This window comes from Teichococcus coralli (assembly GCF_009829925.1).
GTDB lineage: Bacteria > Pseudomonadota > Alphaproteobacteria > Acetobacterales > Acetobacteraceae > Pseudoroseomonas > Pseudoroseomonas coralli.
Window position 1 is genome coordinate 223,511 of record NZ_SNVJ01000005.1, and the last position, 99,989, is coordinate 323,499.

The 99,989-nt window shown below is 71.5% G+C and carries 97 protein-coding genes, 2 tRNA genes and 1 pseudogene (1 of these 100 cut by a window edge); 37 read left to right on the top strand and 63 right to left on the bottom strand.

From position 1 onward, the window contains the following. Positions 1–82: the start of a glycerate kinase type-2 family protein gene (locus tag E0493_RS08125; RefSeq protein ID WP_160936425.1), read on the bottom strand. 1,202 nt of this gene lie to the left of the window's left edge; 82 of the gene's 1,284 nt are visible here — the first part of the coding sequence; the start codon lies at positions 80–82; the stop codon falls past the left edge of the window. 228 nt (positions 83–310) lie between these two features. Here E0493_RS08125 and E0493_RS08130 point away from each other — a divergent pair, with 228 nt between their 5' ends. Further along, a complete protein-coding gene (locus E0493_RS08130) occupies positions 311–637 on the top strand; it encodes a hypothetical protein (RefSeq protein ID WP_160936426.1) in 327 nt (108 codons plus the stop codon). Between the two features lie 19 nt (positions 638–656). On the opposite strand, the gene E0493_RS08135 is transcribed toward E0493_RS08130, so the two are convergent. Then, a complete protein-coding gene (locus E0493_RS08135; protein ID WP_160936427.1) occupies positions 657–1,556 on the bottom strand; it encodes a branched-chain amino acid aminotransferase in 900 nt (299 codons plus the stop codon). A gap of 115 nt (positions 1,557–1,671) precedes the next feature. Here E0493_RS08135 and E0493_RS08140 point away from each other — a divergent pair, with 115 nt between their 5' ends. Genes E0493_RS08140 through E0493_RS08150 form a run of 3 tightly spaced genes read left to right on the top strand, consistent with a single transcriptional unit; the run spans position 1,672 to position 4,321 of the window. Next, entirely contained in the window at positions 1,672–2,244 is a 573-nt protein-coding gene (locus E0493_RS08140; RefSeq protein WP_202396984.1) for a MarR family winged helix-turn-helix transcriptional regulator, read from the top strand. Next, positions 2,241–2,942: a response regulator gene (locus E0493_RS08145; protein ID WP_160936428.1), complete on the top strand. Its 702-nt coding sequence runs from the start codon at positions 2,241–2,243 to the stop codon at positions 2,940–2,942. The genes E0493_RS08140 and E0493_RS08145 overlap by 4 nt, the downstream gene beginning before the upstream one ends. Then, complete coding sequence (locus E0493_RS08150) at positions 2,939–4,321, top strand: ATP-binding protein (RefSeq protein WP_160936429.1); 1,383 nt, start codon at positions 2,939–2,941, stop codon at positions 4,319–4,321. Before E0493_RS08145 ends, E0493_RS08150 begins: the two co-directional genes overlap by 4 nt. Before the next feature lie 44 nt (positions 4,322–4,365). Here E0493_RS08150 and E0493_RS08155 read toward each other — a convergent pair whose 3' ends face one another. The 4 genes from E0493_RS08155 to E0493_RS08170 all read right to left on the bottom strand — a co-directional run bounded on the left by E0493_RS08155 (position 4,366) and on the right by E0493_RS08170 (position 6,932). Then, on the bottom strand, positions 4,366–4,800 hold the full coding sequence (locus tag E0493_RS08155; protein ID WP_160936430.1) for a phasin family protein: 435 nt from the start codon (positions 4,798–4,800) through the stop codon (positions 4,366–4,368). A 75-nt stretch (positions 4,801–4,875) separates the two neighbouring features. Continuing rightward, complete coding sequence (locus tag E0493_RS08160) at positions 4,876–5,505, bottom strand: TetR family transcriptional regulator (RefSeq protein WP_160936431.1); 630 nt, start codon at positions 5,503–5,505, stop codon at positions 4,876–4,878. Positions 5,506–5,598: 93 nt separating this feature from the next. Next, the gene (gene proC, locus E0493_RS08165) at positions 5,599–6,432 is read right to left on the bottom strand and encodes a pyrroline-5-carboxylate reductase (protein WP_367614469.1); all 834 of its coding nucleotides are present in this window, start codon (positions 6,430–6,432) and stop codon (positions 5,599–5,601) included. After that, positions 6,429–6,932 (bottom strand): type III secretion system chaperone family protein, encoded by a 504-nt coding sequence (locus E0493_RS08170; RefSeq protein WP_160936432.1) that lies wholly within the window; start codon positions 6,930–6,932, stop codon positions 6,429–6,431. Before E0493_RS08170 ends, proC begins: the two co-directional genes overlap by 4 nt. A 193-nt stretch (positions 6,933–7,125) precedes the next feature. Between E0493_RS08170 and E0493_RS08175 the strand changes: the two genes are divergently transcribed. From E0493_RS08175 to E0493_RS08195, 5 genes are read left to right on the top strand one after another with little or no spacing between them, the layout of a single operon-like run. Further along, a complete protein-coding gene (locus tag E0493_RS08175) occupies positions 7,126–8,043 on the top strand; it encodes a DMT family transporter (protein WP_160936433.1) in 918 nt (305 codons plus the stop codon). 1 nt (position 8,044) lies between these two features. After that, positions 8,045–9,397 carry an NAD(+) synthetase gene (locus E0493_RS08180; protein ID WP_160936434.1) on the top strand — a complete coding sequence of 451 codons (1,353 nt, stop codon included), beginning with the start codon at positions 8,045–8,047 and terminating at the stop codon, positions 9,395–9,397. Next, positions 9,394–9,810 carry a hypothetical protein gene (locus tag E0493_RS08185; RefSeq protein WP_160936435.1) on the top strand — a complete coding sequence of 139 codons (417 nt, stop codon included), beginning with the start codon at positions 9,394–9,396 and terminating at the stop codon, positions 9,808–9,810. Before E0493_RS08180 ends, E0493_RS08185 begins: the two co-directional genes overlap by 4 nt. Continuing rightward, positions 9,807–11,138 carry a glutamate--tRNA ligase gene (gene gltX / locus E0493_RS08190; protein WP_160936436.1) on the top strand — a complete coding sequence of 444 codons (1,332 nt, stop codon included), beginning with the start codon at positions 9,807–9,809 and terminating at the stop codon, positions 11,136–11,138. Before E0493_RS08185 ends, gltX begins: the two co-directional genes overlap by 4 nt. Continuing rightward, the gene (locus tag E0493_RS08195; protein ID WP_160936437.1) at positions 11,135–11,977 is read left to right on the top strand and encodes an SDR family oxidoreductase; all 843 of its coding nucleotides are present in this window, start codon (positions 11,135–11,137) and stop codon (positions 11,975–11,977) included. The genes gltX and E0493_RS08195 overlap by 4 nt, the downstream gene beginning before the upstream one ends. Before the next feature lie 18 nt (positions 11,978–11,995). On the opposite strand, the gene E0493_RS08200 is transcribed toward E0493_RS08195, so the two are convergent. The 9 genes from E0493_RS08200 to E0493_RS08240 form a co-directional block, all read right to left on the bottom strand. Beyond that, entirely contained in the window at positions 11,996–13,213 is a 1,218-nt protein-coding gene (locus E0493_RS08200) for an OprO/OprP family phosphate-selective porin (RefSeq protein WP_160936438.1), read from the bottom strand. A gap of 55 nt (positions 13,214–13,268) precedes the next feature. Next, positions 13,269–14,642 carry a hypothetical protein gene (locus E0493_RS08205; RefSeq protein ID WP_235913647.1) on the bottom strand — a complete coding sequence of 458 codons (1,374 nt, stop codon included), beginning with the start codon at positions 14,640–14,642 and terminating at the stop codon, positions 13,269–13,271. Continuing rightward, the gene (locus tag E0493_RS08210; RefSeq protein WP_160936439.1) at positions 14,639–15,091 is read right to left on the bottom strand and encodes a molybdenum cofactor biosynthesis protein MoaE; all 453 of its coding nucleotides are present in this window, start codon (positions 15,089–15,091) and stop codon (positions 14,639–14,641) included. The genes E0493_RS08205 and E0493_RS08210 overlap by 4 nt, the downstream gene beginning before the upstream one ends. Positions 15,092–15,094: 3 nt before the next feature. Then, positions 15,095–15,346: a molybdopterin converting factor subunit 1 gene (gene moaD / locus E0493_RS08215; RefSeq protein ID WP_160936440.1), complete on the bottom strand. Its 252-nt coding sequence runs from the start codon at positions 15,344–15,346 to the stop codon at positions 15,095–15,097. Between the two features lie 5 nt (positions 15,347–15,351). Further along, on the bottom strand, positions 15,352–15,963 hold the full coding sequence (locus E0493_RS08220; RefSeq protein WP_160936441.1) for a hypothetical protein: 612 nt from the start codon (positions 15,961–15,963) through the stop codon (positions 15,352–15,354). A 52-nt stretch (positions 15,964–16,015) separates the two neighbouring features. After that, entirely contained in the window at positions 16,016–16,633 is a 618-nt protein-coding gene (pgsA, locus tag E0493_RS08225; protein WP_160936442.1) for a CDP-diacylglycerol--glycerol-3-phosphate 3-phosphatidyltransferase, read from the bottom strand. A gap of 24 nt (positions 16,634–16,657) precedes the next feature. After that, positions 16,658–18,664: an excinuclease ABC subunit UvrC gene (uvrC, locus tag E0493_RS08230; RefSeq protein ID WP_160936443.1), complete on the bottom strand. Its 2,007-nt coding sequence runs from the start codon at positions 18,662–18,664 to the stop codon at positions 16,658–16,660. A gap of 708 nt (positions 18,665–19,372) precedes the next feature. After that, a complete protein-coding gene (locus E0493_RS08235) occupies positions 19,373–19,768 on the bottom strand; it encodes a dihydroneopterin aldolase (RefSeq protein ID WP_160936444.1) in 396 nt (131 codons plus the stop codon). Continuing rightward, on the bottom strand, positions 19,765–20,535 hold the full coding sequence (locus E0493_RS08240) for an SDR family oxidoreductase (RefSeq protein ID WP_160936536.1): 771 nt from the start codon (positions 20,533–20,535) through the stop codon (positions 19,765–19,767). Before E0493_RS08240 ends, E0493_RS08235 begins: the two co-directional genes overlap by 4 nt. A gap of 79 nt (positions 20,536–20,614) precedes the next feature. Here E0493_RS08240 and E0493_RS08245 point away from each other — a divergent pair, with 79 nt between their 5' ends. Then, positions 20,615–20,830, top strand: coding sequence for a DUF1289 domain-containing protein (locus E0493_RS08245; RefSeq protein WP_160936445.1), 216 nt, complete (start codon positions 20,615–20,617; stop codon positions 20,828–20,830). Between the two features lie 8 nt (positions 20,831–20,838). On the opposite strand, the gene E0493_RS08250 is transcribed toward E0493_RS08245, so the two are convergent. Together E0493_RS08250 and E0493_RS08255 are read right to left on the bottom strand one after the other, a co-directional pair. Further along, positions 20,839–21,633 (bottom strand): ABC transporter ATP-binding protein, encoded by a 795-nt coding sequence (locus E0493_RS08250; protein WP_160936446.1) that lies wholly within the window; start codon positions 21,631–21,633, stop codon positions 20,839–20,841. A 14-nt stretch (positions 21,634–21,647) separates the two neighbouring features. Beyond that, complete coding sequence (locus tag E0493_RS08255) at positions 21,648–22,421, bottom strand: ABC transporter permease (RefSeq protein WP_235913648.1); 774 nt, start codon at positions 22,419–22,421, stop codon at positions 21,648–21,650. Positions 22,422–22,633: 212 nt separating this feature from the next. On the opposite strand from E0493_RS08255, the gene E0493_RS08260 reads away from it, so the two are divergent. Continuing rightward, entirely contained in the window at positions 22,634–23,872 is a 1,239-nt protein-coding gene (locus E0493_RS08260) for a hypothetical protein (protein WP_160936448.1), read from the top strand. A gap of 51 nt (positions 23,873–23,923) precedes the next feature. On the opposite strand, the gene E0493_RS08265 is transcribed toward E0493_RS08260, so the two are convergent. Both E0493_RS08265 and E0493_RS08270 read right to left on the bottom strand, forming a co-directional pair. Further along, positions 23,924–24,874 (bottom strand): ABC transporter substrate-binding protein, encoded by a 951-nt coding sequence (locus E0493_RS08265; protein ID WP_160936449.1) that lies wholly within the window; start codon positions 24,872–24,874, stop codon positions 23,924–23,926. Positions 24,875–24,973: 99 nt separating this feature from the next. Then, on the bottom strand, positions 24,974–25,663 hold the full coding sequence (locus tag E0493_RS08270; RefSeq protein ID WP_160936450.1) for an ABC transporter permease: 690 nt from the start codon (positions 25,661–25,663) through the stop codon (positions 24,974–24,976). Positions 25,664–25,834: 171 nt separating this feature from the next. Between E0493_RS08270 and E0493_RS08275 the strand changes: the two genes are divergently transcribed. Continuing rightward, positions 25,835–26,329, top strand: coding sequence for a DUF4347 domain-containing protein (locus E0493_RS08275; protein WP_160936451.1), 495 nt, complete (start codon positions 25,835–25,837; stop codon positions 26,327–26,329). A 295-nt stretch (positions 26,330–26,624) separates the two neighbouring features. On the opposite strand, the gene E0493_RS08280 is transcribed toward E0493_RS08275, so the two are convergent. The 11 genes from E0493_RS08280 to E0493_RS08330 form a co-directional block, all read right to left on the bottom strand. Then, positions 26,625–27,698: an ABC transporter ATP-binding protein gene (locus E0493_RS08280; protein WP_160936452.1), complete on the bottom strand. Its 1,074-nt coding sequence runs from the start codon at positions 27,696–27,698 to the stop codon at positions 26,625–26,627. After that, positions 27,695–29,293 (bottom strand): ABC transporter permease, encoded by a 1,599-nt coding sequence (locus E0493_RS08285; protein ID WP_160936453.1) that lies wholly within the window; start codon positions 29,291–29,293, stop codon positions 27,695–27,697. Before E0493_RS08285 ends, E0493_RS08280 begins: the two co-directional genes overlap by 4 nt. Positions 29,294–29,296: 3 nt before the next feature. After that, a complete protein-coding gene (locus tag E0493_RS08290) occupies positions 29,297–30,307 on the bottom strand; it encodes an iron ABC transporter substrate-binding protein (RefSeq protein ID WP_160936454.1) in 1,011 nt (336 codons plus the stop codon). 500 nt (positions 30,308–30,807) lie between these two features. Then, entirely contained in the window at positions 30,808–31,251 is a 444-nt protein-coding gene (locus tag E0493_RS08295; RefSeq protein ID WP_160936455.1) for a sensor histidine kinase, read from the bottom strand. A 160-nt stretch (positions 31,252–31,411) separates the two neighbouring features. After that, entirely contained in the window at positions 31,412–33,931 is a 2,520-nt protein-coding gene (locus E0493_RS08300; RefSeq protein WP_160936456.1) for a heavy metal translocating P-type ATPase, read from the bottom strand. Positions 33,932–34,048: 117 nt separating this feature from the next. After that, on the bottom strand, positions 34,049–36,034 hold the full coding sequence (gene parE, locus E0493_RS08305) for a DNA topoisomerase IV subunit B (protein ID WP_160936457.1): 1,986 nt from the start codon (positions 36,032–36,034) through the stop codon (positions 34,049–34,051). A gap of 95 nt (positions 36,035–36,129) precedes the next feature. After that, entirely contained in the window at positions 36,130–36,618 is a 489-nt protein-coding gene (gene dps, locus E0493_RS08310; RefSeq protein WP_160936458.1) for a DNA starvation/stationary phase protection protein Dps, read from the bottom strand. A 77-nt stretch (positions 36,619–36,695) separates the two neighbouring features. Further along, positions 36,696–38,294: an MFS transporter gene (locus tag E0493_RS08315; protein WP_160936459.1), complete on the bottom strand. Its 1,599-nt coding sequence runs from the start codon at positions 38,292–38,294 to the stop codon at positions 36,696–36,698. Between the two features lie 68 nt (positions 38,295–38,362). Further along, positions 38,363–38,938: a nucleoside 2-deoxyribosyltransferase gene (locus tag E0493_RS08320; RefSeq protein WP_160936460.1), complete on the bottom strand. Its 576-nt coding sequence runs from the start codon at positions 38,936–38,938 to the stop codon at positions 38,363–38,365. A gap of 132 nt (positions 38,939–39,070) precedes the next feature. Beyond that, positions 39,071–40,486, bottom strand: coding sequence for an alpha,alpha-trehalose-phosphate synthase (UDP-forming) (locus tag E0493_RS08325; protein WP_160936461.1), 1,416 nt, complete (start codon positions 40,484–40,486; stop codon positions 39,071–39,073). A 15-nt stretch (positions 40,487–40,501) separates the two neighbouring features. Then, positions 40,502–42,277 (bottom strand): ABC transporter ATP-binding protein, encoded by a 1,776-nt coding sequence (locus E0493_RS08330; RefSeq protein ID WP_160936462.1) that lies wholly within the window; start codon positions 42,275–42,277, stop codon positions 40,502–40,504. A 131-nt stretch (positions 42,278–42,408) separates the two neighbouring features. Here E0493_RS08330 and E0493_RS08335 point away from each other — a divergent pair, with 131 nt between their 5' ends. Next, positions 42,409–43,467 (top strand): glycosyltransferase family 4 protein, encoded by a 1,059-nt coding sequence (locus tag E0493_RS08335; RefSeq protein WP_160936463.1) that lies wholly within the window; start codon positions 42,409–42,411, stop codon positions 43,465–43,467. 80 nt (positions 43,468–43,547) lie between these two features. Here the strand turns inward: E0493_RS08335 and E0493_RS08340 are convergent, their stop codons facing one another. Together E0493_RS08340 and E0493_RS08345 are read right to left on the bottom strand one after the other, a co-directional pair. Next, complete coding sequence (locus tag E0493_RS08340; RefSeq protein WP_160936464.1) at positions 43,548–44,195, bottom strand: flavin reductase family protein; 648 nt, start codon at positions 44,193–44,195, stop codon at positions 43,548–43,550. 72 nt (positions 44,196–44,267) lie between these two features. After that, complete coding sequence (locus E0493_RS08345) at positions 44,268–45,533, bottom strand: MFS transporter (protein WP_160936465.1); 1,266 nt, start codon at positions 45,531–45,533, stop codon at positions 44,268–44,270. Between the two features lie 73 nt (positions 45,534–45,606). On the opposite strand from E0493_RS08345, the gene E0493_RS08350 reads away from it, so the two are divergent. After that, on the top strand, positions 45,607–46,188 hold the full coding sequence (locus E0493_RS08350; protein ID WP_160936466.1) for a TetR/AcrR family transcriptional regulator: 582 nt from the start codon (positions 45,607–45,609) through the stop codon (positions 46,186–46,188). A gap of 32 nt (positions 46,189–46,220) precedes the next feature. On the opposite strand, the gene E0493_RS08355 is transcribed toward E0493_RS08350, so the two are convergent. Further along, complete coding sequence (locus tag E0493_RS08355) at positions 46,221–47,192, bottom strand: 2-hydroxyacid dehydrogenase (RefSeq protein ID WP_160936467.1); 972 nt, start codon at positions 47,190–47,192, stop codon at positions 46,221–46,223. 174 nt (positions 47,193–47,366) lie between these two features. Here E0493_RS08355 and E0493_RS08360 point away from each other — a divergent pair, with 174 nt between their 5' ends. Together E0493_RS08360 and E0493_RS08365 are read left to right on the top strand one after the other, a co-directional pair. Further along, complete coding sequence (locus E0493_RS08360; RefSeq protein ID WP_160936468.1) at positions 47,367–48,155, top strand: SDR family oxidoreductase; 789 nt, start codon at positions 47,367–47,369, stop codon at positions 48,153–48,155. Then, complete coding sequence (locus tag E0493_RS08365) at positions 48,145–49,425, top strand: hydantoinase/carbamoylase family amidase (protein ID WP_367614470.1); 1,281 nt, start codon at positions 48,145–48,147, stop codon at positions 49,423–49,425. Before E0493_RS08360 ends, E0493_RS08365 begins: the two co-directional genes overlap by 11 nt. A gap of 45 nt (positions 49,426–49,470) precedes the next feature. Here E0493_RS08365 and E0493_RS08370 read toward each other — a convergent pair whose 3' ends face one another. Beyond that, positions 49,471–50,517, bottom strand: coding sequence for an amino acid ABC transporter substrate-binding protein (locus E0493_RS08370; protein ID WP_160936470.1), 1,047 nt, complete (start codon positions 50,515–50,517; stop codon positions 49,471–49,473). A gap of 139 nt (positions 50,518–50,656) precedes the next feature. Between E0493_RS08370 and E0493_RS08375 the strand changes: the two genes are divergently transcribed. Continuing rightward, complete coding sequence (locus E0493_RS08375) at positions 50,657–51,184, top strand: YaiI/YqxD family protein (protein ID WP_160936471.1); 528 nt, start codon at positions 50,657–50,659, stop codon at positions 51,182–51,184. Here E0493_RS08375 and E0493_RS08380 read toward each other — a convergent pair whose 3' ends face one another. The 3 genes from E0493_RS08380 to E0493_RS08390 form a co-directional block, all read right to left on the bottom strand. After that, on the bottom strand, positions 51,185–52,168 hold the full coding sequence (locus tag E0493_RS08380; protein ID WP_160936472.1) for an aldo/keto reductase: 984 nt from the start codon (positions 52,166–52,168) through the stop codon (positions 51,185–51,187). A gap of 67 nt (positions 52,169–52,235) precedes the next feature. After that, a complete protein-coding gene (locus E0493_RS08385) occupies positions 52,236–53,969 on the bottom strand; it encodes an ABC transporter ATP-binding protein (RefSeq protein WP_160936473.1) in 1,734 nt (577 codons plus the stop codon). Between the two features lie 84 nt (positions 53,970–54,053). After that, positions 54,054–54,722 (bottom strand): EI24 domain-containing protein, encoded by a 669-nt coding sequence (locus tag E0493_RS08390; RefSeq protein WP_160936474.1) that lies wholly within the window; start codon positions 54,720–54,722, stop codon positions 54,054–54,056. A 142-nt stretch (positions 54,723–54,864) separates the two neighbouring features. Between E0493_RS08390 and E0493_RS08395 the strand changes: the two genes are divergently transcribed. From E0493_RS08395 to E0493_RS08430, 9 genes and pseudogenes are all read left to right on the top strand, one after another. Continuing rightward, positions 54,865–56,814 (top strand): bifunctional 2',3'-cyclic-nucleotide 2'-phosphodiesterase/3'-nucleotidase, encoded by a 1,950-nt coding sequence (locus tag E0493_RS08395; RefSeq protein ID WP_160936475.1) that lies wholly within the window; start codon positions 54,865–54,867, stop codon positions 56,812–56,814. A 28-nt stretch (positions 56,815–56,842) separates the two neighbouring features. After that, a complete protein-coding gene (locus E0493_RS08400) occupies positions 56,843–57,835 on the top strand; it encodes a BMP family lipoprotein (protein WP_160936476.1) in 993 nt (330 codons plus the stop codon). Then, positions 57,835–57,963 (top strand): annotated as a pseudogene (locus E0493_RS23865) (sugar ABC transporter ATP-binding protein); the annotation flags it as partial. The gene E0493_RS08400 and the pseudogene E0493_RS23865, both read left to right, overlap by 1 nt. 128 nt (positions 57,964–58,091) lie before the next feature. Continuing rightward, positions 58,092–59,420, top strand: coding sequence for an ABC transporter ATP-binding protein (locus E0493_RS08405; protein WP_367614471.1), 1,329 nt, complete (start codon positions 58,092–58,094; stop codon positions 59,418–59,420). Further along, positions 59,417–60,487 carry an ABC transporter permease gene (locus tag E0493_RS08410; RefSeq protein WP_160936477.1) on the top strand — a complete coding sequence of 357 codons (1,071 nt, stop codon included), beginning with the start codon at positions 59,417–59,419 and terminating at the stop codon, positions 60,485–60,487. The genes E0493_RS08405 and E0493_RS08410 overlap by 4 nt, the downstream gene beginning before the upstream one ends. Positions 60,488–60,491: 4 nt before the next feature. Then, positions 60,492–61,463, top strand: coding sequence for an ABC transporter permease (locus tag E0493_RS08415; protein ID WP_367614472.1), 972 nt, complete (start codon positions 60,492–60,494; stop codon positions 61,461–61,463). A 3-nt stretch (positions 61,464–61,466) separates the two neighbouring features. Then, the gene (locus E0493_RS08420) at positions 61,467–61,874 is read left to right on the top strand and encodes a cytidine deaminase (RefSeq protein ID WP_160936478.1); all 408 of its coding nucleotides are present in this window, start codon (positions 61,467–61,469) and stop codon (positions 61,872–61,874) included. Beyond that, positions 61,871–62,428 carry a nucleoside 2-deoxyribosyltransferase gene (locus E0493_RS08425; RefSeq protein ID WP_160936479.1) on the top strand — a complete coding sequence of 186 codons (558 nt, stop codon included), beginning with the start codon at positions 61,871–61,873 and terminating at the stop codon, positions 62,426–62,428. Before E0493_RS08420 ends, E0493_RS08425 begins: the two co-directional genes overlap by 4 nt. Before the next feature lie 28 nt (positions 62,429–62,456). Then, positions 62,457–63,401 carry a nucleoside hydrolase gene (locus tag E0493_RS08430; RefSeq protein ID WP_160936480.1) on the top strand — a complete coding sequence of 315 codons (945 nt, stop codon included), beginning with the start codon at positions 62,457–62,459 and terminating at the stop codon, positions 63,399–63,401. 9 nt (positions 63,402–63,410) lie between these two features. Here E0493_RS08430 and E0493_RS08435 read toward each other — a convergent pair whose 3' ends face one another. The 3 genes from E0493_RS08435 to E0493_RS08445 are packed head-to-tail and all read right to left on the bottom strand — an operon-like array spanning position 63,411 to position 66,292. After that, entirely contained in the window at positions 63,411–63,950 is a 540-nt protein-coding gene (locus E0493_RS08435; RefSeq protein WP_160936481.1) for a DUF2937 family protein, read from the bottom strand. Between the two features lie 54 nt (positions 63,951–64,004). Further along, positions 64,005–64,946: an oxygenase MpaB family protein gene (locus tag E0493_RS08440; RefSeq protein ID WP_160936482.1), complete on the bottom strand. Its 942-nt coding sequence runs from the start codon at positions 64,944–64,946 to the stop codon at positions 64,005–64,007. A gap of 38 nt (positions 64,947–64,984) precedes the next feature. Beyond that, on the bottom strand, positions 64,985–66,292 hold the full coding sequence (locus E0493_RS08445) for a multidrug effflux MFS transporter (RefSeq protein ID WP_235913649.1): 1,308 nt from the start codon (positions 66,290–66,292) through the stop codon (positions 64,985–64,987). Between the two features lie 94 nt (positions 66,293–66,386). Here E0493_RS08445 and E0493_RS08450 point away from each other — a divergent pair, with 94 nt between their 5' ends. From E0493_RS08450 to E0493_RS08460, 3 genes are all read left to right on the top strand, one after another. Next, positions 66,387–66,932: a 3'-5' exonuclease gene (locus E0493_RS08450; RefSeq protein WP_160936483.1), complete on the top strand. Its 546-nt coding sequence runs from the start codon at positions 66,387–66,389 to the stop codon at positions 66,930–66,932. Between the two features lie 120 nt (positions 66,933–67,052). Continuing rightward, positions 67,053–67,526, top strand: coding sequence for a hypothetical protein (locus tag E0493_RS08455; RefSeq protein WP_160936484.1), 474 nt, complete (start codon positions 67,053–67,055; stop codon positions 67,524–67,526). A gap of 1 nt (position 67,527) precedes the next feature. Further along, complete coding sequence (locus tag E0493_RS08460; RefSeq protein ID WP_160936485.1) at positions 67,528–67,689, top strand: hypothetical protein; 162 nt, start codon at positions 67,528–67,530, stop codon at positions 67,687–67,689. A gap of 195 nt (positions 67,690–67,884) precedes the next feature. Here the strand turns inward: E0493_RS08460 and E0493_RS08465 are convergent, their stop codons facing one another. The 3 genes from E0493_RS08465 to E0493_RS08475 form a co-directional block, all read right to left on the bottom strand. Beyond that, entirely contained in the window at positions 67,885–68,817 is a 933-nt protein-coding gene (locus E0493_RS08465) for a sugar kinase (protein ID WP_160936486.1), read from the bottom strand. Continuing rightward, positions 68,814–69,446: a bifunctional 4-hydroxy-2-oxoglutarate aldolase/2-dehydro-3-deoxy-phosphogluconate aldolase gene (locus E0493_RS08470; protein WP_160936487.1), complete on the bottom strand. Its 633-nt coding sequence runs from the start codon at positions 69,444–69,446 to the stop codon at positions 68,814–68,816. Before E0493_RS08470 ends, E0493_RS08465 begins: the two co-directional genes overlap by 4 nt. Positions 69,447–69,518: 72 nt before the next feature. Next, positions 69,519–69,797: a hypothetical protein gene (locus E0493_RS08475; protein WP_160936488.1), complete on the bottom strand. Its 279-nt coding sequence runs from the start codon at positions 69,795–69,797 to the stop codon at positions 69,519–69,521. 176 nt (positions 69,798–69,973) lie between these two features. Here E0493_RS08475 and E0493_RS08480 point away from each other — a divergent pair, with 176 nt between their 5' ends. Then, a complete protein-coding gene (locus E0493_RS08480) occupies positions 69,974–71,257 on the top strand; it encodes an Hsp70 family protein (protein ID WP_160936489.1) in 1,284 nt (427 codons plus the stop codon). Here E0493_RS08480 and E0493_RS08485 read toward each other — a convergent pair. Further along, positions 71,254–72,483 (bottom strand): glycosyltransferase, encoded by a 1,230-nt coding sequence (locus E0493_RS08485; RefSeq protein ID WP_160936490.1) that lies wholly within the window; start codon positions 72,481–72,483, stop codon positions 71,254–71,256. The genes E0493_RS08480 and E0493_RS08485 overlap by 4 nt on opposite strands. Positions 72,484–72,802: 319 nt before the next feature. Between E0493_RS08485 and E0493_RS08490 the strand changes: the two genes are divergently transcribed. Beyond that, positions 72,803–74,104 (top strand): hemolysin family protein, encoded by a 1,302-nt coding sequence (locus E0493_RS08490; RefSeq protein ID WP_160936491.1) that lies wholly within the window; start codon positions 72,803–72,805, stop codon positions 74,102–74,104. 71 nt (positions 74,105–74,175) lie between these two features. Here E0493_RS08490 and E0493_RS08495 read toward each other — a convergent pair whose 3' ends face one another. The 4 genes from E0493_RS08495 to tkt all read right to left on the bottom strand — a co-directional run bounded on the left by E0493_RS08495 (position 74,176) and on the right by tkt (position 79,996). Further along, positions 74,176–75,609 (bottom strand): NAD-dependent succinate-semialdehyde dehydrogenase, encoded by a 1,434-nt coding sequence (locus tag E0493_RS08495; protein WP_160936492.1) that lies wholly within the window; start codon positions 75,607–75,609, stop codon positions 74,176–74,178. A 168-nt stretch (positions 75,610–75,777) separates the two neighbouring features. Next, entirely contained in the window at positions 75,778–76,974 is a 1,197-nt protein-coding gene (locus E0493_RS08500) for a phosphoglycerate kinase (protein WP_160936493.1), read from the bottom strand. Positions 76,975–76,990: 16 nt separating this feature from the next. Next, the gene (gene gap / locus E0493_RS08505) at positions 76,991–78,007 is read right to left on the bottom strand and encodes a type I glyceraldehyde-3-phosphate dehydrogenase (protein WP_160936494.1); all 1,017 of its coding nucleotides are present in this window, start codon (positions 78,005–78,007) and stop codon (positions 76,991–76,993) included. A 42-nt stretch (positions 78,008–78,049) separates the two neighbouring features. Beyond that, positions 78,050–79,996, bottom strand: coding sequence for a transketolase (tkt, locus tag E0493_RS08510; protein WP_235913661.1), 1,947 nt, complete (start codon positions 79,994–79,996; stop codon positions 78,050–78,052). Positions 79,997–80,305: 309 nt separating this feature from the next. Here tkt and E0493_RS08515 point away from each other — a divergent pair, with 309 nt between their 5' ends. After that, positions 80,306–82,987, top strand: a complete 2,682-nt coding sequence (locus E0493_RS08515; protein ID WP_160936495.1) for a bifunctional acetate--CoA ligase family protein/GNAT family N-acetyltransferase — start codon at positions 80,306–80,308, stop codon at positions 82,985–82,987. Positions 82,988–82,990: 3 nt separating this feature from the next. On the opposite strand, the gene E0493_RS08520 is transcribed toward E0493_RS08515, so the two are convergent. From E0493_RS08520 to otnI, 3 genes are all read right to left on the bottom strand, one after another. Then, positions 82,991–83,866, bottom strand: coding sequence for a helix-turn-helix domain-containing protein (locus E0493_RS08520; RefSeq protein WP_160936496.1), 876 nt, complete (start codon positions 83,864–83,866; stop codon positions 82,991–82,993). Positions 83,867–84,056: 190 nt separating this feature from the next. Next, complete coding sequence (locus E0493_RS08525; RefSeq protein ID WP_202396986.1) at positions 84,057–84,938, bottom strand: 2-hydroxy-3-oxopropionate reductase; 882 nt, start codon at positions 84,936–84,938, stop codon at positions 84,057–84,059. Positions 84,939–84,974: 36 nt separating this feature from the next. Then, positions 84,975–85,757: a 2-oxo-tetronate isomerase gene (gene otnI, locus E0493_RS08530; protein ID WP_160936497.1), complete on the bottom strand. Its 783-nt coding sequence runs from the start codon at positions 85,755–85,757 to the stop codon at positions 84,975–84,977. Positions 85,758–85,900: 143 nt separating this feature from the next. Between otnI and E0493_RS08535 the strand changes: the two genes are divergently transcribed. Further along, positions 85,901–86,977 carry an AI-2E family transporter gene (locus E0493_RS08535; protein WP_160936498.1) on the top strand — a complete coding sequence of 359 codons (1,077 nt, stop codon included), beginning with the start codon at positions 85,901–85,903 and terminating at the stop codon, positions 86,975–86,977. Between the two features lie 197 nt (positions 86,978–87,174). Here E0493_RS08535 and E0493_RS08540 read toward each other — a convergent pair whose 3' ends face one another. Next, the gene (locus E0493_RS08540) at positions 87,175–88,959 is read right to left on the bottom strand and encodes a gamma-glutamyltransferase family protein (protein ID WP_160936499.1); all 1,785 of its coding nucleotides are present in this window, start codon (positions 88,957–88,959) and stop codon (positions 87,175–87,177) included. 83 nt (positions 88,960–89,042) lie between these two features. Between E0493_RS08540 and phnN the strand changes: the two genes are divergently transcribed. Beyond that, complete coding sequence (gene phnN / locus E0493_RS08545; protein ID WP_160936500.1) at positions 89,043–89,600, top strand: phosphonate metabolism protein/1,5-bisphosphokinase (PRPP-forming) PhnN; 558 nt, start codon at positions 89,043–89,045, stop codon at positions 89,598–89,600. 22 nt (positions 89,601–89,622) lie between these two features. Here phnN and E0493_RS08550 read toward each other — a convergent pair whose 3' ends face one another. The 9 genes from E0493_RS08550 to phnG form a co-directional block, all read right to left on the bottom strand. Further along, on the bottom strand, positions 89,623–90,336 hold the full coding sequence (locus E0493_RS08550) for a calcium-binding protein (protein ID WP_160936501.1): 714 nt from the start codon (positions 90,334–90,336) through the stop codon (positions 89,623–89,625). Between the two features lie 137 nt (positions 90,337–90,473). Continuing rightward, a complete protein-coding gene (locus tag E0493_RS08555; protein ID WP_160936502.1) occupies positions 90,474–91,202 on the bottom strand; it encodes a DUF1045 domain-containing protein in 729 nt (242 codons plus the stop codon). Next, positions 91,199–92,338: an alpha-D-ribose 1-methylphosphonate 5-triphosphate diphosphatase gene (locus E0493_RS08560; protein WP_160936503.1), complete on the bottom strand. Its 1,140-nt coding sequence runs from the start codon at positions 92,336–92,338 to the stop codon at positions 91,199–91,201. The genes E0493_RS08555 and E0493_RS08560 overlap by 4 nt, the downstream gene beginning before the upstream one ends. After that, the gene (phnL, locus tag E0493_RS08565; RefSeq protein ID WP_160936504.1) at positions 92,335–93,033 is read right to left on the bottom strand and encodes a phosphonate C-P lyase system protein PhnL; all 699 of its coding nucleotides are present in this window, start codon (positions 93,031–93,033) and stop codon (positions 92,335–92,337) included. The genes E0493_RS08560 and phnL overlap by 4 nt, the downstream gene beginning before the upstream one ends. Then, positions 93,030–93,803, bottom strand: coding sequence for a phosphonate C-P lyase system protein PhnK (phnK, locus tag E0493_RS08570; protein WP_160936505.1), 774 nt, complete (start codon positions 93,801–93,803; stop codon positions 93,030–93,032). The genes phnL and phnK overlap by 4 nt, the downstream gene beginning before the upstream one ends. Further along, positions 93,800–94,654, bottom strand: a complete 855-nt coding sequence (locus E0493_RS08575) for an alpha-D-ribose 1-methylphosphonate 5-phosphate C-P-lyase PhnJ (RefSeq protein ID WP_160936506.1) — start codon at positions 94,652–94,654, stop codon at positions 93,800–93,802. The genes phnK and E0493_RS08575 overlap by 4 nt, the downstream gene beginning before the upstream one ends. Continuing rightward, a complete protein-coding gene (locus E0493_RS08580; RefSeq protein WP_160936507.1) occupies positions 94,651–95,736 on the bottom strand; it encodes a carbon-phosphorus lyase complex subunit PhnI in 1,086 nt (361 codons plus the stop codon). Before E0493_RS08580 ends, E0493_RS08575 begins: the two co-directional genes overlap by 4 nt. Positions 95,737–95,739: 3 nt before the next feature. Beyond that, the gene (phnH, locus tag E0493_RS08585) at positions 95,740–96,309 is read right to left on the bottom strand and encodes a phosphonate C-P lyase system protein PhnH (protein ID WP_160936508.1); all 570 of its coding nucleotides are present in this window, start codon (positions 96,307–96,309) and stop codon (positions 95,740–95,742) included. Then, positions 96,306–96,761, bottom strand: a complete 456-nt coding sequence (gene phnG, locus E0493_RS08590; protein WP_367614473.1) for a phosphonate C-P lyase system protein PhnG — start codon at positions 96,759–96,761, stop codon at positions 96,306–96,308. The genes phnH and phnG overlap by 4 nt, the downstream gene beginning before the upstream one ends. A gap of 104 nt (positions 96,762–96,865) precedes the next feature. Between phnG and phnF the strand changes: the two genes are divergently transcribed. Then, a complete protein-coding gene (gene phnF, locus E0493_RS08595) occupies positions 96,866–97,639 on the top strand; it encodes a phosphonate metabolism transcriptional regulator PhnF (RefSeq protein ID WP_160936510.1) in 774 nt (257 codons plus the stop codon). Continuing rightward, positions 97,636–98,781 carry an alpha-D-ribose 1-methylphosphonate 5-triphosphate diphosphatase gene (locus E0493_RS08600; protein WP_160936511.1) on the top strand — a complete coding sequence of 382 codons (1,146 nt, stop codon included), beginning with the start codon at positions 97,636–97,638 and terminating at the stop codon, positions 98,779–98,781. The genes phnF and E0493_RS08600 overlap by 4 nt, the downstream gene beginning before the upstream one ends. Positions 98,782–98,822: 41 nt before the next feature. Here the strand turns inward: E0493_RS08600 and E0493_RS08605 are convergent. Then, a tRNA-Asn gene (locus E0493_RS08605) sits at positions 98,823–98,898 on the bottom strand. Between the two features lie 82 nt (positions 98,899–98,980). Further along, a tRNA-Cys gene (locus E0493_RS08610) sits at positions 98,981–99,054 on the bottom strand. Positions 99,055–99,186: 132 nt separating this feature from the next. On the opposite strand from E0493_RS08610, the gene E0493_RS08615 reads away from it, so the two are divergent. Continuing rightward, positions 99,187–99,846, top strand: coding sequence for a protein-L-isoaspartate O-methyltransferase family protein (locus E0493_RS08615; RefSeq protein WP_160936512.1), 660 nt, complete (start codon positions 99,187–99,189; stop codon positions 99,844–99,846). The last annotated feature ends 143 nt before the right edge of the window (positions 99,847–99,989 follow it).

A 99,989-nucleotide genomic window follows, 5' to 3' on the forward strand; every position in this document is an offset into this window, starting at 1 on the left:
TCGCCCGCGGGTCGGCCGCGCGAATCGCCGTGTCGAACAGGCGCCGCAAGGCGTTGCGGGCGGAGGCATCGGTCCAGCTCATGCGGGCGGCGTTCCCCTGGGGTGTGCTTGCCGCGCATTCTGGACCGGGGGACAGGGAAGGTGAAGGCGGGGTGGCCGGATCGCCTTTTTCCGGCACTCGGAAACCCCGCGCCGCCTCGGCCGGTTCTCCATAAGCCTGCGGTGGACACGGGCCGCGCGGCGTTGGCGGCCGGGCACCACCCTCACGAACAAGGCGGAAGGCCAGCGGCCTATCGCCGGGAGACGGAACATGGCTGGGACGGACCACCGCGCAGACAAGCTGCGCCACGACATCGACAGTGGCCGCAGCGGCGACAAGGTCGCCTTCAGCGATCCGGCCGCTGCGCCTCTTGGCGCGGACGACGAGGCCGCCGGCGTTCCGCCCAGCCCGGAGATGATCGCCCGGGCCCGCGCGCTGGAGACCGGCTCGGCCCCGGCCGCGGCGCAGGGCCTGGCGCGCGGCGCCAGCGAGGCCGAGGCGCGGGGATCGGCCGACCGGTCTCGCACCGGGTGGATGATCCTGGCCGTGCTGGCGGGCGTCGTCGTGCTGGTCGCGATCGCGCTCGCCATCGGGTAGCGCCTGGCCTTTCCGCGCTTCACGCGCTGCGGCGCGCCACCTCTGCCGGGCGCAGCCGCACCAGCGCCTCGTAGTCCCCCAGCAGCGTTTCCGTGATGGCGCCGGGCGTGAAGCTGTGCTCGCCGATGGCGCGCACCGGCGTCACCTCGGCCGCCGTTCCGGCCAGGAAGACTTCCGTGGCGCCACCGATCTCCCCGGCGCCGATGGTGCGCTCCACCACCTTGATCTGCCGGTGTCTCGCCAGGTCCATCACGCTGCGCCGGGTGATGCCGTCCAGGAAACAGATCGGCGTTGGCGTGTGCAGCTCCCCATTCATGACAAAGAAGACGTTGGCACCGGTCGCCTCGGCCACGTCGCCCTTGAAGTCGAGCATCAGGGCGTCGTCGTAGCCCTCGGCCTCGGCCGCGTGCTTGGACAGCGTGCCGATCATGTAAAGGCCCGAGGCCTTGGAGGCGGTGGGCGCCGTGTCCGGCGCCGGGCGGCGCCACGGCGCCATGGCGAGCCGCACGCCCTTCATGCGGTTGGCGCCGAAGAGGTTGGGCCATGCCCAGGCAGCGATCGCCAGATGGATCCTGGTCTGCCGCGCCGAGACCGCCAGCATTTCCGAGCCGCGCCAGGCGAGGGGGCGCAGATAGGCATCCTCCAGGCCGTTCTTCTCCAGCACCGCCATGCAGGCGGCATCGATCTCCTCGGCGCTCCACGGAATTTCGAAGCCGAGGATGCGGCCCGAAGCGATCAGCCGGTCCGTATGCGCCCGCAGTTTGAAAATATTTCTTCCATAGGCCCGCTCGCCCTCGAACACGCCGCTGGCATAATGCAGCCCGTGGGTCAGGACGTGGAGCCGGGCGTCGCGCCAGGGCACCATATGCCCGTCCATCCAGATCCAGCCGTCGCGGTCGTCGAAGGGAGCCAGCGTCATGAGCGTTATCCTCCGTACCTTTTCTGCGTAACTTAATTGCGCCTGACACCTCAAACGTAAAACTTGCTTCGTTGATATGTCAATGAAGCTGACCAAAAGCGGACGCATGCCAGGGATGCCAGACACACCGGACGCGAAGGCCGCGGGCGAAGGCAAGCCCGTCGGCGCAGGACGCCAACTGCTGTTCCTCCGCGAAGAGGAACTCCGCCTGGCGCAGGACCTGCTGTTCTTCGGCTACCGCGACTTCACCGCCGGCCCCGACGCCATCCTGGCCGAACTCGGCATGGGGCGGGCGCATCACCGCGTGCTGCACTTCGTCGGCCGGCGGCCCGGCATCACCGTGGGCGAGCTGCTGGGTATCCTCGGCATCACCAAGCAGTCGCTCGGCCGGGTGCTGACGCCGCTGGTCGAGGAAGGCTACGTGACGCAAACGCCAGGCCGCAACGACCGCCGTCAGCGCCTGCTCACCCTGACCGAGAAGGGCGAGGCGCTGGAGCGGCGGCTTTTCGAGCGGCAGCGTGAATGGGTGATGCGGGCCTACCGCGAGGCCGGCCCGGTGGCGGTGGAGGGGTTCCGCCGTGTCATGCGCGGCCTGATGGGAACCGAGGCGCGCGCCCAGCTCGACCGCGCCGCGCCGCCCGATCCGCGTAGCGGCCCCACCCATCCCAAGCCGCGGAGCGCCGCATGAGCGGGAACGAGCCGCACCTGCTGGTGGTGGACGACGACGCGCGGCTGCGCAACCTGCTGCAGCGCTTCCTTTCCGAACAGGGGTTCCGCGTCACCGCCGCCGCCGATGCCGCATTGGCCCGGCAGGCCATGCAGGGCATGGCCTTCGACCTGCTGGTCGTGGACGTGATGATGCCCGGCGAATCCGGCCTGGAGCTGACCGAGACGCTGCGGCGGGAAGGGCATGACGTGCCGATCCTGATGCTGACCGCCGCCGGCGCGCCGGACGACCGGATCGCCGGCTTCGAGCACGGCGCCGACGACTACCTCGCCAAGCCCTTCGACCCGCGCGAGCTGGCGCTGCGCATCCGCACCATCCTGCGGCGCGCGGCGCCCGCGCTGCCGGCCAGCCTGCCGCTGGCGCCCGTGCAGCTCGGCTCGCGCTGGTTCGACCCTGAGCGGGGCGAGCTCCGTGGCCAGGACGGCACGCACCGCCTCACCGGCGGGGAGGCGGCGCTGCTTTCCGCGCTGGCCCGCCGGGCGGGGGAGGTGCTGACGCGCGAGGAGATCGCCGCCGCGCTTGGCACACCGGAAGCGGGCGAACGCGCCGTGGACGTGCAGGTGACGCGCCTGCGCCGCAAGATCGAGCCGGACCCGCGCGAGCCGCGCTTCCTGCAGACGGTGCGGCACCGCGGCTATGTCCTGAAGCCCGGCACATGAAGAGCCGCCCCTCCTGGTTGCGGCGGCTGCTCCGCCGCATGGGCGCGCCCTTCCGCTACCTGACGCCGCGCGGGCTGCTCGGCCGCGCCCTGCTGATCATCCTGCTGCCGCTGCTGATCCTGCAGGCGGTCGCGCTGCAGCTCTTCTATGGCGGACATCTCGACATCATCTCGCGCCGGCTGGCGGGCGGCGTCGCCGGCGATGTGGGAATGGTGGTGGAGATCCTCGGGCGGCAGGCGCCGGGGGAGGACCATGGCTGGGTGTTCCGCCAGGCGGCCTGGCGGCTTGACCTTTCGCTCGCTTTCGAGCCGGAGGCGAGCATCGGGATGCCGAGCCAGCGGCAGAGCTGGCTGCCCATCCTGCCGCTGGAGGAGGACCTTTCCCAGGCGTTGCGCGAGCGCGTCGGCCTGCCCTTCGACACGGACTGGCAGAGCGATCCCCGCAGCGTGATCATCCGCGTGCAAATGCCGGGCGGCGTGCTGCATGTCGAGGCGCCGCGCAAGCGCCTGTTCTTCGGCACGCTCTACCTCTTCGTCATCTGGCTGGTCGGTACCTCGCTGCTGCTTTTCGTCGTGGCCGCGCTGTTCATGAAGAACCAGGTGCGGGCCATCCGCCGCCTCGCCAGCGCCGCCGAGGCCTTCGGCATGGGGCGCGAGATCGGGCCGATCAAGCCTGAGGGAGCCAGCGAGGTCCGGCAGGCCGCCGCCGCCTTCAACCAGATGCAGGCGCGCATCCGCCGCTTCATCAACCAGCGCACCGAAATGCTCGCCGGCATCAGCCACGACCTCCGCACGCCGCTGACCCGGCTGCGCCTGAGCCTCGCCATGTTGCCCGCGGGCACCGAGGAGGATGCGGCCGCCATGTCGGAGGACGTGGCCGAGATGGAGCGGATGATCGCCACCTATCTGGCCTTCGCACGCGGCGAGGGGCTGGAGCATGCCCAGCCGGCCGACCTCGCCGAACTGGTGGAGGACCTCGCCGCCCGCGCCCGCCGGGACGGCGCCATGGTCACGGTGGAGGTGCCGGGTTCGGTGATGCTGCCGGTGCGGGTGGACGCGCTGCGCCGCTGCCTCGGCAACCTGCTGGACAACGCCCGGCGCCATGCGCGCCGCATCGCCCTTGCCATCACCGAGGTGCCGCGCGAGGAAGCCGGTCGGCCGCCTGGCCGCTGGGTGCTGATCACGGTGGACGACGATGGGCCGGGGATCCCGGAAGCGGCGCGGGAGGAGGCCTTCAAGCCCTTCACCAGCTTCTCCGCCGGCGGCACTGGCCTGGGGCTGGCCATCGCGCGCGACATTGCGCGGGCGCATGGAGGGGACATCGCCTTGGAAGGCAGCCCGCTGGGCGGGCTGCGGGCACGGGTCCGGCTGCCGGCGTGAACCGGGGAAAAGGGCGGCAAGAAACGCCGCCGCCCTGCTCGCCGTCAGCCGGAGGCTTTGTTCATCAATGTCTTGACCTCATCCATGGCCTCGGCGAAGCGGCGGTTCAGCACCGCCAGGGCCTCGGCATTCGACTTCTGGATGAGCTCGGCGATCTCCTGCATGTTGGAGACCGCCCGGCCATAGCTGGCCTTCAGCACCTCGGCCTGCTTGGCCGCCTTGTCCTGCGGCGTTGCCTCGCCGGAAATGCCTTGCATGGCCTGGGTCATCTCGGAGACGGACTGCTGGAGGATTTCCATGTGCCGGCGGGCCACGGCCTGGGCCCCCTCCAGCGCCACCTTGTTGGCGGCGGAGAGCGCTTCCAGGTTGCGCCGCTGCGCCGCGGCGAGCGCATCCGCATCGGGCATCGCCGGCAGGCGGAACTCGGAGAGCAGGCGCATCATGTCCGTCTCCAGGGGGAACTTTGGGCGGTCCGACATGAACGTCTCCTTGGCTCTTGTTTCACGGCCAGTCTAGGCCGCGGCCGCAGCGGCGCAAAACCGCTTCCCGGCGGCTCAGGTCACGACCTCGGGGGCAGGGTCGGGCGGGGGTGGCTCCTCGCCGGTGTCGAGCCGCAGGGTGCGCGCAACCCTTTCGGCCTTGTCGAGCGCGCGGTCCAGCGCCGCCATGGTGGAGCCGAGATCCACGCTCTCGTCCTGCTCCCAGGCCCGCAGCGTGGCGATCCACACCGCCGAGAGCCCCTTCACCCGGAGCATGCCGGTGAGGCCGCAGGCGTTGATCCGCGCCGCTTCCAGCATCCAGGCCATGGAGGCGGCCAACACGGGCGCCAGCGCCAGGCTGAGCAGCGGGTCATGCCGCATCTCCCGCCCGAACCGGATCAGCCCCTCCCGGTGCGGCTGCAGCGCGTCGATGCGGCGCATCAGCGTGTCGAAGATGCGGTCGCGCGGGGCACCGCCGGCGTTCGGAGCGGCATCGGCAAGCACCGCCTTGTCCACCAGCCGGGAGTGCAGGCGGAGGAGGTGGAACTTCGTGGGCGCGCGCTCCCGCAGGTCGGGCAGGCCGATGCCGGCCCGCTCCGCCAGCTCGGGGAAGGTGAAACCGTTCCAGCCGCGCTCGGCCACCAGCGGCCAGAGGGCGTCCATCAGGGCATTGTCGTCGGGGGCGGGGCTGGTGCTTTCGCTCATGCCGAAATTCTGGGGTGCAGGGGCAATTTCGCCAAGGCCGGAGACGGTGAAATGATCCGTTGCCTGCGGCCGCCGAGGCCTGGCCGCGGCGTCTCAGCCGGCCAGTTCGCGCGAGCGGGTGGTGGCGGCGGCGATCGCCTGCGACATCAGCCGCGGCCAGGCCTCGGCGGCCATCAGCACGTTGAGCGCGCGCTCGGTGGTGCCCTTGGGGCTGGTGACGTTGCGGCGGAGCTGCGCCGCGTCCTCCTGGCTTGCCGACAGCAAGGCGCCGGAGCCGGCGACGGTGCGCCGCGCCATCTGCCGCGCCAGCGCCGGCGGCAGGCCCTGCTCGATGGCGGCGGCCTCCAGCAGTTCGGCCAGCAGGAAAACATAGGCCGGTCCGCCGCCGGAAACGGCGGTGACGGCGTCGAGCTGCCCTTCCTCCTCCAGCCAGGCAGTCTCGCCGATGGCGGAAAGCAGCTCGTCGGCCAGCGCGCGCTGCGCCGGGTTGACGCCGGGGCCGGCGAAGGCGCAGGTGAAACCCTGGCGCACGGCGGCGGGCGTGTTGGGCATGGCGCGCACCACCTGCGCCTTGCCCCCCAGCGCGCCGGTCATGCCCGCGATGGTCTTGCCGGCCATGATGGAGACCGCCAGCGCCCCTTCGCGTGCGAAGCGGGAAAGGGTGGGCAGGGCGGCGTCCGCCTGTTGCGGCTTGATCGCCAGCACCATGGCGGCGGGTGTGAAGCCGGCGGGGATCTGCTCCACCGCCGCGCAGTGGGTGACGCGCCCGGCGAAGCCGGCGGTGGCTTCGGAGGAGGGCTCCACCACCACCACCTGCTCGGCGCCGCGCTCCAGCCAGCCCTCCAGCATGGCGCCGCCCATTTTGCCGCAACCGACCAGCAGGAGGGGCGGCAGGGTGGCGCCGCCCGCCGTGGCGACGGAGCTCACGCCTCGCCCACGCAGTCCAGCATGGCCGCCGCCAGCGCCTCGGTGGGCGGCTTGCCGCCCCAGAGCACGAACTGGAAGGCAGGGAAGAAGCGCTCGCACTCGGTGATCGCGATATCCACCATGTCTTCCAGGCTCTCGGCACTGGCGCCCTGGGCGCCGCGCAGCAGCACGGCATGGCGGTAGACCGGCGCGCCTTCGTCGCTCTCGATGCCGAAATGGCCGATCCAGAGCTTCTCGTTGGCCAGCGCCAGCAGTTCGTAGAGCGGCGCGCGGCGGCCGGCCGGCACCTTCAGGTCAAAGGCGCAGGTGAAGTGCATCGCGCTGATTTCCTGCGACCAGGAGAAGAACAGGCCATAGTCGCACCACTTGCCGGGCGCCTCGACCGCCATCTCCCCGTCCGAGCGACGCTCGAAGGCCCATTCATTGGCGGCGACGATCTGCTCCAGCACGTCCAGCGGATTGGCGGAACGGTCGCGATCAACGGTTTGCAAGCCGGACATCGCGGCACCTCCTTCCCTCGGGGGACAGGGCCACCCAGATCTTGGGTGAAGCCAGATGCCCACACCACGATCTGGCATATCGCGGCGGTAAATACCGCCGCAAGAGGCAAGCGCCGAGTCTGGGAATCTGCCTGTCGGATTTTCGACGCAGCGCAGCATGGGCGAAGGCAGCGAGCGGCGGTAGGGTCTCGCGATGACGTCCGAGTCCCGTGCCGCAGCCCTGCCGATTTCTCCTCCTCGTCCGGGGCGGGAGCGCCTGGTCGGACTCGCATGCGCCCTCGGCGTGCTGGCGGTCTGGACGGGCTTTCTGCTCTCATCCCGTTTCGGCACCCGCCAGTTCCTCACGCCCTGGGACATGGCGGCGCTGCGCTATGCCGGCTCGCTGGTCGTGGGGCTGGTGATCGCGGCGGCCTTCGGCTGGCCCCGCCTGGCGCCGGGGCGCTGCCTGGCGCTGATGGCGACGGCCGCCTTCGGCTATCCCCTGCTGGCCTACTGGGGCTTCCGCTATGCTCCCACCGCCCATGCGGCGGTGCTGATGACGGGGATGCTGCCTTTCGCGGCAGCCCTGCTTGGTGCCGTCTTCCTGGGCGAGCTCTTTCCGCGCGGCCGGCTGCTTTCGCTGGGCGTGGTGGGCGGCGGCATCCTGCTGCTGGCGGCCGACACCTTCGGAGCGCATCCCGGCGCCTGGCGTGGCGACCTGCTTTTCCTCTCCGCCTGCCTCTCCTGGGCCAGCTTCACGGTGCTGATCCGCCGCTGGCAGGTGCCGGCGCTCACCGCCACCACCATGCTCGCCCTTTACCCGCCGCTGATCTATCTGCCGCTGTGGTGGCTGGGGCTGCCCTCCGAGATGGCCTCCGCCTCGCCCGGCGCCATCGCCTACCAGCTTGTGTATCAAGGCTTCTTCGCCGTGGTCGTGGCCGGCTTCCTGTTCACCCGCGCGGTGAACGCGCTTGGAAGCGCCCGCACGACCACCATCACGGCGCTGACGCCCGCACTGGCGGCGCTCGCCGCCGGGCCGCTGCTGGGCGAGTGGCTGGGTTGGGCGGGGCTTGCCGGGGTGGCGCTGGTTTCGGTCGGCATGGTGCTCGGCGTGCTGGGCAGGCAGCGCTGAGATGGTGCGCTTCCTGCTCGCGGCGCTGAACCCGCAGCTCGGCGCCATCGCGGCCAATGCGGAAGCCCTGCGCGCCGCACGTGCCCTGGCGGCCGGGCGCGGAGCGGCGCTGCTGGTCACGCCCGAGGCCTCGCTCAGCGGCGCGCCCGCGGCCGATATCGCCGCCCGGCCCGAGCTTCTGGACGCCTGCGAAGCAGCCCTGCAGTCCCTGGCCGCCGAAACCGCCGATGGCGGCCCGGGCCTCCTTGTCGGCGCCCCCTGGCGGGAGGCGGGGCGCCTCCGCAGCGGCATCCTGCTGCTGGAGGGCGGCAAGGTCATGGCCCGGCGCGCCGGCCATGCCCTTCCGCATGGCGCCGATCCGCGCCTCACCCCCGGCCCCGCGCCTGGCCCCATGGCCTTTCGCGGCCTGCGCCTCGGCGTGATGAGCGGCGCCGACGCCGACGACCCCGCCATTGCCGAGACGCTGGAGGAAACCGGCGCCGACATGCTGCTCTCCCTGGCCGCCGCACCCTTTGCCGGCGAGCCGGAGGACCGCGCCAGCGACGCCGCCGTGGCCCGCGTGGTGGAAACGGGGCTGCCCTTCCTCGGCCTCGGCCTCCTGGGCGGGCAGGGGCCATGGGTCCACCCCGGCGGCGGGTTCGTGCTGAACGCCGACCGGCGGCTCGCGGCGCGCCTGCCCGCCTTCCAATCCGGGCCGCTGCTGGTGCAATGGCAGGAAGGCGAGGCGGGCTGGCGCTGCGTGCCGCAGGCGCTGCCGGAGGCCATGCCGCCGCAGGAGCGCCTGTGGCGGGTCCTGCTGCTGGCGGTGGCCGATGCCGTGGCGAAGGGCGGCTACGCCGGCGTGATGCTGGACATGTCCGGGGGGGCCGCCGCCGCCCTGCTGATGGAGGTGGCGCGGGCGGCGGGGCTGCGGGTCTTTCCGGTGGGAGGCGAGGAGGCAGCCGTTCCTTCGCCCAAAGACGATGCCGCCCTGGAGGCGCTTGCGGCCGCGCGTGATGCGCTGCTGCTCAACGCCGCCACGGCGGACCGGCGGGCGCTCGGCCTGGGAAGCCGGGCCGGGCACCTAGCGCCGCTCGCCGAGATCTGGCCCGGCGAGCTCGCCGCCCTCGCCGCCGCGCGCGGCCTGCCGCCGCCTTCCCTGGACGGCGGGACCGAGGCCATGCTGCGCGGCCTGCTGGCGGAGAAGCCGGTGGACGCGCTGGCCGCGCAGGGCTACGACCGCGCCGAGGTGTCCCGGCTCTGGCGCGCCCTGGCGGCGGCTGCCCACAAGCGGCGTCAGGCGCCCGCCGCCCTGCGGCTCGGCCGGGGCCATTGCGACCCCTTCAGCAACGGAATGACGGGCCTCCTGCCATGAGCGGCCAATTCGACGACACTCTCTTTGCGCCGCAGGGCGGCTTCAGCGTGCAGATCCGCGATCTCTCCGGCGGCAACGGCGCGGAGCCGGTGGAAACCATCCGTGGCTTCCAGACCCTGGCGCATGCCAACGGCTTCGCCCGCCGCTACGTGCGCGACAGCATCGAGCGCTGCCGCGCCCCCGGCCTGACCCCGGACGAGGTGCTGGCGGCCTGGTTCGCCTTCGGCGAGGATGCCGAGGTGATCGGCAGCGCCGGGCAGGGCTGGAGCAGCGGCAACGAAATCCGTGACTTCGCGGCCGATCCTGTGCGCGATCCCGAGGAGCGGAACTGGCGCATGCTCGACCCGCGCCGCATGGAGGAGGACGACGAGGCCCAAGGAGGCGGCGAAGGCGGCGAGGAGGACGAGGCATGAAGCTCCGCTTCGCCCCCAGCCCGACCGGATATCTCCATGTTGGCAACGCGCGCATCGCCGTGGCCAACTGGCTGCTGGCGCGGCGCCATGGCAGCCGCTTCGTGCTGCGCTTCGACGACACCGACACCGCCCGCAGCAAGCCGGAATTCGCCGCCGGCATCGAGGAGGACCTGCGCTGGCTCGGCCTCGACTGGGATGAGAGCTTCCGCCAGTCCGATCGTCTTGAGCGCTACGAGGCGGCGGCTGAGAAATTAAAAAAAAGCAGCCATTTGTATCCCTGCTTTGAGAGCGAAGAGGAGCTTCGCTTCAAGCGCGAGCAGCGCCAGAAGCAGGGCCGGCCGCCGGTCTATGACCGCGCCGCGCTGAAGATGACAGAGGAGCAGTACGAGCGCGCGCTGGCCAATGGCAAGCAGCCCTACTGGCGCTTCAAGCTTTCGACGCGCGCCGTGGAATGGCAGGACGGCGTGCTCGGCCGCCGTTCCGTGAAGCTGCCGCCGATCTCCGATCCCGTGCTGATCCGCGCCGATGGCTCCTTCCTCTACACCTTCACCTCGGTGGTGGACGACCTGGAGACCGGCATCACCGACATCGTCCGCGGCGAGGACCACGTCACCAACACCGGCGTGCAGATCGACATCCTGGAGGCGCTGAGCGGCAGGCCGAACAGCATCCGCTTCGCGCATCTGCCGCTGCTGACGGATGCGGAGGGCGGACAGCTTTCCAAGCGCCTTGGCTCCATGGGCCTGCGGCAGCTTCGGCGGGACGGCATCGAGCCGCCGGCGCTGGTCGGCTACCTGGCGGCGCTCGGCTCCTCGCAGGACCCGGTGGCGGCGCCCCCGGCGGAACTGGCGCCAGGCTTCGCGCTCGACAGGCTTTCCCGCTCCTCCGCCCGCTTCGATCCCACCCAGCTCCTGGCGCTGAACCGCCGCTACCTGCATGGGCTGGACTTCGCCACCGTGCGCGGCCGCCTGCCCGAGGGCGCCGACGAGGCCTTCTGGCTCGCCGTGCGCGGCAACCTGGACCTGCTGGGCGAGGCGCGCGACTGGTGGGAAGTGGCGCACGGCCCGGCCGCCATCGCGCCGCAGCCGGAGGAGGCGGATTTCCTCCGCCAGGCGCTGGAGCTGCTGCCGCCGGAGCCTTGGTCCGAGCAGACCTGGGGCGACTGGACCAAGGCGCTTGGCGCTGCGTCGGGGCGCAAGGGCAAGGCGCTCTTCCTGCCACTGCGCCGCGCGCTGACCGGCGAGGAGCATGGCCCCGAGCTTCGCCTGTTCCTGCCCGTCATCGGTTGGGCGCGAGCGGCGGAGCGGCTGACGCGCGCAGCCGCATGAGCATCGCCGTCATTGGCGCTGCCGGGCGCTCGGGTGCGGCGCTCTGCCGCGCCCTGGCCGCGCGGCGCGAGGCCTATGTACCGGTTGTCCGGCGGCCGGCCGCCTGGCAAGCCCTCGGCCTGCCGGGCGAGGCCCGCCTCGCCGACCTCCGAGACCCGGCCGCGCTACGGGCGGCGCTTGCCGGGGCGGACAGGATCGTTTCCTGCGCCCATGCGCGCTGGGCGCCCGCCCTCCTGGCGGCGGCGCCGGAGGGAGCGACGATGGTGCTGATGGGCTCCACCCGCCGCTTCTCACGCTGGCCGGACGAGCATGGCGACGGCGTGCGCGCCGGGGAGGCCGCCTTCCTGGCGGGGGCGCATCCTGGCGTGATGCTGCACCCGACGATGATCTACGGCGCGCAGGGGGAGAACAACGTGCGACGGCTGGCCGCGCTGATGCGCCGGCTGCCCGTCGCGCCACTTCCGGACGGTGGCCGGGCGCTGGTGCAGCCGGTCCACCAGGAGGATGTCACCGCCTCGCTCCTGGCGGCGCTGGGGCGGAACTGGGCGGCGCCCTCCACGCTGGTGGTGGCCGGACCGGAGCCGATGCCCTACCGCGACTTCCTGGCCGCCGTGGCGCGTGCCGCCGGGCTGCGCGCGCCTCCTGTGCTGCCGGTGCCGGCGGCGCCCCTGCGGCTGCTCGCACGGATGACGCCCCTGCTGCCTTTCCTGCCCACCATCGGGCCGGACGAGATCCGCCGCCTGACGGAGGACAAGGCCTTCGACATCACGCCGATGCGGGAGCGCCTCGGCGTCACGCCGCGTCCGCTGGCGGAGGGGCTGGCCGCGACGTTTGGCTGAGGCCACCCGGACGGAATGCTAAAGCGAGTAGGAAAGACGTAATCCGATCGCCTTGAAATTGCGGCTTTCATCAGTCAATAAGAGGTGGCCGTCCTGGTAGTTCAGCATGACCTTCACCATGGGATGGGGATACCAATTCAGCCCGGCGGTCCAGATCCGCTGCACGCCGCCCTGCAGCGGCCCGTCCCTGAGGTCAGCGACGCTGTAGCGGCCCGCCACCTCCAGCGCGCCCCAATGCCCGGCCGCCGCATCGAAGGGTTCCGGCGAGCTGGGGCGCTTCCAGGTGGCGGTTTCCGGATCATGGGAACGGGCGGCGCCGATCAGGGTGAAGGACGCCGCGACGTACCAGCCTTCGCCGTGGCGAGTGCCGCCCCGCGGCGTGTCGATGCCGATGACCTGATACTCCGCCTGCCCGAAGAAGCGCCCTGCCACGCCGGAAAGTTCCGGGCCGGCCGCCCAGAGGCTGTCTGCTTCGACGTCTCCGGTGTCCAGAAACCGCCGTGAATCCACCCGCAGTTCGGGGTAGCCGCTGAGGCTGGCTTCGTTGTATGCGCCGTCCTGGCCGGGGCGCCACTGATAGGCGGCGTTGGCGCCGAGCTGCACCAGCATCCCTTCCTGCCGCAGAGGGATTGCCGTGACGCGTCCGGCCACGCCCCGCTGGCCCCAGCTCTGCGGCTTCGACATCTCGCCGCCGGTGATGTAGGCGGCCATGCTCCACCGGTCCCGGCGCACCTCCAGCCCGGCGGCCTGTCGCCCGGTGCCGGTCGCGACGTCCGCGGCCAGATCGGAGATCACGGCGCGCTCGATGAAAAGCAGATCGAAGGAGCTGCCGGCCTGCTCCAGCATGTGCTGCGGCTTGTAGGCGCCGACCCGGACGGTGCCCCAGCCCAGGCCGTCCCAGGCCAATGAGGCCTCGTACAGGTCGCTGGCGTCACGCACGGAGGCGGCGCCGAAATCCCAGATGAAGGTTGCCTCCAGGTCATGCGGCAGGCTGGCTTCCACGCCGAGGCGGGCGCGCCGGAGATTGGTGCCCGAACGAAAGCCTCCAGGCCGGTCCTGGTCTCCATAGGCGCCGGCATCGAGGTCCAGCCGCAGCACGGGAGCCAGCTGCACGGCGCCATCCCCCAGGCGCAGCTCGGGCACACCTTCTTCCGGCCACTCCAGCCCGCTCTGAGCCAAAGTGGCCGAGGGCAGGGCAAGCGTCAGAAGAAGCAGGGGCGTGGCGAATGGGCGCATGGCATTTCCCGGAGCTTGCGGATCGTTGCTGAAGCTCCCGGAGACGGATCAGGTTTCAGTTTTGTAATGTGGCTCGCGTGTCGAGCCGAGGCAGCAGCAGCGCCATCGCGCCAAGGGGCATCAGCCAGGCGACCCGTGCCTGATAGCGGTGGTGCGGCTTGGAAAGGGCGCCGGTGGCCATGGCGTTCGCCGCGACGCCGACCAGCAGCATCAGGACGAAGCCCAGGCGAAGCCGGCGCTCCGCCTCCGGCAGCGTTCCCTTTCCGCTGGCCAGCCTGCGCCAGGCGAGCAGCAGCGCCCCGGCACCGAGCACCAGCGCCGGGCCTTGCGGCCAGAGAAGGGGCGCGGCCAGGGCAGGCAAGCGGCCCTCGACCTGCGCCGAGCCGTCATGCGCCGCCACTTCCGCCGGGGGGAAGCCCTGCACCAGCCGGGGCCGGACGGAACTGCCCAGCGCCTGCCGGCTCAGCGTATCGCCGACTTCCGCCTTGAACAGCTGCACCGCCGCGTTGCGCAGCGCGGCGGCGGCCACGCCGAAAGGTTCGCGTCGCAGCGTCTCGGCAACGATCTGCTGAGCCTCCGGCGCCAGGAGCACCCCGCCCAGGAAGCGGGGGCGGCCCTGCGCGTCCCGGTTCACCGGGCTGTCCGGCTCCCAGAGAAAGACATCGCTGTCGTCCGGCAGGCGGCCTGCCCAGGCGCAGAGATACCAGCCGCGCTGCGGGCAGGCGGCGGCGATGGTGCGTGCCGCCGGCCCGTCGGCGATCAACCGCGCCAGCAGGAAGGTGGCGCCATAAGGGGAGAGCGAGGCCTTCCCATGCCCGGCCGCGTTGGTGCCGACCAGCAGCAGCAGCGCAAGGCCCAGGGGAAGCGCGGCCCACAGCACCGGCGCGAGGCGGCGGGCAACAAGCAGCGTCAGCACCACCAGAGCGAGGGCGAGCGGGATGTGCGACAGGTGCGCGGCGATGCCCAGGGTCGCCAAGGCCAGCAGGTAGCCCAGCTCGCCACGCGAAAGGGCGGCATGCGGCGCGAAGCCGATCAGGAACAGCGCCAGCACCACCACCGGCGCGAAGACATCCGGCATCAGCAGGGCCGCCACCCAGGGCAGGGCGGTCAGCGCGGCGAGGCTGGCGCAGAGCAGAAGATGGGCGGCCGGCGTGGCGCCGCCGCGCAGCACGCGCTGGACGAGCCAGAGCAGGTGGGAGACCACCAGCCCCTGCGCCAGCAGCGGCAGCCACAGCGTCTGCCGCCAGTGGAACAGGTGCAGCAGAGGGCCGTAGATCCAGGGCTTGTCCCAGATCATCAGCGGCTCGACCGTCTGCGCCAGAAAGGCACCGGTGTCGCTGAACAGGATCGGATAGCGGTTGAGGAAGGCCGGCCAGACCAGCAGCAGCGCCGCCGCCAGGACGGCGGCGGGCGCGGCCAGCCGCCTCACGCCTGCTGCCAGCGGGCGGCCGCGGCGTCGTCGCTGGTCCTGGCCTCCACCCAGCGCTCCCGCCCGTCGGGAAACTCTTCGCGCTTCCAGAAGGGCGCGCCGGTCTTCAGCCAGTCGATCAGGAAGGCACAGGCTTCCAGCGCGGCGGTGCGGTGGGCGCTGGCGGTCAGCACCAGCACGATCGGCTCGCCCGGATGGATGCGGCCGACGCGGTGGACCACGGTGCAGCCGGTGAGCGGCCAGCGGGTCTCCGCCTCGGAGGCGATGCCGGCCAGCGCGCGCTCGGTCATGCCGGGGTAGTGCTCCAGCACGAGTGCGGCCAGCCCGTCATCCCCGCGGCAGAGGCCGACAAAACTGGCGATTCCGCCCACGTCGGTGCGGCCGGCGGCCAGCGCCGCCTGCTCCGCCGCCATGTCGAAAGCGCCTTCCTGCACCCGCACCGTGGCCATGGCCTAGCCCCCGGTCACGGGCGGAAAGAAGGCGACCTCGTCGCCCGGCCGCACCGGGTGGTCGGGCGGACAGAACTCCTGGTTCACCGCCGCGCGCACCTGCCGGGCATTGGCGAAGGCGGCGGCATGGCCGGGAGAGCGCCCGGAGAGCCACCGCATCAGCCCGGCGACATCGGCCACTTCCGGGGGCGGCGAGACCTCCTCCTGGCCAACGCCCACCTTTTGCCGCACCCAGGCGAAATAAAGGACCTGCATGGCGTTCAGCGCGGCGTCGGCACCTGCTGCACCGTGCCGTCCGGCTCGATCAGCAAGGTGGTGGCGCCCTGGGGCACGGCGATGCCGGAACCGCCGCCGGGCCGGTTGTAGGTGCTGTAGCCCCGGCCACCGCCGCTGGTGACGACGGGTCCGCTCGGCGTCGGGATGATCTGGCCGTCGGCGCGGCGCGGCGGCGGCGCCAGGTCGCGCGGCATCGCCGGCGGTTCGACGCGGACGATGTCCGGCTGGCGCACCACCGTGCCGGGCTGCAGCAGGTCCGCGCCGGTGGAACTGCCGCGCGGGATGGGCCGGTGCGCCGGGGGGGGCGTTGCCGGCGTGCTCTCCAGCAGGTTCGGATCGCCGAGCGTCGGCCGCCGCTCCTCCTGCTCAGGGGTCGGCCAGACGTCGCCCGGAACGGGTTGCAGGGGTGCCACCTCCGGCGGCTCGCCGAGCACCCGGCGAACCGTGAGGCTGGCTGGAATGGCTTCGGTGCGCTCGCCGGTGAAAGACGAGGCGCAGGCGCCCAGGCCGAGCAGCAGTGCCATGGCCGAAACCCCCCCGGCGATGCCCCGCCGCAAGCCCCCGTTGATCCGCCCGCCGCTCGAAACCTCGCTCATCGACCGCTCCTGGAACTGCTTGCCCGGAAGATGCGACGCGCCCGGGGCCCACTCAAGGGCGGGACAATCCCTTTTGCGCGGGATGGTTGCGCGCCGTGTCCTGCGCCTCCGCATGGCGCAGCCCGGCCATCACGTAGTCCCAGCCTGTCAGCAGCGTGAGGGCGGCGGCAAGCCACAGCATCACCTCGCCGATGGCATTGAGCGGCAGAAACGAAAGATGCAGCACCGAAGCGCCGGAGTCGCCGGCCAGCAGGATGCCAAGCGCGGTCATCTGCACGCCGGTCTTCCATTTGGCCAGCCGCGTCACTGGCAGGCCAACGGCGAGCCCTGCCAGGTACTCGCGCAGGCCGGAGACCAGGATCTCGCGCAGCAGGATCACAATGGCGGCCAGCAGGCCGAGCAGGGAAAGGTGCGAGAGGCCGGCCAGCAGCATCAGCGCCGCGCCGACCAGCAGCTTGTCGGCGATCGGGTCCAGCATGCGGCCGAAGGCGGAGATGAGCTGTCGCTCGCGGGCGATCTTGCCGTCGAAGTAGTCCGTGATGGCGGCAGCCGAGAAGACGGCGCAAGCGCCGAGATCCGCCCAGGGATGGCGCAGCACGGCCAGCAGCACCAGCAGCGGCACCGCGGCGATGCGGGAGAGCGTCAGGAGGTTCGGCAGATCGGTTGGCAAGACGTTCCCTTCCCGGTCGGGCGGTCAACCCTTTCCCAAATTCGCCGCGCCGGCGCCAGGGTGGAAATGCTCGTGGATGCGCGCTGCCATCGAAGGCCCGATGCCCGGACAGTTGCGCAGATCCTCCAGCCCCGCCTGCCGCACGCCGCGCGCCGAGCCGAAATGGTTCAGCAGGCGGCGCTTGATCGCCGAACCCACGCCCGGGATCTCGTCCAGCTCCGAGCGGCTGATCGCCTTGGAGCGGCCGGCGCGATGGGTGGTGATGGCGAAGCGGTGCGCCTCGTCGCGCAGGCGCTGCAGGTAGTAGAGCGTGGGGTCGCGCGGCGGCAGCTGAAAGGGGGGCTTGCCCGCCATGTGAAACCATTCGCGCCCGGCGTCGCGGTCCGGCCCCTTGGCGATGGCGACCAGCGGCAGGTCGCCGAGGCCCAGCTCCGCCATCACCTCGCGCGCGGCGGAAAGCTGCCCGGCGCCGCCGTCGATCAGCACCAGATCGGGCCAGCCCTCGGCCTGGCGCCCCGGGTCCTCCTTCAGCGCGCGGCCGAAGCGGCGCTCGAACACCTCGCGCATCATCGCGAAGTCGTCGCCGCCGCCGCTGGCCTGCCTGGTGCCGCCACCACCCGCGGCACGGCGGGTCTCGGCCACGCCGCCCGGCACCTCGGCCGCCACACGCGGCGGCACGCGCGGCGCGCCCGCGCCCTGGATGGCGTATTTCCGGTAGGCATTCTTCATGAAGCCTTCCGGGCCGGCCACCACCATCACGCCATAGGCGTGGCTGCCCTGGATGTGGCTGTTGTCGTAGACCTCGATGCGCGAAGGCGTCTCGGGCAGGTCGAACAGCGTGCCGACGCCCTCCAGCAGGGCGGCCTGCGCGGTGCCCTCGGCGAGCCGTCGCTCAAGCGCCTCGCGCGCGTTGGTCGCGGCGTGGTCCACGGCGGCGCGCTTCTCGCCGCGCTGGGGGCGGTGCAGCTCGACCTTGCGGCCGGCCTTCAGCGTCAGCGCCTCGGCGATCAGCGGCGCGTCCGGCACCTCGTGCGAGAGCAGCACCAGCGGTGGCGGCGGCAGGTCGTCGTAGAGCTGCGTGAGAAAGGCGGAGAGCACCTCCTCCGGCGCCGCGTCGTCCTTGGCGTGGGCCGGGAAGAAGGCGCGGTTGCCGTTGTTGCGTCCGCCGCGGAAAAAGAAGACCTGCACGCAGGACTGGCCGGCGATCTGGTGCAGCGCCACCACGTCGGCGTCGCCCACGCCCTCCAGGTTGATGGCGTTCTGCCCCTGGATATGCGTCAGGCCGCGGATGCGGTCGCGGATGGCGGCGGCGCGCTCGAATTCCAGCGCCTCGGCGGCCTGCTCCATTTCGGCGGCGAGCTTCTTCTGGACGCTCGGCGTCTCGCCGGAGAGGAACTTCTTCGCGTCCCGCACCAGGCCGGCATAGTCCTCGGCGCTGATGCGCTCGACGCAGGGCGCCGAGCACCGCTTGATCTGGTGCAGCAGGCAGGGCCGGTCGCGGCTCTCGAAAACCGTGTCGCGGCAGGAGCGCAGAAGGAAAACCTTTTCCAGCGCGGTGATGGTCTGGTTCACCGCCCAGGCGCTGGCGAAGGGTCCCCAGTAGCTGGCGCCCTTGCGCTTGTCGCCGCGGTGCTTGCTGATCTGCGGGTAGGCGTGGTCCTCGGTCAGCACCAGCCAGGGATAGGATTTGTCGTCGCGCAGGACGATGTTGAAGCGCGGCCGCAGCCGCTTGATCAGGTTCGCCTCCAGCAGCAGCGCCTCGGCCTCGCTGCCGGTGGTGATGATCTCCATCCGGCGGGTGGCGTGCACCATGCGCCGCAGCCGTTCGGGCAAGCGGGCGATCTGGGTATAGGCGACCACGCGCTTCTTCAGGCTGCGCGCCTTGCCGACATAGAGCGCCTCGCCCTTCGCATCGAGCATCCGGTAAACCCCGGGCGCGAGCGGCATGGTGGCAAGCGCGGCCTCGATGACCACAACGCCTTCCATGAGCGGGGCTTCGGGAGGCGACACGTCGGAACCTGCTGTCTGCATGGGCGGGATCAATCGCGTGGGGGGCAAGTGGGCACAAGAGGCGAGGAAGTTGTCCACCGAACCTGTGGATAATTCTGTGGATGAGAGGGGGGTGAATCCCGCTAAATCACTGTCATTCGTGCGTCACATCACCTTGCCCAAGCTTTAAGCAAAATCCTAAAGCCTTGAAATCCTTATCTAGGACGGAAAAATATCCGAACAAGCGTCGTCAAGAGCAACTTTGTGATTGACGCGTCCAGGGCGCGTCGGACGTGGGAAAGGCGGTGGATGATTCCGCGAACGAGCCGATCCGGTCTTCACGAAGCGGCGAAAGTCGCTGGCGGAGCGACATGCCGGGGGCGAGTTGCTGGTACCCTGTTCGCTTCCCGGGTTCGGCTTCCTGGTGCCGGCTGCATGCCCGTCGCTTGCGGGAACATTTCTGTTTCGGACCTTTCGCCCGTCTTGCTGAGAGGATGCGGGAGCGACCCGCAGGGCAGTGACAAGGCACTACCCTTAAATTGCATGGCTGCTATGTTAAAAAAGCATGATTGAGTTTGGCGGCGGAAATGTCCGCAGCGCGGATCATGGCGGCGGTGGAGCAGCAACCCTCGCACCCTCCAGACGCGCTGTCCCATCCGTGGCATCCACGCCTCCCCGCGGCGGCCGGCTCGGCGACGGGGGCCATGGCAGCGGCTGCCCTGGCCTTGAGCAGCCCTGATACGGAGGGGGTCATCGCCGCAGGCGCTCCACTGTCACCCCCACTCCCGCGACATCGGCGATGATGTCGGGTTTCTCCACCGTCACCCGCGCCGAGACCACCCGGGCATCCGCGGCCAGGAGCGCGCATGCGATGCGCTCCGCCAGCGTCTCCGCGAGACGGACATGACCTCCGAGGGCGATCCGCCGCGCGACATCGGCCATCGCCGCGTAGTCCACCACACGCGCCAGGTCGTCGGCGCCGACGCCGTGTGGCGCCGAATCGTCCTGCGCCAGGAGGTCGAGGTCGATCAGGACGCGTTGCGGCGCCACCTCCTCCTCGGGATAGGCGCCCAGCCGGGCGTTCACGGCCAGGCGGCGGACGAAGACGCGGCGCAGCCCTCGAGCGGCATCCGGCAGGTGGCTCATCGGTCCTGGCTCCGCCGCTCGGGCCGCCATTGCAGGTGCTGCCCGCCATCCAGCGCGATCATCTGCCCGGTCATGGCGGGAAAGGAAAGGATGGCGAGCACGGCGCGGCCGACCTCCTCAGGGCTGGTGCCATGGCCGAGCGGGGTGCTGGCGGCCATCGCGGCGAAATGCTCCGCCGTCTGGTGCGGCGCCGGGACGGCCGGGCCTGGGCCGATGCCGTTCACCCGGATGCGCGGCGCCAAGGCCAGGGCCAGGCTCTGCGTCAGCGCCCAGAGCGCCGCCTTGGAGACGCTGTAGCTGACGAAATGCGGCGTCAGCGACCAGACGCGCTGGTCCAGCATGTTGATCACCACGCCTTCCGCTCCCGCGGGCAGCGCCCTGGCGAAGGCCTGGGTCAGCACGAAGGGCGCGCGCAGGTTTGGCTCCAGGTGGCGGTCCCAGCTCGCGCGCGTCGCATCATGCCACTCGTCGCGCGCGAAGGTGGAGGCGTTGTTCACCAGCACGCCCACGGGGCCCAGTGCCGCGACGGCGGCGGGAAGCAGCGCCTCGACGTCTTCCTCGTGGTCCAGCGCCGCCGCCAGCGTCACCGCGCGGCGTCCGAGCGCCTCGACGTCCTGCCGGGTCGCTTCGGCGTCCTCGGCGCTGCTGCGGTAGTGCAGGGCGACGTCGAAGCCGGCGCCGGCCAGCGCAAGGGCGATGGCGCGCCCGATGCGCCTGGCGCCGCCGGTGACCAGCGCGGCGCGAGGGAGAGTGGGGGAAATCGTCATGCCCACAAACTCGGATGCGGCGCCCGCCGCGTCCAGGGGGCGGCTCGTCAGGCCCTCGCCGCCACCCCATCTGTTGGCCATGGAACGACCCTGCATCAAGATCTGCGCCTATGACGAAGACACCGGCTGGTGCCATGCCTGCGGCATGACGAAGCCGGAGCGCAAGGCGTGGAAACGCCTTCCCGGCTACCGCGAGGCCATCCTCCAGCCGCTGCCCGCACGGCTGGCCGCCCTGGCGGCGGAGGGGCATGTCACCGGCCCCGCCGCCGGCAAGAAGGCCAGGCACAAGGACTGAGCGCGGCCTCAGGCCAGGGCGGCCTTTCGGACCTCCTCCCGGATCTCCGCCATCAGTCGCGCCTTGAGGGCGCCGAACTCCGGGGCCGTCTTCACCTTCCAGTCGCGCGGATAGGGCAGGGGAACCGGAACCTCCGCCTTCACCCGGCCCGGCCGCGCGGACATCACCAGCACGCGGCTGGCCAGGAACACCGCCTCGTCGATGTCGTGCGTGACAAACAGAACCGTCTTGCGCGCGGCGGGCGTGTCCGCGCCCCAGACTTCCAGCAGCAACTCCTGCATCAGCTCGCGCGTCTGGTGGTCCAGCGCGCCGAAGGGTTCGTCGAGCAGCAGGATCTCGGGGCTGTTGGCCAGCGCGCGGGCCAGGGCCGTGCGCTGCTGCATGCCGCCGGAAAGCTGGCGGGGCCAGTGGTGCTCGAAGCCGCGCAGGCCGGTGCGGGCGATGTAGGCGGCGGCGATCTCGCGCGCCTGCGCTTGCGGCACCTGGCGCTCGCGCAGGCCGAACAGGATGTTTTGCTCCACCGTCAGCCAGGGAAACAGCGTGTAGGACTGGAACACCATGCCCCGGTCCGGCCCCGGCCGCGTCACCTGCCGCCCGTTGAGCGTCACGCTGCCAGCCGTCGGCCGGTCCAGCCCGGCGACGATGCGAAGCAGGGTGGACTTGCCGCAGCCGGAGGGGCCGAGGATCGAGACGAACTCGCCGGGCGTGACGTCGAGGTCGGTGGGCTGCAGCGCCAGCGTCGGGCCGGCGCTGCCCTGGCCCGGGAAGGTGCGGGTCAGCCCACGAATGGAGAGCCCCCGCATGGCGGCGCCGTCCCTCACAGGACCGCCCAGCGGAACAGGCGGCGGTTGAGCTGCCGGAACAGCAGGTCCGTCACCAGGCCGATCAGGCCGATAACCACGATGCCAAAGATCATCTGGCCGGTGTCGAGCAGGCGCTGGCTGTCCATGATCATGTGGCCGATGCCGCTTTGCGCGCCGATCAGCTCGGCGACGATGACGTAGGTCCAGGCCCAGCCGAGCACCAGCCGCAGGGCCTCCATCACCTGCGGCGCGGCGGCGGGGATGATGACGCGGCGCAGGATGCCGCCGCGCCCGGCGCCCAGCGTGTAGGCGGCCTCGACCAGGTCCATGCGCGTGGCACCGGCGATCACCGTCACCATGATCACGATCTGAAAGACGCTGCCGAGAAAGATGACCGCCAGCTTCTGCGCTTCGCCCACGCCGGCCCACAGAATCAGCAGGGGGATGAAGGCGGAGGCCGGCAGGTAGCGGGCGAAGGAGATGAAGGGCTCGAAGAAGGCCTCGACACCCTTGTAGGCCCCCATCATCAGCCCCAGCGGCACGGCGATCGCCGCCGCCAGCAGGAAGCCGCCCAGCACACGCCAGACGGTCATGCCGATGTCGTGCAGGAAGCCGTACTCGGTCAGCAGCGACCAGCCGGCTGCCAGGGCGCGTGCGGGCGAGGCGAGGAACAGCGGTTGCACATACCCCCCTTCCGTGGCCAGCGCCCAAAGGCCGACAAACAGAACGAAGAACCCGGTGCCGAGGAGGAGGCGGGCAGTCGCGGTGACGGGCTTGAGGGGTTCCAAGGAGCCTCGCTGTGAAAGAAGGGCGGTGGAAGAAGGACTTGCCATGAAACTTCGGCTGCAAGCGGCGCGCCACTCCCCGCGCCGGGCGGCCGGCGCGAAAGTTCGGTGACCATGGTCAAGCTGTGGCAATCCTGCAACGAGGTGCGACATTCCACGATGCAGGAAGAACAGTCCTCACGCCGTCGTGTGTCCAATATGGTAATCCTTTCTGCATGAACACACGCATTACGTGCGGCACCTTCGCCGCAGCCACGCTCCTTGTGGGTGCAATGCTGGCGGCGCCGCGCGCGGCCGCCGCCGCGGACCCGTACGTCCTGGACCTGACGGTTGACGGCCAGACCTACACCCGCAGCTACAACAATCTCGATGACCTGCTGAACCTGCTCAACCCAGGCGGCATCCGGTCGATCGCGCCCAACTACACCTCCAACTCGGCGGTGAACGCGGTCGTCAACTTCCGCGGTGTTCCGGCCACGGTGACGTCGGAGCCGGGTTCCAGCGCCCTGCGCCTTTCCGTTCCGGGCGCCGGCGTGGACCAGGTCTTCGATGCCGGCAGTCTCACCGAATCGCGCCGGCAGCTCGAGAACTTCGCCAAGGGCGAAGGCGACGCCGAAGCGCTGAAAAAGATCTACGACGCGGTTGTCTCCACCAGCACCGCCGATCCGGTCGCCGGCAACCCTGCCTCGCTGCAGGGCCAGTCCGTGATGGCCGACTATGCCGCCGGCACGCTACTGCCGGGCGACCTCGGCCGCATGGAGCCGCGCGCGGCGGGGTGGCACTTCAGCGTCGGCGGCGACTACACGCGCCAGGAGACGCGCGACTTCGACACGAACATCTGGAGCCTGCCGCTGGCCGTCTCCTACACCTTCGGCCAGGACGGGCCGGAGCTGTTCCTCAACCTGCCGCTGACTCTCACCGACACCAGCGGCGCCTACTCCTACCTGGGCTCCGCCGGCATCGGCCTGCGCGTGCCGGTGGTGACGAGCCCCTCCGTCCGCTGGGCGCTGACGCCGCAGTTCCGCTTCGGTGCGGCAGGCTCGTCCGAGGTGGGCTCGGTCGGCCAGGCTTACGGCGGTTCGGTGACCAGCGACCTGCGCCTCGCACTGCCCAACCAGTTCGTGCTCGGGATCGGCAACACCATCGGCTACTACGAGACCAAGCCCCTGAAGGTCAGTGACTATGACCTGGCCTATGACCTGCAGAACGCCTACTACCGCAACGGCGCCTCGATCTCCCGGCCGGTCGGCCTGATGGCCAACCTGCCGGTGCTGCTCGGCGCCTCCTTCGTGGACACCCGCATGGCCGGTGACGACCTGGCGGTGAAGAGCTGGCAGGAATACGGCCTCTTCGCCGTGCTCGGCACCACCACGCCGGTGCGCGCCAACATCAGCTACCTGAACGGCGAGCGCGGCTACGACGCCTTCCATGTCGGCCTGAGCGTCGCCTTCTGACGAAAAGCCGCCCGGCCGGCCTTCGCAACCGGCCGGGCGCATCCGCCTGCCTCAGCCCAGGAAGTTGGTATCCAGCAGCTTCGCGAGGTCGGGCGACTGGCGCACCACGCCCGCCTGCTTCTGCACCTCCAGCGCCTTCTGCATGAACTGCGGCAGGCCATCGGCCGCGTAGGCGCGGTTCTTCGCCTGGTCCATCCATTCGATGAACCCGGCGCTCGCCTTGAAGGCCTCGCCGCTCTGGTTCACGCGCTTGCCCATGATCGCATAAGCCTTGTCCGGCTCCTTGCCGATCATCGCCAGGGCGTCGTACCAGCCCTGCACCACCGCCTTCACCGCGGTGCCGTTCCTGGCGAGGAAATCCGGCTGGAAGGCGAGGGTATCGACCACGCAGGGGTAGTCCAGCGTCGTGGCGAGGATCTTGCCCTTGTCCGCGCCCATGCCCCGCACCTGCGAGAGATAGGGCTCATAGGTGGAGCAGCCGTCGAACTGGCCGGCCACAAAGGCTTGCGCCGCCGGCTGCGGCGCCAGGCTGGCGGTCTGGACGTCCTTGATGGAAAGGCCGTTCTCCCGGAGCATGTAGGCCAGCACGAAGTACGGCGTGGTGCCCGGCCCATCCACCGCGAGGGTCTTGCCCTTCAGATCCGCCCAGCCGCCGACCGAGGGCCGCACCGCGATGCCGTCCCCGCCGCGCGAGCGGTCGAGCACCAGCACCTGCACGAGCGGCATGGTGCTGCCCCAGAGGATCATGGTGTCCACCGTGGTGACGACGCAGTTCAGCGCGCCTGAGGCAAGCGCCAGGTTGCGCTCGCGCTGCGGGACGAAGCGCGTCTCCACCTCGACGCCGTTCGCCTTGAACAGGCCGGCCTCCTCCGCCAGGGTCAGCGGCGCGAAGCCGGTCCAGCCGGACATGCCGATGGTGATCTTTGGCGCGGCCTGCGCACGGGCGAGATGGGGCAGGGCAAGCGCGCCGGCGGCGGCGCCCAGGAACAGGCGGCGGTGCATTGGATTCGGTCTCCTTCGGGCCTGGCGGCCTCTCCCTGGCGGCGAGCCTAGTCCGGGCTGGCGGCGGCGGGAAGACTCGCGCCCGCTCGGGGCGCCGCCTCAGGCGCGCCGTTCGAGCCGCAGCGTGACGGCGCTGACACCAAGGCAGATCAGCAGCAGGATGCCGCCGAGCGCGAGGGCGAGCGGCAGGTCGCCTTTCTGCGTCTCCAGCGCGATGGCCGTGGTCATCGTGCGCGTTTCGCCGCGGATGTTGCCGCCGACGATCAGAATGGCGCCGACCTCGGCGATGGCGCGCCCGAAGGCCGCCAGCAGCACCGTGCCAAGCGCCGGCCGGCCCAACCGCAGCAACTGGAGGCCGCACTGCATCGGACCCGCGCCGTCGATGCGGAGGGGATCGCCGATCTCGGTCCAGAGCGGCGCCAGGACCCGGTGGGCCAGGGCCACCACGATCGGCAGGGCGAGAATCGTCTGCGCCGCCACCATGCCGGCGGGCTGGAACAGCCAGCCCAGCGCGCCGAAAGGACCGCTGCGCGAGAGCAGAAGGTAGCAGAGCAGCCCGACCACCACCGGCGGCAGGCCCAGCGCGGCATTCACCGCGACCAGCAGCAAGCGCCTGCCCGGAAAGCGGCTGGCCGCCATCACCAGCGCCAGCGGCAGGCCCAGGGCGAAGGCGAGCAGGGCTGCGCTGCCGGACGTGCGGAGCGAAAGCAGCACAATCTGCCCGAGCTCAGGATCGGCGCCGCCGATCAGCCCGAGCGCCAGCCGCGCGGCCTCGGCAAGGTCATGCATGGGAGGGGAGGGGCATGGAACCGCGGAGATGCCGATTCCGCCGCTTCCAGGCAAGGCTGCCAGGGGCCACCATTTGCCGGCTGCTGCCAACTCCTGCGTGCCGCCGGTGCATCAACGGTTTCTTCAGCAAAGCCGGCGAGAATGGGGCCATTCCAGAAGGAACAGCCGCCCATGACCGAGTTCGCCGAAGTCTCCGCCCGCCCCGTGCAGCTGCTGGTGCTGGACCCGCGCCAGCCGGGCTGGCCGGCAGCGCTGGCAGCCGCGGGCGCGGACACCGCCGTCCTGCTCCTGGACGCCGGGCATGATGGCCTGCAGCAGATCGCCGAGGTGGCGAAGGAATACGCGCCGCTGAAGACCATTCATCTGCCTGAGCATGGCACGCCGGGCCAGGCCCTTCTCGGCCGGACGGTGCTGGACGCCGCGCATCTGGCGGAAACATCATGGCTCCTGGCGAGGATCGGCGAGGCACTGGCGCCGGAGGGCGTGCTGCGCCTCGGCGGCGAACCTGGGCGCGGCGTGCTGGGCCGGAGGCTCGCCGACCTGGTTGCGGAGGCGGCGGGCCGCGCGGTGCTGACGGTGCGCCAGGCGCCACTGCGCGCACTGACCGCGGTGACGCCCTGGAGCCATTCCGGCACCCCCGGTTTCCCGGCCATGGCATCCGTTTGAGCGATCAGGATCACCACGCCCCTTTCGGGCTTCCGCCCGCCGCAATCATCAATCCGCAGCCACCCGTCGCACGGGCGGCGAGGGCAGGCAGACGGATCCAAAGGGGCGCGCGCTAGCCAGTCCCGCGATGCGGTGCCGCGGCCGGTAGAGGGTCTTGTGCGGCCCGATCCGCCAACCGGACGCGCTTGGCAGCCAGAACGGGCCAGCCTTGCCCGCGCCCGCGGCCGCCATGGAATCACGGCAGGATCGAAGCACAGGAGGCGCGGCGATCGGTCCTGCGCCTGAGGCTTTCGGCCTAGGGCCTTCCTTCACCCGCCGGAAGCAGGGGATGCGCCTGTCCGCTCACCGCGAGCCGGACAAGGCTGCCGACCGGCGGCGCCGTGAGATAGGAGCAGCGCAATTCGAGCCGGGGCGCGCGGCCGCCATCCTCCGCTCGTTGCAGCCGCACGGCGACGCCGCAGGAGGCGCCGCCGAACTCCACCGCCTCGACGCGCGCCCGCACCTCCGCCGCCTCCGTCCCGGTGGGCAGCAGGGCGATCTGCTCCGGGCGCAGCATGATCTCCGCCCGCGCGCGGGGGTCGGGACGGGTCAGCGGCACCCGGCCCAGCGCGCACTCGGCCCAGCCTCCCGACAGCCGCGCCGGCAGGATGACCGCCTCGCCGAAGAAGGTGGCGACGGTGGTGTCCCGGGGCTGCAGGTAAAGGTCACGCGGCTTGCCCGCCTGGAGCAGCCTGCCCTCGCGCAACAGCACCACCTGATCGGCGAAGGAAAGCGCCTCCGCCTGGTCGTGGGTCACCAGGATGGTGGTGATTCCTTCCGCCGCGAGCAGGTCGGCCACCGCCTTGCGGGTGCTGGCGCGTAGTCCGGTGTCCAGGGCGGAGAAGGGTTCGTCCAGCAGCATCAGGCGCGGCTTCCGCGCCAGGGCCCGGGCCAGCGCGACGCGCTGCTGCTGGCCTCCGGAAAGCTGGTCCGGCCGGCGCCGCAGCATGGACGGGTCCAGTTCCACCATCGCCAGCAGCACGGCGATCCGCGCCTCGCGGCCGGGGGTGGCTCGCGGCAGGCCGAAGCCGATGTTGTCGGCCACGCTGAGATGAGGGAACAGGGCGCCTTCCTGCGCCACCAGCCCGATGCCGCGCAGATGGGCCGGAACCGTGCGTGGCCCCTCGGCCAGCAGGTCGCCTCCCAAAGTGATGCGGCCGCTGTCGGGCGTCTCGAAGCCGCCGACGATCCGCAGCAGCGTCGACTTGCCGCTGCCGGAGGGGCCCAGGATGGCCGTGCGGCTGCCCTCGGGCACGGCGAGGTCAACCGCGTCGAGAGCGGCCACCTGGCCGAAGCGGCGGCTGACCGCCTGGAGGCGCAGGAAGCTCATCGCCCCCGGCCGCCCTGCGACTGCCGGTGCAGGAACCAGGCCATGGGCAGCGACAGCAGGATCATCCCGAGGGCATAGGGCGCGGCCGCCGCGTAGTCGATCTCCCCGCTGTAGGACCAGAAGCTGGTGGCCAGCGTGTGGGTGCCGTTCGGCGCCAGCATCTGCGTCGCCGTCAGTTCGTTGGCGATGCCGAGCGCCACCAGCGCCATGGCGGCCGCCGCGCCGGGCGCGGCCAGACGCAGCGTCACGGCCGCCAGCGCGCGCAGCGGCGAACGGCCGAGCATGCCCGCCGCCTCCTCCAGCTCCTCCGGCGCCTGGGCGATGCTGGCGCGGAGCGCGACAATGGCGCGCGGCAGGAACAACAGCGCGTAGGCCAGCAGGATGGTGGCGACGGACTGGTAAAGGGGTCTTGCCACCCGCACGGTGACGCTCACCAGGGCCAGCGCCACCACGACGCCGGGCAGCGCGCCGGCGATGAAGTTGCTGCCCTCCAAGGTTCGTTGCAGCCGCCCCGGCGCGCGCACCGACAGCCAGGCCGTGGGGATGGCGGCCAGGGTCGCCAGCGCCGCTCCGAGGGCCGACAGCAGCAAGGTCTGCCCCAGCGCCTCCCCGATCTCGCCCCACCGCCACACGGCGCCGCCGCCCGCGGCGAGCCAGCGGGCCAGCGTCGCCGCCGGAACACCGAGGGCGAGCGTGGCGGCCAGGGCGGGCAGCAGCAGGCAAGGCAGGGTGAACCACCCCAGGCGCACCGGCCGGGGCGGCCGCGCCGCCCCCGGCCCGAGCCGGGCATAGCGCGCCGCTCCGCGCAGCCAGGTTTCCAGCGCGAGCAATCCCAGGCAGCAGGCGACCAGCACAACCGCCAGCATGCTCGCCGCCGGTCCGTTGAAGCTGGACTGGAACTGGTCAACGATGGCGGTGGTGAAGGTGTCGAAGCGGATCATCGCGTAGAGGCCGAATTCGGCGAGCAGGTGCAGCCCGACCAGCAGCCCGCCGCCGCAAAGCGCCAGCCGCAGCTGGGGCACCACCACCCGGAGGAAAACGCCAGCGGGCGGCACGCCCAGCGAGGCCGCGCTCTCCTGCAGGGCCGGGTCCATGCGGCGGAGCGCGGCCACCACCGGCAGGTACAGAAACGGGGTATAGGCCAGGACGGAGACCAGGACGGCCCCGGCCAGCCCGTGCAGCCCCGGCAGCAGGCTGACCCAAGCGTAGCTGTGCACGAAGGCCGGGATCGCCAGCGGCGCCACCGCCATCCAGGACCACAGGCGACGGCCGGGCAGGTCGCTGCACTCGGTCAGCCAGGCCAGGGCGACCGCCAGCAGGATACAGAGCGGCAAGGTGCAGGCGACGAGCAGCGCGGTGTTGACGAGCAGCTCGCCGACGCGTGGCCGGAAGATCAGGGCCGAGGCCGTGGCCCAGCCGGTCTGCACCGTCACCCACAGCACGAACGCGAGCGGCAGCAGAGCCAGCAAGGAGACCAGCAGCGCCGCACCGCCGAGGGCCGCGCCCGGCCGCCGGTGCGCGCCCCGGTGGAGCGGCAGCCCGGCCATGCGCCGCAGGGGCAAGGCGCCGGCCCGGTGCGCGGCCTGCGGCTTCATGGATCAGAGCAGCCCGGCCTGGGTCATCAGCGCCACCACCGCCCTGCTGTTGAGGGTGGAGGGATCGACGGCCGGGGCCTGCAACTTCTCCATCGGCTCCAGGGCGGGGTTGGCCGGGGTGCCAGCCGCGACCGGATATTCGAAGGAGTTGTCACGCAGCACCGCCTGCCCGGCGGGACCGGCGATCCACCGCACGAAGGCTTCGGCCTGCGGCCGCCGCTTGCTCGATGCCAGAACGCCGCCGCCCGAGATGCTGAGGAAAGCGCCCGGATCCTGGTGGCGGAAATAATGCAGCGCGAGGTTGTTGCTGTTCTCGCCGGTGCGCGCGCGGTCGCCCGCGAAATAGTAGTGATAGATGACGGCGCTATCGACCTGGCCGGCATTGACCGCCTTCATGGCGACGCTGTTGCCCCGGAAGGTCACGACATTCTGTTTCATGCCCCGCAGCCAGGCCAGGGTCGCCGCCTCGCCCTTCAGCTGGAGCATGGCGCTGACGATCGCCTGGAAGTCCGCTCCGGCGGGCGACGCGCCCCAACGGCCCTTCCAGGCGGGGTCGGCGAGATCCATCAGGGACGAGGGAAGCTGCGCCGGGGTCAGGCGCCGCGTGTCATAGGCCAGAACGGTGCTGCGGGCGGCGATGCCGGTCCAGCGGCCGGTGGAAGGGCGGAAATGCTGCGGCACCAGCGCGAGCGTGGCGGGGTCGAGCGGGGCGAAGAGGCCCGCCCCTTCCACCAGCGCCATCGCCGGGGAGTTCTCGGTCAGGAAGACGTCGGCGGGAGAGGCGCTGCCTTCCTGCACGATCTGGTTGGCTAGCTCGACGTCGCCGCCGTCGCGCTGCGTCACCGCGATGCCTGTCTCACGCGAGAAGGCCGCGGCCCAGGCCTTGGTCAGGCTGGCGTGCTGCGCGTTGTAGACCACGATCCTGTCGCCCTCTTGCGCGCGCGGCGCCCGCAAGGGAAGCGAGGACACGCCAAGTCCGACAAGGGCGGCAAACCCGCGGCGGGAAATCGTCATCGGAAACCCCTCAGGCGTTCGATTGGCAGGGCTGGGCGATCAAGGGCCGCAGCGAAGTAGAGGATCGCGGGGAGGGGGTCAAGCTACTGATTATTATAATCATTCGCAAGTAACCTGGCGCAACGCCTGGAGTGACGCGCCTGAGGCCCATGATCAGCGCGAGCCGCCCGGCGCCTGACCAGGACCGCGGGAGGGGCGCCCGGCTCGCCCGGGTGAGGAGCAGCATGCGGTCGAGGGCGCGCGTGTCGCCCTCGCTCATTTCGCCCGCCCGGGCGAGAAAGAGCCAGGCCGCACCCGCTGCGCCGCGGAGCAGCCCGATCGGCCGGTACTCCCGGCTGATAACCCGCTTCACGGCCGCGGCACTTGGCGCATCCTCATCCCCGGCTTCTCGGTCGCCTAGAGCGGATCCCATTCCGATGGCATCATCGGGACGGGTGAAGATGTGCGTCAAAACAGACGGCTAGAGCATTTCCCGTGAGCCAGAGCGAAGGGATAATGCTCTAGGCGCGGCCTGGGCCGATCCCTTCGCGCGAGAGGAGGGGAAGCCACGGCGTGACGCGGAGGCCACGTTCCTCCCGCCCGGACGCGCCCAGTTCCAACGCGGCGTCGTGCAGCTTCGCCACCGCCGCGACCAGCGCGAGGCCCAGGCCGCTGCCGCCGTCCGAGCGGCTCGGATCCAGGCGGTGGAAGGGCCGCAGTACCTGCCCACGCGCGTCGGGGGGAATGCCCGGCCTATCGTCCTCGACGCTCTGCTCCGGGCCGGACTGTCTCCTGGAGTCTGAGACCCGAACCACGATGAGCGTCCCCGGCGGCGTGTCGCGCAGCGCGTTTTCCAGCAGGTTTGCCGGCGATTGCATCAGCAACTCGCGGTCGCCGCGCGCCGTCACGCCCGGTGCGACGGAGGTGGCCAGGGTGATGCCCGCCGTCCTCGGCCAAAAGGCCATAGGCCTCCGCCAGATCGGTGGCGATGGCGGAGAGGCCGACCGGCGCGAAGGCGGCGCGGCGCGCCCCGGCCACGACCTGATGCTTGGGGGCATGGCGCCCTGGCTCAACCAGGCAGCCCCGAAGCCACGGCCGTGCGCCAGCCGCCGCCGGAGCGCCCGATCATGCCGCGGGCTTCCACGCCAGCAGCCGCAGCGCGTTCAGGGTCACCAGCACCGTGGCTCCGGTATCCGCCATGATGGCGGGCCAGAGGCCGGTGATGCCGCCCAGGGTGGTGACGAGGAACAGGCCCTTGAGCCCGACCGCGAGGGCGACGTTGGTCTTCACGTTTGCCATGGTGGCGCGCGACAGGCTCACCAGCTCGGCGATGCCCGTCGTGCGGTCCTTGAGGACGGCGGCTTGGGCGGTTTCCAGCGCCACGTCCGTGCCGCCGCCCATCGCCACGCCGACCGAGGCGGCGGCGAGCGCCGGAGCGTCGTTGATGCCGTCGCCCACCATGACCACCGCTCCGGAGGAGCGAAGGGCGGCGATCTCCCGCAGCTTGTCCTGCGGCAGCAGCCCGGCCTTCACCTCGAGCCCGATATGCCTGCCGATGGCCGCGCCGGTGCGGGCATTGTCGCCGGTGAGCATCACCGAGCGGACACCCAGCCTCGACAGCGCAGCCACGCCGGAGGCGGCATCCGCCCGCGGCTCGTCCCGCAGGGCCAGAACGCCCGCGGCCGCGCCATCGGCGACCACCACCACGGCCGTCTTGCCCTCCGCCTCAAGCTGGGGGATGGCCTCGGACAGCGCGCCGAGCGCCGCACCCGCTTCCGCCGCGTGACGCGGACTGCCCACGCTGACCTCGCGGCCGTCCACCGTCGCGGTGACCGCCCGGCCGGGAATGGCGCCGTGGCTGGCCGCCGCGGGCGCCGCGATGCCGCGCGCCTCGGCTTCGGCCATGACGGCCTTGGCGAGCGGATGGGACGAGCCCTGCTCGGCGCCCGCCGCGAGAGCCAGCACCTCGTCCCCAGAGAAGCCTGGCGCGGGCAGGATATCGGTCACCCTGGGCTGGCCTTCGGTCAGCGTGCCAGTCTTGTCGAAGGCGACGGTCCGGGCGGCGCCGATCTCCTCCAGCGCGGCGCCGCCCTTGATGAGCAGCCCGCGGCGGGCGCCCGCCGACAGGCCGGAGGCCATGGCGGCGGGAACCGAGATCACCAGCGCGCAGGGGCAGGCGATGAGCAGCACCGCCAGCCCGCGATAGACGCTGGTCCACCAGTCCCAGCCCAGCAGGAGGGGCGGCACGAGGATGACCAGCAGGGAAACCCCCATCGCGCCCGGCGTCCACCAGGTCGAGAAGCGCTCGATGAAGCGCTGGGTCGGCGCGCGGGAGGCGGTCGCCTCCTCCACCATGCGGATGATGCGGGCGATGGTGTTGTCGGCGGCGGCGCGGGAGACCCGCACCCGCAGCGCCCCGTCGGCGTTGATGGAGCCCGCCACCACGGCCTCGCCGGGGCCGCGCGAGACCGGCACGCTCTCGCCGGTGACCGGGCTTTCGTCGAGGGCGGACCGGCCATCCGCGATGGTGCCGTCGCAGGGCACGCGGTCGCCAGGGCGGACGAGGACAAGGTCGCCCACGGACAGGGAGGCGGATGGCACCGGCTCGGCCGCGCCGTCGGCCCGAAGGCGAAGCGCGGTGCGCGGCATCAGCCCACCCAGCGCCTTGATGCCTGCCCGGGCACGCCCCGCCGCCACGTTCTCCAGCAACTCGCCGATGGCGAAGAGGAGCACCACCACCGCCGCCTCCTCGGCCGCGCCGATGACGGCGGCGCCGATGGCGGCCGTGACCATCAGGGTCTCGATGGAAAAGGGCGAGCCCACGCGCGCCAGGGCGAAGGCCCGGCGGCCAAAGGGCAGCACCGCCAAGGCGGTGGCGGCCAGGAACAGCGGATAGGTCCAGCGGTCCGGCAGGACCAGGGACAGGGCACAGGCGCCGAGGACCAGGGCGCCGAGCAGCCAGACCAGGCGGGCCTTGCCGGTGGCGTACCAGTGCCTGGTGGCGTCGGCCGGGTCCTCATGGTCGGCATGGGAGTGGCCGAAGGCGCCGCCGTGGCTATGCGCTTGGTGATCGTGGCCCGGATGGTCGCGCGCATGGCCCGCGTGGTCATGCCCGCAGCAGCCATCGTGGTCATGATGGTGCGATGGGTGCGGTGCGGCACCCGCTGGCCGCTCCTTCACCGGCAGGGGTTGCGCCGTGTAGCCCAGCGCGGCGAGCGAGCGCTGGATGGCGGCCGTGTCCGTCCGGCCCGGCTCCAGCCGGAGGGTCAGCCGCTCCGCCATCAGGTTCACCGAGACGTCCGAGACGCCGGGCAGGCGCTTCATCGCGGTCTCCACCTTCGCCACGCAGGAGGCACAGTCCATGCCCTCCACATGCCAGGCGAGGGGCGGGGGCGCTTGCGCGGCCTCCAGCCGGGTGGCCTTGAAGCTCAGCGCCGCGACCTGCTGCTCGAGCACCTCGGGAGTGGTGACGCCAGGCGCCAGGGTCGCCCTCAGCCGTTCCGCCATCAGGTTCACACTGACCTCACGGACGCCGGGCAGACGCGAGACCGCCTTCTCGACCTTGGCGACGCAGGAGGCGCAGTCCATGCCGTCCACGCGCCAGGTGACCTGCCTCTCGCTACTCTCGCTCCCGGTGCCGTCCATCGCCTGGCCTCCTGCTGACGGCTCCCCAGATACGACCTCCAGCCACTGGAGGTTCAAGGGGTCAATCGTCCGAAGGCGGGATCTTCAGGCAATTCGCGTCCTGACCCGGCGTGACCGTCAGGCGTCCACCGCCTCCAGATCCAGCCGCGCGGCATTCTCCTGGATGAAGCGGAAGCGCAGCTCCGGCTTGCGTCCCATCAGCGCCTCGATCAGTTCCGAGGTCGAGGCGCGCTCCTCCGCCGGCAGCACCACCTTGAGCAAGGTCCGCTTGCGCGGGTCCATGGTGGTCTCCTTCAACGAGGCGGGAGGCATCTCGCCCAACCCCTTGAAGCGGCTGACTTCAACCCGCTGATTCGGCTTGAAGGCCTTCTTCAGCAGCTTCTCGCGCTCCGCATCGTCCATCGCGTAGACGGTCTTGCCCGCCGTCGCCAGCCGGTAGAGCGGCGGCTGCGCGAGGTAGACCCGCTCCTGCCGCACCAGCTCCGGCAGCTCCTTGTAGAAGAAGGTCATCAGCAGCGCCGCGATGTGGGCGCCGTCCACGTCGGCGTCGGTCATGATGACGACCCGGCCATAGCGCAGGCGCTTGGGATCGAAGCGCTCCCCGGCGCCGCAGCCCAGCGCCTCGATGAGGTCCTTCAGCTCCTGGTTCTGCCGCAGCTTGTCGGCGCTGGCGGAAGCGACGTTCAGGATCTTGCCGCGCAACGGCAGCACCGCCTGGGTCTCGCGGTCGCGCGCCTGCTTGGCCGAGCCGCCCGCGGAGTCGCCTTCCACCAGGAACAGCTCGGTGCCCTCGGCTGCCTCGCGCGAGCAATCCGCGAGCTTGCCGGGCAGGCGCAGGCGGCGGGTCGCGGTCTTGCGCGGCGTGTCCTTCTGCTCGCGGCGGCGGATGCGATCCTCCGCGCGGTCGATGGCATAGGCCAGCAGGTTGTCCGCCCGGCCGGGGTCGCCCGCCAGCCAGTGGTCGAAGTGGTCGCGCAGTCCGGCCTCGACGAGGCGGGAGGCCTCCGGGCTGGTCAGCTTGTCCTTGGTCTGGCCCTGGAACTGCGGTTCGCGGACGAAGATGGAAAGCATGCCTGCCAGCCCGCCGAAAAGATCCTCGGCGGTGACGTTGCCGGCGCGCTTCTCCTTCTTCAGCTCGCCATAGGCGCGCAGGCCCTTCACCAGCGCGCCGCGCAGCCCAGCCTCATGCGTGCCGCCGAGCGGGGTCGGGATGGTGTTGGCGTAGGTGTTCAGGAAGCCTTCGCCCTGCTCCAGCCAGGTCACCGCCCACTCGGCGCGGCCAGCACCCTGCGGAAAGGTGACCTCGCCGGCCCAGGGAGCGGGAATGACGGGGCTGCGGCCCTCCACGGCGGCGGCCAGGAAGTCCGAGAGGCCGCCGGGAAAGTGCAGCGTGGCCTGGGCTGGCGTCTCCGTTTCCTGGCCTTTCGGAACCAGGGCCGGGTCACAGGACCAGCGGATCTCGACGCCGCGGAACAGATAGGCCTTGGAGCGGCAGAGGCGGAACAGCCGGGGGGCGGAGAACTGCAGGGGTCCGAAGATCTCGGGGTCCGGCTTGAAGCGGATCGTGGTTCCGCGCCGGTTGTGCACCGCCCCCGCGTTCTTCAGCTTGGCGAGCGGCTTGCCGCGCGAATAGGCCTGGGTGAACAGGGTGCGGTCGCGCGCGACCTCGACCTCCAGCCGCTCGGCGAGGGCGTTCACCACCGAGCTGCCGACGCCGTGCAGGCCGCCGGAGGTGTCATAGGCCTTGCCGGAGAACTTGCCGCCCGAGTGCAGGGTGGTGAGGATTACCTCCAGTGCCGAGAGCTTGGGGAATTTCGGGTGCGGATCGGTCGGGATGCCGCGGCCGTTGTCGCGGACGGTCAGGTAGTTCCCGGCCTCCAGCGTCACCTCGATGCGGTCGGCATGGCCGGCCACCGCCTCGTCCATGGCGTTGTCCAGCACCTCGGCGGCCAGATGGTGCAGCGCGTTCTCGTCCGTGCCGCCGATATACATGCCGGGACGGCGCCGGACGGGCTCAAGCCCCTCCAGCACCTCGATGTCCTTGGCCGAGTAGGTCGCCGCGGCCTGCGCCTTGGCCGCGCGGCCGCCGAAGAGATCGTTCATGTCTTGTTCACACCCCTGGCGGGCAACCTAGCCAATGGGGGTGGGGGGCTGCAACCCCAAGCGGAGAGGGAGGGGCATGCCCTCCCTCGCGGCGCTCACTTCTCCTGAAGATGCGCTTCCAGCATCCACAGCTTCTTGTCGAGGTCGCGCGAGAGGCCGGTCAGCAGATCGGCGGTGTCGGCATCGCCGGCATCGTCGGTGCTGTCGATGCCCTCGCGGACGGACTTGCCGAGATTGGCGAAGCGGTCCGCCAGCTCCTTCACATGGTCCAGCGTGTAGGTCGTCTGCTGCGAGTAGGGGGCGAGGCGGCTTTTCTCGGCGACGATCTGGCTGGTGCCGTCCGGCGTGCCGCCGAGCTGCACCAGGCGCTCCGCCACCTCGTCCGCCGTGGCGAAGAGCTCGTTGTAGAATTGCTCCAGCATCTCGTGCAGGCCGATGAAGTTCGGGCCCTTCATGGTCCAGTGCGCCATGCGGACGGCGTTGGTCAGGTCGATCATGTCGGTCAGCGTGCCGTTCAGCACGTTGACCGAAGCCTTCCTGATGTTCTCGCCAAGGTCGTTGCGGGTGCGGTGCAGGGAAGCCATCGTCAATCCTCCTGTCTGGTTCCGGAAACGCCATGCCCAGGCTCGGGTTGCCGAGCGCCAGGTGAGGCTGGCGCGGGTCAGGGGAGCCGGTGAATGTAGCGCACCGCCTTCGGTCCGGTTTCGCCTTGATGCAGCGCAGCCGCCCGGCCGATCGCCGCATGGTCGTCCGGACCCAGCCGGCTCTGCTCGCGCAGGTGCTCGTTCCAGTTCTCCACCGCCCACAGCTCCACCCACCGCTCGGGATAGGCGATGTCCTCGCAAAGCTGCCAGTTGAGGGCACCGCTGCGCAGCCGCGCCCGGCGCACCTCCGCCATGGCCGCGAGAAAGGCGCCGCGGTCCTGCGGGCGGATATGGTAGCGCACCACCTCCAGCAGCCGGCCGCGGCCCTGCGCCAAAAGGGGGGCAAGCTCCGGTGCCGGCTCCTCGGGGCGCAGCGGCGCGGCGGGCGCTGCTTCGGCGGCGGCCTCGGCGCCCAGTGTCCAGCGCCGCATCACCAGGGCGGCCACGCCGCCCGCGCCGCCGAAGCCCAGCAAGGCCCAGTGCACGCCGATGATGGTGCCGAGCCAGCCCGCCAGGGCCGACCCGAAGGCGAGGGCCCCGAAGAAGGAAAGCTGATAAATGCCGATCGCCCGCGCCCGCACCCAGGCCGGCGCCACCATCTGCGCCGCGGCCTGGAGCGTGCTGGAGGCGCTGATCCAGGCGCTGCCATAGAGCAGCATTCCGAGGCCAACCGGCGCCCAGTGGCGGCCGAACCCCAGCAACACCAACGCGGCGGCGGCGGCGAGCGAGGCGAGAACAACCAGATCCCCCCGGTTCACCCGCGCCCGCAGGCGCGGCAGCAGCAACCCGCCGGCCACGGCGCCGATGCCCATCGCCGCCAGCAGCATCCCGAAGGCTTCGGGGCCGAGGCCCAGCCGTTCCCGCACCACCAGCGGCAGCAGGCCCCACATGGCCGAGCCGAAGAAGAAGAACACCACCGCCCGCAGGATGATCCGCCGCAGCGCGGGAGAGGCGGCCACGAAGCGCATCCCTGCCCGCATGGCGGAAAGGAAATGCTCCTTCGGCAGGGTGCGCGGCGCCTCCTCCCGCCGCCAGGCCACCAGCGCCAGGATCAGCACCAGGAAGCAGGCGGCGTTGAAGGCGAAGGCGGCCTGCGTGCCCGCCAACCCGATGACGAAGCCGCCCAGCGCCGGCCCCACCGCCCGCGCCAGGTTGAAGCCGATGCCGTTGAGCACGATGGCCTGGGTGAGATCCTCGCGCGGCACCAGTTCGGGCGTGGTGGCGGCCCAGGCCGGGAAGTTCATGGCGCTGCCGGCGCCGATACCGAAGGTGAGCGCCAGCAGCCCCCAGGGACCGAGCAGGCCGGTGGCGGTGAGGATGCAGAGCACAAGGCCCATCAGGCACATCCAGCTCTGCGCGAAGATCAGGTAGCGGCGCCGGTCCACGATGTCCGCCAGGGCGCCGGTCGGGAGCGCGAGCAGGAACACCGGCAGCATCGAGGCGGCCTGCACCAGGCTGACCATCAGCGGCGAGGGATCCAGGCTGGTCATGAGCCAGCCGGCACCGGTGTTCTGGACCCACATGCCGGTGTTGCTGGCCAGGCTGGCGGTCCAGAGGTTGCGGAAGGTGGCGTGCCGGAGCGGCGCGAAGGCCGAGGTAGGGGCGGGATCTTGCATGGGCGGCTGCAAGGTGCCGCAATCGGCCGGGCTTGCGAAGGATGCTTCGCTTCCCGGTTGCGCCGCGCTCAGGCGGCGCCGCGCATCTCCTGCATCAGCGCCACGACGCAGGCTTCAAAGGCGGTGAGGTCCGTCCAGCGGAGATGATCGGGCACCGCATGGGTGATCAGCCGGCCGCCGGCGGCGACGATGCCGCCGTCGATCATCAGGTTGTCGTGCCGCCCGAAATCCTCCAGGCACAGTCCCTCGGCATCCACCCAGACACCGTCGGGGCGCCGCCGGGCCGCCGCGCCCAGGAAGTCGCGCGTGCGGTCGGCGAAGTGCCGGGCCGTGTTGGCGTAGCCGGTGATCGGGCGCCCGAGCGCCCGCATGAAGCCCAGCTCGTACACGGTGCCCGCATCGGCCGAGGGGCCGCGGAAGGGCGTCAGGTTGGCGATCAGGGCATCGCTCTGGCGGATATGCGCCTCGTTGCGGAGGTAGATCTCCAGGAAGCGCTCCTCAGCGGCGTCCGCCGCGCTGTCCGCGACCGGATCGGTCGGGAAGACCCCGATGGTCCCGTGGCGGGCGCAGATCTCCTTCTTGGCCACGGCGATCTCGCTGGCGTTGGGAAGGAAGACGTCGGGTCCGGCGAGGTAGATGCGCATGGTGCCTATTTGCCTTTCTGCCCCTGTGGATGCCAGAGCGCGATGGGTCTCCTCGGCCGATCTATGGTGATTTTTCCCACATGGCGCCAGGGCCTTCCGTGGCGCTTGCGGAAAGCCTCCGCCCCACAGGGCTTACGCGGCTCCGGCGGCGCTCTCAAGATCGCGCAGATCCGCCTCGAAGCGGTCACGCCAGCGCTCCAGGCTGTTGCGCCGCATGACGCGCAGCATGGCGGTGTGCCGCTCCTGCCGCTCCTCCAGCGGCATGGCCAGCGCGCGGTCGAGCGCGGCAGCCACCGCCGCCTCGTCATGCGGATTGACAAGCAGCGCCGCATCCAGCTCGCGCGCCGCGCCGGCGAAGCGGGAGAGCACCAGCACGCCCGGGTCCTGCGGATCCTGCGCCGCCACATATTCCTTGGCGACCAGGTTCATGCCGTCGCGGAGCGGCGTCACCAGCCCGACCCGCGCCGCGGCGTAGAGCGGCATGAGCCGGCGCCGGGGGAAGCCGCGGTTGAGGTAGCGCAGCGGCATCCAGTCCAGCTCGGCGAAGCGGCCGTTGATGCGGCCGGCCTCGCCTTCCAGCTCCCGGCGAATGGCCTGGTAGGCCTCGACGTCGGAGCGCGAGGGCGGCGCGATCTGCACGTATTCCACGCGGCGGTGCCAGGCGGCGTGGCTGGCCAGGAAGCGCTCATAGGCGGCGAAGCGCTGACGCAGGCCCTTGGAATAGTCGAGCCGCTCCACGCTGATGATCAGCGCACGGTCGCCGAGGCCGGCGCGCAGTGCCGCCAGGGATTCCGGCTCGCCGGCCTGGGCCTCGGCGCGCAGCGCCTCCACCTGCACGCCGATCGGGTAGACGCCGGTCCGGATCCGCCGCCCATGCGCCAGCAGCACCCCGCCAGGCAGCTCCTCGCCGCCGAGTTCGTGGCGGATGTAATCGGCGAAGGCGCGCCGGTCGCCCTCCGTCTGGAAGCCGACGAGGTCGTACTGGCAGAGGGCGCGCACCAGCTCGGCATGCACGGGCACGGTGGTCAGCACGGCGGGGGCCGGGAACGGCGTGTGCAGGAACAGGCCCATGCGGTTGCGCAGCCCCGCCGCGCGCAGCGATTCGGCCAGGCACAGCAGGTGGTAGTCGTGTGCCCAGATGACGTCGTCCGGCGCCACGAGCGCGGCGAGGTGGCGGGCGAAATGCGCGTTGACGCGGCGGTAGCCCTCGAACTCGCCATGCTCGAAGCGGGCCAGGCCGGTCTGGTAGTGCAGCACCGGCCAGAGCGTGCCGTTGGCGAAGCCGCGGTAGTAGTCGTCATAGTCGCGTTGCGTCAGGTCGGTGGTGTAGAGCGTCACCGGCCCGCTGCGGGCGACGGCGGGCGGCAGGCCGGGGGCCAGCGTGTCGGGCGGCACCAGCGTGTCCGGCACCGTCTGGCCTGACCAGCCGAACCACAGGCCGCCGCTGTGGCGCAGCGCGTCCATCACCCCCGCCGCCAGCCCGCCGGCGGTCGGCTCGCCCTCCGTGATGGGGGCGACGCGGTTGGAGACCACGACCAGTCGCGACATGCGCGCCGTTCCTCTTCAGGCCGCCTCTGGCAGCTCCGGCAGGGCGCCGGCCTGCTGCTGGCGCAGCAATTCCCGATAGGGGCCGAGGCGGCTGGCCAGTTCGGCAGGCGCACCGTCCTCGACGATCCGGCCCTGATTCATGACGATGATTCTGTCGAAATTTTGCAGCGTCGAGAGGCGGTGCGCAATCGCGAGGACGGTGCGGCCGCGCATCAGCCGGTCGAGCGCCGCCTGGATGGCGCGCTCGCTTTCGCTGTCCAGCGCCGAGGTGGCCTCGTCCAGCAGCAGGATGGGCGCATCCTTCAGCAGCGCGCGGGCGATGGCCAGCCGCTGCCGCTGCCCGCCCGAAAGCTTCACGCCGCGGTTGCCGACCAGCGTATCGAAGCCCTCCGGCAACGCCTCGATGAAGGCGCGGCACTGCGCCATCTCGGCGGCCCGCATCACCTCCTCGTCCGTGGCCTCGGGCCGGCCGTACCGGATGTTCTCCAGCACGGAGCGATGAAAGAGCGCCGTGTCCTGCGGCACCACGGCGAGGGCCTCGTGCAGGCTGTCGGGCGTGACGTCGCGAAGGTCCTGCCCATCCACCAGCACGCGGCCGGAATCGGGGTCGTGGAAGCGTTGCAGCAGCGCCAGCACGGTGGACTTGCCGGCGCCGGAGTAGCCCACCAGCCCGACGCGCTGTCCCGGCTCCACCGCGAGGTCGAAGCCGTCCAGCAGCGAGGCACGGCCGGGGTAGGCGAAGCGCACCGCCTCGAAGCACACCGCGCCCCGGCCGGGACGCAGTGGCAGTGCGCCGGGCCGCGCCTCCAGCGCATGCGGCACCAGCAGCGCGCCGAGCGCCTCCTCCAGCCGCGCCATCTGCTGCGTCAGCTCCACCAGCGCCACGGCGATGTCCCGCGTGCCGTGCAGGATGGTCAGCGAGAGGGTGGCGAGCAGCGCGACATCCCCGACGGAGGCATGGCCGCGCTGCCACAGGAGCAGCCCGGCGGCAAGGGTGGCGCTGGTCAGCAGCACGGTCAGCACGGCATGGATGAGGCGCAGCTTCTCCATGTACCAGAGGCTGCGGCGATGGGCGCCGATCTCGGCCTGGACGATGCCGGCGATCCGCTGCCGCTCGCGCAGCGTGGCGCCGAAGGCGCGCACAACCGGGATGTTGCTGACCACGTCCACCAGCTCGCCATCCACGGCGGCGGCACGGCTCGCATGGGTGCGGTGCAGCGCCGCGCCGCGCCGCGCCAGGCGATGCATCACCAGCCCGATGCCGAGCGCCAGCACCGCCAGGGCCGCGGCGAGGCCTGGATGGATCGCGCCGGTGAAGAGAATGGCGCTGAATACCGCCGCCGATGGCGGGACGACGCTCCAGGCCAGCGTGTTCTGGGCGGAGAAGGCGGCCTGCGCCGTGGAGGAGATGCGGGCCGCGAGCGCACCGGGCAGGCGGTCGGCGAAGTAGCTTGGGCTATGGCCGGCGAGGTGGGCGAAGAGGTCGCGCCGGATGTCGCCGCCGACGGCGGTGAAGGAACGGGTCGCCGCCCAGCCGCCGGCGCGCCAGAGCAGGTTGTCCGCCGCGATCAGGGCGCAAAGGAGGAAGAAGGCGCCCCAGATGCCGCGCGCCGCCTGCGGCCCCTGGGCCAGGATGTCGATCAGGTGCTTCAGCCCGTACTGCGCGGAAACCGCGCAGCCCACTGCCGCGAGGACGGTGCCGAACACCAGCGAATGCCCGGCCTTGTGGTGCTGGGCATAGTCCAGCAGGTAGCGGAGCGGGGAGGTTGCTGGCGTGTGGGTTGCAGTCACGGCAGCCTACATTTCGCCATATTCAATTTGTATGTTCATCACTGATACAGGAGGGTGCGGATACGATCAAGTCTCCGCCGGCCTGCCTCAAGTAAAACTTCCGGCCTGCCGGGAAAAAGGGGTCGCACTTCATGCGCATTGCGCAAATCTCGCCGCTCTTCGAGGCCGTTCCGCCGAAGCTTTATGGCGGCACCGAACGGGTGGTCTCGTCGCTGACCGAGGAACTCGTGGCGATGGGCCATGAGGTGACGCTCTTCGCCAGCGGCGACTCCGTGACCGCGGCGAAGCTGGCCGCGATGCGCGAGCAGGCCCTGCGCCTCGATCCCAGCGTGAAGGACTGGGTCGCGCATTACATGAAGATGGTCGAGCAGGTCGCGCAGCGCGCGGACGAGTTCGACGTGATCCACTCCCATATCGACTATTTCCCGCTCGGCCTGCTGGACCGGCAGCGCACGCCGTTCCTCACCACCCTGCATGGTCGGCTCGACCTGCCGGAATTCAAGATGATCTACGAGACTTACGGCCGCACGCCCTACGTCTCGATCTCCGACCACCAGCGCCTGCCGATCCCGCGCCTGAACTGGGTGCGCACCGTGCTGCACGGCATGCCGAAGGACCGGCTGACGCCGCAGCCGGTGGAGCAGAAGTACTTCGCCTTCCTCGGCCGCGTCTCGCCGGAGAAGGGGCTGGACAAGGCCATCCGCATCGCCGCCCGCGCCGGGGTGAAGCTGAAGGTCGCCGCCAAGATCGACGTCGCCGACCGCGCCTACTACGAGCGCGAGATCGCCCCGCTGATGGCGCAGGGCCATGTCGAGTACATCGGCGAGATCAACGACGACCAGAAGCCGGAATTCCTCTCCGGCGCCCACGCGCTGCTCTTCCCGATCGACTGGCCGGAGCCCTTCGGCCTGGTGATGATCGAGGCGATGGCCTGCGGCACGCCGGTGATCGCCTTCCGCCGCGGCTCGGTGCCGGAGGTGATGGAGGACGGGCTGACCGGCTTTGTCGTCGAGAACGAGGACGAGGCGGTGGCGGCCGTCGCCCGTGTCCCCGAGCTCGACCGGCGCAAGGTGCGCGGCCGCTTCGAGCAGCGCTTCACCGCCCGCCGCATGGCCGAAGACTACGTGGCGGTCTATGAGGAGCTGATCGCCGCCAACCGCAAGCCGCACCTGCGCGCCATCGGCGACTGAGGTCCGGAGCGGCCGGGGGGGGGGACGGTTCCCTCCCTCCCGGCCGCCTTTCGTGGGGGCTGCAGCGCTTGCCGGGCTGTTCAGTCCGGCTTTCCCGCCTTTCGCGCCTGCCACGTGTCCCAGGTGATGCGGGGGATCTCCACCCGGTCCGTGGTGCGGGCATACCAGCCGCGGCCATGCAGGCGGCCAAGCAGTTCCATGCGCGGCGTGTCGATGTAGAGCTTGGCGGGGTCGGCGACGCAGTCGTCCCGCATTTCCATGGACAGGACACGGCCGAGCACCAGCGTGTTGCCGCCGAGCGGCACGAGCTGGAAGGTCTCGCACTCCATGGCGACGGGGCTCTCGGCGATGCGGGGCGGCTTGACCCTCCGGCTCGGCACCGGCGTCAGGCCGGCCTCGGCCAGCTCGTCCACCCCGGGCGGCATGTCGATGGCGGTGATGTTCATGGCCTGCGCCGTCGCTTCGGAAACCAGGCAGACCACGAACTGCCCGGTCGCCTTGATGTTCGCCAGCGTGTCCTTGTCGCCCGGCCCGCGCGGAGAGCCGCCGACGCTGACGCCGACGATCGCCGGATCGCTGGAGAAGGCGTTGAAGAAGGAGAAGGGGGCGGCATTGACCACCCCTGCGGCATCCTGCGTCACCACCCAGGCGATCGGCCGCGGCACGACGGTGGAGGTCAGAAGCTTGTAGCGCTCGGCGACGCTCAGCTTGTCGAAGTCGAATTGCATGGGCCTGTGCTTCTCTCCCTCAGGGCGGCGCATGGTGGGTGGGGCGCGCCGCCCTGTCCAGCGGGCGCCGCCTCAGGCCATGGCAGGCGCGGCACCACGGCGGATGGCCAATGAGAGGCCCGCCGCGAGGAGACCTGTGGTGCCGGCGAGGATGAACATGCCGAGATAGTCGCCCTGGGTGTCGCGCAGCACGCCGCCCAGGAATGCCGCGCTGGCCGCGCCGACCTGGTGGCCTGCCGCCACCCAGCCGAAGATCACCGGCGCGTCCCGCTCGCCGAAAGCCTCCGTGGCCAGGCGAAGCGTGGGCGGCACGGTGGCGATCCAGTCCAGCCCGTAGAACACGGCGAAGAGGCTGAGGCTGTAGAGCGAGAAGTCGGAGTAGGGCAGGTAGATCAGGGAAAGCCCGCGCAGGCCGTAATAGACGAACAGCAGCTTGCGCGGGTCGAACCGGTCGGTCAGCCAGCCGGAGAGGGTGGTGCCGATGAGGTCGAAAATCCCCATCAGCGCCAGCAGCCCGGCGGCGCGCACCTCGGGGATGCCCATGTCGCCGCAGAGTGCGATGAGGTGGGTGCCGACCAGCCCGTTGGTGGTGAAGCCGCAGATCCAGAACGTGGCGAAGAGATACCAGAAGGTGCGGGTGCGCGAGGCCCGCTTCAGGCTGCCGAAGGCGGCGGCGAGCAGGCCGGCGGCCGGCTGCTGCGGCACGGTGCTTCCCGGCGCGGCCCCGTAGGGCACCAGGCCGATGGAGGCCGGGCGCTCTGGCACCAGCCACCAGACCAGCGGGATCACCGCCGCCGTGGCGGCCGAGACGGTCAGCACGACGGGGCGCCAGCCGCCGGCCTCCGCCAGCGAAGCCAGCAGCGGCAGAAAGATCAGCGTGCCGGTGGCGGTGCTGGCGGTCAGCAGGCCCATCATCAGGCCCCGGTTCCTCACGAACCACCGGTTCACCACCGTGGCGCCGAGCACCAGCGCCACCGCGCCGGACCCCATGCCGGAAAGCACCCCCCAGCTCAGGACGAGCTGCCAGGGCTCGCTCATGAAGGCGCTGGACGCGGTTGAGGCGGACATCAGCGCGAGGGCGCCGAGCACTGTGCGGCGCAGCCCGAGGCTGGCCATCAGCGCCGCCGCGAAGGGGCCGACCAGGCCATAGAGAAAGATGCCGAGCCCGGCCGAGAAGGCGATGGTGCTCCGGCTCCAGCCGAAGGCCTCTTCCAGCGGCAGGATCAGCACGCCGGGCGTGGAGCGCAGCCCGGCCGAGGCCAGCAGCGTCACGAAGATCACCGCGACGACGACGAAAGCGTAGTTCTGGCCAAGCGGCCGGGGGATGCTTATGCTCATGTGACTGACCGGTACGTTTCCGATATAGCGTACGTACCGGTCAGTAACATCGTCAAGGACCTTTCTTCCGCATATGCCTGCCACGCACGCCAAGCCGCCCTCCGCCGCCGCCCGCATCCGTGAGGCCGCCGCGGAGCTCTTCTACAGGCTGGGCATCCGCGCGGTCGGGGTGGACGAGATCGTCTCCCGGGCGGGCGTCACCAAACCCAGCCTGTATCGCAGCTTCTCGTCCAAGGACGAGCTGGCCGCGTGCTACCTCCGCGACTACGAGACCCTGTTCTGGCAGCGCTTCGATGCGGCCGTGGCCGCGCATCCCGGCGACCCCCGCGCGCAGCTCGGCGCGTTTCTGCGCCCATTGGCCATGCGGGCGGCGGCGGACGGCTATCGCGGCTGCGGGCTGACCAATGCCGCGGTGGAGTACCCGTCGCCCGGCCATCCCGCGCGGCTGGTCAGCGAGGCCAACAAGCGCGCGCTGCGCCAGCGCCTGCGCGCCATGGCCGCCGAGATGGGCGCCCGGGACCCGGAGGCGCTGGGCGATGGCCTGCTGCTGCTGATCGAGGGGGCCTATGTCTCCGGCCAGTTGTTCGGCGCCGGCGGACCGGCCGCGCGCGTGGCGGAGAACGCCGACCGGCTGATCGGCGCCTGGCTGGCCTGAGCCCCGCGCTCCCCGCCGCGGCAGGCCCTGCCTCAGCCTACAGGGTGCGGCGGCGCCGCGTTCCGCTGCAGCACGGCGTCGAGGTTGTCGAGGCAGCGGAAGCCCATGGCGTCCCGCGTCTCCACGGTGGCGCTGCCGAGATGGGGCAGCAGCACCAGGTTGGGCGTGGTATGATAGCCCTCGTAAATGTTCGGCTCGCCGGCGAAGACGTCGAGCCCCGCCGCGCGCAGGTGCCCGGAAGCAAGGGCCGCGCAGAGGGCGGCGTCGTCCACCGTGGTGCCGCGCCCGGTGTTCACCACGATCGCGCCCCTGGGCAGCATGGCGATGCGCTCGGCGTTGAGCCAGTTCCGGGTCGCCGCGCCGCCGGGGATGTGCATGGAGAGCACGTCGATCCCGCCGAGGAAGGCCGCGTCCTCGGCATGGTGGATGGCGGCCTGTTCCTCGGCGGGGCCGAGCCGGTTGCGGTTGCGGTAATGGATCTCCATGCCGAAGCCGCGCGCCATGCGCGCCAGCGCCTGGCCGATCCGCCCCATGCCGAGGATGCCGAGCCGCTTGTTCTCCAGCGTGACGCCCATGAGCTGGGTCGGCGCCCAGCCCGTCCACTCGCGCGCGCGCACCATCCGCTCCGCCTCGCCGCCGCGCCGCGCGGCGGTCAGGATCAGCAGCATGGCGATCTCGGCGGTGGCGACGCTCAGCACGTCGGGGGTGTTGGTCACCAGGATGCCGCGCGCGGCGGCGGCGGGCAGGTCGATGTGGTCGGTGCCGACGCTGAAGGTGGCGATGATCCGCACGCTTTCCGGCAGGCGGCCGATGGTCTGGGCGTCCAGCGCGTCCCCGGCGGCGCAAAGGATGCCGGCGGCACCGCCCCGCTCCGCGGCGGCGACGATCTCGCCGCCGCTCATCGGCGTGTCCGCCGGGTTGGGGATGGTGACGTAGTCGCGCTGGGCGCGGGCCTCCACCGCGTCGGGGAAGCGGCGGGTGAGCAGGATGACGGGCTTGCTCATGCGGCGGGTCTCCGTGCGGGGCTGCGGGCGTAGCCGAAGGCCATCGCGTCCATGGTGGTCGTCCCTCCCTTTCGTGCCTCGGGCCCAGCTTAATCGCCGGGCGCCGTCTTGCCAGGGGGAGGGGAAGGGTTCACGGTCCGCCCCCTCAGCCAGCAAGTGAGGAGGAGCGGAACCATGGATCTGGGTCTGCAGGGGCGCCGTGCCCTGGTGATGGGGGCTTCCAAGGGACTTGGCCGGTCGGTCGCCGATGCGCTGGCGGCGGAGGGCGTGGCGATCGCCATCTCCGGCCGCAACCAGGCGAGCCTGGACCGGGTGGCGGACGAGCTGAAGGCGGCCGGCGCGCCGAAGGCGGTGGGCATCACCGCCGACGTGGCCGAGGCCGCGCAGATGGACCGGCTGGCCGACGCGGCGGTGGCCGCGCTGGGCGGGGTGGACATCCTGGTGCTGAACCATGGCGGCCCGCCGACCTGCACGGCGCTGGAGATGAAGGAGGAGGACCTCGTCACCTGGTTCCAGCGCATCGTGCTCTCGCCGATCCGCATCGCCAACCGGCTGCTGCCGGCGATGCGCCAGCAGAAATGGGGCCGGCTGATCACCATCGCCTCCACCGGCGTGGTGCAGCCGCTGCCGGGGCTGGCGCTGTCCAACACGCTGCGCTCGGCGATCGTCGGCTGGAACAAGACGCTGGCCAGCGAGATCGCGGGCGATGGCGTGACCTGCAACATCATCGGCCCCGGCGCCTTCGCCACCGATCGCACGCAGGAAACCCTGGCCTCCGCCTCGCAGAAGACCGGCAAGAGCATTGACGCGCTGGTCACCGAGCGCTCCGCGACCATCCCGGTGGGCCGCTTCGGCGAGCCCAAGGAGTTCGGCCCGATGGGGGCCTTCCTGGCCTCGGCGCATGCCTCCTACATCACCGGCCGCGTGCATCTGGTGGATGGCGGGGTGGTCCGTGGCGTCTGAGGCGTTGCGGCGGAACCTGTCGCCGGATGTCGAACTGGCCGCGCGCCTGTTCGACGAGCTGCGGCAGCGGAGCTTCGACGGCGTCGGCATCACCCGCGAGGCCTACGGCCCCGGCGAGCGCATGGCGCATGCGCTGGCCCGCCGCGAGGCCGAGGCGCTCGGCCTGGAGGTGAGCGCCGACCCGGTCGGCAACCTGCACATGACCCTGCCGGGCCAGGACCGCGTGGCGAAGCGGGTGCTGCTCGGCAGCCACCTCGATTCGGTGCCGCAGGGCGGCAATTTCGACGGTGCCGCCGGCGTGCTGGCGGGGCTCGCCGCCGTGGCCGGGCTGAAGCGCGCGGGCTTCACCCCGGCGCGCGACATCACCGTGATCGCGACCCGCGCCGAGGAGGCGGGGGCCTGGTTCCCGACCTCCTATCCCGGCAGCCGGGGCGCGCTGGGCCGGCTGAAGCCGGAGGAGCTCCAGGTGAAGCGCCAGGACTCCGGCCGCAGCCTCGCCGACCACATGCGCGAGGAGGGCTTCGACCCGGACTTCGCCGCGCGTGGCGAGACGCTGATCACCCCGGAGAATGCCGCCGCCTTCCTGGAGGTGCATATCGAGCAGGGGCCGGTGCTGGACTCCGAGGGCATCCCCGTCGGCATCGTCACCGGCATCCCGGGCAGCCGCCGGCTGCGGCAGGGCCGCGTGCTTGGCGAGTACAACCATTCCGGCGGCACGCCGCGGCGCTACCGGCGCGATGCCGCCATCGCCCTGGCCGAGCTGGCGGTGGCGCTCGACGAGGAATGGGCCCGGCTGGAGGCGCATGGCCACCGGCTCGTCTGCACCTTCTGCACCCTGGCCACCACGGCCGAGGCGGGCTTCACCAAGATCGCCGGCGAGGCGACCTTCATGCTGGACGTGCGCAGCGTGAACCCGGCCAGCGTGGACGCCATCTTCGCCGAGCTGGCCCGGCAGGTGCCGGCCATCGAGGCGCGGCGCGGCGTGCGCTTCGATCTCGGCGCCGAGACCGGCTCGGTGGCCGCGCCGATGGATGCCGGGCTGCGCGCCGGCCTGGCGCGGGCCGCCGAGGCGACCGGCGTGCGCACCCTGGAGATGGCCTCCGGCGGCGGGCATGACGCAGCGGCCTTCGCGGCGGCGGGCATCCCGTCCGCGATGCTGTTCGTGCGCAACCAGAACGGCAGCCACAATCCGCACGAGGCGATGCGGATGGAGGATTTCGCCGAGGCCTGCACTGTGGTCACGCGCTGGCTGGCCGAGGCGGCCGGCTGAGGAAAGGCGGCGGGGAGGGCGCGCAGCCTTCCCCGCCCGCTCCCGTCAGCGGATCGGCGGCGCGTACATCAGCCCGCCATGGTTCCACAGCGCGTTCAGCCCGCGCGGCAGGCCCAGCGGGGAGTCCTCCCCAAGATGGCGCTGGAAGATCTCCCCGTAGTTCCCGACGGCCTTGATGGCGTTGTAGGCCCAGCGCCGATCCAGCCCCATGGCCGGACCGTGGTCGCCGCTGACGCCCAGCAGGCGGCGCACATCCGGGTTTGGGCTGTCCAGCATGCTGTCCAGATTGGCCTGGGTGACGCCCAGTTCCTCGGCCAGCACCAGCGCGAAGAAGGTCCAGCGCACGATGTCGTACCATTGCGGGTCGCCCTTGCGGACGGCCGGGGTCAGCGGCTCCTTGCTGATGATGTCCGGCAGAATCACGTGCTCGCCCTTGGGCAGGCTGCTGACGAAGCCGGCAAGCTGGCTGGCATCCAGCGTGTAGGAATCGCAGCGGCCGGAGAGATAGGCCTTCCGCGTGTCCTCGTTCGACTCGAACACGACGGGGTGGACCGCGAACCTGTTGGTACGGGCCCAGTCCGCCAGGTTCAGCTCGTTCGTGGAGCCGGCGGTGACGCAGATGCTGGCCCCGTCGAGCTGCGAGGCCTTGGTGACGCCGAGCGACTTCTTCACCACGAAGCCCTGGCCGTCATAGAAGGCCACGGGACCGAACTGCAGGCCGGCATTGACCTCGCGGGAGTGGGTCCAGGTGAAGGTGCGGGCCACCATGTCCACCTGGCCGGATTGCAGCGCCGGGATGCGCGCCTGGCTGGTCAGCACTGTCCAGCGGATCCTGGCGTTGGGGCCCAGCACGGCCGCGGCCACGGCGCGGCAGATGTCGGGATCGAGCCCCTGCTGCTCGCCGCGGCTGTCCGGCACGCCGAAGCCGGGGCTGCCCTGGTTGGCGCTGCAATCGAGCAGGCCCTTGGCGCGGACCCCGGCCAGGGTCGGGCCGGGCTCGGCCATCTGCGCGGCGGCGCGGCCGGCCGGCGGCAGCATGGCCGCCAGGGCAAGTCCGGTCGTGAGGAGAAGTCGGATGGACAAGGTGGGCATCTTTGTCTCCGGCTGGTTGCGCCGGGCCATGGCAGCCACGGGCCCGGCGGACACCGTTCCAGAAAAGCAATATCGATTCCACTGGAACCACGGCGGCGCCGCGCTGGGCGCCGTGGGGCGGATGGCGTATTGCGGGGCCATGAGTGACGCCAAGGGGCCGCAGCGGCCCGAAATCTGGATCGACGCCGATGCCTGCCCGGTGCGGGAGGAGGTGTTCCGCGTCGCGGCACGCCACTCCCTCGTGGTGCATGTCGTCTCCAACGGCGCGCGCGGCATCCGCCTGCCGGAGGCGGAGTGGATCCGCCGCGTCATCGTGCCCGAGGGGCCGGACGCGGCGGATGACTGGATCGCCACGCATATCCGGCCTCAGGACCTCTGCGTCACCGCCGACATCCCGCTCGCCGCGCGCTGCCTGGAGCAGGGCGCGCGGGCGCTGGCGCCGAACGGCCGGCTCTGGACCACCGACAACATCGGCAGCGCCCTGGCGGGGCGCGAGGTGGCGCGGCACCTGCGGGAGATCGGCGCCACCACCCGCGGGCCGGCGGCCATGGGGAGCGCCGACCGCTCCCGCTTCCTTTCCGCGCTGGAGAACGAGGCGCAGGCGGCGATCCGGGGTGCCAGCGCCGCGCCGCTGAGGCTCTGGCGCCCATTGCCCGACGGGAACTGATCAGCCCGCGGGCGTCGGAGCCTCTTCCGGGAGCAGGGACTGCGCCTTCAGCGTGGCCCAGAACGCGGCGGGGATCTCCTGCCGCATCAGCTCGGCGTTCTGCCGCACCCGGTCCGGGTGCTTGGCGCCGGGGATGACCGAGGCCACCACGGGATGCGCGGCGCAGAACTGCAGCGCGGCCGCGCGCAGGTCCACGCCATGCTCCTTGGCCACGGCGGCCAGGCGGTCGCGCGCCGCCACCTGCTCGGCCGGCGCCTCCTGGTAGTCGAAGGTGCGGCCCCCGGCGAGCAGGCCGGAGTTGAAGGGGCCGCCCACCACCACATGCGCGCCGCGCTCGGCGCAGAGCGGGAACAGCTCCCTCAGCCCGGTGAGGTCGAGCAGGCTGTAGCGGCCGGCGAGCAGGAACACGTCCGGGTCGGATTCCCTCACCGCGCGGATGCAGGGCTCCGGCAGGTTCACGCCCAGGCCCCAGGCGCGGATCAGTCCTTCCTCACGCATCTTGATCAGCTCGCGGAAGGCGCCCTCGCGGGCCTTCTCGAACTGCTCCGTCCAGGCCTCGCCCAGATGGTCAGCGGCGAGGTCGTGGACATAGACGATGTCGATCCGGCCGACCGCCATGCGTTGCAGGCTGTCCTCCACGGAGCGGCGGGCACCGGCGGCGGAATAGTCCAGCACGCGGCGGAAGGGCAGGGCGCTGAGGAAAGGCGGCTCGGGCTCGGCCTCCAGGTCCGGCACCAGCAGGCGCCCGACCTTGGTGGAGAGCACGTAGTCGTCGCGCCCGTGCCGCCGCAGCACGTCGCCGAAGCGGTGCTCGGAGAGGCCGGCGCCGTAGTGCGGGGCGGTGTCGAAGTAGCGGATGCCGCTCTCCCAGGCGGCTTCCAGCGTCGCCTCCGCGGTGTTCTCGTCCACCTTGGCGAACATGTCGCCGAGCGGGGCGCCGCCGAAGCCGAGCGGTCCGGGGGGCGCGAAGCGTTGACTGGCCATGGGCCTGCCTCCTTTGCGGGTTCCGCCGGAAGGACGCGCGGCGCGCCCTCCGGGTTGCCCCGGCATCTCAGCCCGCGATGCGGCCCAGATGCGTCTCCTGCACGGCGCTCAGGCGCTGGTAGAGACCAGGCCGCGCCACCAGCTCCTCATGGCGGCCCTGCGCGACGATGCCGCTCTCGTCCACCACAACGATGCGGTCCGCGTTGCGGATGGTGGCCAGGCGGTGGGCGATGACCAGCGTGGTGCGCCCCCTGGCCAGCTCGGCGAGGGATTGCTGGATCGCGCGCTCCGTCTCGGTGTCGAGCGCCGAGGTGGCCTCGTCCAGGATCAGGATGGGCGGGTTCTTCAGGAAGATGCGGGCGATCGCCAGGCGCTGCTTCTGCCCGCCCGAGAGCTTCACGCCGCGCTCGCCGACCACGGTGTCCAGCCCCTCCGGCAGCCGCTCGATCAGCCCGTCCAGCTTCGCCCGGCGCGCCGCCTCGCGGATCTCCGCCTCCGAGGCGCCGAGCCGGCCATAGGCGATGTTCTCCCGCAGCGTGCCGGCGAAAAGGAAGACGTCCTGCTGCACGATGCCGATCTGCGCCCGCAGCGAGGCCAGGGTCATGCCACGGATGTCCAGCCCATCGATGGTGATGCGCCCCGCCTCGACGTCGTAGAAGCGCGGCAGCAGCGAGCAGAGCGTGGTCTTGCCCGCGCCGGAGGGGCCGACAAAGGCCACCGTGCCGCCGGCCGGCAGGTGCAGGTCGATGTCCCGCAGCACCGGCTTGCCCGGCAGGTAGCCGAAGCGGACATGCTCGTAGCGGATCTCGCCGCGCAGCGCGGGGGCGGGGATGGCATCTGGCGCGTCGGTGATGTCGGGCGCGGTGTCCAGCAGCTCGCAATAGCGGCGGAAGCCGGCGATGCCCTTCGGATAGGTCTCGATGACGGCGCTGATCTTCTCCACGGGGCGGAAGAACACGCCGACCAGCAGCAGGAAGCCGACGAACTCGCCGTTGGAGAGCTGGCCGTTCAGCACGAAGTAGCTGCCCGCCAGCATCACCACCATCTGCGTCAGCCGCATGCCGAGATAGTTGAGCGAGGTGCTGGCGGCCATGATGCGGTAGGCCTCCAGCTTGGTGGTGCGGTACTGCGCGTTGTCCTGCGCGAAGAGGGCGCGCTCATGGTCCTCGTTGCCGAAGGCCTGCACCACGCGCATGCCGCCCACCGTCTCCTCGATGCGCGCGTTGAAGGCGCCGACGCGGCCGAACAGCCGGCGCCAGGTGTTGGTCATGTGCGAGCCGTAATGCGTCGAGGCCCAGCCGATCAGCGGCACGATCACCGCCGTCAGCAGGGCGAGCGGCACATGCACGCTGAACATCAGGGCGAAGGCGCCGAGGAAGGTCATCACGGCGATGAACAGGTCCTCCGGCCCGTGATGCGCCACCTCGCCCACCTCCTCCAGGTCGCGCGTCACGCGGGCGACGAGGTGGCCGGTCTTCTGGTTGTCGTAGAAGCGGAAGGAGAGCTTCTGCAGGTGGTCGAAAGCCTTCCGCCGCATCTCCGTCTCGATGTTGATGCCGAGCATGTGGCCCCAATAGGTGACCACGGCCATCAAGCCGGTGTTTAGAAGGTAGATGAGAAGCAGGCCGGTGGCGGCGAGCAGGATCAGCGTCCAGTCCTGCCGGGGCAGCAGGTTGTCCACGAAGGCCTTCACCGCGACGGGAAAGCCGAGCTCCAGCAGCCCCGCCAGCACGGCGCAGGAGAAGTCCAGCAGGAACAGGCGGAAATGCGGGCGGTAGTAGCCGAAGAAGCGCCGGAGCATGTCGGGAAGGCCTTGCCCATGAAGGAGGAGCCGGCGGCCGCCGGCCCGGGAGCGGCATTCCTATCCGGCGCGCGGGCGAACAGGTCAACCGGATTTGCCGCGGTGCAGCAGGTGCGTCATGGCCGCGGTGCCGAGCACGGGCACCAGGAGGTTGGCCACCGGCACCACCGCCGCCGCCGCCAGGACCGCCCCTACGGCCAGGATCTCGTTGCGGCGGCGGCGGCGCAGCAGGCGCGATTCGGGCACCGACATGCGGCGCTGGGCCACCCCCTCGAACAGCCCATAGCCCAGGGATACCGTTGAGACGGCCCAGAACAGCACCACGCCCACTGGCGGCAGCATCAGCGTCAGCGGCAGGATGACCAGCGTCAGCACCAGCAGCCGCAGCGAAAGCGAGAGGTTGGCGCCGATCTGGGCGGAGAGCGAGGCGCCTTTGGCCGGCGGCAAGGCGGGATAGAAGCGGCGCTCGACGGCCTCCGCCACCTCGTCGAGAAAGAGGCTGGTGATGGCCAGCAGCAGCGGCACGAAGAGCCAGAGGGCCGTCAGCAGCACCAGCGCTCCGCCAAGCAGCCCCGCCATGGTGGCCAGCCAGCCGTCGCCGCCGACCAGCGCGCCGACGCCCCAGTCGGCCAGCACCGCCAGCCCGCCAAAGGCCAGGATGGCGGCCAGCAGCCCCTTCAGCAGGGGGCCACGAAAGCCAGGATCGGCGATCTGGCGCAGGGGCAGCAGCAGGCTGGCGGTGACGGTCTTCATCGGGGCTCCGGACGGTAAGGGGGGCAGATATGGGGCTTCGGGGCCCGGCTGCGAATGGCGCAGCGGGGCCGGTCGCTCGTCAGGGTTGATCGGCGCCGCGCCGCTGCCGAGAATGGCCGTCCCACCTGCCCGGTCCGCGCCGATGCCCGCACCCGCCCTTTCCCGCCGCGCCCTGCTGCTCTCGGGCGCCGCATTCTCCCTGGGCCTGCCGCCGGCGGCGCACGCCCAGGCGCCCGCGAAGCTGCGGCTGCGCCTGCTGGAGACGACCGACCTCCACGTCAACGTCTTCCCCTACGACTACTACCGGGACCGGACGGACGACACGGTGGGCCTGGCCAAGACCGCGACGCTGATCGCCGCCGCCCGCGCCGAGGTCCCGAACAGCCTGCTCTTCGACAACGGCGACGTCATCCAGGGCAGCCCGCTCGGCGACTACATGGCCTATTCGCATGGGCTGAAGCCAGGGCAGGTGCATCCGATCATCGCTGCCATGAACCGGCTGGATTATGTCTGCGGAACGCTGGGCAACCATGAGTTCAACTACGGCCTCGACTATCTCGGCACCGCGCTGACCGGGCAGAACTTCCCCAGCGTCTGCGCCAACCTGCTCAAGGCGGATGGCACGCCGCTGGTGCCGCCCACCCGCCTTTTCGAGCGCGAGATGGTGGACGAGGGCGGCCGGAAGCACCGGTTGCGGATCGGCGTCATCGGCTTCGTGCCACCACAGATCATGCAGTGGGACCAGGCCAACCTTGCCGGCAAGGTGACCACCCTCGATATCGTCGAGGCCGCCCGGCAGCACCTGCCCAGGCTGCGCGCCGAGTCGGACGTGGTGGTGGCGCTGTGCCATTCCGGCATCGCCGGCGGGGCGCCGAAGCCGGGGGCGGAGAACGCCGCCCTCTACCTCGCCGAGGTGCCGGGGATCGACGCCATCATGACCGGGCACCAGCATCTCGTCTTTCCCGGCAAGGACTTCGCCAACATCGCCGGGGTGGATGCGCAGCGCGGCTCGCTGCATGGCGTGCCCGCGGTGATGGCGGGCTTCTGGGGCAGCCATCTCGGCGTCATTGATCTCGTGCTGGAGCGCCGGGACGGCGCCTGGAAGGTCGCGGACTTCGCCAGCGAGGCCCGGCCGATCTACACCCGCACGCCGGAGCGCCGCATCGAGCCGACCGTCGCCGCCACCGAGGCGGTGCTGGCCGCCGCCCGCCCCGAGCACGAGGCGACGCTCGCCTATGTCCGCCAGCCCGTCGGCGAGACGCAGGCCGCGATCAACAGCTACTGGGCGCTGGTGGCGGATGACCCATCGGTGCAGATCGTCAGCAACGCCCAGCGCTGGTATGTCGAGGGGCTGGCCAGGGCGGCGGGCCTGGGCGAGCTGCCGCTGCTCTCTGCGGCGGCGCCCTTCAAGGCGGGCGGCCGCGGCGGGCCGGACTACTACACCGATGTGAAGCCGGGTCCGCTCGCCATCAAGGACGTGGCCGACATCTATCTCTACCCCAACACGCTGCGCGTGGTGAAGGTGACGGGGGCGCAACTGCGCGGCTGGCTGGAGCGCTCGGCCGGCCTGTTCAACCGCATCGATCCCGCTTCCGCCGAGGAGCAGGCGCTGATCAACCCGCGCTTCCCCTCCTACAATTTCGACGTGATCGACGGCGTCACCTACCGCATCGACGTGACGCAGCCCTCCCGCTTCGACGCCGACGGCAAGCTGGCTGCGCCCGAGGCGCGGCGCATCCACGACCTCGCCTGGCAGGGCAAGCCGGTCGGGGACGGGCAGGTGTTCCTGGTCGCCACCAACAACTACCGCGCCGGCGGCGGCGGCAACTTTCCCGGCGCCGATGGCAGCACCATCGTGCTGGAGGCGCCCGACCTGAACCGCGACGTGGTGGTGCGCTACATCGTGGAGCAGAAGCGCATCGATCCGGAAGCGGACGGCAACTGGTCGCTGGCGCCCTGGCCCTCCACGGCACGGGTCAGCTTCGTCACCGGTCCGGGCGCGGCGGCCTTCCGCCCCGCCGGCCTGCGTGCCGAGCCGCTCGGCAACACGCCGGACGGATTCACCAAGTACCGCCTCAGCCATGCGGGCTGAGGCGCCGCACCATCCTGGGGGCTTCACCATGAACAGACTGCTTGCGACGGCGCTCGCCGCATTCCTGGCGGCCGGCACCGCCCGCGCCGCCGAGATCGCCCCGGCCGTCGTCTTCGACATGGGCGGGAAGTTCGACAAGTCCTTCAACGAGGGCGTCCACAACGGCGCCGAGGCCTTCAGCAAGGCGAGCAGCATTCCCGTCCGCGAGTTCGAGCCGCAGAACGACACCCAGCGCGAACAGGCGCTTCGCAACTTCGCCCGGCGCGGCCAGAACCCGATCATCGCGGTCGGCTTCAACCAGGCGAGCGCGGTGAAGGCGGTGGCCGCCGAGTTCCCCAAGGTGAGCTTCGTCATCATCGACGCCGTGGTGGAGGCGCCGAACGTCGAGTCCGTGCTGTTCCGCGAGGAGCAGGGCAGCTACCTCGCCGGAATGATGGCGGCGATGAAGAGCGCGACGGGCAAGGTGGGCTTCGTCGGCGGCATGGACGTGCCGCTGATCCGCAAGTTCGCCTGCGGCTACGTGCAGGGCGCCCGCGCGGTGAACCCGAAGGTCGAGGTGCTGCAGAACATGACGGGCTCCACGCCCTCCGCCTGGAACGACCCGGTGCGCGGCGCGGAGCTGACCCGCTCGCAGATCGAGCGCGGCGCGGATGTGGTGTTCCACGCCGCCGGCGCCACCGGAATCGGCGTGCTGCAGGCGGCGGCGGATGCCGGCAAGTACGGCATCGGCGTGGATTCCAACCAGAACCACCTGCACCCCGGCCATGTGCTGACCAGCATGGTGAAGCAGCTCGACGTCGCCACCCGCACCACGCTGGAGGCGGCGCGCGCCGGCACCTGGAAGCCGGGCACGCAGGTGCTCGGACTGGCGGAGGATGGCGTCGGCCTCGCCTTCGACGAGAACAACGCGCCGATCGTCACGGCTGAGATGCGCGAGCGTGTCGCCAAAGCCAAGGCCGACATCGTCGCCGGCCGCGTCGCCGTGCATGACTCCATGAGCGACAATTCCTGCCCCCAGTGATGGCTGGAGCGGAGGGAGCGGCGGCTCCCGCCATCGAGTTGCGCGGCATCGAGAAGCGCTTCGGCGCCGTGCAGGCCAACCGCGCGGTGGACCTCACGGTCCGCCGCGGCACCATCCACGGCATCATCGGCGAGAACGGCGCCGGCAAGTCCACGCTGATGGCCATCCTGCACGGCTTCTACCAGGCCGATGCCGNGCCATCCTGCACGGCTTCTACCAGGCCGATGCCGGCAGCATCCGGGTGGACGGGCGGGAGGTGGCGATCCGCGACAGCCGCGACGCCATCCGCCTCGGGATCGAGATGGTGCACCAGCACTTCATGCTGGTGGAGCGCTTCACCGTGCTGGAGAACGTCATGCTCGGCGCCGAGGGCGGCCCGCTGCTGGCACGCGGGGCCGCCCTGGCCCGCGCCGGGCTGGCCCGGCTCGGCGAGGCGTTCGGCCTGCGGGTGGACCCGGATGCGCGGGTCGGGAATCTGCCGGTCGGCGCGCAGCAGCGCGTTGAGATCCTGAAGGCGCTCCATCGCGGCGCCGAGGTGCTGATCCTCGACGAGCCGACCGGCGTGCTGACGCCGCAGGAGGCGGACGACCTGTTCCGCGTGCTGCGCGCCTTGCGGGCGCAGGGCCGCACCGTGCTGCTGATCACCCACAAGCTGCGCGAGATCATGGCCGTCACCGACGCCGTCTCGGTGATGCGCGCGGGGCGGATGGTGGCGCATCGGGAGACCGCCGCCACCTCGGTGGCCGAGCTGGGCGAGCTGATGATCGGCCGCCGCCTCGCCGCGCCCGCGCCCCGCCCGGCGCCGAAGCTGGGGCCGGTGCTGCTGGAGGCGCGGAACCTGTCGGTGCGCGATGCCGGCGGGGTCGAGCGCGTGAAGGGCGTGGACCTCACGCTGCGGGGCGGCGAGATCCTCGGCATCGCCGGCGTTGCCGGGAACGGGCAGGGAGAGCTGCTGGAGACGCTCGCGGCCATGCGGCGGCCTGCCACGGGGGAGATCCGCCTCGGCGGCCGCACCGTTTTTCCGGGGTGGGGCTTCAATCCCGCCGCGCTGCGCCGCCAGCGGCTGGGCCACGTGCCGGAGGACCGGCTGAGGAGCGGCCTGCTGCGCAACGCCAGCGCGGCGGAAACCGCCATCCTCGGCTATCAGGACGATCCCTCCTGGCGCCGCTTCGGCCTGCTCGCACCGCCCGCCATCGCGGCCCATGCCGCGCGACTGATGCGGGACTACGACGTGCGCCCCCCGGACCCGGCGCTGCGCTCGGCGCTGTTCTCCGGCGGCAACCAGCAGAAGCTGATCCTGGCGCGCGAGATCGACCGCGATCCGCAGGTGCTTCTGGTCGGGCAGCCCACGCGCGGCGTGGACATCGGCGGCATCGACGCCATCCACCAGCGCCTGCTGGCCTGCCGTGCGGCGGGCAAGGCGGTGCTCCTTGTTTCCGTGGAGCTCGACGAGATCATGGCGTTGGCCGACCGCATCCTGGTGATGTTCGACGGGCGGATCATGGGCGAGCTGGCGACCGCCGAGGCCGACGAGCGGCGGCTCGGCCTGCTGATGGCGGGCGTGTCACCGGAGCGGGCGGCGTGAGCGGCCTGCCGCGCTGGGCGGAACTGGCGCTGCTCCCCGCGCTGAACCTGCTGCTGGCGCTCGCCCTGACGGCGCTGCTGGTGCTGGCCACCGGCGGCGATCCGGTCGCGGCGCTGACGGCGCTGGCGATGGGCAGCCTCGGCTCGGCTGACGCCATCGGCTACACGCTCTACTACGCCACCAACATGGCCTTCACCGGGCTGGCGGTGGCGGTGGCCTTCCAGGGCGGCCTGTTCAACATCGGCGCGGAAGGCCAGGCCTACCTCGCCGGGCTGGGCGTCACGCTGGCGGCGCTGCATCTCGGCTTCCTGCCCGGCCTGCTGCTGGTGCCTCTGGCGATCGCCGGCGGCGCCGCGTTCGGGGCGCTCTGGGCCGCCATTCCGGGCTGGCTCCAGGCGCGGCGGGGCAGCCACATCGTCATCACCACCATCATGTTCAACTTCCTGGCCGCGGCGCTGATGGTCTACCTGATCGTCAACCTGCTGACCCCGCCGGGCTCGATGGCGCCGGAAAGCCGGCCCTTCCCGGCGGCGTCCGCCTTGCCTGGCCTGGCGGGGTTCGGTTTTCCCAGCTCGGCGCCGGTGAACCTGGCGCTGCTCCTGGCGGTGCTGGCGGCGCTCGCGGTCTGGCTGCTGGTCTGGCGTACCCCCTGGGGCTATGCGCTGCGCGTCATGGGGCAGAGCCCGGCCGTCGCCACCTATGCCGGCATCGACCAGGGGCGGATGATCATTCTCGTCATGGCGCTTTCCGGAGCGCTGGCCGGCGGCGTGGCGGTGAACGAGCTGCTGGGCGCGCAACACAAGCTGCTGCTCGGCTTCACCGGCGGCTACGGCTTCACCGGCATCGCCGTCGCCCTGATGGGGCGCAACCATCCGGCCGGCGTGCTGCTGGCGGCGCTGCTTTTCGGCGCGCTGACGCAGGGCGGCGCCGAGCTGGCCTTCGAGGTGCCGGACGTGCCCTCCGAGATCGTGGTGCTGATCCAGGGTCTGGTGATCCTCTTCACCGGCGCGCTGGGCAACATGCTGCGCCCGGCGCTGGCGCGGATGCTGGGCCGGGCAGGGGGCTGAGGCGGTGGTAGCGCTGGAGCTGATCCTGCCCATCCTCGCCGCTACGCTGCGTACCGCGACGCCCCTGCTGCTGGGTGCATTGGCCGGGCTGTTCTCCGAGCGCGCGGGCATCATCGATGTCGGGCTGGAGGGCAAGATGCTGGTGGGCGCCTTCGCCGCCGCCGCGGCGGCGGCGGTTACCGGAAACGTGCTCCTGGGGCTGGTGGCGGGCATCGGCGGCGCCTGCCTGCTCGGGCTGGTGCACGCCTATGCCTGCGTCACGCTGCGCGGCAGCCAGGTAGTCTCAGGCATGGCGATCAACATCATCGCCTCCGGCCTGACCGCGACGCTGGCCCTCGCCTGGTTCAGCCAGGGCGGGCAGACGCCGCCCCTGCCGCCCGGCGCCCGATTCCTGCCAGTGACGCTGCCGGGCGCGGCGGCGCTGGCGGGCGTGCCGGTGCTGGGCCCCGCCTATGCCGCGCTGGTCAGCGGGCAGACGGTGCTGGTCTACCTGGCGCTCATCCTGGTGCCGTTCAGCGCCTGGGTGCTGTACCGAACCCGCTTCGGGCTGCGCCTGCGGGCCAGCGGCGAGCATCCCGCCGCGGTGGATACCGCCGGGATCTCGGTCGCGCGGCTGCGCTACAGCGCCGTGATGGTCGCCTCGGTCCTCTGCGGCATCGCGGGCGCCTATATCGCCACGGCGCAAGGGGCGGGCTTCGTGCGCGACATGGTCGCCGGGCGGGGCTATATCGCGCTCGCCGCGATGATCCTGGGCGGCTGGCGCCCTTGGCCGATCCTGTTCACCTGCCTGCTCTTCGGGCTGCTGGACGCGGTGGCGATCCGGCTGCAGGGGGTGGCGGTGCCGGGGATCGGCGCCTTTCCCGTGCAGGCGCTGCAGGCGCTGCCCTATCTGCTCACCGTGGTGCTGCTCGCCGGCTTCGTGGGACGCGCCATCCCGCCGCGGGCGAGCGGCCAACCCTATGTGAAGGAGCGCTGAGCCATGTCCGATCCGCTGGTCGAAGCCGCCCTGGCCGCGCGCGCCCGCGCCTACGCGCCCTATTCGCGTTTCGCCGTCGGCGCCGCGCTGCGCACCGCCGAGGGCGCCATCCATGCAGGCTGCAACGTGGAGAACGCCGCCTATCCCCAGGGCACCTGCGCCGAGGCGGGTGCCATCGCCGCCATGGCGCTGGCCGGCGGCGGCCGCATCGCCGAGGTGGTGGTGGCGGGCGGCGGCGCCGCGCCCTGCACCCCCTGCGGCGGCTGCCGGCAGAAGATCCGCGAGTTCGCCGCGCCGGACACCCTGGTCCGCATGGTGGATGCCGAGGGCCGCCTGCTGCTGCGCGCCACGCTGGCCGAGCTGCTGCCGCATTCCTTCGGGCCGGACAACCTCGCCGGGGCCGCCGCATGACGGTGAAGGCCTATCTGGCCGGGCCGGACGTCTTCCTGCCCGGCGCTCCCGCCCATGCCCGGCGCAAGGTCGAGATCTGCGCCCGCTACGGCATCGAGGGCCGCCCGCCGCTGAACGAGGACGTGGCCAGCCTTGGGGCCATGCGGGAGGAGGAGGCCTGGCGCACCATCTATCGCAAGGACGTCGCGATGATGGAGGGCTGCGACATCGCCATCGCCAACCTGACGCCCTTCCGCGGCGTCTCGGCCGATAGCGGCACGCTGGTGGAGCTGGGATGGTTCCTCGGACGCGGCCGGCCGGCCTTCGGCTATTCCAACAGCGCACGGCTTTTCGCGGAGCGCTGCCGTCAGCAGGCGGCGGCCTTGCCCGAGGAGATCCCTGGGCTGAGCGCCGAAGGCTTCGGTCTGCCGGACAACCTGATGATCCAGGGCGCGCTGATCCAGGCTGGCGGCCATCCGATGCTGGTGCCCGGCGGGGGGCGCGACCTGCCCTTCGACTCTCTTGACCTCTTCGAGGCCTGCGTGGCGCTCGCCGCGCGGCATCTCGGCCTCTGACCGCATGAACAACCGCCCGGGGTGAGGCATGGCCCGCAAGATCATCATCGACACCGACCCGGGAAAGGATGACGCGGTCGCCATCCTGCTCGCCCTCGGCTCGCCCGGGGAACTGGACGTGCTCTCCCTCGTGGCGGTGGCGGGGAACGTCCCGCTGGCGCGCACCGAGGGCAATGCGCGCCGCCTGCTGGAGCTGGGCGGGCGGCCGGACATTCCGGTCTATTCCGGCTGCGCCCGGCCGCTGGTGCGCCCGGTTGTCACCGCCGAGCATGTGCATGGCGAGACCGGCCTGGTCGGCCTCGTGCTGCCCGAGCCGCGCGCCGCGGCCCAGGCCCTGCACGGCGTGGACCACCTGATCGAGGCACTGCGCGACGCCGCGCCTGGCGAGGTCACGCTTTGCCTGCTCGGCCCGGCCACAAACCTGGCCATGGCGCTGGTCAAGGCGCCGGAGATCGTCCGCGGCATCGCCGAGGTGGTCTGGATGGCCGGTGCCCGCAGCGAAGGGGGCAACGTGACGCCGGCCTCCGAGTACAACGTCCATGCCGACCCCGAGGCCGCGGCGGTGCTGCTGGAAAGCGGCCTGAAGCTGACCCTGCTGCCGCTCGACCTGACGCATCAGCTCCGGATGACCGCCGGCCGCCTGGAGCGCCTGCGCCGGATCGGCACCGCCGCCGCCCGCGCGGTGGCGACGCTGTTCTCCGCCGCCGACGGCATGCCGGCCTTCGAGCGCGAGGAGGAGGGCGCACCACTGCACGACCCCTGCGTGATCGCCTTCCTGCTGCGGCCCACGCTCTTCGCCGGGCGCTTCGTCAACGTCGTGGTGGAGACGGCCAGCCCGCTCACCGCCGGCATGACGGTGGTGGACTGGTTCGGCACGACCGACCGCCCGGCGAACGCCAACTGGCTGAACGAGGTGGCGGACCGGGAAGGCTTCTTCGATCTGCTCTTCGAACGCTTGGCGCGGCTGCCATGAGAGGCTTGCTCAGGCGGCGTGGCGGCTCCGGCGCCGGAAGGGCGTGAGCAGCAGCTCCCCCAGCAGCAGGCCGAGCATCAGCCCTGCCAGACCGTAGGTGGCCGGCGCGGCGCTGAGCATCACGGCGGGCACATGGCTCTCCAGCGTGGTCATGAGGATCGCATGCTTGTCGGCGCGAGCGTCGCGCAACCCGTCCCACAGGGCCAGGACGGGCTGGATCAGCGGCGAGGCGGCGGCGATCCGGTCGTGAGTGGCACGCAGGATCGCCATGCGCTCGCGGGAAGCAACAAGGCCCGCCGCGTTGGCGGGCTCCGCCTCGCGCAGCCGCGCCATGACCTCTGCTTCCTGTGCGGCCAGGGGAAGGCGATAGAACTGCCGCGCGATCTCCTGGCGTTCCGCGATGTCCCGCTCCGTGGCAAGCGCGACCTGCTGCAGCGCCGAAACATAGCCATGCGCCAGGGCCGGAAGCTGCATGGCGGCCAGCGCCAGGAGCAGCGCCAGGCCCAGGCGGATGGAATCCGCCAGCCACCGCCCGATGAAACGTGCCATGCTCGGTCCCTCCGCTGCGTTGGAGGGAAGGCGGCCAGGGCGCGAGGGTTGCGCTCAGGGTGCCGTTTCAGCCCGGCCCGTAAGGAGCATGCGCGGCGGCAGGCCGAGGCGGCGGCAGGCCTGCACCGCCGGGCTGCTTTCCAGCAGCAGCCGGTCGGCCATTGCGCCCGCCCTGAGCAGGAGCCGAGCCTCCCAGGGCCGCAGGCGGCTCTCCAGCCCGAGTTGCGCCTGCGCCCAAGGGGGCGTGACGGCCACGGCGGCGCGCACCATCAGTTGTTGCAGCGGTCTCAGCCCGGCCGGCAGGATCGGCGCGTGCCGCACGATCCCGAGGAACTCGGACAGCACGGGTGAGGCCCCGAGCCGAGGCCGCATCGCGGCGAAGCAGGCTTCCATTCCGGCACCGCTGTCAGGTGCGCCGGACGCGCCGTAGAGCCGCGCCGCAGGCAGGGCTTCGGCATAGAAGCGATCCTGCTCGGCCAGCGGCAGGGGGCGGACGAAGCGGTGATAGGCCGAGAGGAAGCCGAAGCAGGCGGTGGCCTGCACCCAGTCCAGCAGCACGGGATCGTCGGCGCTGTAGGCGAGGCCGGACTCCGTATGCCCCCGCACGGCCGCGTGCGCCTGCCGCACCCGCGCGATCATCGCTTCCGCGACGCTGCGGGCGCCATAGACGGTCACCATCGCGGCGAGCCCGGTCCGCTGCAGCCGGCGCACCGGCTCGGTGCGGAAGCTGGTGTGATTCCAGACGCCGGCGCGCAGGCGGGGCTCGGCCAGTTCCAGCACGACCGCCGCGACGCCGCCGACGAACAACGCGACCGGGTTGCGGAACACCTGCCAGGCCACGGAGTCCGGCGCCGCGAGCGCTGCTTCGCCGGCGGGCCGCGTGAAATCGACCTGCGGCCCGGCGGCGGGCTGGATGAGGGCATGGAAGGTGGCTTCCGCCCAGTTCCGCAGCGGGCGCGGCAGGGCCAATGCCGTGGTCTGACCTTCGCTGCCCATGCGTTGCCTCCTTTTTTGGAACCGATCCGGGGGCGGCTTCAGGCTTCCCGGCGAGCTTCCCAGCGCAGCCCCACCCAGAAAGCCACCTGACCGATCACCGCCGCGCTTGCCAGCACCACCGCCGCAGCCAGGGCCGGATCGCCTCCCACCCCCGCCAGCGAGGCGCAAAGCGCTCCAACCGCCATCTGGCTGCAACCGTACAGCCCCGCGGCCGAGCCGATGATCTGCGGGTTCACGCCGACCGCCCTGGTCAGCGCCAGCGGGCTCGCAATGCCGACGCCAAGGGTGAACAGCAGCGGCCCGCCCACCGCCAGCAGCAGGTTCAGGTGCCCGCTGAGCACGCCGCCCAGGAACACGAATGCGCCAAGGATGCCGAGCGCGCTGGCGGAGAGCAGCAGGCGGGCGATGCCCAGCCGCGCCACCAGGCGGTTCGTCAGCAGGTTCCCGGCCGAGGTGCCGGCGACCAGGAGGAGATAGCAGAACCCGACTTCCTGCAACGGCCGCCCGAGCTGCTGCACGAAGATGAACGGCATGGCAGCGAGATAGGCGTACCAGCTTGTCGTCGCGCAGCCGCCGCCGATCGCGAAGCCCAGGAAGGCCGGCGAGCGCAGCAGCGACCGGTAGTCGCGCGCGAGGGCCGCGGCGCTGCGGCCGCTGGTGCCCGCCCGCGTTTCCGGCAGGCGCCGCAGGCACAACAGCACGGTCGTGGCGCCCATGGCGCAAAGCAGGACAAAGATCGCGCGCCAGCCCAGCCATTCGGAGAGGCTGGTGCCGATCAGCGGCGCGACTCCCGGTCCCACCGAAACCACCAGGCTCAGCGCCGCCAGCCGCGAGGCGGCCTCGCGCGGCTCGGAGGTATCGCGGACGATGGCGCGGCCCAGCGCCAGCCCGGCGCAGCCGCCCAGCGCCTGCAGAAGCCGCGTGCCGATCAGCCACTCCACGCCGGGCGCCAGCAACGCCGCGAGGCTGGCGAAGGTGTAGAGCGTCAGCCCGCCGAGCAGCACCGGGCGACGCCCGAAATTGTCGGAAAGCGGGCCATAGACAAGCTGCCCCACGGCAAGACCGAGAATATAGAGGCTGATGGTGAGCTGCATGGCTCCGTTGCCGGCGCCAAGCTCCGCGCCGGCCTGCGGGAGGGCCGGCACGAAGATGTGGATGCCCAGGGTGCCGGACGTCGTGATCAGCACCAGCAGCCAGAGCGGCGGTTGCCGGCGGAGAGGCGGCTCGCCGCCGCCCGGCAGGAAAGCCTCGCCCGCCGCGGAGAGAGCGGCGGAGGGGGAACTCTTCCGGGTGTCGTCGTAGGGCATGCGGCTAGTGTCATCCAGCTCGGGCGAGACGTCACCCATGCTGCGGTGCATTTCGCGGCGAGAGGCGGCGTCTGGTGACCTTTCCGCCGGTCCGGGCGTTCGCTGCAGGTCGGGCGAGGGAGAAAGGCCAGCCATGATCGTCTTCGTGGATTTCGAGGCCAGCAGCCTGGGCAAGCGCGGCTTTCCGGTCGAGGTCGGCTGGGCGGCCGAGGACGGCACGGAGGAAGGCCATCTGATCCGCCCCGCGCCGGATTGGGAGGAGTGGAACCTCGAGGCGGAGGCGGTGCACGGTCTGTCATTGGAGCGCCTGCGGCGGGACGGCACGGCGCATGAGGTGGTGGCCCGCCGCATGGTGGAGGTGCTCTCCGGCCATGACCTCTACGCCTCCGCGCCCTCCTGGGACGGGCAGTGGCTGAGCCGCCTGCTGCGCGCCGCCGGGCTGCCGCGCCACGCGCTTCGTCTGCGCGACACCGAGGAGGCGCAGCGACAGGCTGTGACCGCGGCGCTTGGAGGCGCCGGCGAGGCGCAGGCGGAGGAGGTGCTCGCCGCCGCGCGCCGCGCCGTGGAGGCGAGCGGCGCGCCGGTGCATCGCGCCCTGGATGACGCCCGCCGCGAGCTGAAGCTTTGGCGGGAAGTCCGGCGCCAGGCTGCCGAGGCGGCGGCATCACCCCGACCCTGAGGCCGTTGTGCGTTGATTCCGTGGGAGGTTCTTCATCTCGTCCAGGTGAAATAACGAACAAAACAAGAACATTGCCCTGCCTGCGGCGGCATGGCACACCATTGGCGGAGGGAGGAGGTGATGGAGAACCTCGCGCGCTGGACCCTTGCGCAGGCTTTCGGCCTCCTGGGGACCCTGGCGGTCATTTTCCGCGACAACTACCGGACGCCTGTGCCGGGAGCGGACATGGGAGAGCTGCTGGTCCGCTTCGGGCCGCAGGCCTCGGCGCTGGGCCTGACGCTAGCGCTGTGGCCGGTTTCGGACCTGCTGTTCCGCGCCTGCGCGCCTGACCGGGCCTGGCAATGCAGCGGCGGCTTCAACCGCTGGCTGGTGGCGCTGCTGCTGTTCTTCCAGTGCGCCCATGCGGCGGTGTTCGGGCTGGTGGTGATGTCGGACCCTCCGGCGCTTGCGGCCGCCCTGCAGCCCAGCGTCTTCCACGCCTACGGCGCAGCCCTGCTGGCCACGGCGCTGATGTCGGCCGCCTATGTGCTCAGGCTGGAATTCGTGATCTGGAAGGGCCATACTCCGGCCATGAGGCACGAAAGCCAGCCCTGACATGGGACCGCAGGACATCCTTGTCGCCCTGCTTTGGGGAGCCAGCCTCCTCGGCATCGGCCTGGGTGGCTATGGTGTGGTTCGCTATGGCTATGCCCTGGCCAGGCACCGGCATTCCGGAGAACGCTACGCGCGCACGGTTCTGCGGCAGCCCCGGCACTGAGGCGCCGCCTCGCGCCGCCAGAGGCGGCCCTCATCGCGATACCGCGCCGGCGGGGAAGGCGGCGTTTGGCCGGAAACATCCTTGCCGGGGCGGCGTGATGGCCAGGGTTCCGGCTTGCGCCGTCGCCGCCCCGGTGGCGGGCGCCGCGCCAGGCCGAAGAAAATCCCCGGGACCGCCGCGCCGCCCTGCCGAGCCTCAGGCGGATGCTGCGAGAAGCTCGCGCACGGCGTCGGGGCGCGGCATCGGTGCCACGGCGCCATATCCGGTGGTGGAAAGCGCGGCCGCCGCATTGGCGTAGCGCGCCGCCTCCACCGGGGAGTCGCCAAGCACGGCGCGGGCCAGGAAGTTGCCCGCGAAGGTGTCGCCGGCGCCGGTCGCGTCCACCGCCTTCACCATGCAGCCGGGCAGGGTGCTGCGGCCCTCGCGCGTGGCCACCATCACTCCCTGGCGGCCGAGCTTCAGCACCACGAGCGGCGTCAGCTCCAGGTAGAAGTCGGCGATGGCGTCCGGCGCTTCCAGCCCGGTGAGCGCGGCCGCGTCCTCGTAGCTGGGAAAGGCGATGTCGGCCAGCCGCAGGGCGGCGTGGATGGTGGCGGCGGCGCGCGGCAGCGGCCAGAGGGCGCGGCGCAGGTTGGTGTCGTACGAAACCTTCACCCCGGCGGCACGGGCGATCTCGATGGCGCGGAAGCAGGCGTCGCAGGCCGAGGTGGAGATCGCCTGGCTGATGCCGGTGAGATGCAGGATGCGCGCGCTCCGGATCGCCGCCTCCGGCATCTCGTCCGGGGTCATGCGGCTGGCCGCGCTGCCGCCGCGGTAGAAGGTGAATTGGTGCCCCTCGGGCCCGTGGGTGACGAAATAGATGCCGGTCGGCGCGTCCTTCCGGCGGATCACCGTGGAGGCGTCCACCCCCTCCGTGGCCCAGAGCTGCAGGAAGCTCTCCCCCGGCGCGTCCTGGCCGATGGCGCTGATGTAGCCGGACTTCGCGCCCGCCCGTGCGGCGGCGATGGCGGCGTTGGAGCTGTCCCCGCCATGGCCTTCCAGGAACAGGCGGCGACCCTCGGCGTCGGTGGCGTTCTGGTTGAACTCCAGCATCGGCTCGCCGATGCAGAGGATGTCCGCTCCGCTCATGCCTGCAGGATTCCAAGCGCCTCGCGCGCGGCCGCCTCGACGGCGCCGCGGTCGCCGGCGCGGATCGCGCCCTCGTCCACCAGCTTGCCGCCGATGCCCACGAAGGCGGCGCCGGCCGCGATGTAGTCATTGGCGTTGCGCGCATCCACGCCGCCGGTCGGGCAGAACACGGCATCGGGGAAGACGGAGCGCAGCGCCTTCACATGCGCCGGGCCCCCCACCGAGCTGGCCGGGAAGATCTTGACCACGTCGGCGCCGGCCGCGCGGGCGGCGCGCACCTCGGTCGGCGTCAGGGCGCCCATCATCAGGCAGGCGCCGGCGCTGCGGGCGGGCGCCGCCAGGGCCGGTTCCACCCAGGGCGAGACCAGGAAGCGGGCGCCCGCCGCGATGCAGGCCTCGGCCGAGACCGCATCCGGCACCGTGCCGGCACCCACCAGCAGCTCGGGATCGGAGGCGATCTCGCGGATCACGGAAACCGCATCCGGGATGGTCATGGTGATCTCGAAGATGCGGATGCCGGCATCCCGCAGCCAGGCGACGGCGGTGGCGGCATGGGCGGCGGTGCTGGTGCGCACCACGGGCACGATGCGGGCGGCGCGGAACGTCTCGATCAAGGGGTGCGGGGCCACGGCGAAATCCTGCTCGGTGCGGGAGGGCGCGGCCCTCCCTGAAGAGGCGGCAGGCTACCCCTTCCGGCCGGGTCAGGCCAGGGTTGCCATCCTGTCGGCCGTGCGCCCGAGTTCCAGGGCGGCCTCATGCGTGTGCCGCACCTTGGCCGCGGTCTCGTCCAGCGTCGCGCGGTAGTTCTGCACCTGCCCGGCGAGGCCGCCGACCGCCGTGCGCAGGTCGGAAAGCGAGCCGCGGAACCGGGCGACGGCGTCGGCCTGCTCGGAAAGGGCGGCATCCAGCCGCCGCAGGGCGAGGCGCAGGCGATCCTCCGGGTTCTGCGGGAAGGCGAAGAGCGCTGCGGCCTGGTCCATGGGAATGCCTCCGGGTCAATGCGGTGGTGACCGCCAATTCCTAGCGACAGCTTAACGCGTCTCACAAGCCGAGAGTTTGTAAAAAAATAGACAGCGTCGTGTGTCCACGGGTCATTCCCCTGCCGCGCGTGATCTGCTCTAACGCCCGGCCCGCCACGGCCCAGAGTGTTTGCCCCATGCCCGACGTCCTCGGCATCGACTTCGGCACGACCAACAGCGTCATTGCCCTCCGCCAGCCCGATGGCGTGGTTTCCACCTTCCGCTACGCTACAGGGGCGGGCGCCACCGACACCTTCCGGTCATTGCTCTGCTTCTGGGCCCAGGAGACCGGCGCCACCCGCGGCCGGCTGGAACATGCCGCCGGCCCACGGGCCATCGAGGCCTATCTGGACGACCCGCTCGGCAGCCGCCTCATCATGTCCATGAAGAGCTATCTGGCCAGCCGCAGCTTCACCGAGACGCGGATCTTCGGCCGGGCCTTTGCGCTGGAGGATCTTGTCTCGCTCTTTCTCCGCGCCCTGGTGGCGAGCGCGGCGGGTGGCGGCCCGCTGGGCGCCGCGCGGGTGACGGCAGGGCGGCCGGTGCGCTTTGTCGGGGAGGCGGCGGACGACGCACTGGCCGAGCGCCGGCTACGGGCGGCCTTCGCCGGCGCCGGCTGGCATGGGCTGGATCTGGCGCTTGAGCCGGAAGCGGCCGGCTACCGCTTCGCCGCCGGGCTGGACGGCGCCGCGACCGTCCTGGTGGGCGATTTCGGTGGCGGCACCAGCGACTTCTCCCTGCTGCGCTTCGAGCCCGGCGCCCGCCGCAGGGTGACGCCGCTCGGCCATTCCGGCGTCGGCATCGCCGGGGATGCCTTCGACTACCGGATCATCGACAACGTGGTCTCGCCCTGCCTGGGCAAGGGCGACAACTATCGCGTGATGGGCACGCCGCTGCCGGTCCCGCCGAGCTTCTTCACCAGCTTCGCCCACTGGCACCGCCTTTCGCTGATGCGCGCGCCGCGGACGCTGCGCGAGATCGCCGAGGTGGCGCGCGCCAGCGATCACCCCGAGCGGCTGAACAACCTGATCCGGTTGGTGGAGGACGAGGCGGGCTACGCCCTCTACCAGGCCGTCTCCGGGGTGAAGGCGGCGCTCTCGCAGGCGGCGAGCGCCACGCTGCGCTTCCGGCATGGCGATTTCGTGCTGGAGGAGGAGGTGCGGCGCGCCGATTTCGAGCGCTGGATCGCCCCCGACCTGGCGCGGCTCGCCGCCGCCGTGGATCAGGCGCTGGCCGATGCGGGACTGCGGCCCACCGCCGTGGACCGGGTGTTCCTGACCGGTGGAACCTCGCTGGTTCCCGCAGTGCGGCAGTTGTTCGAGGCGCGCTTCGGTGCCGGGCGCGTGGTCAGCGGCGGCGAGTTCGTCTCGGTCGCCGAGGGGCTGGCCCTGATCGGCGCCGACCGCGCCCTGGCGGCCTAGAAGGCCGAGCCGGAGATCCGGCGTGCGGAAGCCAAACCGTAACGGCCCTGCGGGGCCGTCAGAGGCCCGCGCGGCAGTCGCCCCACCAGCAACGCGGCGAGGCCGGGCAGGCCCAACAGCGCCAGGGCAAGCGCCCAGGGCAGCGCCGCTCCGCCGGCCAGCAGCACGCTGAGCAGAAGGGCGACCCCCAGCAACGCTGGCAGGCGGGCTGGCCAGGCTGCCCTCCAGGTTCCGCGCCCGAGCAGCGCCTGGCCTAGCGTCACGCCGCGGAGGGGCATGGCGGCCAGGCTCGCCAGCACGGCGAGCAGGCGCGCGCCTGGCCGGGCCTGCCCGAGCGCCACCAGCGCACGGCCACCCATCAGGGCAAGCGACGCCAGCAGAAGCGGGGAGGCGGGCAGCACGCTGGCGTCCCGCAGCGGCAAAAGCAGCAGGGTGGCGATCAATGCGAAGCCGCTTGACGCCAGCCAGAGCAGGTCGGTGAAGGCGGGCAGCATCTGCCCGAGCAGGTGCCACCGCTGTGCCGGGGAAAGGCCGGGATGCAGCGGGTTCAGCAGCACGTCCGCATGGCGGCGGAGCAGGTCCAGGTCGCTCCGCACCGCCGCCGCCTGCGCCTTCTCCCAGGCCGGCAGGTCGGCCGGAGGCAGCGGACAGCCGAGCGGCTCGACCATCTGCACCGCCTCCCAGCCTTGCCGCTGAAGGCGCAGCCCAAGCTCGGCATGCTGGTCGGCGGCCGACTCGGTCCAGCCGCCGGCGAGGCGCAACGCCTCGGCCCGGATCAGCGCCAGGGAGGGACGCATGGTCACGGCCGCGGCCGGCAGCGTGACGGGGCGGCTGGCCGCAGCGAAGCGCTCGAAGCCAGGAGCGTCCGGGCCAGGCGTCGTCCAGGCGCCCTGCACGAAGCCGAGACCGGGGCGCGAGAGCAGGGGGGCGGTGCGCCGCAGCCAGGCGGCATGCACGGCGCAGCCCGCCTCAAGCGTGCCGATCACCTCGGCGCCGGCGGATGTTTCCTCCAGCGCGAAGTTCAGCGCCGCCCGGCGCGCGGCGGCATGGCAGCCAAGATGGAAGAAGCGGAAGCGTGGGCCAAGCCGGGCGCAGTGCTCCGCCACCGGCTCCCACGCGGCCGGGGAGGAGCTGGTGTCCACCACCAGCACGTCCAGGGCCGGGTAGTCCAGCGCGTCCAGCGCGTCCAGCGTGGCGCAGGCTTCCACTGGCGAGACGTCCTGCAAGGGCAGATGCAGGGAAACCCGTGGCCAGGGCGTGCCGCCGGCGGGATGTGGCCGGCCGGCCCTGTGGCCGCGTTGCGTCAACGGGGCACCCGCGCCGGCGGGGCTGACCCGGGCTTGGGCGGAAATCAGACGGGAAGCGCGTGCATTCATGGCTGAGTGACATCCGTTGGCCGTTGCGGCGTCGCGCGATGACTCCCTTTTCAACCAGCGATGCGGCACCGGATCGTCCGCTTGATGGCAGGAATGGGGCCATGTGGCGTGACCGCACCCGGTGGAGCGGATAGAACCCTGCGGCGTCATCGAGGGGTTTGAAGCAGCAATGGGCGTCGTGCTTGAGCTTGCCGTGATTCTTCTGCTGGTGCTGCTCAACGGCGTCTTTGCCATGAGCGAGCTGGCCATCGTCTCGGCGCGCCGGGTGCGGCTGCTTGGCCTCCAGCGGGCAGGACGAACCGGCGCCTCGGCGGCGCTGGCGCTGGCCGAGGACCCGCAGCGCTTCCTGCCCACCGTGCAGGTCGGCATCACGCTGGTCGGCGTGCTGGCCGGCGCCTTCGCCGGGCAGGGCCTCGCACGGCGGCTCGGCAATGTTCTGGCCATCGTGCCGGGGCTGGAGCCCTATGCCGGCGAGATCTCGCTGGGGATCGTGGTGCTTGGCATCACCTATGCCTCGCTGATCCTGGGCGAACTCGTGCCGAAGCAGCTCGCCCTGCGCAACCCGGAAGCGGTAGCGCTGCTGGTGGCGCCGCCGATGTCGCTGCTTGCGCGCATCGCTGCGCCGATGGTGTGGCTGCTTTCACGCTCCTCCGCGCTGGTGCTGGACCTGCTCGGCGCGTCCCGTCCGGTTTCCGCGACGATCACCGAGGACGAGGTCAAGGCCGCCGTGGCCGAGGGGGCGGAGGCAGGTGCGCTGGAGACGGAGGAGCGACACATGATCGAGCGCGTTCTGCGCCTCGCCGACAAGCCGGTGCGTGCCCTGATGACGCCGCGCACCGAGGTGGACTGGATCGAGCGCGGCGCCCCTGCGGAGGAGGTTGCCGCGCGCCTGCGCGCCAGCTCCGTGACGCGCTTCGTGGTGGCGGACGACCGCATCGACAACGTGGTCGGCGTTGTCGCCGCGAAGGACCTGCTGAACCAGCTGCTGGCCGGCGAGTCGCTCGACATGGCCAAGGCCATGCGCAACCCGATGGTGCTGCCTGACAACCTCTCCGCACTCGACGCGCTGGACCGGCTGCGCGCCGACCGGCTCGGCCTGGCGCTGGTGATGGACGAGTATGGCAGCTTCGAGGGCGTGGTCACCGCCTCCGACCTGCTGGAGGCGATCGTCGGCGAGCTGGGCGTGGCACCCACACCGGCCACTGCCGGCGTGGTGGAGCGGCATGACGGCAGCCTGCTGCTGGACGGCATGATGCCGAGCGACGAGCTGAAATCCCGCTTGGAACTGCCGGAGCTGCCGGGCGAGGGCACCTACCACACGGTCGCCGGGCTGATGCTGGCCCTGCTGCAGCGCGTGCCGCGCGAGGGCGACCGCATCGTCTGGTCGGGCTGGCGCTTCGAGATCGTGGACATGGATGGCCGCCGCGTGGACAAGATCCTGGCGGACCGCGAGAAGGCCACCGGCGCCTGAGCCATCCGGAAGGGCGCGAAAAAAGGCCGGGGGAGCGATCCCCCGGCCTTCTTCTTTGCCTGAAGGCGGCCTTACAGGCCGGCCTGCGAGACGAACTTGGTGATGAGGTAGGCCTCGATTGCCTCCGAGCCGCCCTCGGAGCCGTAGCCGCTGTCCTTGATGCCGCCGAACGGCACTTCCGGCAGGGCGAGGCCCAGGTGGTTGATGGTCATCATGCCGCTCTCGACCTTGCTGGCGACGGCATTCGCCGTCTTGGCCGACCTGGTGAAGGCGTAGGCGGCCAGGCCGTAGGGAAGGCGGTTCGCCTCCTCGACGACCTCGTCGAACTCCCGGAACGGCACCATCAGCGCCATCGGGCCGAAGGGCTCCTCGTTCATGGCGCGCATCTCGCGCGTCAGCCCGGTGATGACCGTCGGCTCGTAGAAGTAGCCCTTGTTGCCGATGCGGTTGCCGCCGGTGCGGACCTCGGCGCCCTTCTGGCGGGCGTCGGCGACCAGCGCCTCCATGGCGGGGATGCGGCGGTCATTCGCCAGCGGCCCCATCTGCACGCCTTCCTCCAGGCCGTTGCCGACCTTGAGCGACTTCGCGTAGCCGACGAACTTGTCCACGAACTGGTCGAACACCTTCTCCTGCACCAGGAAGCGCGTCGGCGAGACGCAGACCTGGCCGGCGTTGCGGAACTTGCTGCCGGCGAGGGTCTTGCTGGCGAGGTCCACGTCGGCGTCGTCGAACACGATCGCCGGGGCGTGGCCGCCCAGCTCCATGGTCGCGCGCTTCATGTGCTTGCCGGCCATCTCGGCCAGGTGCTTGCCCACCGGGGTGGAGCCGGTGAAGGTCACCTTCTGGATGAGCGGGTGCGGGATCAGGTAGGAGGAGATCTCCGCCGGCACGCCGTAGACCAGGCCGACCACGCCCTTCGGCAGGCCCGCATCCAGGAAGCAGCGGATCAGCTCGGCCGGGGAGGCCGGCGTCTCCTCGGGCGCCTTGACGATGATGGAGCAGCCGGTGGCCAGCGCCGCGGAAAGCTTGCGCACCACCTGGTTGATCGGGAAGTTCCAGGGCGTGAAGGCCGCCACCGGCCCGACCGGCTCCTTGATGACGAGCTGATAGACGCCCTCGGCGCGCGCCGGGATCACGCGGCCATAGGCGCGGCGGGCTTCCTCGGCGAACCAGTCGATGACGTCGGCGCCGGCCATCACCTCCATCTTCGCCTCCGGCAGGGGCTTGCCCTGCTCCAGCGTCATCAGGCGGGCGATGGAGTCGGCGCGCGAGCGCAGCAGGTCGGCGGCCTTGCGCATCAGCTTGGAGCGCTCGAAGGCGGAAACCTTCTTCCAGGTGGCGAAGCCGCGCTTCGCGGCCTCCAGCGCCTCGTCGAGATCCGCCTCGGAGGCGTGCGGCACGGTGCCGATCTGCTCTTCGGTCGCGGGGTTCAGGACGGGAATGGTGCGGCCGCCGGTCGCGGCGCGCCACTGGCCGTCGATGTGGAGCAGGACGTCATTGTACATCGCAACGTCTCCTCATGCTTCAGAGTCCGGCGGAATGTGGCGCCAATACCGCCACCACGCCACCCCTGGCCGGGCATGTTTTCGGGCTGCCATGCGCGCAGGCCATGGCTCCGGCGCGGCAAGAAGAAACCCCCGGCCTGTCACCAGGCCGGGGGTTGGTGAAGCGCCTCAGGCGGCTTCGAGCACCGCGACGCCGGGCAGCGTCTTGCCTTCCAGCCATTCCAGGAAGGCACCGCCGGCGGAGGAGACATAGGTCATGCGGTCCGCCACGCCGGCGTGGCGCAGGGCGGAAACCGTGTCGCCGCCGCCGCCGATGGTCTTGAGCCCGGCCGAGGTGGTCAGCCCCGCCGCCATCTGCGCCACCTGCACCGTGGCGGTGTCGAAAGGCGGGATCTCGAAGGCGCCAAAGGGGCCGTTCCAGACCAGCGTGGAGGCGCGCTTCAGGCGGGATTCCACGCTGGCCACCGTCTTCGGCCCGACGTCGAGCGCCATCATGTCCGGCGGCACGTTGTCCACCGCGACCGTGCGGCTCGGCGCGTTGGCGGCAAAGGCCTCGGCCACCACGAGGTCCTCGGGCAGCAGCACCTCGCAGCCGGCGGCCTTGGCCTCGTCGAGGATGCGCAGCGCCGTGTCGTGCATCTCCGCCTCCTGCAGCGACTTGCCCATCGGCTTGCCCTGCGCGGCGAGAAAGGTGTTGGCCATGGCGCCGCCGATCACCAGCACGTCCACCTTGCGCGACAGGTTGCCGAGCAGGTCGAGCTTGGTGGAGACCTTGGCGCCGCCGACGATGGCGACCACCGGGCGCGATGGAGTGCCGAGCGCGGCGTCCAGCGCCTCCAGCTCCGCCTGCATCAGCCGGCCGGCATAGGAGGGGAGCTTGCGCGCCACCCCCTCCGTGCTGGCATGGGCGCGGTGCGCGGCGGAGAAGGCATCGTTGACGAAGACGTCGGCGAGCTTCGCCAGCGCCTCCGCCATGGCGGGGTCGTTCTTCTCCTCGCCGGCGTGGAAGCGGGTGTTCTCCAGCACCAGCACCTCGCCGTCCTTCAGCGCGGCGACGGCGGCCTCGGCCTCGGGGCCGATGCAGTCATCGGCGAAGGCGACAGGCTTGCCGAGCGCGTTGCCGAGCGCCGCGGCGATCGGCTTCAGCGACATCTCCGGCACCCGCTTGCCCTTCGGCCGCTCGAAATGGCTGCAGACGATGACGCGCGCGCCCTTGTCGGCCAGCTCGCGGATGGTGGGGATGAGGCGCTCGATGCGCGTGCGGTCGGAGATCTGACCGTCGCGCACCGGAACGTTCAGGTCGGCGCGCAGCAGAACCCGCTTTCCGGCGGGTTCGAGCTGATCGAGTGTCCGGAAGCGGGCCATCTGCTGCGCCTCGTTCTCAGAGCTTGCCGTAGTAGGCGGCGGTGTCCGACATGCGGTTGGAGAAGCCCCACTCGTTGTCGTACCAGGACATCACGCGCACCAGCCCGCCATCGACCACCTGCGTCTGCGTGGCGTCGAAGGTGGAGGAGGCCGGATTGTGGTTGAAGTCCACCGAGACGAGCGGCGCGGTGTTGTAGTCGAGGATGCCCTTCAGCTCGCCCTCGGAGGCCGCCTTCATCGCCGCGTTGATCTCGTCCTTCGTCAGGCCGGTCTTGCCCGGCACGAAGTCGAGGGAGACGAGGGAAACGTTCGGCGTCGGGATGCGGATGGCGGTGCCGTCCAGCTTGCCCTTCAGCTCCGGCAGCACGAGGCCGACGGCCTTGGCCGCGCCCGTCGAGGTCGGGATGGCCGAGACGGCGGCGGCGCGGGCGCGGTGCAGGTCCTTGTGCAGCGTGTCCACGGTGTTCTGGTCGCCGGTGTAGGCGTGGATCGTCACCATGTAGCCGCGCTCGATGCCGAACTTCTCGTGCAGCACCTTGGCCACCGGCGCCAGGCAGTTGGTGGTGCAGGAGGCGTTGGAGACGATCTTGTCCTCCGCCGTCAGCGTCTTGTGGTTGACGCCGTAGACGATGGTCTTGTCCGCGCCCTCGCCGGGGGCGGAGATCAGCACCTTGCGCGCGCCGGTGCCGAGCAGCACCTGCGCCTTCTCGCGCGCGGTGAAGATGCCCGTGCACTCGGCGGCGATGTCCACGCCGTCCCACTTCAGCTTGGTCGGGTCGCGCTCGGCCGTCACCTTGATCGGGCCCCAGGTCTTGCCGTGGGCCTTGATGGTGATGCTGTCGCCCTCGACGATCACCTCGCCGGGGAAGCGGCCGTGCACGCTGTCGTAGCGGAACAGGTGGGCGTTGGCCTCGACCGAGCCGAGATCGTTGATGGCGACGAACTCGACATCGTCGCGGCCAGCCTCGCAGGCGGCGCGCAGCACCAGACGCCCGATCCGACCGAAGCCGTTGATGGCGACCTTAACAGCCATGGTGTCGTTCCCTTCTCGTTCCTGATGGTTGTGCGAATTGGGTCAGGCGGCCTTGCGGCGGACGGCGGCGACGACCGCCTCGGCCGTGATGGCGAAGTGACGATAGAGGTCTTCTGCCGGAGCCGAGGCGCCAAAGCCGGTCATGCCGATGAAGGTTGCATCACGGCCAAGCCAGCGCTCCCAGCCGAAGCCGAGCGCGGCCTCGATGCCGACGCGCGGGGCCTCGCCCAGCACGGCCTCACGGTAGCTCTCGTCCTGCAGGGCGAACAGCTCCCAGCAGGGCAGGGAGACCACCGCGGTCGGAATACCTTCCGCCTCCAGCGTGGCGCGCGCCGCCATGGCGATCTGCACCTCCGAGCCGGTGGCGATCAGCGTCGCGCGGCGCGGGCCGGACGCCTCGGCCAGCACGTAGCCGCCGCGGGCCGCGCGGTTCTCGCCCGCCTCCTGGCGCAGCGCCGGCAGGTTCTGGCGGGAGAGCGCCAGCACCGAGGGGCCGTCGGCGCGCTGCACCGCCAGCTCCCAGCACTCGGCCGTCTCCATCGCGTCCGCCGGACGGAAGACGTAGAGGTTCGGGATGGCCCGCAGGCTGGCGAGCGTCTCCACCGGCTGGTGGGTCGGGCCGTCCTCGCCCAGGCCGATGCTGTCATGCGTGTGCACATGGATCACCCGCTGGCGCATCAGCGCCGCGAGGCGGATCGAGGGCCGCATGTAGTCGGCGAAGACCAGGAAGGTGCCGCCATAGGGAATGATGCCGCCGTGCAGCGCCAGGCCGTTCATGGCAGCGGCCATGCCGTGCTCGCGGATGCCCCAGTGGACGTAGCGGCCGGCGAAGTTGCTCGGTGTGATCGGACCGAAGCCCTTGACGTTGGTGTTGTTCGAGCCGGTGAGGTCGGCCGAGCCGCCGATCAGCTCCGGGATCGCCGGCACCAGGGCCTCCAGCGCACGCTGGCTGGCGACGCGGGTGGCGACCTTCGGCTTGTCCTCGGCGATCCTGGCGCGCAGCGCGGCGCTGGCCTCGTGCCAGCCCTCCGGCAGGCGGCCGGCGATGGCGCGCTCGAAATCGGCCTTCTGCGGATGGTTCGCCAGCCGCTTCAGCCAGGAGCGGCGGGTGCCGGCGGAGCGGCGCCCGGCGGTCTCCCAGTTGGCCTTGATGTCCTCGGGAACCTCGAAGGGCGCGCTGGTCCAGCCCAGCGCCTCCTTGGCCGCCGCCACCTCGCTGCCGCCCAGCGGGCTGCCATGGGTGCTGGCGGTGCCGGCCTTGTTCGGCGCGGCGAAGCCGATGATGGTCCGGCAGGCGATCAGCGTCGGCTTGCGGCTGCGGGTCGCGGCTTCCAGCGCCTTCTCGACCGCCACAGGGTCATGCCCGTCCACCCGCTTCACCGCCCAGCCATAGGCCTGGAAGCGCTTCAGCATGTCGTCCGAGCAGGTCTGGCCGACGTCGCCGTCGATGCAGATGCCGTTGTCGTCCCACAGGACGGTCAGCTTGCTGAGCTGAAAGTGCCCGGCGATGGAGGCCGCCTCGTGGCTGATGCCCTCCATCAGGCAGCCGTCGCCGGCGATCACCCAGGTGCGGTGGTCCACCAGGCTCTTGCCGAAGCGCGCGGCCAGGATGCGCTCGGCGAGGGCCATGCCGACGGCATTGGCGAAGCCCTGCCCGAGCGGCCCGGTGGTGGTCTCGATCGCCGGATGCTCACCGAACTCCGGGTGCCCGGCCGCGACGGCATGTAGCTGCCGGAAGCGCTTCAACTCTTCGATGCCGATGCCGGCATGGCCGGACAGGTGCAGCCAGGAATAGAGCAGCATGGAGCCGTGGCCGGCGGAGAGCACGAAGCGGTCGCGGTCCGGCCAGCGCGGGTCGGCGGCGTCGTATTTGAGGAACTTGCTGAACAGCACCGTCGCGGCGTCGGCCATGCCCATGGGCATGCCGGGATGGCCGGACTTGGCCTGCTCGACCGCGTCCATGGCAAGCGCGCGAATGGCATCCGCCATCCGCCGGAGTTCCGTCAGCGGCAGGGAGAGGATCTTCGCCTGTGCCGCCAGCGCGGGGTTCTGAGCAAGATCGGGGAGGGGAGCGACGCTGGCCAAGACTGGCAACCTCTCTGGCGATGACACGGGCTATAAAGGCGGGATTACGGGGCGGCAACCCACGGGGACTTCACGCCCCCTCAAGCCGTCCTCCCGTCGCGTTGCGGCTGCCCTTACTCCGGGCTCGCCGCAGTTTCCAGCCTCGCGCCCCGCTAATGCGGCGGCGGAGTGTGTTATGCAGCGCCGCACCGAGCGTCACGCGACGGATCGACCATGAAGCTCCCCTTCGCCTTGCCCCGGCCCACCAAGGGCTTCCAGCAGACGGCCCTGTTCCGGCCCCGCTCGGTCGTCCTGGTCGCCGACCCCGCGCTGCCGGAGGCGGCGCTGCTGGCGCGGAACCTCGCGGAAGGCGGCTTCAAGGGCAACCTGCACGTTGTCGGCATGGCTGCGGACGGGCTGGTGGCCGCCCCCGACATCCCCGCCCTGCCCGAGGTGCCGGACCTCGCCGTCCTCTGCATCGCGCCCGATGCCCAGCCGGCGGCAATGGCGGCACTGGCCGCCCGGGGCTGCTTCGCCGCGGTGGTGCCGGTCGCCGCCCCGGAGCTGGCGGAGCTTTCCGAACGGACGGGCGTGCGCGTGCTGGGCGCCCACAGCTTCGGCCTCTGCCTGCCCGCCCTCGGGCTGAACGCCAGCCTGTCCCACATGGCGCCCAGGCCGGGCCGGCTGGCGCTGCTCACCCAGTCGCCGGCCATGGCGCGCACGATCATCGACTGGGCAGCGGGCGAGGAGCTGGGCTTCAGCCATATCATCGGCATCGGCACCAACCTGGGCCTCGGCTTCGCCCTCTCGCTGGACTGGCTGGCGCGCGAGCCGGAGGCGGGCGCGGTGTTGCTGGACCTCCGGCGCATCAAGAGCCGTCGGCTCTTCATTTCCGCCGCCCGCGCGACCGCCCGGACCCGGCCGGTCGTGGCAATCCGCCCCGGCGGCAGGCAGGCCGACGCCACCGGCATCGCCGACGCGGTGATGGAAGCGGCCCTGCGCCGCGCCGGCGTGCTGCGCGTCGGCGGCCTGGAGGACCTGCTCTCGGCGGCCGAGACCCTGGCCCGCCTGCGCCCGGCCAGCCGCAGCGGCAGGGATGCCCTGGCCGGCGACCGGATCGCCATCGTGGCCAATGGGCAGGGACCGGCGCAACTCGCGGCCGATGCCGTGCTGCAGGGCGGCGCCCGCCTGGCCGTGCCGGGCGAGGCGGCGCGCGCGGCCATGGCCTTCACCATGCCATCCTTCGCCATGCCATCCCTCGCCACGTCGGGGGGAGGTGGCTCCAACCCCCTGGTGGTGCCGCCCGACCAGAGCCACCGCCTGGCCGAGGCGGCCAGCATGCTCGCGGCCCTGCCGGAGGTTGATGCGGTGGTGGCGGTTCATGCGCCGGCGCCCGGACAGGACGGCGAGGTGGCCGCCAGCGCCCTCGCCGCCGCGGCGAAGGCGACACGGGGCGCGCCGGTGCTGGTGGCCTGGCTGGGGCAGGCCACCGCTGCGCCGGCGCGGCGGCGGCTGGCCGAGGGCGGCCTCGCCGTGTTCCCCACGCCGGAAGCCGCCATACGCGGCGCCCTGCATCTCGCGATGGACCGCCGCAACCGCGCCGCCGCGGCGGAACTGCCGGCCCGCGAGGCGCTCGAACTCACGCCCGATCGCGACGCCGTGCGCCGGCTGATCGACGGCATGCGGGCGGAAAGCCGCGTGAACTTCACCGAGGCGGAAGCGCTGCGGGTGCTGCAGGCCTATGGGCAGCCGGTGGTCGCCGGCCAAGCCGTGCCCGGCGTGGACGCGGCGGTGGCGGCGGCCATGCGCCTCGGCTTTCCCGTGGTGTTGAAGATTCTCAGCCCGGACCTGCCGCGCAAGACCGAGGTGGGCGGTGTGGCGCTGGGGCTGAAGGACGTGGCGGGCCTGCGTGCCGCCGCCGCCGCCATGCTGGCGCAGGTGCGCGCTGCCCGCCCCGAGGCCCGCATCGACGGCTTCCTTGTGCAGCGCCAGGCGGCCGGCGGCGGCCGGCAACGCGGCCACGAGTTGCGCTTCCGGCTGGGCGACGACCCGATGTTTGGCCCCTGGATCAGCTATGGCCGCGGCGGCACCACCTCCGACTTCGAGCCGGACGTGGCCTTCGACCTGCCGCCGCTGAACCGTACGCTGGCCCTGGCGCTGATCCGCCGCACCCGCAGCGTGCGTCTGCTGGAAGGCTTCCGCGACCAGGCGCCGGTGGACATCAACCTGCTGGCCGACGCGGCGGTGCGGCTCTCGCAGATCGCGGTGGACTTTCCGGAGATCGAGGATCTCATCATCAACCCGTTGCTGGCCGACGGCAGCGGCGTGCTGGCTCTCGATGCCTCGGGACGCCTGCGCCTGCCCGGGGTCGTGGCGCAGCTCGCCGTTCCGCCCTATCCGGCCGAGCTGGCGCGCCCCTGGATTGCCCCGGATGGCCGCGGGCTGACGGTACGCCCCATCCGCCCGGAGGACGCGGCGGCCCATGCCGAGGCCTTCCGGCACCTGCGCCCGGAGGACGTGCGCTGGCGCTTCTTCAGCCTGCTGAAGGAACTGCCGCCGGCCCAGATCGCGCGCATGACGCAGATCGACTACGACCGCGAGATGGCCTTCGTGGCGACGGAAGCGCTGCCCGACGGTGGTTGCCGCACCGTGGGCGTCGCCCGGCTGATCCGCCAGCCCGGCAGCGACGAGGGCGAGTTCGCGGTGGTCACCCTGCCAGGCTGGCGAGGCCAGGGCCTCGGGCGGCACCTGATGGAGCGCCTGTTCGAATGGGGCCGCGGGCAGGGGGTTGAGACGGTGGTCGGTCAGGTGCTGGCCGACAACGTCCCGATGATCGCGTTTGTCCGCGCCCTCGGCTTTGCGCTGAAGCGCTCGGCCGAGGATGAGGACGTGCTGGAGGCCCGGCTGGAGCTCTGAGGCTCAGCGCGGGCCCACCTCGCGGATCAGGTCGCGCACGCGGGCGGCGGCGGCGGGACCCTTCAAGGCGCTGCGCCACGCGGCCTCGGCGACGCGCTGGTGCACCATGACCGCCTCGTCCGCGCCGGTGATGGTGCCGACGCCGATGCCGGGGCTGGCGGTCATGTCGGCCGGGAAGGGGCTGGTGCAGACATGCGCACGGTCCCGCCCGCGCAGCACCAGGAAGTTCCCGGCCGGCTCGGAAGCCAGAAGCCCGAGCTGCAGCCCGATGGGGACGCTTTCCATCAGGTTGGCGATGCTCTCCGCCTCGCTCCGGGCGGCCAGCCGGCACCGCGTGCGGGTGCGCTCGGACAATGCCAGCCCCCCGGCCACCCCCTCGCCCAGGAAGCGCCGCAGCGCGGCCTCGGAGAGCATGGCGATGATGTTGGCGCGGCGGGACTGGTGCAGCTTCTTGCGGGCCGCCAGCAGCCCAAGCGCTTGGTCCGCCACCGCGCGGGCGGCCACGCGCTCCTGAGCGGCATCGGCGGCCTCGGCCCAGGCTTCCGCCAAGGCGCCATCGAAAGCCTCGGTGGTGGTCTGATAGCAGTAGGGATCGCCGACCTGGAGGATCTGGTCGGACTGCTCCTCCACCTGCCGCAGGCGCTCCTGGAAGGCGATCGGGCGCGAGAAGTACTCGACCCCGATGCCCAGGAGAGAGAGGGGCGAGATCTTAAGCAGTTCGGCCAGCCGCCGGATCGTATCCAGCTTGATGACCTCGCCCTTCTCGTAGCGGTAGAGGGCAGCGCGAGAGACGCCGAGACGCGCTGCGATCTCCTCAGCGCGTAGCCCGGATTCGAGACGGTAGGCCCGCAGTTGCTGGCCGATATCGGCGAAACGCATGACCCCTCTTGACGATATCAACCATGAAAACGGTGTTGGGCGAGAATGAATCTCACCCGGCGGATTTCAGCCAGAAAATGCGGGCTGAGACATCGAATGGCAATCTCTAATCAATCCTGATGCGCCCTGCCTGCTGCACACTTTCCAGTGGACGCCGAGATTATACAACCAGGAGGTTAATTTCTTCTCTTCATGAACCAATTTTATGGGATGCCAGCGTCTCCAGCGCCTGAACCATGGCGGAATGGTCGAGTCCCGCGCCCCCGGCCGCCACGCAGGCGGAGAAGAGTTGCTGCGCCGATGCGGTGTTGGGCAGCGCGACGCCCAGTTCCTTCGCGGACTGCAGGGCCAGGTTCAGGTCCTTCTGGTGCAGCACGATGCGGAAGCCCGGATCGAAGGTGCGCTTGATCATCCGCTCGCCGTGCAGTTCCAGGATCCGGGAGGTGGCGAGCCCGCCCATCAGCGCCTGCCGCACCTTCGCCGGATCGGCGCCTGCCTTGCTCGCGAAGACCAACGCCTCGCCCACGGCCTCGATGGTCAGCGCGACGACGATCTGGTTGGCAACCTTGCAGGTCTGTCCTGCGCCGTTCGCCTCGCCGACCAGCGTGATGTTCTTGCCCATCGCCTGGAACAGCGGCAGCGCGCGGTCGAAGGCCGCCTGCGGGCCGCCGACCATGATGGTCAGGGTCGCCTGCTTGGCGCCGACCTCGCCGCCGGAAACCGGCGCGTCGAGGTACTCGCAGCCCTTTTGGTTGATGCGCCTGGCGAAGTCCTTCGTGGCGGTCGGGCTGATCGAGCTCATGTCGATCACCAGCTTGCCCGGCTGCAGCCCTTCGGCCACGCCCTTCGGGCCGAACAGCACGGCCTCGACATCGGGCGTGTCGGGCACCATCAGGATCACCACCTCGGCGGCGCCGGCGACGGCGGCCGGGTCCGGCAGCACCTTCGCGGCGGCGCGGATGTCCTGCTTGAGGCTGGCGCGGTCCGGCACGAGCAGCTCGTGCCCTGCTTCCTTCAGGTGCAGCGCCATGGGGTGGCCCATGATGCCAAGGCCGATGAACCCGATCTTCATGATGACCTATCCTTCCTCTTGCCCAAGGGCCTCTCGTCAGCCGGCCTTGTAGGGCGCGAACCAGCCCAGCCCCGCAACCGTCTCCCCGCGCGGCCGGTACTCGCAGCCGATCCAGCCGCGATAGCCCAGCGCGTCGATGCGCTCGAACACATAGGGCCAGTTCACCTCGCCGGTGCCCGGCTCGTTGCGGCCGGGCACGTCGGCCACCTGCATATGCGCGATCAGCGGCAGGTGCTTCTCCACCCGCTTGACGATGTCCCCCTCCGTCACCTGGCAGTGGTAGAGGTCGAACTGCAGGCCGAGCTTCTCCGGGCCGATCGCCTCGATGATGGCGGCCCCCTGGTCCATCGTGCGCAGGAACAGGCCGGGGATGTCGCGCTGGTTGATCGGCTCGATCACCGGCTTCACGCCGGCCTTGGCGCACTCCTCGGCCGCCCAGGCAAGATTGACGGCGTAGATGGCGGTCAGGGTGTCGTGCGGCACGCCCTGCGGCGCCAGGCCCGCCATCAGGTGCAGCCGGGGGCAGGAGAGGGCGGCGGCGTACTCGAGCGCCGTCTTCAGCCCTTCGCGGAACTCCGCCTGCCGGCCGGGCAGGGCGGCAAGCCCGCGCTCCCCCTTGGTCCAGTCGCCCGGGGGTGCGTTGAACAGCACCTGCCGCAAGCCGTTGTCGGCCAGCCGCCCGGCGATCTCGGCGGCCGGATGCTCATAGGGGAACAGGAACTCGACCGCCTCGAATCCCGCGGCCCGCGCCGCCGCGAAGCGGTCCAGGAACGCCATCTCCTGGAACATCATGGACAGGTTGGCGGCGAAGCGTGGCATCTCGGCGGTTCCTCTTCCCGGGCGAAGCGCTCGCCCTCCCTCCCGGCACGCTAGAGCGATGGCGCGGAAGCGCAAGAGCTTGTCAGACAAGGGGCCTCGCCCGGCCGCTGGCGAAAGCGTCCCCACTCGGGCACATTCCGCGCATGAGTCCCCCTTCTTCGCCGCCGGACCGCGCCTTGCGTCCGGCGCGGCTGCTCGGCCTCGCGGCCCTGGCGGCCCTGCTGCTCGGCTGCCTGCTGGTGCTGCGGCCCTTTCTCTCGGCGCTGCTCTGGGCAGCCATTCTCGCCTTCTGCACATGGCCCGCCTTCCGCACCCTGCGGGACCGCCTGGGCCTTTCGCCGACACTGGCCGCGCTGGCCATGGTGACGCTGGAGATGCTGCTGGTCGGGCTGCCGCTGCTGCTTGCCGCGCCGATCAGGGCGGAGGACGTGCAGGGGTTGCGCAGCAGCGTGGAAGGGCTGGTCGCGGGCGGCCTGCCGGGCCTGGGCGACAAGCTGGCCCGCATCCCCTGGATCGGCGACTTCCTCTACGAGCGCTGGCAGTCTCTGCAGTTCGATTTCAGCCCGGTGACAAACCTGCTGCAGCCCTATGCGGGCGTGATCGCGCAGCAGGCGCTGGGCATCCTGCTGGCGTTGCTCTCCGGCATCGCGGAACTGGTGCTCGCCATTCTGCTTTCCTTTTTCTTCTACCGCGACGGGCCGCGCATGGCGGCGGGGCTGGAGGCGATCGTCGGCCGCATGGCCGGGCCGCAGGCGCGCCGTCTGGTGCAGCTCACCGCGAATGTGACCATCGGTGTGGTCTATGGCCTGCTCGGCACCGCGGTCGCGCAGGGCGTGCTGACGGGGATCGGCCTCTGGATCGCGGGCGTGCCGCAGCCGGTGCTCCTCGGGGTGGTGGCGGGCGTGATCTCCATCCTCCCGGTCGGCGCGCCTTTGGTCTGGCTGCCGGCATCCCTCTGGCTGTTCAGCCAGGGCTCCACCGGCTGGGGCATCTTTCTGCTGATCTATGGTGCCGGCGGCATCAGCAGCGTGGACAACGTCATCCGCCCCTGGCTGATCAGCCGCGGCGCCGACCTGCCGCTGCTGCTGACCATCCTGGGCGCCCTGGGCGGCGTGCTGGCCTTCGGCTTCCTTGGCCTGTTCCTCGGCCCGGTGCTGCTGGCCGTCGGCTTCACCCTGCTGCGCGACTGGGCGGAGGAGGAACCGCAGACCCTGCGCTAGCGAGCGCCCGTCCGCGAAGTTCGTGGGCCTGCCCACGAACGCCGCCGACCGGCAGGCCCCCGAAAGCGAGGCACCGGGATGGTTTCCGGTCGCCTCCGCTCCCTTCATCCGCGGCGTCTTGCTGATCCGACCAGCGTCTTCACCCGATCAGGCGATTCCACCTGATCGGGATCTGCTCTCGGTTCCGCCTCCGAACTTCAGCGGCCGGCGGCGTAGCCCTGCATGCCGCGCGGGTTGGCGCCGGCGAAGATCTGCCCGTCCGGCTCCTGGCGAACGGCGGAAAGCCGGCCCTCGGACCACTCGCCGCCGAGTTCCGCCTTGTGGCCGCGGGCCTTCAGCTCCTCCAGCACCGCCGGGCCGTAGCGGCCCTCCAGCACCACCTTCCCCGGGCGCGCGACGCGCGGCCAGAAGCTGGAGGGCCAGTGCTCGGTGTGGAAGGAGGGCGCGTCGATCGCCTGCTGGATGTTCAGGCCATGATCCAGCATGCGCAGCAGCATGATGGGCTGCCACTGGTCCTGCTGCTCGCCGCCCGGCGTGCCGAAGGCCATCCAGGGCCTGCCGTCGCGCAGCGCCATGCCGGGCGAGAGGGTGGTGCGGGGGCGCTTGCCGGGCTTCAGCCCGTTCGGCAGGGTCTCGTCCAGCCAGAACATCTGGCCGCGCGTGCCCAGGCAGAAGCCCAGGTCGGGGATCGCCGGCGAGGACTGCAGCCAGCCGCCCGACGGCGTCGCCGAGACCATGTTGCCCCAGCGGTCGATGACATCCACATGGCAGGTATCCGCCCCCGAGACGCCGAGCCGCGAAACCGTCGGCTCGCCCACCCCGGCAACCTCCGAAAGCTTCTGCGCGCGATGGGCGGCCGCGTGGTCCACCCAGGCGCGATGGCCGGGAAGCGCGCCAGGGCGCAGCTCCAGGGAGGCGTCCCTGCCCAGCAGCTTGCGGCGCTCCGCGTTGTAGGCCTCGGAGAGCAGCGTCTCCATCGGCACCTCGCCGAAGTCGGGGTCGCCGTAGTAGGCCTCGCGGTCGGCGAAGGCGAGCTTCATCGCCTCGACCACGTGGTGCGCGAACTCGGCGCCGAGTGGGTCCATCGCCGCGAGGTCGAAGCCCTGCAGGATGGCAAGCGTCTGCAGCATCGCCGGCCCTTGGCTCCAGGCGCCGCACTTCAGCACGGTGGTGCCACGGTAGTTGTAGGCCAGCGGCGATTCGACGGGAGCGCGCCACCGCGCCATGTCCTCGCCGGTCAGCACGCCGCCATGCACCTCCCCGGAGGCGTCCAGCACCTCGGTGGTGCGGCAGAAGCGGTCGATCGCCTCGGCGACGAAGCCCTCGTACCAGGCGCGGCGCGCGGCATCGATCTGCGCCACGCGGTCGCCGCCGGCGGCCTCGGCTTCCTTCACCACGCGGGCATAGGTCGCGGCCAGCGTCGGGTTGGCCCAGAGCTTGCCGGCGCGAGGGCCGCCGTCGCGCAGCCACAGCGCCGCCGAGGTCGGCCAAGCCCGCTCGAAGAGCGGCCGCACCGTCTCCACCGTCGCGGCGATGCGCGGCACGTAGTGGATGCCGCGCTCGGCATAGCCGATGGCGAATTCCAGCACCTCGCCCAGCTTCCAGGTGCCCCAGTCGCGCAGCATGGTGGCCCAGGCGTCAAAGGCGCCCGGTACCATCGCGGGCAGCAGGCCGGTGCCGGGGATCAGTTCCAGACCCAGATCGCCCTTCACCTTTTCCACCGTCAGGCCCGCCGGCGCGACGCCCTGGCCGCAGATCACCTTCTGCACGCCCGCCTTGCCGTCGTGGATGATGATCGGGCAGTCGCCCAGGGGGCCATTGAGGTGCGGCTCCGCCACCTGGAGCGTGAAGCCGGCGGCGGCACCGGCGTCGAAGGCGTTGCCGCCACGCTCCAGCACCGCCATGGCCACCTGGCTGGCGATCCAGTGCGTGCTGCCGACGGCGCCGAAGGTGCCGGCGATCTCCGGGCGGGTGGTGAACATTTCATGGCTCCAGGCTGGGGTGCTTGCTCCAACGTCTCTGCGCGCCGAAAACCCCGGGGTCAACGGGCAGGGGATGACAGGCGATGACGGGCAGGCTGGTGGCGGTGGTTGGCCCCTCCGGGGCGGGCAAGGACACGCTGCTCGGCGCCGCCCGACTCACCCTGGCCGAGGACCCCCGGTTCGTCTTTGTTCGCCGCGCCATCACCCGCCCGGCGGAAACGCGCAGCCATGCCGGCGCGGAGGCGCATCTGCCGCTGAACGAAGCCGCCTTCGCCGAAGCCCGGGCGGCCGGCGCCTTCGCCCTGCACTGGCAGGCGCATGGCCTGCACTACGGGATCCCGCGGGAAATTCAGGCGCGGATGGCGGAAGGGCGCGTGGTGGTGGCGAACCTGTCGCGCGCGGTGCTGAGCAGCGTTCCGCCGGCCTATCGCCTTTGCGTGCTGCTTGTCACCGCGCCTCCGGCCGTGCTGGCGTCGCGCATCGCCGGGCGCGGACGCGAGACGCCGCAGGAGATCGCCCGCCGCCTCCAGCGCGAGGCGCTGCTTCCGGAAGGGCTGGACGTGCGCGAGGTCATGAATGACGGCACGCCGGAGGAAGGCGCGGCGCGACTGGTCGGGGTGCTGCGGGCGCTAGCCGGGTGATGGCCAGCGCGCCGCGTGTCCGTCAGGCGAAGATGACGTCCCCGGCCTGCAGCTGCTGCACGCCCACCAGCTCGATCTCGCCCTGCTCATAGACCGCGTTGAAGCTCAGCAGCAGGCCGCCCGCGACATTGCTCACGGTCAGCCCCTCCGCCGGCACGGCATAGCCGGTCAGGTCGATGTGGTCGGTCCCGGGCGTGAAGTCGAGGATGACATCGCGTCCACCGTTGGCATCGCCCCCCACCTCGGAAAACGTGCCATAGGCGTAGACGAAGGTGTCGGCGCCGGCGCCGCCTTGCAGGACATCCGCCCCCCGGCCGCTGTACAGCACGTCGTCCCCGGCATCGCCGAACAGGATGTCGTTGCCGCTGCCGGCGACGAGGATGTCGTTGTTCTCGCCGCCGAAGAGCCGGTCGGCTCCACCCCCCGAGATGATGATGTCGTTGCCGAGGCCGCCCACGAGGATGTTCGGGCCGTCCGCGGAGGCCAGCACATCCGTCTGGCCAGGGCTCACGCCGGCGGCGCCGTAGCCGAAGATCGTGTCGTCGCCAGCACCGCCATAGACGACGTCGGATCCGTAGCCGGCGAAAATGGTATCGTTGCCTAGTCCGGCGAAGATGAAGTTGTTGCCAGGTGGCGTAACATTGTCCGGGAAGCCATCCCCATAGATGACATCCCCCTCGACATGCATGGTGAAGAAAAGAATGTCACGAGCGGGGGTGCCGTAAAAGGTCGCCATCAGGAAATTCTTCCAAGCTGCAAGGTAAATCGGCCGGCAGGCTAGCTAAAGCTGAAGGCATTTTCCCTCGCTCATTGGCCATTTTCGCTTGGATGTTGGTAAAATTCCCGTGGATACGCCAGTTTCCATTTATAATTCTAGAGGGGTCGCAAATTTAGAACATTTGGCGGGAAGGCCTGATCCTTTCCCTGGCCCATGAGCGGTAAGCGCTCGGCGATCAGAAAAGGGGCTCCGGATGCAGCCTGTGTGAACAGGCAAAGCTCTCGTACCACGCGTGGCCGGCCGGCAGCCTCGGCGAGAACCGCATTCGCCGCCGCGTGCAGAACCGGCCGTTGCTCGCCGGACAGGCGGCAGGAGAGCGTCAGGTGGAAGCGCCACTCCTCAAAGACATGCGGGTAGCCCCAGGCCTCCAGGTAGCCACGCTGGCGGGCGCTGAGTCGCTCCGGACGCCGGCGTGCGAGCTCGGCCTCGGCGGGCGGCGCGCGATGAGCGTCGAGCTGGCGCACGCAGGCGTCGGCGAAAGCATGGAGGGCGGGGCAGGGCTCGCACACGCGCAGGGCCAGGAAGCCGTCGAGGTCGGCGATGCGCAGGGGCGGCAGGGCGAAAGGCGGCACCGCCGCCGCGAGCTCCGCCGCCGCCGCCCGCGCTGCCGCATAGGAGGTGGCAAGGTGGAAAGGCGGCTTCAGCGTGGCGTGGAAGCCGTAGCGCCGCGCGTCGGCCGTGAGAGCGTGCAGGTCCAGGCCCGGCACGCCCGGTTGCGGCAGCGCGGCGCCCGTCTCCGCATCGCGTCCCAGCCATGCGGAAGCGGCGGCGTGCAGCGGGTCCGAGACCTCGGGAGCCCAATAGAGGGCAAGCCGCATGCTCATGCCACCCGCTCTCCGCCGCGCCAGACGGCACGGATCACCGGCATCTCGCCGAGCGGGCGGATGCGCACCAGGTCGGCCCGCAAGCTCGCCTCGATGCGGCCGCGATCGGCCATGTGCAGCATCCGCGCCGGCGCGTCGGTGATGGTGGCCACGGCGGCGGGCAGGCCGATGCCGGTCTCGCCGACGGCGCGCCAGGCGGCCTCGATCATCGCCGGCGGCACGTAGTCGCTGGCGAAGGCGTCCACCAGCCCGCCGCGCAGCAGGTCGGCCGCCGCGACGTTGCCCGAGTGGCTGCCGCCGCGCACGATGTTGGGCGCGCCGGCGATGATTTTCATGCCGTGCCGGTGCGCCGCCTCGGCCGCCATGCGCGAGACCGGAAACTCGGAGATCAGGATGCCATCGGCGGCGTTCTGCTCGATTTCCGCCTCGTTCCAGTCGTCATGGCTGGCCAGCGGCATGTCGCGGTGCGCGAGGCGTTCGAGCAGGGCGCGGCGCTGCGGCGCGCGCAGCCGCTCGCGCTGGTCCACCAGTTCGCGGATTCGGCGCTCCACCTCCTCGACCGACTTGCCGCCGCGCTGGCGCATCTGCCGGTAGCGGTCGATGTCCAGATACTGGCCGACGCCGGGGGTGTGGTCCATCAGGCTGACCAGCCGCACGGCGGGATGGTCGGCCACCGTGTCCAGCAGCGGCAGCAGGTCGGCGGCCGGCAGCTCGCAGCGCAGGTGCAGGAAGTGCTCGCTCTTCAGCAGGCCGGTGGGCGCCAGCGCGTCGAGGTCGCGCACGCCGTTGCGGAAGGTCTCGGTGCGTTCGGCGTCGAAGCCGAGATCGCCGAGGCAGAGCGCGTCCAGCACCGTGGTGACGCCGGCCGCCGCCGTCTGCGCGTCATGCGAGAGGAAGGCGGAGCGGGAGGGCCAGCGCGCCAGGCTGCGCGGCTGCACCTGGCGCTCCAGGTTGTCGGTATGGACGTCCACCACGCCTGGGATGAGGTGGTCGCCCTCCAGGTCAAGCGCGCTGGCGAGCTGGCTGCGGCCGGGCTGCACCTCGGCGATGCGGCCCGCGCGCAGCACCAGCGTGCCGGGCACGACGCGGTCCGGCAGGACCAGCAGGGCGTTGGTAAGGATGGTCTCGGGGGTCATGCGGCATCCCGGATGGGCAGGACTTCGAAAAGGCGGTCGGCGACGCGGTCGCGCACGTCGAGGTCGTGGAAAATGCCGACCAGGGCGGCGCCGGCCTGCTTGGCCTCGCTGATCAACGCGATCACCACCTCGCGGTTGGCGGCGTCGAGGCTTGCGGTCGGCTCGTCCAGCAGCAGCACAGGGTAGCCGGGCGCGAAGCCGCGCGCGAGGTTGACGCGCTGCTGCTCGCCGCCGGAGAAGGTGGCGGGCGGCAGGCCGTGCAGCCGCTCCGGCAGGTTGAGCCGCAGCAGCAGGGCGCGGGCGCGCTCCCGCGCCGCCTCGGGTGCGATGCCCTGCGCGACCAGCGGCTCGGCCACCACGTCGAGCGCCGGAACGCGGGGAATGACCCGCAGGAACTGCGAGACATAGCCCAGGGTCTGCCGGCGGATGACGCGCGTGGCGCGGGCATCGGCGGCGGTCAGCTCCACATCCTCGCCCTCGTGACGCACCCAGATGCGGCCCTGCTCGGCGCCGTAGTTGCCGTAGAGGCAGCGCATCAGGGTGGACTTGCCGGCACCCGAGGGGCCGGCCAGCACCACGCACTCCCCGGGCGCGACGGCGAGGTCCACGTCCACCAGCACCGGGATGCGCAGGCCGCCCTGCAGGTGCAGCCGGAAGCTCTTGCCGAGCCCCTCGGTCCGAAGCGCCGGGCTCATGCCGCCAGCACCGAGGCGACGAGCAGTTGCGTGTAGGGATGCTGCGGATCGTCCAGCACCCGGTCGGTCAGCCCGTGTTCCACCACTTCCCCCCGCCGCATCACCAGGATGCGGTGCGCCAGCAGCCGCGCCGCGGCGATGTCGTGCGTCACCAGCAGCACGGCGATGCCGAGATCCGCCACCAGCGAGCGGATCAGGTCCAGCAGGCGCGCCTGCACGGACACGTCGAGCCCGCCGGTCGGCTCGTCCATGAAGACCAGGCGCGGCCGCGTCACCAGCGTGCGGGCGATCTGCAGCCGCTGCTGCATGCCGCCCGAGAAGGTGCGCGGCAGGTGGTCGATCCGCCCGGCCTCGATCTCCACCCGCTGCAGCCAGGCGGCCGCCTCCTCGCGGATCGCGCCGTAGTGCCGCGCGCCCACCGCCATCAGCCGCTCGCCGACATTGCCGCCGGCCGAGACGCCCATGCGCAGCCCGTCGCGCGCGTTCTGGTGCACGAAGCCCCAGTCCGTGCGCATCACCCGGCGCAGCGCCGCCTCGCCCATGGTGTGGACGGAATGCTCGCCGCCATCCGGCGCGCGGTAGAGCACCTCGCCCGCCTCGGGCCGCATCTGGCCGGCGAGCACGCGCAGCAGGGTGGACTTGCCCGAGCCGGACTCGCCGACGATGGCCACCACCTCGCCGGGATGAATGTCGATGGCCACATCGGCCAGCGCGGGAACGGCGCCGAAGGAAAGTCGCAGGCCCGAGGCTTCGAGGATCGGCGCGCTCATGCCGCGTCCTCCTGCCGGCTGGCCTGCCGGGTCTCGCAATAGTCGGTGTCGGAGCAGACGAACATCCGGCCGCCGCGGTCGTCGGTCACCACCTCGTCGAGATAGGAGCTGCGCGAGCCGCAGAGCGCGCAGTGCGCGTCCGCGCGGTGCGGCCGGAAGGGATGGTCCTCGAAGTCGAGGCTGCGGACCTCGGTATAGGGCGGCACGGCGTAGATGCGCTTCTCGCGCCCGGCGCCGAAGAGCTGGAGGGCGGGCATGCGGTGCATCTTCGGGTTGTCGAAGGCCGGGATGGGCGAGGGCGACATCAGGTAGCGCCCTCCGACCATGACGGGATAGCTGTAGGCCGTGCTGATATGGCCGTGCCGGGCGATGTCCTCGTAGAGCTTCACATGCATCAGCCCGTAGTCGGCCAGGGCGTGCATGCGCCTGGTCTCGGCGAGGCGCGGCTCCAGGCGGAACAGCGGCTCCGGCATCGGCACCTGGTAGACCAGGATCTGCGCCTCGGTGAGCGCCTGCTCGGGGATGCGGTGGCGGGTCTGGATGACGGTCGCCTCGGCGGTACGCGTCGTGGTCCCGACGCCCGCGACGCGGTTGAAGAAGCGGCGGATGGAAACGGCGTTGGTGGTGTCGTCCGCGCCCTGGTCGATCACCTTGAGCACGTCGCGCGGGCCGAGCACGGCGGCCGTCACCTGGATGCCGCCGGTGCCCCAGCCATAGGGCAGGGGCATCTCGCGCGCGCCGAAGGGCACCTGGTGGCCGGGGATGGCCACCGCCTTCAGCAGCGCGCGGCGGATCATCCGCTTGGTGTTCTCGTCGAGATAGGCGAAGTTGTAGGCGGGGTCGTGGCTCATTCCGCCACCTCCTGCGGCGCGGCGGCGGTGGCGCGCATCCGGCGCACCACCTCAAGCTCGCTCTGGAAATCCACGTAGTGCGGCAGCTTCAGGTGCTCGACGAAGCCTGTCGCCTCGACATTGTCGGAATGCATCAGGACGAACTCCTCGTCCTGCGCGGGCGCGGCGCGCTCCTCACCCAGCTCGCCGGCCATCAGCGCGCGGTCCACCAGCGCCATGGACATCGCCTTGCGCTCGCCGCGCCCCAGCACCAACCCATAGCCACGGGTGAACTGCGGCGGCTCGGCCTTGGAGCCGTGGAACTGATTGACCATCTGGCACTCCGTCACCTCGACCTCGCCGATCTCGATCTCGAAGCCCAGCTCGGGCGGGGTGAAGCACACGGTGGCGCGGCCCTGCCGGATCTCGCCGACAAAGGGGTGGTTGTTGCCGTAGCCGCGCTGCGTCGAATAGCCGAGGCCGAGCAGGAAGCCCTCGTCGCCGCGCGCCAGGTTCTGCAGCCGGGCCGGGCGGCCGGCGGGGAAGGCCAGCGGCTGGCGGGTGAGGTCGGCGGGCTCGTCCTCGCTGGCGCGCTCGCGCCGCATCAGCCCCTCGCGGGCCAGCAGCTCGGTGACGCGCGGCGCCTCGGCCAGCCCCTCGGCGGCCTGGGGCGCCGCCTCCGGCGCGCCACCCTCTGCCGCCAGGGCGAAGTCGAGCAGGCGGTGGGTGTAGTCGTAGGTCGGCCCAAGCACCTGGCCGCCCGGCAGGTCCTTGTAGGTGGCGGAGACACGGCGGCGCAGGCGCATCCTGCCGGTGTCCAGCGGCGCGGCATGGCCGAAGCGGGGCAGGGTGGTGCGGTAGGCACGCAGCAGGAAGGCAGCCTCGATCAGGTCGCCCTGCGCCTGCTTGATGGCGAGCGCCGCGAGGCCACGGTCATGGCAGGCGCCCTCGGCCATCACGCGGTCCACCGCCAGCCCGAGCTGCTGCTCGATCTGCGCCACATCCAGCTCCGGCTGCGCCGTGGCGCCCCGGCGGGTCTCGGCCAGCCAGGCATGGGCATTACCGATCGCCTGTTCGCCCCCCTTGACGGCAACATAGGCCATGGGTCAGCCCTCCTCGATGCGGGTGGTGCGCGGCAGGGCAGCGATGGCCTCGCCGGCGCAGAGGATGATGTCCACGCCGCGCGGATAGCGGCCGCGCTGGGCCGCCCAGGCGGCGCGGAAGCCCTCCGGCGCGCCGCCGACCCGGAGACGGTGCTCGTGCTCGATGCCCGGGCCGCTGAGCCGCCAGCCCTGGCCCGCCTCCAGCGCGGCCGCCTGCCAGACCAGCGTGGCGCCGGCCTCCGGCGCCTCGTCGGTGCCTTGGGGCAGGGCCGCGATGTCCGGCGGCGTGCCGGTGGCCAGCACGAAGGCGGCCTCGGCCGGCGTGGTGGCGATCGGGCAACCGCAGTGGAAACGGACCCATTCGGCTGCCTCGTCGCCGGCATCGAGCCAGAGCGGCGTCTCGGCATCCACCAGGGTCAGCAGCACGGCGGCGGTGGCGGGGGCGAGCGGCGCGGGCGGCTGCAGCGGCGCGGCCAGCCGCTGCACGCGACCGGGGCGGCTCATCGCCTCCAGCACCGCCCGGAAGCAGGACTGCGCGTCGAGGACGGGATCGGTGAAGCCGGGGCGCATCATCGCATCGTCGCCATGGTGAAGAACTGCACGCGGGTGGCGGCGGCCTTGCGCGCCTCGGCCTTGTCAAGCGCGGCCTGCGCGGCGGCGAGGGGGGCGATCACCGCCGCCATCAGGGAGGGACGCCGCGCCGGATCCTGCAGGGCGGCGTCCAGCACGGCGGCCAGCTCGGCCTGCGCCTGGTCGCGCCCGGCGATGTAGGCATGGCCGACCGCGCCGCAGGGCAGGCTGACGGAGCAGCGCGTCACCGTCATCTCGGAAAGGTTGAAGGCGGCGCCGTCGCCGCCGGCGCGGCCACGCAGCATCACCAGCCCGGTTTCCGGGCCGCGCAGGCGGGTATGGGGCGGCAGGGGAGCGGCATCGGCGAGATGGGCGCGGATCGCCTCACCGCCGGCGCGGGCCAGCACCGCCATCCAGCGGCGGCGCTCTTCGGAAGGGGCGGCAGGATCGGACACGGGAGCCTTCGGATCAGGTTGAGACATCTAGACAACTAGATATCCGCCCGGTTACCGTCAACGCGAAATTGCCACGCCAGATCCGGGTTGGACTTGAAGTTTCCATGACGCTGCCTGCCGATCCCGCCGCCGAGACCGACACCACCCTTGCCCGCGGCGAGGGCATCGCCCTCTGGCGGCAGATCGCCGCCGAACTGGAGCGCGGCATCACCAAAGGTGCCTTGGGGCCCGGCAGCCGCCTGCCCACCGAGGCGGCGCTGGCCACCCGCCACGGGGTCAACCGCCACACCGTCCGCCGCGCGCTGGAGTCGCTGGCGGCGCGCGGGCTGCTGCGCATCGAGCAGGGGCGCGGCTCCTTTGTGGCGGAGGACGTGGTGGACTACCCGCTTGGCCCGCGTACCCGCTTCTCCGAGGTGATCCGGGCGCAGAACCGCGAGCCCGAGGGCCGCATCCTGCGCGTCAGCGAAGCTCCCGCCGCTGCGGCGGTGGCGGAGGCGCTGCGGCTGCCTCCCGGCCGGCCCGTGCTGACCGTCGAGCGCCTGGGGCTGGCGGATGGCCGCCCGGTGGTGCTCGGCCTGCACCACTTCCCGCTGCCGCGCTTCGCCGGCCTGGGCGCGGCGCTGGAGGGGCATGGCTCCATCACCCGTGCCCTGGCGCTGAGCGGCCTGCCCGACTACCGCCGTGCCTGGACCCGCCTGACCGCCCGCCTGCCCACCGCCGAGGAAGCGACGCTGCTGCGCCAGGCGCGAGCACGGCCGGTGATGCTTGCCGAGGCGCTGAGCGTCGATCCCGCCGGGCGGCCGATCGACTTCACCCTGTCGCGCTACGCCGCCGGGCGCGTGCAGGTCATCGTGGAAGGCGGCGGAGCCGAGGCATGACGGACTGGACCATCACCGCCGGCCGGGTGTTGCGCGACGGGGCGCTGCATCACGCCGACCTGCATCTTTCCGGCGGCGTGGTGGCGACGCAGGCCACGCCCGCCGCACGCCGCCTCGCTGCGGAGGGATTGCTGGTGCTCCCCGGCATCGTGGACATCCATGGGGACGCGCATGAGCGGCAGTTCCAGCCACGCCCCGGCATCGGCATGCCGGTCGCCATGGCGCTGCGCGATTCCGAGGCGCAGATGCTGGCCGCCGGCATCACCACGGCCTTTCTGGGCGTGACGCTTTCCTGGGAGCCGGGGCTGCGCTCTGTCCAGGCTTGGCGCACCCTGCTCGCCGCGCTTGATGCCGCGCGGCCGCATCTGGCCACCGACCTTCGCATCCACCTGCGCTTCGAGGCGGATAATCTCGCCGCGCTGGAGGAGGCGGTGGCGGACATCGCCGCCGGGCGCGTGCACCTCGTGGCGTTCAACGACCACACGCCAGGCATCCTGCGGAAGCTCGGCTCCGACTCCGCGGCCACGAAATACGCGGAGCGGGCGGGGATGAGCGCGGCAGAGTTTCGCGAGCTGGCGGAGCGCATCGCCGCCGGCCGCGACGCGGTGCCGGCGGGGCGGGAGCGCCTTGCCGCCGCGGCGCGCGCCGCCGGCCTGCCGATGGCCAGTCACGACGAGGGCAGCCTCGCCGAGCGCGCGAGCTTCCGCGCGCTCGGGGCCGCGATCTGCGAGTTCCCCATGGCGGAGGAGGTTGCGCTGGCGGCGCGGGAGGCGGGCGAGGCCGTGGTGATGGGCGCGCCGAACGTGGTGCGCGGCGGCAGCCATCTCGGCTGGGCCAGTGCCGCGCCACTGGCGGAGCGCGGCATCGTCACCGTGCTGGCCTCCGACTACGTCTGGCCTGCCCTGCTGGAAGCGCCCTTCGTGCTCGCCCGGCGGGGCGTGCTGGACCTGCCGGCGGCCTGGGCGCTGGTCAGCGCCAACCCTGCCCGTGCCGCCGGTCTGGCGGATCGCGGCAGGCTGCAGCCCGGTCTGCGCGGCGACGTGGTGGTGGTTGATCCCGTGCGGCGCGCACCGGTGGCGAGCTTCTGCGCCGGCCGGCTCGCCTGGGTTTCGTCGGAGGGGGCGGCGCGCCTCGCGGCCTGAACGCGGAAGGGGGCGCCGCTTCCGGCGCCCCCTTCCTTGATTGGCTCCCCGAGTTGGACTCGAACCAACGACCTAGCGATTAACAGTCGCGTGCTCTACCAGCTGAGCTATCGGGGATCAGCGTGTGGCGGGCGCTATAGCGGGCTGATCCGGCGGCTGCAAGAGCCGTTTGAAATCGTTCCGCCATCGCGCGGTAGTCTGGAGGCCCGAGCCGGAATTGAACCGACGTACGCGGATTTGCAGTCCGCTGCATCACCACTCTGCCATCGGGCCTTGCGCGCTGTATCGGGCGCCGGCGGCTCCCGGTCAAGGGTGCCATGCGCTTGGCCGCCCCCATTCCCGCGCCTATAAGGCCGGGCAGGGCAGGGGAAGCGGTTCCTGCCTGGCATTTGAGGACGGCAGGCGATGGATTTCGCGGGTGCGCGCAAGTGGATGGTGGACGGGCAGCTTCGTCCCAACAGGGTGACCGATCCGCGCGTCATCTCCGCCATGCTGGACCTGCCCCGGCACCGCTTCGTGCCGGCGGACATGCAGGCCCGCGCGTATGCGGATGAGGATGTGCCGCTGGGCAACGGCCGCGTGCTGATGCAGCCGATGAACCTCGCCCGGCTGATGCAGGTCAGTGAGCTCCGCTCCGGCGAGTCCGTCCTGCTGGTCGGCGCGGGCACCGGCTTCGGCGCGGCCGTGCTGGCCCGCATGGGCGGCCGGGTGACCGCGCTGGAGAGCGACGCGACCCTGGCCGCGGTGGCGCGCGAGGTTCTGGGCGAGGTTTCCCTCGCGCCCGGCGGCGTGCAGATCATCGAGGGCAACCTCGCGGCCGGCCACGCGGCCGGCGCGCCATTCGATGCCATCATCATCCAGGGCCAGGTGCAGGAGGTTCCTCCCGCGCTGGTGGAGCAGCTCGCCGAGGGCGGCCGCCTGGCCGCGGTGCGCCGTCCGCCGGGCCGGGTGGGCACGATCGTGGTTGGCCGTCGCCTGGGCGGCGTTTTCAGCACCGCGCCGGCCTTTGACTGCATGACCGCCTCGCTGCCCGGCCTCGCGCCGGAGCCCGGCTTCGCCCTCTGAGCAAGGGCTGCTGCGGCCGGCGGAACCGCGCTGGCCGCACAGGCCGTGCTTCGCTACTCTCCCGCCGCCCCGGGTAAGCCCCGCATTCCAGCCGAGGAGACGTTCCGTGCCCCAGATCGCCGCGAGACTGCGAGTTGTGTTGG

Bases quoted from the DNA above. Each gene is read 5' to 3' on its own strand.
- E0493_RS08130 (WP_160936426.1), top strand. From the start codon at position 311: ATGGCTGGGACGGACCACCGCGCAGACAAGCTGCGCCACGACATCGAC.
- E0493_RS08135 (WP_160936427.1), bottom strand. From the start codon at position 1,556: ATGACGCTGGCTCCCTTCGACGACCGCGACGGCTGGATCTGGATGGAC.
- E0493_RS08140 (WP_202396984.1), top strand. From the start codon at position 1,672: ATGCCAGACACACCGGACGCGAAGGCCGCGGGCGAAGGCAAGCCCGTC.
- E0493_RS08145 (WP_160936428.1), top strand. From the start codon at position 2,241: ATGAGCGGGAACGAGCCGCACCTGCTGGTGGTGGACGACGACGCGCGG.
- E0493_RS08150 (WP_160936429.1), top strand. From the start codon at position 2,939: ATGAAGAGCCGCCCCTCCTGGTTGCGGCGGCTGCTCCGCCGCATGGGC.
- E0493_RS08155 (WP_160936430.1), bottom strand. From the start codon at position 4,800: ATGTCGGACCGCCCAAAGTTCCCCCTGGAGACGGACATGATGCGCCTG.
- E0493_RS08160 (WP_160936431.1), bottom strand. From the start codon at position 5,505: ATGAGCGAAAGCACCAGCCCCGCCCCCGACGACAATGCCCTGATGGAC.
- E0493_RS08170 (WP_160936432.1), bottom strand. From the start codon at position 6,932: ATGTCCGGCTTGCAAACCGTTGATCGCGACCGTTCCGCCAATCCGCTG.
- E0493_RS08175 (WP_160936433.1), top strand. From the start codon at position 7,126: ATGACGTCCGAGTCCCGTGCCGCAGCCCTGCCGATTTCTCCTCCTCGT.
- E0493_RS08180 (WP_160936434.1), top strand. From the start codon at position 8,045: ATGGTGCGCTTCCTGCTCGCGGCGCTGAACCCGCAGCTCGGCGCCATC.
- E0493_RS08185 (WP_160936435.1), top strand. From the start codon at position 9,394: ATGAGCGGCCAATTCGACGACACTCTCTTTGCGCCGCAGGGCGGCTTC.
- gltX (WP_160936436.1), top strand. From the start codon at position 9,807: ATGAAGCTCCGCTTCGCCCCCAGCCCGACCGGATATCTCCATGTTGGC.
- E0493_RS08195 (WP_160936437.1), top strand. From the start codon at position 11,135: ATGAGCATCGCCGTCATTGGCGCTGCCGGGCGCTCGGGTGCGGCGCTC.
- E0493_RS08200 (WP_160936438.1), bottom strand. From the start codon at position 13,213: ATGCGCCCATTCGCCACGCCCCTGCTTCTTCTGACGCTTGCCCTGCCC.
- E0493_RS08210 (WP_160936439.1), bottom strand. From the start codon at position 15,091: ATGGCCACGGTGCGGGTGCAGGAAGGCGCTTTCGACATGGCGGCGGAG.
- moaD (WP_160936440.1), bottom strand. From the start codon at position 15,346: ATGCAGGTCCTTTATTTCGCCTGGGTGCGGCAAAAGGTGGGCGTTGGC.
- E0493_RS08220 (WP_160936441.1), bottom strand. From the start codon at position 15,963: ATGAGCGAGGTTTCGAGCGGCGGGCGGATCAACGGGGGCTTGCGGCGG.
- uvrC (WP_160936443.1), bottom strand. From the start codon at position 18,664: ATGCAGACAGCAGGTTCCGACGTGTCGCCTCCCGAAGCCCCGCTCATG.
- E0493_RS08235 (WP_160936444.1), bottom strand. From the start codon at position 19,768: ATGAGCCACCTGCCGGATGCCGCTCGAGGGCTGCGCCGCGTCTTCGTC.
- E0493_RS08240 (WP_160936536.1), bottom strand. From the start codon at position 20,535: ATGACGATTTCCCCCACTCTCCCTCGCGCCGCGCTGGTCACCGGCGGC.
- E0493_RS08245 (WP_160936445.1), top strand. From the start codon at position 20,615: ATGGAACGACCCTGCATCAAGATCTGCGCCTATGACGAAGACACCGGC.
- E0493_RS08250 (WP_160936446.1), bottom strand. From the start codon at position 21,633: ATGCGGGGGCTCTCCATTCGTGGGCTGACCCGCACCTTCCCGGGCCAG.
- E0493_RS08260 (WP_160936448.1), top strand. From the start codon at position 22,634: ATGAACACACGCATTACGTGCGGCACCTTCGCCGCAGCCACGCTCCTT.
- E0493_RS08265 (WP_160936449.1), bottom strand. From the start codon at position 24,874: ATGCACCGCCGCCTGTTCCTGGGCGCCGCCGCCGGCGCGCTTGCCCTG.
- E0493_RS08270 (WP_160936450.1), bottom strand. From the start codon at position 25,663: ATGCATGACCTTGCCGAGGCCGCGCGGCTGGCGCTCGGGCTGATCGGC.
- E0493_RS08275 (WP_160936451.1), top strand. From the start codon at position 25,835: ATGACCGAGTTCGCCGAAGTCTCCGCCCGCCCCGTGCAGCTGCTGGTG.
- E0493_RS08280 (WP_160936452.1), bottom strand. From the start codon at position 27,698: ATGAGCTTCCTGCGCCTCCAGGCGGTCAGCCGCCGCTTCGGCCAGGTG.
- E0493_RS08285 (WP_160936453.1), bottom strand. From the start codon at position 29,293: ATGAAGCCGCAGGCCGCGCACCGGGCCGGCGCCTTGCCCCTGCGGCGC.
- E0493_RS08290 (WP_160936454.1), bottom strand. From the start codon at position 30,307: ATGACGATTTCCCGCCGCGGGTTTGCCGCCCTTGTCGGACTTGGCGTG.
- E0493_RS08295 (WP_160936455.1), bottom strand. From the start codon at position 31,251: ATGGCCTTTTGGCCGAGGACGGCGGGCATCACCCTGGCCACCTCCGTC.
- E0493_RS08300 (WP_160936456.1), bottom strand. From the start codon at position 33,931: ATGGACGGCACCGGGAGCGAGAGTAGCGAGAGGCAGGTCACCTGGCGC.
- parE (WP_160936457.1), bottom strand. From the start codon at position 36,034: ATGAACGATCTCTTCGGCGGCCGCGCGGCCAAGGCGCAGGCCGCGGCG.
- dps (WP_160936458.1), bottom strand. From the start codon at position 36,618: ATGGCTTCCCTGCACCGCACCCGCAACGACCTTGGCGAGAACATCAGG.
- E0493_RS08315 (WP_160936459.1), bottom strand. From the start codon at position 38,294: ATGCAAGATCCCGCCCCTACCTCGGCCTTCGCGCCGCTCCGGCACGCC.
- E0493_RS08320 (WP_160936460.1), bottom strand. From the start codon at position 38,938: ATGCGCATCTACCTCGCCGGACCCGACGTCTTCCTTCCCAACGCCAGC.
- E0493_RS08325 (WP_160936461.1), bottom strand. From the start codon at position 40,486: ATGTCGCGACTGGTCGTGGTCTCCAACCGCGTCGCCCCCATCACGGAG.
- E0493_RS08335 (WP_160936463.1), top strand. From the start codon at position 42,409: ATGCGCATTGCGCAAATCTCGCCGCTCTTCGAGGCCGTTCCGCCGAAG.
- E0493_RS08340 (WP_160936464.1), bottom strand. From the start codon at position 44,195: ATGCAATTCGACTTCGACAAGCTGAGCGTCGCCGAGCGCTACAAGCTT.
- E0493_RS08345 (WP_160936465.1), bottom strand. From the start codon at position 45,533: ATGAGCATAAGCATCCCCCGGCCGCTTGGCCAGAACTACGCTTTCGTC.
- E0493_RS08350 (WP_160936466.1), top strand. From the start codon at position 45,607: ATGCCTGCCACGCACGCCAAGCCGCCCTCCGCCGCCGCCCGCATCCGT.
- E0493_RS08355 (WP_160936467.1), bottom strand. From the start codon at position 47,192: ATGAGCAAGCCCGTCATCCTGCTCACCCGCCGCTTCCCCGACGCGGTG.
- E0493_RS08360 (WP_160936468.1), top strand. From the start codon at position 47,367: ATGGATCTGGGTCTGCAGGGGCGCCGTGCCCTGGTGATGGGGGCTTCC.
- E0493_RS08370 (WP_160936470.1), bottom strand. From the start codon at position 50,517: ATGCCCACCTTGTCCATCCGACTTCTCCTCACGACCGGACTTGCCCTG.
- E0493_RS08375 (WP_160936471.1), top strand. From the start codon at position 50,657: ATGAGTGACGCCAAGGGGCCGCAGCGGCCCGAAATCTGGATCGACGCC.
- E0493_RS08380 (WP_160936472.1), bottom strand. From the start codon at position 52,168: ATGGCCAGTCAACGCTTCGCGCCCCCCGGACCGCTCGGCTTCGGCGGC.
- E0493_RS08385 (WP_160936473.1), bottom strand. From the start codon at position 53,969: ATGCTCCGGCGCTTCTTCGGCTACTACCGCCCGCATTTCCGCCTGTTC.
- E0493_RS08390 (WP_160936474.1), bottom strand. From the start codon at position 54,722: ATGAAGACCGTCACCGCCAGCCTGCTGCTGCCCCTGCGCCAGATCGCC.
- E0493_RS08395 (WP_160936475.1), top strand. From the start codon at position 54,865: ATGCCCGCACCCGCCCTTTCCCGCCGCGCCCTGCTGCTCTCGGGCGCC.
- E0493_RS08400 (WP_160936476.1), top strand. From the start codon at position 56,843: ATGAACAGACTGCTTGCGACGGCGCTCGCCGCATTCCTGGCGGCCGGC.
- E0493_RS08420 (WP_160936478.1), top strand. From the start codon at position 61,467: ATGTCCGATCCGCTGGTCGAAGCCGCCCTGGCCGCGCGCGCCCGCGCC.
- E0493_RS08425 (WP_160936479.1), top strand. From the start codon at position 61,871: ATGACGGTGAAGGCCTATCTGGCCGGGCCGGACGTCTTCCTGCCCGGC.
- E0493_RS08430 (WP_160936480.1), top strand. From the start codon at position 62,457: ATGGCCCGCAAGATCATCATCGACACCGACCCGGGAAAGGATGACGCG.
- E0493_RS08435 (WP_160936481.1), bottom strand. From the start codon at position 63,950: ATGGCACGTTTCATCGGGCGGTGGCTGGCGGATTCCATCCGCCTGGGC.
- E0493_RS08440 (WP_160936482.1), bottom strand. From the start codon at position 64,946: ATGGGCAGCGAAGGTCAGACCACGGCATTGGCCCTGCCGCGCCCGCTG.
- E0493_RS08445 (WP_235913649.1), bottom strand. From the start codon at position 66,292: ATGGGTGACGTCTCGCCCGAGCTGGATGACACTAGCCGCATGCCCTAC.
- E0493_RS08450 (WP_160936483.1), top strand. From the start codon at position 66,387: ATGATCGTCTTCGTGGATTTCGAGGCCAGCAGCCTGGGCAAGCGCGGC.
- E0493_RS08455 (WP_160936484.1), top strand. From the start codon at position 67,053: ATGGAGAACCTCGCGCGCTGGACCCTTGCGCAGGCTTTCGGCCTCCTG.
- E0493_RS08460 (WP_160936485.1), top strand. From the start codon at position 67,528: ATGGGACCGCAGGACATCCTTGTCGCCCTGCTTTGGGGAGCCAGCCTC.
- E0493_RS08465 (WP_160936486.1), bottom strand. From the start codon at position 68,817: ATGAGCGGAGCGGACATCCTCTGCATCGGCGAGCCGATGCTGGAGTTC.
- E0493_RS08475 (WP_160936488.1), bottom strand. From the start codon at position 69,797: ATGGACCAGGCCGCAGCGCTCTTCGCCTTCCCGCAGAACCCGGAGGAT.
- E0493_RS08480 (WP_160936489.1), top strand. From the start codon at position 69,974: ATGCCCGACGTCCTCGGCATCGACTTCGGCACGACCAACAGCGTCATT.
- E0493_RS08490 (WP_160936491.1), top strand. From the start codon at position 72,803: ATGGGCGTCGTGCTTGAGCTTGCCGTGATTCTTCTGCTGGTGCTGCTC.
- E0493_RS08495 (WP_160936492.1), bottom strand. From the start codon at position 75,609: ATGTACAATGACGTCCTGCTCCACATCGACGGCCAGTGGCGCGCCGCG.
- E0493_RS08500 (WP_160936493.1), bottom strand. From the start codon at position 76,974: ATGGCCCGCTTCCGGACACTCGATCAGCTCGAACCCGCCGGAAAGCGG.
- gap (WP_160936494.1), bottom strand. From the start codon at position 78,007: ATGGCTGTTAAGGTCGCCATCAACGGCTTCGGTCGGATCGGGCGTCTG.
- tkt (WP_235913661.1), bottom strand. From the start codon at position 79,996: ATGGCGGATGCCATTCGCGCGCTTGCCATGGACGCGGTCGAGCAGGCC.
- E0493_RS08515 (WP_160936495.1), top strand. From the start codon at position 80,306: ATGAAGCTCCCCTTCGCCTTGCCCCGGCCCACCAAGGGCTTCCAGCAG.
- E0493_RS08520 (WP_160936496.1), bottom strand. From the start codon at position 83,866: ATGCGTTTCGCCGATATCGGCCAGCAACTGCGGGCCTACCGTCTCGAA.
- E0493_RS08525 (WP_202396986.1), bottom strand. From the start codon at position 84,938: ATGAAGATCGGGTTCATCGGCCTTGGCATCATGGGCCACCCCATGGCG.
- otnI (WP_160936497.1), bottom strand. From the start codon at position 85,757: ATGCCACGCTTCGCCGCCAACCTGTCCATGATGTTCCAGGAGATGGCG.
- E0493_RS08535 (WP_160936498.1), top strand. From the start codon at position 85,901: ATGAGTCCCCCTTCTTCGCCGCCGGACCGCGCCTTGCGTCCGGCGCGG.
- E0493_RS08540 (WP_160936499.1), bottom strand. From the start codon at position 88,959: ATGTTCACCACCCGCCCGGAGATCGCCGGCACCTTCGGCGCCGTCGGC.
- phnN (WP_160936500.1), top strand. From the start codon at position 89,043: ATGACGGGCAGGCTGGTGGCGGTGGTTGGCCCCTCCGGGGCGGGCAAG.
- E0493_RS08550 (WP_160936501.1), bottom strand. From the start codon at position 90,336: ATGGCGACCTTTTACGGCACCCCCGCTCGTGACATTCTTTTCTTCACC.
- E0493_RS08555 (WP_160936502.1), bottom strand. From the start codon at position 91,202: ATGAGCATGCGGCTTGCCCTCTATTGGGCTCCCGAGGTCTCGGACCCG.
- E0493_RS08560 (WP_160936503.1), bottom strand. From the start codon at position 92,338: ATGACCCCCGAGACCATCCTTACCAACGCCCTGCTGGTCCTGCCGGAC.
- phnL (WP_160936504.1), bottom strand. From the start codon at position 93,033: ATGAGCCCGGCGCTTCGGACCGAGGGGCTCGGCAAGAGCTTCCGGCTG.
- phnK (WP_160936505.1), bottom strand. From the start codon at position 93,803: ATGAGCGCGCCGATCCTCGAAGCCTCGGGCCTGCGACTTTCCTTCGGC.
- E0493_RS08575 (WP_160936506.1), bottom strand. From the start codon at position 94,654: ATGAGCCACGACCCCGCCTACAACTTCGCCTATCTCGACGAGAACACC.
- E0493_RS08580 (WP_160936507.1), bottom strand. From the start codon at position 95,736: ATGGCCTATGTTGCCGTCAAGGGGGGCGAACAGGCGATCGGTAATGCC.
- phnH (WP_160936508.1), bottom strand. From the start codon at position 96,309: ATGATGCGCCCCGGCTTCACCGATCCCGTCCTCGACGCGCAGTCCTGC.
- phnF (WP_160936510.1), top strand. From the start codon at position 96,866: ATGACGCTGCCTGCCGATCCCGCCGCCGAGACCGACACCACCCTTGCC.
- E0493_RS08600 (WP_160936511.1), top strand. From the start codon at position 97,636: ATGACGGACTGGACCATCACCGCCGGCCGGGTGTTGCGCGACGGGGCG.
- E0493_RS08615 (WP_160936512.1), top strand. From the start codon at position 99,187: ATGGATTTCGCGGGTGCGCGCAAGTGGATGGTGGACGGGCAGCTTCGT.